This window comes from Limosilactobacillus oris (assembly GCF_025311495.1).
In the GTDB taxonomy this organism is placed as follows: domain Bacteria; phylum Bacillota; class Bacilli; order Lactobacillales; family Lactobacillaceae; genus Limosilactobacillus; species Limosilactobacillus oris_A.
Genome location: NZ_CP104398.1, coordinates 173,015 through 288,357 on the forward strand (window position 1 = coordinate 173,015; position 115,343 = coordinate 288,357).

Genomic DNA, 115,343 nt, shown 5'->3' on the forward strand with positions numbered 1-115,343 from the left:
GTGAAAAGCTACTGTACCTCGATCCGGGAATGGCATTTGGAACGGGGACCCACCCGACGACCCGGCTGATGCTCCAGGCACTGGAACAGGTTATCCGGGGCGGTGAATCCTTGATTGATGTTGGAACCGGGTCTGGCGTTCTTAGCATTGCCGCTAAGCAGCTAGGCGCTGACCAGGTGGCCGCTTACGATGTCGATGACGTGGCGGTTGAATCGGCAAAAAAGAACCTGGTCCTGAACCCGGTCGCCAGTGATGTGAAGATTGGCGTTAATAGCCTCCTGGATGGTATTCATACTCAAGTTGATGTAATTGTCGCCAATATTTTGGCTGAAATCATCGTGCCGCTGATTCCTCAAGCCTACGAAAATCTCAAGCCTGGCGGTTTCTTCCTAACCTCTGGAATCATTGATGATAAGGCAGATCTGATTCGCAAAAAATTAAATGAGCAGGGCTTTATTATTGATAGTGAAACTAAAATGAAAGATTGGCATGGTATCATTGCCCACAAGCCGACGGAGGAGGAAGCATAATGCAACGTTATTTCCTTGCCGCTGAGCTGAGCAATGATGCCCTGACCCTTCCCCGGGATGTCGCTCACCACCTGACAACGGTTCTGCGTGCCCAACCGGGTGAACAGGTAGAATTGGTTCTCGCTGACCACCGGGCTTACTTAGCAGAAGTTGCGACAATTCAGCCGGCGACCACGGTTAAACTAGTCAAGCAGTTGCCAGGGAACAGTGAGCTGCCGGTGGAGGTGACCCTCCTCTGTGGCCTCCCTAAAACGAAGGAAAAGCCAGAGTGGATCGTGCAGAAGGCGACGGAGCTAGGTGCGACCACGATTGCCTTCTTTGAGTCTGAACGTTCAATCAGCCACTGGACAGCTAATAAGCGGGAGCGTAAATTGGCCCGCCTGCAAAAAATTGCCGATGGGGCCGCTGAACAGTCCCACCGTAACTATCAACCACAAGTGGCCTACTATGAGAACTTAACGGCCGCGTTGGCAGCCAATCCTGCTCCAGTACGGTTGGTAGCCTGGGAGGAGTCAGCCAAGCAGGGCGAAACCAGCGCCCTCGCTCAAGTACTGACCAAACTAACCGCCGGGGAGCAAGTCGTTGCTATTTTCGGCCCCGAGGGTGGTTTGACAACAGGTGAGGTGGAACTGATGCAGGCCGCCGGGGTAGTCCCGGTGGGGTTAGGTCCCCGAATTTTGCGGACTGAGACGGCGCCCCTGTATTTCCTCTCCGCGGTGTCATACGTTTGCGAATTGGCTGCCGCTAAAAATTAATTGGTGTTACAATTGAAAAAATATCTGGGGCGTGAAGCATCCCAGACTGCAAGGTGTTGAGAAAATGAATTTGACAAAGAAGTTTAATATTTACTTGTGGGGAACGGCCATCTTATTCGGCGTTTTATTGCCGTTAATCGCTGTTAAACTGCCGCTAACTAGGGCAATGTGGGTTGGCTTGTTCTTGATAGTCATTAACTGCTGTTACAGCGTTTGGCTGGGCGGCTACCTTTATCGGCACACAGGCCGCTGGTGGACACTGTTGGTCTTTCCGGGTTTGTTTTTAGTTGCGGCCTTCCTTTTTTTGCCACGGTATACCATGTACTTTGCGGCGGCCTATCTAGCAATCGTGTACCTTTCTTGTTCGCTTCGTAAACAGAATTAGTCGGAAGGGGGCTGTTTGATGTCAGAGATAAGAGAATTAACCCATGAAGATGTCCAAAAGATGGTATCTTCCTACATGAATGCTGAGCACGTTGCCCTGGTGGAAAAGGCCTATCGTTTTGCCGAGGTTTGTCACCACGACCAGCGGCGCAAGTCGGGTGAGCCGTACATTATTCATCCCATCCAGGTAGCGGGAATTTTAGCAAATCTTCAAATGGATCCAGAAACTGTTGCGGCTGGCTACCTGCATGATATTGTTGAGGATACGGGGGCGACCCTGGACGACATTAAGGAACTCTTTGGACCCACCATTGCGATGATTGTCGATGGCGATACCAAGTTAGGGAAGATTCAGTACAAGTCCAACAAGGAACAGATGGCGGCGACTCATCGGAAGCTCCTGCTAGCAATGTCGAAGGATATCCGGGTGATGATTGTGAAGCTGGCGGATCGCCTGCACAATATGCGGACGCTGAAACACCTGCGTCCTGACAAGCAACGCCGGATCTCTAATGAAACGCTGGAAGTTTATGCTCCCATCGCCGACCGGCTAGGGATTAGCACGATTAAGTGGGAATTAGAGGATTTGTCCCTCCGCTACCTTAATCCACAGCAATACTACCGGATTGTCCACCTGATGAACTCCCGGCGGGACCAGCGGGTCGACTCAATCAACCGGTCAATCAAGTTAATCAAGAAGGCCATCAGCGACCTTGACCTCGGTCCGAACGTGGAGATCTATGGGCGGCCGAAGCATATTTACTCGATTTATCGCAAGATGGTGACCCAGCACAAGCAGTTCAGTCAGATTTATGACCTGCTGGCGATCCGGATTGTGGTGGACACGATCAAGGATTGCTATGCCGCTCTCGGTGCTATCCATACAAACTGGAAGCCGATGCCGGGACGGTTTAAGGACTACATTGCCATGCCAAAGGCAAATGGCTACCAGTCCCTCCACACCACCATCATCGGTCCCGAGGGGCGGCCACTAGAAGTTCAGATTCGGACCCACCACATGCACCAGGTGGCCGAGTTTGGGGTGGCCGCTCACTGGGCCTATAAGGAAGGAAAGACCGACGGCGTCCAACAGACTCGCGATAGTCAGAAACTGAACGTGGTTAAGGAAATCCTGGAGATGCGGAGTGAAAGTCAGGGCACTGATGAGTTCATGCAGGGCATCCAGAGCGATATTTTCACTGACAAGGTCTACGCATTTACCCCCAAGGGGGACGTGATTGAGATGCCCAAGGGGGCGGGTCCACTGGACATGGCTTACCAGATCCATACTGAGGTTGGCAACCACACGACCGGGGCGAAGGTTAACGGCCGGATTGTTCCCCTTGACTACGAAATCAAGAACGGGGACATTGTCGATATCTTGACCTCTTCTTCCTCGGCCGGGCCAAGCCGGGACTGGCTGGAGCTGGTTTCAACGCGGCGGGCCCGCAACAAGATTCGGTCCTTTTTCCGTGCCCATGACCGGGAGGAAAATATCGAGCAGGGCCGTCACCTGATTGAAACCGAACTTCGGGAAGCCGGCTATTCTGCGGCGGACCTAATGACGGACGAAAAGTGTGCAGAAGTGGCGAGCCAGCTGCACTACCACTCTGCTGATGATATGTTTGCGGCGCTCGGTTTCGGCGACTTGCCGCCGGTCGGTGTCCGCAACCGCTTCACGGCTGATATCCGGGCCAAGGCGGAAAGCGACCGGCAGGAGGCTGCCGAGAAGGCCCTGCTAGAAGACCACCAGACCCTGCAGAAACCGGATGAGCGGGAAAAACAGAAGCAGGCCAAGGCTTCCAGCGAGGGTATCGTCGTGGAAGGGGTCGATAACCTGCTGGTTCGGCTCAGCCATTGCTGCAACCCGGTTCCCGGTGATGCCATTACCGGCTACATCACCAAGGGCCGTGGAGTTTCCGTCCACCGGGCAGACTGTCCAAACATTCGGGCGGCCCAAAAGAGTGGTCAGAGAATCGTCAGTGTTTACTGGGCTAACCCAGACGGCGATAAGACCAACTACAATGCGGATATTGAGGTCCAGGGCTATAATCGCAACGGGATGTTGAATGACGTTCTGCGGTCGATTAACAACAGTACTAAGTACCTGAACTCGGTTAACGGGAAGGTTGACCATAACAAGATGGTCACCATCAGCCTAACGATTGGTGTGCGGAACCTGCAACAGCTGCAATTAATCATGGATGCTTTGAAGAACATCCGCGACGTTTACGTAGTTAAGCGGGTAATACAGTAGGAGGTGCCCTAATGCGAGTAGTATTACAGAAGGTCAGTCATGCCCAGGTTTCGATTGCCGGTGAGGTCGTCGGCAAGATTGGCAAGGGCTACATGTTACTGGTCGGCTTTGCGCCCGGCGATGGGGATGCGGAACTTGACTACCTGGTTCACAAGATTGTTAACCTCCGGGTCTTTGAGGATGAAAACGGCAAGATGAACCGGGGCCTCAAGGATGTTGATGGGGAGATTCTCTCCGTTTCGCAGTTTACCCTCTACGCGGATACGCGCCACGGTAACCGCCCCGGCTTTACCGACGCGGCCAAGCCTGAAATTGCGGCGCCGCTCTATGAACGCTTTAATGCAAAACTGGCGGCCACTGGCGTGCATGTAGAGACCGGCCATTTTGGTGCCGACATGCAGGTCGACCTGGAAAACGACGGCCCGGTTACGATTATCTATGAAAAGTAAGTGCGAAAAAGGGAGTGGGGCAGAACTAGCTTGTCTAGTTCGTCGCCCCACCCCCGCAAGCACAAACGGCCTCCAGTGTTCGGCTTTGCCCGAGCACTGGAGGCCGTTTGTGTACTGCGCTGTTAATGTTTATCTAAGTAATAGGATTTATATCGCAGTTCCTTTTAAGTCAGTATTGGCTCAAAATCCGGTCAACCGCGGGTCCGTAGCTTTCACCGAAGAGAACTAGGTGCATGCAGAGGTAGTAGAACCGGTACCAGGGCAGGCGGTCATTGATGCCCGGGGTGAACGGGTAGGCCGCGTTGTAAGCGTGGTAGAAGTCCTCGTCAAAGCCGCCAAAGACGGTAGTCATCGCCAGGTCGAATTCCCGGTCGCCGTAAACCGCGTCCGGGTCGATCAGGTAGGGCTCGTGGTCGCCGGCGAACATGAAGTTACCGGCCCAAAGGTCCCCGTGGAGGAGGCTGGCTTTTACATCCCGGCCCTGATAATACTGCTGAAACTGCTTAACCATCTGCTGGAAGTGGTCTTCCCGCCAGCGATTCCAGCGGCCGCGATTCGCGGCGACCTTAACCTCTGGCAGGAGCCGCTGGTTGACGTAGAAATCGGTCCAAGAATTATTCCAGGAGTTGTCCTTCACCAGGGCCTTGGTCTGGTGGTTATCGCCAAAGCCAAACTGGTCGTTGGTCTGCTGGTGCAGCCGTGCCACCGTGCGGCCCAGGTCGGCCTGGCTGCCGGTGCTTTCGTCAAGCCAGTTTAAGACCAGGTAGGCATCCCCGTTGATGTCCCCGTTGTGGAGTGGGGTCGGGGTGTTGACGGCCTGGCCCAGCGCCTTGAGCCCGTTGATTTCGTGCCGGAAGTAGTCGGCCGGGTGGTTAGGCTGGACCTTGATGAAATACCTCTTCCCATCGGCTGTAATCTGATAGGCTTCGTTGATGTCACCACCGCTGACCGGCTGGTAGCTGGTGATGTTTTTGATTGGCAACTGGCTAAACCACTGGTGATTTCTACTCATTTGATCCCGCTCCCTTGCGTAAAGTTTACCTTAATTCTAGGATAGTCGGTGGAAAATGCAAGGCGGTAATCAAGTATTGACTTTCCGGCGGCTGACGAGTACAGTTAGGACTGTAATTAAATATTCGTAGCCATAAATAAAAGAATGCTCGGTACCGGTAGGAGGTCAGCGAGCGGGGATAGTGGGAGCCCGCCAGACGAAGGTCCGATTGACCCTTTTAGGCTGGACAGTTGTCCCGTCAGGAAACTGATGTTATCGTTGAGTTTGATACCAAGGTGGTACCGTGCATGAGCACCCTTGTTTAGTTCAGGGGTGCTTTTTTATTTGGTTACGAGCAGAAGGAGAAGTGGAAGCATGAAGCGGACAAATTATGCTGGATACACTAATGAGCAGCAAGTCGGTCAAGAAGTCGTTTTAAAAGGTTGGGTAGCAAAGCGCCGGAACCTCGGGGGCTTGATTTTTATCGACCTTTGGGACCGGGAAGGCATCGTTCAGCTGGTCTTTAACGAAAAGGAAAACCCGGAAGTATTTAAGGTGGCTAATGCCGTGCGGAACCAGTACGTGCTGGAAGTACACGGGAAAGTTCAATTGCGGGCGGAAAAGGAAATCAACCCAGATATGAAGACGGGGAAGGTCGAAGTCGCTGTTGATGATATCAAGGTGCTGGCTAAGTCCGAAACGACGCCGTTTGACATCACTGATAACGTCGACGCTAGTGAAGACCTGCGGATGAAATACCGCTACCTGGACCTGCGGCGGCCAGAGATGATGAAGAACCTCAAGCTGCGGAGTAAGGTGGCCTCAATCGTCCACAACTACTATGATGGTGAAGGCTTCCTGGACGTTGAAACGCCAGACCTGACCCGGTCAACGCCGGAAGGGGCGCGGGATTACATCGTGCCTTCCCGGGTATACCCAGGCCACTTCTATGCCCTGCCACAGTCACCACAACTGTTTAAGCAGCTGCTGATGGCGGCCGGCGTAGACAAGTACTACCAGCTGGCTCGCTGTTTCCGGGACGAAGACCTGCGGGGGGACCGGCAACCAGAATTTACGCAGATTGATACCGAAATGAGCTTTGCCACGCCAGAAGACATCCAGACGGTCACCGAGGGCCTGATCAAGCGGGTCATGAGGGAAGTTAAGGGGATTAACATCAAGACGCCGTTCCCACGGATGGAATGGCAGGAAGCCATGGATAAGTACGGTTCTGATAAGCCGGATACCCGCTTTGGCATGTTGATCCATGACCTGTCTGATATCGTCAAGGACAGTGACTTTAAGGTCTTCTCCGGAACGGTCGCAAACGGCGGCTTCGTGCGGGCCATCTGTGTACCGGGTGGCGCTGACAAGTACTCCCGGAAGGATATTTCTAAGAAGGAAGACTACATCAAGCGCTATGGTGCCAAGGGCCTGGCCTGGGTTAAGGTGACCGCGGATGGCTACAATGGTCCGGTTGCCAAGTTCTTAAACGACAAGGCCGACCAGATCAACGCCGAAATGGGCGCCAAGGACGGCGACCTGATTCTCTTCGTTGCCGCTAGCTTCCATGTCGTTGCTGATTCTTTGGGTTACCTCCGGCGGGCGATTGCCGAAGAACTCGACATGATTAAACCAGGGCAATGGAATTATCTCTGGGTCGTTAACTGGCCAATGTTTGAATACGACGAAGGCTTTGGCAAGTGGATTGCGGCCCACCACCCATTCACGATGCTGAACGAAGAAGACCTGCACTACTTGGAAGACGGCGAAGACCCACACAAGGCCCACGCCCAGAGTTACGACATCATCCTGAATGGTCAGGAGATCGGTGGGGGTTCCATCCGTATCCACGATCCAAAGGTTCAGGAAAAGGTCCTGAAGGCATTGGGCTACACCAAGGAACGGGCCGAGGCGCGGTTTGGCTTCCTACTGAAGGCGTTGACGATGGGGATGCCGCCTGAGGGTGGACTGGCCTTTGGACTGGACCGCTGGGTAATGCTGCTGGCGGAAGCCGACAACATCCGGGACGTCATCCCATTCCCGAAGAACTCCAAGGCCGTCGAACCACTGACCGCCGCTCCTGGTAAGGTCAGCCAGCAACAGCTCGACGATTTGAAGATCGAATTCGGTGAAGACGTTGATTATAAGCTGGATAATTAAACAAGACTGATATATGAAAGAAGGTCGTCACCTGTTTGCGGGTGATGGCCTTTTTTGTGTGGACTGATTGGGATTTGCGTTTCTCTCTCTTTAACTTTTCTTCCTTGCTATGCCAAAGATGTGGCTGATTCTAAAAACGCTATTATGATATTATTAATATATAAATTTATTACCGTTGTACATAAAGAAAGGACAGCGATTACGAATGAGTAAAAAGATTATTTTGGATTGTGACCCCGGGCATGATGATGCCTTGGCGCTAACGATGGCAGTTGCATCCCCGAAGATTGATCTGCTGGCGGTGACGACCTCGGCGGGAAACCAGACGCCAGACAAGACACTTAATAACGCCATGCGGATGCTCACCTTGCTACACCGGGAGGACATTCCCGTCGCGCAAGGGAACCAAACGCCGCTGGTAAAGCCGCTGGAAACCGCTCCCGAAGTTCACGGGAAGACCGGCCTAGATGGTGCCGATCTGCCTGACCCGGACTTTCAGGTTCAAACGATACCAGCTATTGACCTGATTGCAAAGGTTCTGCGGGAAAGCAATGACAAGGTAACCCTGGTCGTGACCGGTCCGATGACGAATGCTGCTTTATTCCTCCGGGTTTACCCAGACCTTGCTAGGGAAAAAATTGACCAGATTGTCTTTATGGGTGGTGCCATGGGCCTTGGTAACTGGCGGCCATCAGTAGAATTCAACATCTTCGTTGACCCTGAGGCGGCTAAGATTGTGATGAACTTTGGCATTCCGCTGGTGATGGCGCCATTAAACGTAACCCACCAAGCACAGATTATGAAGGATGAGATTGAGCAGATTGGTGAAATTGACAACCCGGTCGGGAAAGCCTTCTATGGCCTGCTCAACTTCTTTGAACAGTATCATGAAAACCCAAAGTGGGGCTTTAAGGGTGCACCACTGCATGATCCATGCACGATTGCCTGGCTGATTGACCCAACCATGTTCAAGTCTGATAAGATGAATGTTGACGTTGAAACGCAGGGTGAACTGACCCGTGGTGAAACGGTTTGTGACTACTACACGCTGACTGATAAGCTGAAGAATACGGAAGTCCTCCTTGGCATTGATCGGGAGAAGTTCATTGATCTAGTCATGACCTCGATTAAGAGTTTCTCTAAATAAGTAGGGCCCCCATAGCCAGGTGCAAATCTAGTTATGGGGGCTTTATTAGTATCAGGGGATTGCCATAATAGCAAGCCATCATTTACAATACAGGTAAAAAGGGATGACTGTGATGACCTACGAAGAACTAACCACTAAAATTATGGAGTGGGCGCACGAACGTAAGATTGATGAAGCGGACCCGCGGGTGGAGTTTATGAAGATGGCGGAAGAACTCGGTGAATTGTCTTCCGCTTACAATAAGCAAAAACGGGCTCAGTTGATCGACAGCATCGGTGACCTGCAGATTGCCTTGCTGATTTTTTCCAAACTTGTCGGCGTTGATCACCATTCTGCCGTGGAGAATGCTTATCGGGAAATTTCGAACCGTCATGGTAAGACGACGGCGGCTGGCGTGTTCATTAAAGAGAGTGACCTCCATGACTAAAGCAGTAAAGTCGCGTCATCAGCTGACCCGGCGCGAACAACTTACCTTTGGCGCGCTCCTCCTACCGCTGAACGTCTTCTTCAAACTGTACTACGCCGATCAGGAGAAGCATGAAACTAAGAAGAGAGAAAGTGATAACTAATGGGTCGTGATGCGCAGAATTTGACTTATACTTTACTGGGAGTGGCATTGATTGCCGGTGGACTTTTTATTAGCGGAAAGTCTATAGCGACAATGGTCAACTTAATCGGTTGCCTTCTAATTTTAGTTTCTTGTATGAATACTACTGATTCGAGTACAAAATGGCGACGTATAATTAACTATGTCTTGATTGCCGGATTTATTGTCTGTATTCTTAGAGATGTGATAAAACTGGCGATATTGTAATGACCTAACTAAGTTTCTAAAAAGGAGGGGACTATAATGAAAATGTACCATGTTGATGCCTTTACCGACCGGCTCTTTGCAGGAAACTCGGCAGCAGTTTGTCTGATGGACCGTTTTCCGGCCGATGCCGTAATGCAGAACATTGCCAGTGAAAACCGCCTATCTGAAACGGCCTACCTAGTGCCAGATGGTGAAGACCGCTACCGTTTACGCTGGTTTACGCCTGGTGGAGAGATTGATCTTTGCGGCCATGCCACCCTGGCTAGTGGCTTTGTCGTCCTGAACTACTGTCGCCACCAGAGTTCGACAATCCATTTTACGACTAAGAGCGGGGAACTGACCGTCAGTGCGGTGGATGGTCACTACCAGATGAGTTTTCCGAGCTATGAACTCAAAGAAGTTCCGGTCTCTGACGCAATGACCGCGGCCTTTGGCGTTAAACCGGTCGCCGCCTACCTCGACCGGGATCTCCTCTGTGTATTGCCAACTGCGGATGCTGTTCGAAACTATCACCCGGACGTCGACCACCTCGCCAAATTGCCGGGGCTCCTCCAAAATATCACGGCAGCCAGTGACGCCCCGCAGTATGACTGTATATCCCGCTGCTTTGCGCCCAAGCTAGCCGTCCTCGAAGACCCGGTCACCGGGAGTGCCCACTGCCAGATTGTCCCGTACTGGGCCCGCCAGCTAGGAAAGAAAGAGGTCACTGCTTTCCAAGCCTCACCGCGGACTGGAACCCTCTACTGTGAAGACGCGGGCAACCGAATCCTGCTTTCTGGTAATGCGGTCCTGTATTCGGTTGGTGAGCTGCAATTGTAGCCATCACGCATTCCTTAACCATAACGAAAAAAAGCTCCCGCCGCAGCGAGAGCTTTTTGTGTACAAACTATTTCAAAACTTTTTTCAAGAATTCCTTAGCCCGATCACTAGTTGGGTGGCTGAAGAATTCCTCGGGAGCACCGGTTTCTTGAATGTAGCCGTCTGCCATGAACCAGATCTGGTCAGCCACTTCCTTGGCAAAGCCCATTTCGTGGGTGACCACCACCATCGTCATTCCGGAATCAGCCAGTCCTTGCATAACGTTCAGCACTTCGTCAACCATTTCCGGGTCGAGGGCGCTGGTCGGTTCGTCAAAGAGCATCACTTCTGGGTCCATCGCTAGCGACCGGGCGATGGCAACCCGCTGCTTTTGACCACCGGAGAGGCTGTCCGGGAAGACGTCCGCTTTATCAGCCAGGCCAACTTTTGTGAGCAGTTCCTTGGCCGTCTTGGTTGCTTCTTCTTCGCTAATTCCCTTGACCTTGATCGGGGCAATCTTGATATTGTCGATTACGGTCATGTTTGGAAAGAGGTTGAAGCCTTGGAAGACCATCCCCATTTTTTCCCGCAGCTCATCGAGTTCCTGGTCTGAAATGTGGGTAAGGTCTTTTCCTTCGAAGAGGACCTTGCCGGCGGTCGGCTTTTCGAGGACGTTCAGGCACCGTAAGAAGGTACTTTTTCCGGCCCCGGACGGTCCGATTACGCAGATTACCTGTCCTTGATCGACTTCTTCCGAAATATCTTTGAGGACTTCAGTGCCGTTGAATTCTTTTTTCAGGTGTTGGATTTCAATCATTTTAGTGGGCATGTTGCATTCTCCCTTCGAAGTAGTTCAGGATTCTCGTCAACGTAAAGGTCAGGATAAAGTAGATCATCATGGTAATGAACAATGGCAGAACCCCCTTGTAGGTATCTGCTTGGACCAACTGGGTCTGGTACATCAATTCGCCGACCCCAATCGTGGAAACAAGTGAACTGTCCTTTAACAGGGTGATGAACTCATTCCCCAGGGCTGGCCAGATGTTGCGCAGGGCTTGTGGCAGGACGATGAAGCGGAAAGTCTGCTTCTTCGTCATCCCCAAGCTCCGGGCCGCCTCAGTCTGACCGATTGGCAGAGACTGAATTCCGGAACGGATAACCTCGGCGACGTAGGCTCCGGAGTTGACGGATACGGCGATGATCCCGGCAACGAGGGCTGGCATCGACTGGATAATGGCCCCAATTCCGAAGTAGACGAACATAATCTGAACCAGCATTGGTGTTCCCCGAATAAATTCGATGTAGCAGATGGCAATTCCATGGAGGAGCTTGCTCTGGGACAACCGCATCAGTGCGAAGAGGGTCCCGAGCAGGAAACCGAAGATTACGGAGATTACGGTGATGATCAGCGTGTATTCAACCCCCTTGGCGAAGAAGGTCCAGTAGCTAGCCACGGTGTTAGACTTCTTGTAAGACTTCATGTACTTAGCGGCTTGGGGAATCCACTTCTTGTTGACCAAGTCTTCCTTATTAATCTTAGCCACGGTTTGGTTAGCAGCTGCTTCAAGGGACTTATCACCCTTTGGGAAGGCCATTGCAATTCCACCAGACTGAATCTTGATGTGGGAGTTAATCGCCATCAGGTTGGAATTGTTGTTAGCATAAGCCTTCGCGGTTGCTTCGTCCATCAGGACCCCTTCAACCTTATGCGACTGGAGGGCTAAGACCAGTGAAGGAATCTTAGCGAGTCCCTTTTCTTGAACATTTGGAATGTTTTCTTTGACAAGATTATATTCCATTGCCCCGTTTTGGGCGCCGACTTTCTTGCCGGTGAAATCCTTGGTTGACTTGTACTTATTCCGATCAGCCTTATTGATCAGGAATAACTTGTGACCTGCGTAGTAGGGGTCAGAGAAGTCAACGCTCTTTTTCCGTTCAGGGGTGATGTTCATCCCGGCAATAACGGTGTCGACCTTATGGGATTCCAACGCAACCAGGAGGGAGTCGAAGTCCATGTTCTTGATCACGAGCTTAACACCGAGGTCCTTGGCAAACTGCTTGGCAACGTCCATTTCAAAACCAACGTATTCGGTTTTGCCGTTCTTCTTGGTAGTAAATTCGTATGGCGGGTAGTCAGCACTGGTCCCGACGACCAGGGTTCCCTTCTGCTTGATCCGCTGTACCGAGTCATCAGTAGCCGCTGAATTGGTTGCATCGGAGCTCGCACTGCTACTCGAGCTGGTGGCAGCGGCGAATGCGTTCAGGGGGGCGATGACCAGTGAAACACAGAGGATGACTAGCATTAGCAATGGTTTCAAGTGCTTCATAAATCAATTACTCCTTTTCAATTAGTATTCTCAAATAATAACTGTAAATGAATATACACCTTCGTAACTATTTATGCAATACTTTTCTCTAAATTAGTATAAATATTCATTAGAAAGGTATCATCAATCTGACGGTTGATTTTGTTTCTTCATTAAAGTAGTGGCAAAAGCGGGCTAACCGCTCTCCAAATTAGGAAATCTCTGAAAAGAAACATTGACACTAACCGGCTTATTAGGTACAATATTTTTTGTAGTGAAAGGCTGCGATGGCCTTGTTACGTAACTTTAAGCTCGGAGGGAGGGAATCAACATGTCAAAAACAGTCGTTCGTAAGAATGAATCTTTAGACGACGCTCTTCGACGCTTTAAACGTTCAGTTTCGCGCAATGGAACATTGCAGGAATACCGGAAGCGGGAATTCTACGAAAAGCCAAGTGTAAAACGCAAGTTGAAATCTGAAGCGGCACGGAAGCGCAAGAACAAGCGTGGTCGTCGTTACTAAAACGAATGCTCCTACCTTTCCCGGTGGGAGCTTTTTTGTTCAGTATTATAGGAGATGGATAGAATGAGCTTACTACAGGATTTAACGAGTGACATGGTTAGTGCAATGAAGAGTCGGGATAAGGAAACCCTGGCGGTGGTCCGGATGCTTAAAGCAGCTGTCCAGAACGCCCAGATTGAAGCCGGGCATGACTTAACACCCGACGAAGAAGTGGCAGTAATGTCCCGGGAATACAAGCAGCGGAAGGAATCCTTAGCTGAATTTGAGAAAGCTGGTCGCCAAGACCTGGTTGATAAAACTAACCATGAATTAACGGTGGTAGAAAAGTACCTGCCAAAGCAGCTGTCCGCTGATGATGTGAATAAGATTGTTCAGGAAACCATTGCGGCGGCTGGCGCTTCAAGCATGAAGGATTTTGGTAAGGTTATGGGCGCTGTCATGCCAAAGGTTAAGGGACAGGCGGATGGCAAGGTGGTTAACCAGGCCGTCAAGGCAGCCTTGAGCAGCAACTAACCCGTTTTCTGGCCGTTAGAGGGGGGAATTAAAATGTGCACTTCAATTTTATACAATGCGGGTGACCACTACTTTGGTCGAAATTTGGACTTAGAAGTTTCGTTTGGTCAGGAAGTAGTGGTGACGCCGCGGAACTACCAATTCAACTTCCGGCAGGTACCATCAATGGGGCACCACTATGCAATCATTGGGATGGCCCTGGTGAAGGATAACTATCCATTATACTTTGATGGGGCCAACGAAGAGGGGCTGGGGATGGCCGGCCTGAACTTTGACGGACCAGCCCACTACTTCCCGTTGGAAGAGGGTAAGGACAACGTTTCCCCCTTTGAATTTATCCCGTACATCCTGGGGCAGTGTAAGAATGTTGCCGAAGCCAGGGTGATCTTAAAGAAGCTCAACCTCGTCAACATCAACTTTTCTGACCAGTTGCAACTTTCACCACTGCACTGGCTGATTGCTGATCGGTCTGGAAAGTCCATTGTGGTTGAATCAACGGTTACTGGCCTGCACGTCTATGATAATCCGGTCAATGTTTTGACTAATAATCCAGAATTTCCTGGCCAGCTGACTAACCTGGCTAATTATCAGGGAATAGCCCCAACAACTCCACCTAACCAGCTGGCACCAGGCGTGAACCTGGCGGTATATAGTCGGGGCCTTGGCTCCCATATGCTGCCAGGAGGGATGGACTCCGCAAGCCGGTTCGTTAAGGAAGTTTTTACCCTGCACCACGCTCCAACAGGCAAAAACGAGTTGGAGAACGTTACTAACTATTTCCATTGCCTGCACGCCGTTGAGCAGCAGGAAGGGTTAGACGAAGTGGCACCCGGAAAGTTTGAAACCACCATTTACTCGGATGGGATTAATTTATCAACCGGGACTTTCTATTACACAACCTACCAGAATAACCAAATTAATGCGGTTCAGCTGCACCACGCAGATTTGAATTGCCAGGAGTTAGCGCTGTTCCCATTGCAAACGGAGCAAGTGTTGCATTTCCAAAACTAATAAGTAATGGAATTTAGAATACTTTATTAAATACTTCTAACGTGGAAATTATTGACACACAGCCAGTCGTTAGAAAGTATAAACGGGCCTCCAGAGTTCGGCTTTACCGAGCACTGGAGGCCCGTTTGTGTACTGCACTTTGATTATTGTCCACTTTCCAAAGTGGAGTTCCTTTAGGTATAAAATAGCTAGGCGGCTAAACGCTGCTTAATTGATTTTTATACAAAAATAGTAGAAAATAACGCATAAATAAAACTTTTTGGCAAAAACTCTTGATATATATTCACATTCAGTGTATATTGATTTCAATTAATAAATATACAAAAATATGAATGGAGACGATTGTTATGGCAAAGGAAAAGATTGTGTTAGCTTACTCAGGAGGTCTGGACACCTCAGTCGCGATTGCGTGGCTGATGAATAAGGGTTACGACGTGATTGCCTGCTGTATTGACGTTGGTGAAGGATTAGACCTGGATGCGATTCAGCAAAAGGCAGCCGCAATCGGTGCGTGGAAGTCGGTAGTGATTGACGCTAAACGTGACTTTGCCGAACAATTTGTTTTACCCGCTCTGCAGGTTCATGCAATGTATGAGCAAAAATATCCATTAGTTTCCGCGCTTTCCCGGCCGTTGATTGTGCAAAAACTGGTCGGGGTAGCAAAAGAGTACGGAGCAACGGCGATCGCTCATGGTTGTACCGGGAAGGGAAATGACCAGGTCCGGTTTGAAGCAGGGATTCACGCCCTGGCTCCCGAGATGAAGATTGAGGACCCTATCCGGGACTGGCACTGGTCACGGGAAGAGGAAATCCAGTACGCTAAGGATAACAACATCCCGGTACCGATTACCAAGGCGAGCCCGTACTCAATTGACCAGAACTTATGGGGGCGGGCCAATGAATGCGGAATCTTGGAAGACCCGTGGGTCGCTGCGCCAGAAGATGCTTACGAGCGGACAACTCCAATCGAAGATACGCCTGACCAGCCAACGGTGATGGAGATTACCTTTAAAGAAGGGGTTCCAACCGCGCTTGATGGTGAAGAATTGCCATTGGACCAACTGATTATGAAGCTCGACAAGGTTGCCGGTGAGAACGGGATTGGGCGGATTGATCACGTGGAAAATCGGCTCGTTGGAATCAAGTCACGGGAAATTTATGAGTGCCCTGCTGCTACCGTGTTGCTGGCCGCACACAAGGATGTGGAAGACCTGACCCAGGAGCGGGAAGTCGCTCATTTTAAGCCGACCGTGGAATTAAAGATGAACGAGCTGATTTATAATGGACTCTGGTATTCACCGCTGATGAAGGCCCTGGTTGCCTTCTTGGAGGAAACGCAAAAGGTTGTCAACGGGGTTGTCCGGGTCAAGCTCTTCAAGGGCAACGTCATCTGCGAGGGGCGGAAGTCAGCCAACTCGCTTTATGACAAGAACCTGGCAACCTACACGTCCGCTGATGAATTTGACCAGGAAGCCGCTACTGGCTTTATCAAACTCTGGGAGCTGCCTGACAAGGTTTATGCCCAGGTCCAGGAAAAGGCCCAGGCAAAGAAGGGAGCGTCGGCCGATGCCCATTAAAAAGATGTGGGGTGGCCGGTTTGAAGAGGCTGGTGACCAGTTAGTCGATCAGTTTGGGGCTTCGATTTCCTTTGACCAGGAAATGGCTAAGGAGGATATTATGGGTTCGCTGGCCCACGTCAAGATGCTCAAGGCAACCCAAATTTTAACGCCCCAGGACGCCGATCAAATCATTGCCGGCCTGCAAGAGCTGGCGGTTGAACTAGCCGATCACGGCCTCCCCTTTGACGTAGAAAATGAAGATATTCATATGAATATTGAGGCCCTTTTAACTGCCAAAATTGGACCAGTCGCAGGGAAATTGCATACCGGGCGGAGCAGGAATGACCAGGTAGCTACCGACTTTCACCTGTACGTCAAGGAGCGGCTACCCCAGGTGATTGGCGCACTCAAGGATTTACAGGCCGCCCTGGTTAAGCAGGCGGAGCAGAACGTGGAAACCGTGATGCCCGGTTACACCCACATGCAGCACGCCCAGCCAATTTCATATGGTCACTACCTGATGGCTTACTTCCAAATGTTTCAGCGGGACGTTGAACGGTTTCAGTTCAACCAGCAGCATACCGACCTATCACCGCTGGGAGCCGCTGCACTGGCCGGAACGACTTTCCCGATTGACCGAGAAATGACGGCGCACCTCCTGGGCTTTAGTGCGCCGTATGCAAATTCCCTGGATGCCGTCAGCGACCGGGACTTTGCACTGGAATTTCTGAGCAACGCCAGCATTTTGATGGTTCACCTGTCGCGGTTGTGCGAGGAATTGATTTACTGGTGCAGCTATGAGTTCGGCTATCTTGAGCTGGCCGATGCGTACTCGACCGGCAGTTCAATTATGCCGCAGAAAAAGAATCCCGACATGGCAGAATTGATCCGGGGAAAAAGCGGCCGGGTCTTTGGCAGCCTGACCGGTCTGCTGACGGTGATGAAGGGGTTGCCACTAGCCTACAACAAGGACATGCAGGAGGATAAGGAGGGGGTCTTTGATGCTGTCAAGACAATCCTCCCGTCCTTAAAGGTAATGACCGGGATGATTGCGACCCTCCAGGTCAACAAGGAAAAAATGGCCCAGGCGACCCACCACGATTTTTCCAACGCGACCGAATTAGCTGACTACTTGGCAACCAAGGGGATTCCCTTCCGGCGCGCCCATGAGATCGTGGGGGAGCTGGTCTTGAAGGGCTTAAAGACCGGTACCGACCTGGCTGATATTCCGCTGGCGGAGTTCCAACAGATCGATTCGCGGGTCGAAGAAGACGTTTATACCGTCCTCAAACCAACAGTGGCGGTCGAACGGCGGAACTCAGCTGGTGGGACCGGCTTTGCTCAGGTTCGCCAGCAAATTAAAGCAGCTCAAGAAATTTTGCAACAATAGTTAAAGAAGGGGAAGGATTGGCTTGGCGATTCCTTTCTCATCGATGCGCGGCTAGCCTGTGGGGCAAATGGTGATGTTTGACCTGCCAGCCAGTTACTGCGCATAACAGCGGCACCTGAAAAACAAGGAGGATGGGGTTGATTCCCAGCCTCCTTTTTGCTGTTATGTCAACGGAAAGCTATGATATAATCAACTTGGTAAAAGAACGAATTAAATTTAATAAAGGAGAATAGTGTAGTTTGGCAGAAAACACACAAGAATACGAACAAGTTTTTCAAATTGACCAACCAGAAGTAGAAGTTGGCATTCTCGGCCCCCAAGACAAGTTTGTCAGTCTCTTTGAACAGGGGATGGACGTTACGGTCAACCCCTTTGGCAGCGACTTACAGGTTCGTGGCCGGGAGGAGGACGTCAAATTAACGATCGACGTCTTTCATGCCCTGGTTGGTCTTCTTCAACAGGGGATTCACCTCCATAGCACTGACATCGTAAGCGCAATGAAGATGGCTCACCGGGGAACGTTGGAGTATTTTGCGGACCTGTATAGTGAAATCATTATTAAGGACCGGAAAGGCCAAGCAATCCGGGTGAAGAATTTTGGCCAGCGCCAATATGTTAATGCCATTAAACACAACGATATCACCTTTGGGATTGGTCCTGCCGGAACTGGGAAAACCTACCTGGCCGTTGCGATGGCGGTGGCCGCCCTTAAACGGGGAGAGGTTGAACGGATTATCGTGACCCGGCCGGCAGTGGAAGCGGGAGAGAGCCTGGGGTTCTTGCCTGGTGACCTGCAAGAAAAGGTGGACCCCTACCTGCGTCCTATTTATGACGCACTGAACGCGATTTTAGGGGCTGACCACACCCAACGCCTGATGGAGCGGGGGATTATTGAAATTGCTCCCCTGGCGTATATGCGGGGACGGACGCTGGACGGGGCCTTTGTGATCTTAGATGAAGCCCAAAACACTACCAACGCCCAAATGAAGATGTTTTTGACCCGGCTCGGTTTTGGCTCCAAGATGGTGATCAATGGGGATGTTTCCCAGATTGACTTGAAGCATGGGGTGCGGAGTGGTCTGGTCAGTGCCCAACGGATTCTCAAGGACATTCAGTCGATTCAGTTTGTCCGTTTCGGGGCGGAAGACGTAGTTCGGCACCCGGTAGTTGCCCGGATTATCACCGCCTATGAGGAGCAGACGACGCGCAAACAAGCGAAGGAGGAAGAGTAGTGGACCTGACGATATACGATGAAACTGACGGACAGGTAAGCCCAGCCCAGCTCGCCCTGGTGCGGGATGTTTTGCAATTTGCGGCCCGCCAACTATCCTTAGAAGACAGTACTGAAATGTCGGTAACGATGATGACTAATCCGGCAATTCGCAAGCTCAACCAGCAGTACCGTGGCGTAGATCGGGCGACGGATGTCTTGAGCTTTGCGGCCGAAGAAAGTGGCGATGAAACACCGATTATCATGGATCCTGAGCTGGCAGCCGAGCTTCCGGAGAACCTGGGCGACCTCTTCGTCTCGATTGATAAGGTCGAAGAACAAGCCAAATTCCTTGGTCATTCCGTCGACCGGGAACTGGGCTTTTTAGTTGTCCATGGCTTCCTTCACCTGAACGGTTATGATCATGAAAAGCCAGCCGATGAGCAGCGGATGTTTGACCTACAACGGGAGATCTTAGATGAATATGGACTCCAAAGATAAGCACCAGGTTGGCAAGAACTACCATCTATACCAGGCAATGGCCCATGCAACTGCTGGGATCGTTACAATGGTGCGTGAAGAGCGGAATATGCGATTTCATGTGCTAGCGGCGGTAGTGGCCCTGCTATTGGGATGGTGGTTTCGGATCAGCAGCAATGACTGGCTATGGTTGCTCCTGGTGATTTTTCTGGTGTTTGCTGCTGAATTTTTAAACACGGTTACGGAGGCTGTGACGGACGTCATGGTTAACCACCAGTATAATGTAGATGTTAAGAAAGCCAAGGACGTGGCTGCGGGCGGGGTCCTGCTAGCGGCCTGTTTCGCGGTAGTGGTGGGGCTGATTATCTTTGGACCCCACCTGGTAGACTTAGTAAGATAGGAGTAAAAATGGATAATCCAAACTATAAATCAGGTTTTGTTGCCTTGATTGGCCGGCCCAACGTTGGGAAGTCAACCCTGCTAAACTACATCGTGGGCCAAAAGGTGGCCATTATGAGCAACGTTGCTCAGACGACCCGGAATAAGATCCAGGGGATCTATACGAGTAAGGATGCGCAGATCATCTTTATTGATACTCCTGGGGTTCATAAGCCGGCAACGAAGCTGGGGGACTTTATGGAACGCTCCACGTTGTCGGCCCTTGATGAAGTCGACGCCATTGTATACGTGGTGAGCGCGACCGAAAAGCGGGGACCCGGCGATAACTTTATTATCGAGCGCCTCAAACAGGTCCAGCAGCCTATCTATCTGGTTGTCAATAAGATTGACCAGGTACACCCTAACGACCTGCCAGAAATCGTGGATCAGTATAAGGAGGCGTTGCCATTTAAGGGGATTATCCCGGTATCGGCCCTGCAGGGGAATAACGTCAATGAATTAATTAATGAACTGGTAGCCGGTTTACCGAACGGTCCGCAGTACTACCCAGCCGACCAAATTTCCGACCACCCAGAACGCTTTGTGATTGCCGAGATGATTCGGGAAAAGGTCTTCATGTTGACCCGGGATGAAGTTCCGCACTCCGTTGCAGTGGACGTCACCTCGATTCAGCGGGAAGATGCAGAGCACGTTCACATTTCGGCGAACATCGTGGTGGAACGCCCCGGCCAAAAGGGGATTATCATTGGGAAAAAGGGGCAGATGCTCAAGAAAATTGGGACACTGGCCCGCCAAGATATTGAACGACTCCTTGGTGACCGGGTATTCCTGCAATTATGGGTCAAAGTTGTTCCAAAATGGCGGGATAAATCTGCCATGCTCAAAGACTATGGCTACCGGAATAAGGACTACTAACTGCTGAGAAAGGAGCGATTGCGTGGCCCGGGAAACAACAGACTTTCGGGGAATTATCATCTACCGGCGTGACTACCGCGAACGTGACCTCCTAATCAAAATTTTGACAGACCGGATTGGCCCCGCAATGTTCTACGTTCGGGACGCCAAGAAACGCGGCTTTCGGCTAGCCAGTGACATCCTGCCGTTTACTCATGGAAGCTATATTGGTTCGCTGGATGATCACGGTCTTAGCTTTATCAATACTGCAAGTGAGACCCACCAGTACCAGCACATTGCCGGGGATTTAAGCAGGAACGCCTATGCTACTTATATCCTGGCCTTGGTTGACCATGCCTTCACGGACGGGCAGCCACTGGGCGGCTGGTTTGACCAGGTGGCGGCTGCCCTGGCCCTTATCGACCGGGGACAGGACGAGCAGGTGGTAACCAACGTTATTGAGACGCAGTTGCTTACTGTTTTCGGGGTGGCGCCAACCTGGGACCGTTGCGTAATCTGCGGACGGGCAGACCGGCCGTTGGACTTTTCGGAGCAGTATGGGGGGATGCTGTGCAACCGTCACTGGCACCTTGACCCCCACCGCTTTCACCTGGACCGGCGAACCGTGTACTACCTGCAACAGTTTGCCCAGCTTAACCTGCAGCGGGTCAATAATATCAAAATCAACCCGGTTACTAAGCTGCGCCTCCAGACAGTCCTTGATACCATTTATGATGACCAGGTGGGACTGCGCCTGAAGAGCAAGCGTTTTATCCAGCAGATGCACCGCCTGGAGCAAAAAATGGGGAATTTAACTGCGGGTGATTGACAAGCCCAGAAAAGTTTTCTATTATAAAACGTGTTTATTGGTAACACTTAATTGAATAAGTCCGGCGATGACGGAGAAGAGCAATGACCGGTCCTGCCCAGCGAACGGGGGAAAGTGTGAGCCTCGTGAGGATAGTCATTGGGTGGCCCTCTAGCAGCCAATTGAACTAAGCTGTTTTGCAGAAGTGCAAAAAAGCAGGGTGGAACCGCGAATTAATTTCGTCCCTGTGGTTACGGATTTCGTAACTACGGGGATTTTTTATTTATGAAGGGAAGTATTCAGATGACGACAAAGAAGCTAACTGTTCAAGAAATCATCTTCACGCTCGAGCAATATTGGGCTAAGCAGGGCTGTATGTTGATGCAGGCCTATGACAATGAAAAGGGTGCCGGGACCATGAGCCCCTACACCTTTTTACGGGCAATCGGTCCTGAACCATGGAACGCTGCCTACGTGGAACCATCCCGGCGGCCTGCCGATGGACGGTACGGCGAAAACCCGAACCGTTTGTACCAGCACCACCAGTTTCAGGTAATCATGAAGCCTTCACCGGATAACATTCAGGACTTGTACCTGGGAAGTCTTAAGGAACTGGGGATTGACCCCTTGGAACACGATATCCGCTTCGTCGAAGACAACTGGGAAAACCCATCAATGGGGTGTGCCGGTGTTGGTTGGGAGATCTGGCTGGACGGAATGGAAATTACCCAGTTCACCTATTTCCAAGTGGTCGGTGAACTGCCGATGAGCCCAGTAGCATCCGAAGTTACCTACGGTTTGGAACGTTTAGCTGAGTATATCCAAAACGTAGATTCCGTTTACGACTTGGAATGGGCCGATGGGGTTCTTTATGGTGATATTTTCAAGGAACCGGAATATGAACACTCCAAGTATGCCTTTGAAGAAAGCAACCAGGACATGCTTTTGGCAGCCTTTAACGACTACGAACGTGAAGCAAAGCGCCTGATCAAGCTTGGCCTGGTCCACCCGGCATACGACTACGTATTAAAGTGCAGCCATACCTTTAACCTGCTCGATGCCCGGGGAGCCGTGTCGGTTACGGAACGGGCCGGCTACCTGCACCGGATCCGGATTATGGCGAAGTCAATCGCAAAGGCCTTCGTTGAAGAACGGCGGAAGCGGGGCTTCCCACTGATCCATGATGAACAGCTTCGGCAGAAAACATTAGCGGAATATACCAAGAAGGCAGAAAAGGCGAAAGAACGGGCAGCTAAGCAGGCGGCCAAGAAGGCTAAGAAGGGGGACAAGTAACATGGCAAATTCATACTTACTTGAAGTCGGGGTCGAGGAAATGCCGGCCCACGTGGTAACACCAAGTATTAAACAGTTGCACCAGCGGGTGGCTGACTACCTCAAGGAAGAACGGATCAGCTTTGACGAGATTCAGGAGTTCGCAACCCCCCGGCGGTTAGCCCTGCTGATTCGGGGCTTAGCTGATAAGCAGCCGGACGTTGACGAGACCGTCAAGGGGCCAGCCAAGAAAATCGCCCAGGATAGCGATGGCAACTGGACTAAGGCCGCCATCGGTTTTACCCGGGGACAGGGGGCCACGGTTGATGATATTGAGTTTAGGGAAGTGAAGGGCGAAGAATACGTCTTTGTTGAAAAGCACATTGTCGGGAAGCCGGTTGCTGAAGTGATGACGGGCCTCCCAAATGTCATCACCGCGATGAATTTCCCTACCCTGATGAAGTGGGGGTACAACAACCTGCAGTTTATCCGGCCGATTCGCTGGCTGGTTTCACTCCTGAACGACCGAGTAGTTCCCTTCAGCATCCTAGACGTTGCCGCCGGTCGAACTACCCGTGGTCACCGTTTCCTGGGGCATGACATTGAATTAGCAACTGCTGAGGACTACGAAGCGGAATTGGAAAAGGAGTTCGTGATTGTGGACCCACTGCGGCGCAAGAAGGTCATCAGTGACCAAATTGACGCCATTGTGGAAGAACATGATTGGGTAATCGATAAAGACCCCGACCTATTAGAAGAGGTTACTAACCTGGTAGAATGGCCGACGGCGTTTGCCGGATCCTTTGATAAGAAGTACCTGGTACTGCCGGATGAAGTGCTAATTACTTCAATGAAGGATAACCAGCGCTTCTTCTACCTGCGTGACCACCAGGGCAAGCTGTTGCCAAACTTCATTGCTGTCCGCAACGGGAATAAGGAATACCTTGAGAATATCATCAAGGGGAATGAACGGGTCCTGGTTCCGCGACTGGAAGATGCTAAATTCTTCTATGAAGAGGACCAAAAACTGACGATTGACCAGTACATTGACCGCCTCAAGAAGGTTAGCTTCCACGATAAGATTAGTTCAATGTACGATAAGATGCAGCGGGTTGCGGTAATCGCCCAGTTGCTTGGGAAGCGCCTGAACTTGTCTGCTGCCGAGTTAGCGGACCTTGACCGGGCTGCCCACATTTACAAGTTTGACCTGACGACCCAGATGGTCGGTGAGTTTGCGGAATTGCAGGGAGTAATGGGCGAAATTTACGCCAAGCTCTTTGGTGAAAAGGACGATGTCGCTGCGGCTATCCGGGAACACTACATGCCAATCTCCGCGGAAGGTAACTTGCCAGCTACTAAGCTGGGGGCCATCCTGGCAATTGCGGACAAGCTGGATAGCATTCTTAGCTTCTTTGCCGTGGACATGATCCCATCCGGTTCTAATGACCCCTATGCATTGCGGCGGCAAGCATTTGGAATTGTCCGGATTATCAACGACCGCGGTTGGCACCTTTCCTTGCTGGGAATTCAACCAGTCCTCATTAAGGCCTTTGCTGACTCCGACATTGCAATTGACTTTGATTTGACGAAGAATGCGCCCGCCGTACGGACCTTCTTCCTGGACCGGCTCAAGCAGTTCTTTAGCGGTCGTCGCTTGCGGCATGATATTATTGATGCCGTTACCGATACGGAAAATGACGACATTGAAACGGTTTTTGAAGCCGCAGCGGCAATCGATGAACACAAGGAAGACGCCGACTTTAAGGATGCGGTCGAGGCCCTGACACGGGTATTGCGGATTAGCAAGAAGGGCCACCAGGACCTGGCTGCCCGGGTTGACCCGAGCCTCTTTGAGAATCCTTCTGAAAAGAAACTGTACACGGCGGTAAATGAGGTTGCTGCTGGTGCCGCTAACCGGACCGTAGCAGAAAACTTTGCTGAACTGCGCCAATTAGCGCCAGTGATCACCGAATACTTCGATGAAAACATGATTATGGATAAGAACGAGGCCGTACGGAATAACCGGTTAGCCCAGTTGGCAATCATCGCGCGGCTTGCCCGGGTCATGGGGAACTTGAATGATTTAATCGTTAAGTAGTGCTTTTTGATTGTTTTCCAGCTGCCTTGTGGTATCATATATATTAAGTGAATTATGGCTAGATAAGTAAAGGAGGGTCGCATTCCGTTGGGTTGCGGCCTTTCGTTACTGTTCACAGGTTAACTAAATGGGGTGGTTCAATGGCAAGAATACCGCGGGCGGTAATCGATGAGGTGCGTAATTCAGTTGATATTGTTGACGTAATTGGCCGCTATGTTCAACTAAAAAAGGCCGGCAAAAACTTTACCGGGCTCTGTCCATTTCACAATGAGCAGACCCCGTCGTTTTCGGTTAACGCGGAGAAGCAGTATTATCATTGTTTTGGTTGCGGCCGGAGCGGCAATGTTTTCCAGTTCTTGATGGACTACCAGCACATTGACTTTGTGGAGGCCGTGGCAGCAGTTGCTAAGGATGCCGGAATTAGCCTGCCTGAGCAATATGTTCAGTCGAGCAACCGTCCAGCAGCTCCAGTCGATAGTGAAACCGGGCAGTTGATCCAGCTCCACCAGAAGGCGGCGGAACTATACCACTATATCCTGGTAGGTACCCCCGCGGGAGAGGCTGGTTTGCACTATTTGACTCGCCGGGGTGTTTCCCGGGAGCTGATTGATCAATTTCAGCTGGGGTTCGCGCCGGAACAGCAGGTGTTAAAAGCGTATTGCGACAAGGAAAAGCTGGATTACCAGCTCTTGCGCAAGTCCGGCTTGTTCACTGAGGACCGTGAAGGCCAGCTCCACGACCGTTTTGCCAACCGGGTGATGTACCCGATCAAGAACCGTCGTGGTCAGGTAATTGCCTTTTCTGGGCGCCTGCTCAGTACGGCTAACACTGACCTGCCCAAGTACCTCAACAGCCCGGAAACACCAATCTTTAACAAGCGGCGGACACTCTTTAATCTGGATGTGGCGCGCAAGGTGGCCCGCCAAGACGGAAAGCTGTACCTGTTTGAAGGGTTCATGGACGTTATTTCAGCTTTTGGTGCTGGGATTCAGGGCGGCGTGGCCTCGATGGGAACCAGCTTTACCGAAGAACAGGTGGGGACGATCCACCGGACGACTACCCAGTTAGATATTTGTTATGACGGTGATAGCGCGGGGCAAAACGCAATCGACCGGGCTATCAAGTTGGTAGAAAGTCAGCAGACCGGGAACCTCCAGGTACGGGTAGTCCAACTGCCAGCTGGGATTGATCCGGACGAGTATGTTCAGCGCTTTGGGCCTGAGAAGTTTCGGCAGTACCTGGCTAGCCAGGAGGAAACGACGTTTGACTTTTACCTGCGCTTTTTGCGGCAGGGACGCAATCTGGACCAGCAGGGCGAACGAATGGACTATTTAAACCAGGTCCTGAAAGTGATTGCGACGGTGCCGACCCCGCTGGAAGAGGATTTGTACCTGAGCAAACTGGCCCAGGAATTTTCTCTTGATAAGGCCGCGTTGCAAAGTCAACTAGCCCAGGTGCGGGCGCACACTGGAATTCGTCAGCCGCGGCCAACTCCCGGCCAGCAAAATCAGCTGACTAGCCAGTCCCCAGCTGCGGTTGTTGAGTCCCGGCCGCAGGTAAAGATCAGCCGGGCAGAGTTAGCAGAACAGATGCTCCTGTACTATATGTTGCATAGTCAGGAGGTTTGGGCGCACGTAACTGCAACCGCTGGCTTCCACTTTGTTCATGAGCGTTACCAAACCCTGTACCTGCTGGCGGCTAGTTATTTTACTGAGCATGGCGATTACTCGGTAGCGGACTTCCTTAATTACCTGAACGAGGATGAACTGCGGACAACACTGAGCCAGATTGAACAGCTGCGGGTCAATCCGGCCGTGCAAATGCCGGTTATTGATGACTGTATGCACATCATCACCCGGCAGACGCCACTGGATGATCAAATTAATCAGGTTCAAAAGCAGCTGCGGGAAGCCAATACTTTGAACAATACTGAACTGGTAATGAAATTGACGGTTAAATTGGTGGATTTGTTAAAAGAACAGCAACAGTATAAAGCAGAGGAGACTAATTAATATGGCAAAGAGTAAGAAGAAAGACCTTGTTATTTCTAATAGCGAAGATTTTGACCAACAAGAATACGATACTGCTGTTGGTAAATTGATTCGCCAGTACAAAAAGCAAAAGGAAATCCAATACGATGTGCTGACGGACAAACTTGCCAAGCCGTACGAACTGAACGCGGATGGTATTGACAACCTCCTCCAAAACGTTGAAGATGCCGGGATCAGTGTGGTTGATGCCAATGGTGACCCTGATCCACGGGCATTGAAGGCAACCGAAAAACTTTCCCAAAATGCGATGGAGGATACGTCCGCACCGACCGGTGTCAAGATTAACGACCCCGTTCGGATGTACCTCAAGGAGATTGGTCGGGTCAACCTGCTGACGGCTGATGAAGAAGTTAAGCTCGCCCTCCGGATTGAACAGGGGGATGAGGTCGCTAAGCAACAGCTGGCAGAAGCAAACCTGCGGCTGGTGGTCTCCATTGCCAAGCGTTACGTCGGTCGGGGAATGCAGTTCCTAGACCTGATTCAGGAAGGGAACATGGGGCTGATGAAGGCCGTCGAGAAGTTCGACTACCGGCGGGGCTTTAAGTTTTCCACTTACGCTACCTGGTGGATCCGCCAGGCGATTACCCGGGCGATTGCCGACCAGGCGCGGACAATTCGGATTCCGGTTCACATGGTGGAAACGATTAACAAGCTAATCCGGATTCAGCGGCAGCTCCTGCAGGACCTCGGTCGGGAACCATTGCCAGAGGAAATCGGGGCAGAGATGGACATGCCAACGGAAAAGGTTCGTAACATCCTCAAGATTGCCCAGGAACCGGTTTCGCTGGAAACGCCGATTGGCGAAGAGGATGACTCCCACCTGGGCGACTTTATCGAGGACCAGGATGCGACGAGTCCAGCTGACCACGCGGCTTACGAAATGATGAAGAAGCAGTTGGAAAATGTCCTGGATACTTTAACCGACCGGGAAGAAAACGTCCTGCGGCTACGTTTTGGTCTTGACGACGGGCGGACCCGGACCTTGGAAGAAGTTGGGAAGGTCTTCGGTGTTACCCGGGAACGGATTCGGCAAATTGAAGCGAAGGCTTTGCGGAAGCTGCGTCACCCATCTCGTTCTAAGCAGCTAAAGGACTTTTTAGAGTAGTCCCTACTAAACTAAATACGGATTATTTCCCTAAGCACGTTAAATTTTTAACAATTTAGCGTGCTTTTTTACAATAATTAAAATTAAATTAACGAATTATTAAAAACTTCTTGACGAAAATTTATTCGAATAATAAAATTATTTAAGTAAAGTTGTTATTGCTTAGAGACAGAGAGGGAGTTGCAGTATGCCTGAATTATCAACGGATTTATACGGAACTATTAGCCATAAGCTGGACGCCTTACAACCATCTGGGATTCGTGCTTTCGATAAGGAAGTTTCACGGATTCCGGGAATTATTAAGCTGACCGTGGGTGAACCGGATTTTAACACACCGGAACACGTCAAGCAGGCGGCAATCAAGAGTATTCAAAATGATGATTCGCACTACGCGCCACAGGCCGGGAAGCCGGAGCTGTTAGCGGCAATTAGTGATTATATTAAGCAGACCCGTCAGGTCGAGTATGATCCCGCAAGTGAAGTAGTAGTGACGGTGGGGGCCACTGAGGCGCTCGACGCAACCCTGTTTAGCCTCTTGAACACTGGGGATAAGGTGATTGTTCCTACCCCTGCCTTCGCACTCTACTTTCCGTTAATTGCCATGACCGGGGCTACGGCGGTCCAAGTTGACACGTCCGCCGATGGCTTCGTCCTGACGCCGGAACGGCTGGAAGAGGTCTTAGAACAGGAAGGGACTGGGGTTAAAGCGGTCCTTCTCAACTATCCAAGTAACCCTACCGGGCGGGAATACCCCGCCGACGTGCTCGCCGGGTTGGCTAAGGTCATTGCCGCTCACCACCTTTATGCCATTGCGGACGAAATTTACAGTGAGTTGGTCTATGGGGTAGAGCACGCCTCAATTGCCAGCATGATTCCTGAACGGACTTTGCTGATTTCTGGGCTCTCGAAGTCGCACGCAATGACCGGTTACCGGCTGGGCTATATCGCCGGGCCAGCTAAAATCATGAAGAGCATTTTGAAGATGCACTGTTACCTGGTAACCACCGTTACTGACAGCACCCAGGCCGCGGCCACGGAAGCCTTGGTCAACGGTCTTGATGACCCGCTCGCTTTCCGCCAATCCTATGAGAAACGCCGGGACATGGTCATCGCGGGGCTTTCCAAGTTAGGCTTTGAAATGGCCACGCCTGAAGGAGCCTTTTACATCTTTGCTAAGATTCCAGCGGCCTTTGGCAAAGACGATGAACAATTTGCCCGGGATCTGGCCAGCCAGGCAAAAGTTGGGGTGACCCCGGGAAGTGCCTTTGGCGCCGGTGGCGAAGGCTACATTCGCTTATCCTACGCGTCCTCTGAAGCTGATATTCAGGAATGCTTAAAGCGGATTGCAAGTTTTGTTGAAAAAATTGCTGAATAAGAAATGATTCCAGGGAGAATGGGGAAATTCCTCAGGCTCCCTGCTTTTTTGGTATAATTATTCCTGAATAACTGATAAAGGAAGAATGATAAACGTGGATGCGCAACACCTTTCAAAACGGCTGGCGATGGTCGCTTCATTTGTTCCCCAGGGAGCGCGACTCGCAGATATTGGGTCGGATCACGCCTACTTGCCGGCAGCCCTAGCGTTGGCTGGGAAAATTGACCAAGCAGTAGCGGGTGAAGTTGTCGCGGGGCCGTACCAGAACATGGCAAATGAGATTCAGCAAAGCGGTCTCGGTGGACATGTTATCCCCCGTTTGGCAAATGGTCTCGCCGCAATTCACCCAGGCGACCACATTGATACCGTGGTAATAGCGGGGATGGGCGGGACGCTGATCGCCGATATCTTGGAACGGGGGCAAAAACAGCTGGCCGGCGTTCAGCGATTGATTCTCCAACCCAACGTTGGTGAACCACGCCTGCGCGCCTGGCTGCAAGCCCACCGCTACCAAATTATGGCAGAACGCTTAGTCAAAGAAGACGGGCATATTTATGAAATTATCGTTGCCGAGCCGTCACCAGTTCCGTTCCGGTATAGCGATTACGAGTTGCAGTTTGGCCCACTGATATTGGAGAAAAAGGGCCCCATCTTTGCGGAAAAGTGGCAGGATTATATTCAACGGCAGATAGCGGTGCTAAAACAAATTGCGGCGGCAAAACAGCCGCCAGTGGCGAAGATGGAACAGTTAAAAGCGGCAATTGCAATTGTTAAGGAGGCGCTTGCGGATGATTAATGGGACGACGTTAATTCAACGTTTTGAACGGTTTGCCAGCCCCCAGCTGGCTGAGAAATGGGATCACGTTGGCTTACAAGTCGGGGACCCGGACCAGCCCCTGCGGCGGTTAATGACCAGCTTAGATGTCCGGCCTGAGACCGTCGCCGAGGCAATTGACCAGCAGGTTGATTTTATTTTTGCCCACCACCCGGTGATGTTTCATCCAGCGCAGAATTTGGATACCAGAAATCCGCAGAATCAGATGTATGCCGACTTGCTTGCTCATCACATTACGGTTTATGCTGCCCATACCAACCTTGACACCGCCAATGGAGGGATGAATGACTGGCTTGCCGCCAAACTGGGTTTGACTAACTGCCAGCCATTGGTTCCAGCGGGAACGGATCCCATCACTGGCGCTCCCGTTGGGATGGGGCGGATTGGTAACTTCAACGGTCAAATGACATCCCGGGAGTTTGCTGATTACTGCCGCCGGTTATTTGGCGTGGCGGGCCTGCGCTTGATTAACCACCCTGATGATGGCCAAAAAGAAATTCACCGGGTAGCCGTTTTGGGCGGTGCCGGTCAGGACTTTTATGCCGACGCCGTTCGAATGGGCGCGGATGCTTACGTGACTGGGGATGTTAGTTACCATTTCGCCCATGATATGCTTGCCAACCACCTGACCGTGGTGGATCCGGGCCACCATATTGAGGCGATTTGTGAACACCAGCTGGCGGAGCTTTTTAGAAGCTGGCAAGCGGAGAACGACGGCTGGGATTTTGAGATTGTCGAAAACCAGCTCAATACGGATCCCTTTACTTTTGTAGTTGATGGAAAGGAAAATCAATAATGGCAAATGAACAGTACGAAGGTTTACTAGACCGTTTCTTAAAATATGTCAAAACCGAAACCCGTTCCAACCCGGCGGCAACGACGGTTCCGTCTGACCCTAAGGAAACCGTGTTTTTAAAAGAGCTGGCAGGGGAGTTAGAGGGGTTAGGTCTGGCAAACGTGCACATTAACCAGCAAAGTTCGTACCTGATGGCGACGATTCCAAGCAACCTGGATTATCAGGTGCCGGTGCTGGGGCTGATTGCCCATGTCGATACGGCGGATTTTAATGCCCACAACGTTAATCCGCAAATTGTCGAGAACTACGACGGCCATTCGCCGATTCAACTTGACGGGGATGGTAAGTACCAGTTGACGGTTAACGAGTTTCCGGCGCTCCGGAACTACCAGGGGAACACTCTGATTACGACTGACGGTTCAACTCTCCTGGGAGCGGATGATAAGTCAGGGGTTGCGGAAATTATTACACTGGCGGCGTACTTAATGGCCCATCCAGAAGTTAAGCATGGTGAAATCAGGATTGGTCTGGGACCGGATGAAGAAATTGGAACCGGTGCTGATCACTTTGACGTTGCGGACTTCGGGGCTGATATTGCCTACACCGTTGACGGCGGGCCACTTGGTGAGCTGGAGTACGAAACCTTTAATGCGGCGCAGGCGGAGATTGAAATCGAAGGCAAAGATGTTCACACGGCGGTTGCGAAGGGGACGATGGTGAATGCCATCCAAGTTGCCATTGATCTCCATAATAGCCTGCCTGCCCATGAACGGGCCGAGCGGACGGCAGGACGGGAAGGGTTCTTCCACCTATATAAGTTTACCGGTACGGTTGACCATGCCACGATGACCTACATTATTCGCGACCATAACCGGCAAAGTTTTGAGGAACGCAAGCACCTCCTAAAACGAATCGTAACTGGTTTGAACACCGAATTGGGTGCCGACCGTATCAGCATGAAGCTATATGACCAGTATTACAACCTCAAGGACGCCTTAAAGGGACATATGGAAGTGGTTGAACTAGCTAAGCAGGCGATGGAAAACCTGGGGATTACGCCCAACATCTATCCTGTTCGTGGGGGAACGGACGGGTCGACGATTTCCTACCTAGGTTTGCCGACCCCGAACCTCTTTGCTGGTGGCGAAAATATGCACTCCCGCTTTGAATATGTTTCCCTCCAAACGATGGAACGAGCGGTTGATGTCTTGCTTGAGATTATTCGGCTGAACAGTCGACAATAATATAAAAAACGCCAGACCGAAAATTTTCAGTCTGGCGTTTTTGAACTCAAATTATTAAAATTACTTTTCCTGTTTAGCCGGATCGGCCTTGCCGGTAATAGCGTTGACAGCATTAACTGCAATCAAGGCCATGACGGCACCAATGACGGCAACTGCCGTATAGTCGGGAGTCATTCCTTCCAACTGGGAGGTAATGTAGGCTAATACCTCGGCCAGAATTAGTCCCCAGATTGCAGCAACAATGTTTTTAGATAGCAGATTCATTAGTTTCATCCCCTCTGTATAATAAACATTTTAGCACAACTGAACACGAAAGGCAGGGGTAAAAAGTCATCACTCCAGGAATCTTTTGTTATAATTTGAAAGAAAGGGGGCGGCCAAACGTGAATTATGTACCACTAGAGGTGCACAGCAGTTATAGCTTACTCCAGAGTCCAACCCGGATTCCGGATCTGGTTAAGGCGGCTAAACAGCGGGGGTATACCGCCCTGGCCTTGACTGATCAAAATATTTTATATGGGGCTGTCGATTTTTATAATACTGCCCGACAGGCAGGAATTAAGCCGCTATTAGGATTAGAAATCACAGTGGCCCTGGACGAGCTTGCGGGGAACCAGCTCAAGATGACCTTGCTGGCGAAAAATGAGCAGGGTTACCGCAACCTAATGGACATTTCGACGCGCCAACAAACCGCAGAGCGCGGGAAGACAATAACGTTCACGGAACTGGCAGGATTACTGAAGGAAGTAGTCGTAATCCTGCCAGTCCAGCTGGCGGTGCTGAATTTGATCCGCCAGGGGACCGGCTGGCTGACTTCCCTGCAGCAAACCGTTGGCCGCAATCTCTATCTCGGGATCAACTTGCAATTGGATGAAGTTGAACGCTCCTCCCTCCAGCGTTTTGCCCAGGAGGCGGGTGTCCCCGTTGTCGCCACGACGCCAGTTGACTATTTGAACGCGACCGACTTTTTTGCCACGAAGACCCTCCAGGCGATTGGTCAGGGGGCTCAGCTGACTGACCTGGACGCCCAGGCAACCGCCACGGGGGATAACTATCTGCCGGTACGTCAGCAGGTGGAAGCTGCCTACCAGCAGCTCGGCCTAGCCGCCGCCGTTGATAATACAGCGGTCATTGCTGACCAGTGCAACGTTGAATTAAAGTTTCAGGCCCCAGTCCTGCCGCATTATCAGACCCCCCACGGGGAAACGGCGGTTGATTACCTCCGTCAACTATGTCTTGCCGGGCTAAAGAAGCGACCGCTAGCGGCTGGCTATTCGGCAGCTGCTTATCGGCAGCGCTTAGACCATGAGTTGGCGATTATTCACCGGATGGGGTTCGATGATTACTTCCTGATTGTCTGGGACGTAATGAATTTTGCCCACCGGACAAAAATCACAACCGACCCGGGCCGGGGCTCAGCAGCCGGTTCTCTGGTGGCCTATGCCCTCGCAATTACCGAAGTCGACCCGCTGGAGTACCAGTTGCTATTCGAACGTTTCCTTAACCCAGAGCGGGCACAGATGCCTGATATCGACTTGGATATTCCCGACAACCGCCGGGAGGAAGTTCTGGCATATGTTCATAGGAAGTACGGGCATGAGCGGGTGGCGCAGATTATTACTTTTGGGACCCTCGCTGCTAAACAGGTTCTCCGGGATGTCAGCCGGGTTTTCAAGCTGACAAAATTTGAGACGACAACCCTGCTGGATGCACTGCCGCGGGGCGGCTCGTTTACCCTTGACCAGGCCCTCGCGGAGTCGCAGCGTTTGAAGAACCTCCTCAATGACCAGCCAAAACTCCGGCAGCTCTTCCAAGTGGCTCGGCAGTTGGAAGGGTTGCCCCGGCACTACTCAACCCATGCGGCTGGGATCGTCCTGTCGGCTGCCCCCCTGCACGAGATTGTTCCGTTGCAGGCAGGGAGTGAGGGACTCTTAATGACGCAGTTTCCAAAGGACACGGTGGAAGCACTGGGCCTGCTGAAAATGGATTTCCTGGGATTACGCAACCTGTCGATCATGGACAATACACTTCGGATGATCCGCCAACGGGAGCCTCAGTTTAGCCTGGAGCGGATCAGCCTGGCCGACCCGGCCACCCTGCAGCTGTTCCAGCGCGGGCAGACTGACGGGGTGTTCCAATTCGAATCACCTGGAATTCGGAATGTCTTGACCGCCTTGCATCCCGACCAGTTTGAAGATATTGTGGCAGTCAACGCCCTCTACCGCCCTGGTCCGTTGGAAAACATCAGCCACTTCATCGCTCGGAAGCAGGGGCAGGAGCCGGTGCGGCTACCGGATCAATCCCTAGCGCCAATCCTTGCGCCCACCTACGGAATCCTAGTTTACCAGGAACAGGTTATGCAACTGGCGTCGGCTATGGCGGGCTTTACCCTGGGGGAGGCCGATTTGCTGCGGCGGGCAATGAGTAAGAAGAAAAAGCAGACCATGGATAACATGCGGGCTAAGTTTATGGCTGGGGCCCGGGCAAAGGGCTACCAGTCAGCCTTAGCCAGTCAGGTGTTTGACTACATTGACCAGTTTGCTAATTACGGGTTCAACCGCTCCCACGCCGTTGCCTATTCCAAGATGGCCTTTGAAATGGCCTACCTCAAGTGTCACTACCCGACAGAGTTCTATACGGCACTGCTTAATGCGGAGGGGAACATCACCAAGCTTCGCCAGCACGTTACCAACGCGCAGCGGATGGGTGTTAAAATCAATGGCCCCCGCATCAACCTTAGCCGGGCCCAGTTTACGGTTCATGACCAGCAAATTTACTTTGGTTTAACCGCCATCAAGGGGGTTCGCCGGGACTTTATTGCGGATTTGCTGCAGGAACGGGACAGTAACGGTTCTTTCAAGGATATTCGGGACCTCATTCACCGCTTGCCAGACAAGTGGCAAAAAGAGGAGGTGCTTACTCCGCTGATTTATGCGGGGGCCCTCGATGGCCTCGGTTACAACCGGGCGGAAATGATAGAGAGCTTGCCTAACCTCCTATCAGGGATCGAATTACTGGCAACCTTGCCGGGCCTTTCCGGTGATCCAAGCCTCCAGTCTTCAATCAGTCACCGGCAGGAATACCCGCTGACGACCCGGCTGGCAAAAGAAAATGAACTTCTCGGCGTCTACCTGTCCGGGCATCCGGTCAGTCAGTACCGCCAGCTTGCCAGTCGTTTGCGGGCCGGACGGGTAGCTGACCTGCGTCCAAACCAGCGGGTAACCCTGATTCTATTTATTAACCGAGTCAAGGTAATCCACACGAAGAAGGATCACCGCCCGATGGCCTTTATATCCGGCTCGGACGAGAGCGGCCTCCTGGACGTGACCGTGTTTCCACAACAATACCAACAGTTTCAGGAATTGTTAGAGCGGAACCAGATCCTCGTAATTACGGGTAAGACCGAAGAACGGGCGGGGCACGGCCTTCAGGTGGTTGCACAGCAGGTTCAGGATGCTAAGGGTCTCCAGAAGCAGCTGATTCCGACTGCTCGCTGGGTCCTGAGGGTTACCGCGAAAAATGACACGCCGGCACTTCGTCAAGCGCTGCACCGCTTTATGCAGCAGCACCGGGGGCCCGTACCAGTGCTATTGTATTATCCGCATACTGATACGAAGCTGCTGGAACCTAGCAGCCGGTGGATGAATTCCGCTCCCGCCACCCAGCAGGGGCTTGCCGAACTTCTGGGGGCAGATAACGTTGTCCTTCAATCACTGAAAAATTAGAGGGTGATGAGAAATAAAAACAATTTCCTGATGACAGCGTTTTCTTGCGAACTTTTGAACAAAAAATAAAGACACCTATTTTGAAAAGTGCTATTATACAAGTGTGCAAATGAGGGATGCAAATGGCAGACCGCAGTTGATGCATAAATGCAAAAGGAGAGATTCATTTATGAAGAAAACCAAGATTGTAAGTACCCTTGGTCCTGCAAGTACTGATGTCGATACAATCGTTAAGTTGATTCAAGCGGGTGCGAATGTTTTCCGCTTCAACTTCTCACATGGTGACCACCCAGAACACCTGGGCCGGATGCAAAACGTTAAGAAGGCGGAAGAAATCACCGGCAAGCACGTTGGTATCATGCTTGATACTAAGGGTGCTGAAATTCGGACTACTGTTCAAAAGGAAGGTAAGATCGAATACAACATTGGTGATGAAGTACGGATTTCAATGGATGCTTCTATTGAAGGTACTCATGACAAGATTGCTGTTACCTACCCAGGCCTGTACGATGACACCCATGTTGGTGGTCACGTCCTCTTCGATGATGGTCTGATTGACATGCAAATCGAAGAAAAGGATGACGCTAACCGTGAATTGGTCTGCAAGGTCCTGAACCACGGTGTCCTCGGCTCACGGAAGGGTGTTAACGCTCCTGGTGTTTCCATCAACCTGCCAGGTATTACTGAAAAGGACAGCAGCGACATTCGCTTCGGCCTGGACAACAAGATCAACTTTATCTCTGCATCCTTCGTTCGGAAGCCACAGGATGTTCAAGACATTCGTGAACTCCTCAAGGAAAAGAACATGGAAGACGTTCAAATCTTCCCAAAGATCGAATCTCAAGAAGGAATCGACAACTTCGAATCCATCATCGAAGTTTCTGATGGTCTGATGGTTCCTCGTGGTGACATGGGGGTTGAAATTCCAGCTGAAAATGTGCCAATCGTTCAGAAGCACATGATCAAGCGTTGTAACGAACTGGGCAAGCCAGTTATCACCGCTACCCAAATGCTGGACTCCATGCAAGAAAACCCACGGCCAACTCGTGCCGAAGTATCTGACGTTGCTAACGCCGTCTTTGATGGTACTGACGCAACGATGCTTTCTGGTGAAAGTGCCAACGGTGACTACCCAGTAGAATCAGTTGCCATGATGAACGCCATTGACATCAAGGCTGAAAACCACCTCTGGGAATTCGGTACTGAAACCTTCGATTGGGACAAGTCCGACGTTACTGAAACGATTGGTTCTGCTGTTGCCAACGCTGCTAAGGACATGGACATCCACACCATTGTTGCCTACACTGCTTCAGGCTACACTGCTAAGATGATTTCTAAGTACCGTCCAAACGCTGACATCGTTGCCTTGACGCCAAACGAACGGGTAGAACGCGGCCTGATGATTAACTGGGGTGTTCAACCATACGTTGTTGACGAAATGAAGAACACTGATAAGATGTTCGACCTGGCAGCCAAGAAGGCGGTTGAACTTGGCTTTGCTAAGAAGGGCGATAAGATTATCATCGTTGCTGGTGTTCCTTTGGGTGTTCCAGGTGCAACCAACATGATGCGTGTTAAGACGATCGACTAATTAAATTAGCATTGATTGCAAAAAGGGCTAGACGTTTGTCTAGCTTTTTTTAGTAGTGCTGGTCAAACCATTTTCAGCCGTGTAAAATAATAAGAAGGATTTAAAAGGAAGATGGGGTAAAATATGAATTCAGCATTAGGAAAAGTTGTTTCAGCGGTGATGATTGACGAAAATGACCAGGACTACTTTGTTCAGCCGGACCGGAATGGGCAGACTTATCGCTTACCAAAGGCAGAAAGTCCCCAGCAGCTCCATATTGGTGGTCAGGTCCGGGGCTTCGTGTACGAGAACGAAGATCACCAGCTGCAAATGACCTGTCAGCACATTCCCACCGTCCAAGTTGACCACTACGATTACGGGACGGTGGTCAGCGTTCGTCGAGATTTAGGGGTCTTTGTAGACATCGGTTTGCCAAACAAGGATATCGTGGTGTCATTAGATGACCTGCCGGAATTAAAGCACCTCTGGCCCCAACCAGGTGACCGTCTACTGATGGCGCTGCGGGTGGACGATAAGGACCGTATCTGGGGCCAGTTAGCGGATGACCAGATTTACCAAACTATCTCAAATGCCCCGTCAAAAAGAGCAATGAACCGGGACGTGATGGCAACCGTTTACCGCCTGAAGTTGAATGGTACCCACGTGCTTACCGATGACTACCAGCTGGGCTTTATCCACCCCAGTGAGCGTGACCAGGAACCCCGCCTCGGTCAACGGGTCAAAGCCCGGGTGATTGGCTTGTCGTCACACGGCAGCCTGAACCTTTCCTTGAAGCCCCGTGCCTACCAGGCGATTGGGGAGGATGCGGCGATGATTTTAACCATGTTAAAGCATGACTTAAATCAGCGGTTGCCGTATACGGATAAGACCGACCCGCAGGTAATCCGGCAGGTTTTCGGCATCAGCAAGGGCCAGTTTAAGCGGGCCGTGGGACACCTGCTGAAGGCTGGCCTGGTTGAAGAAACAAATGGCCAGCTGCTCCTGCTCAAGAAAGAAGAGTAGTCGGCATGGAGGAACTTGTTGATAAATACCTGGCCTACTTAAAGGGGAGTCAGGGGCGATCGGCTAATACGCTCATGAGCTACCGGCGGGACCTGGACCAAGCGGCAGCTTTCTTACAAGCACAGGGTGTCGGGGAGTGGTCAGCGGTAGATCAATACCAGCTGTTAGCATTAATCGCTGAGCAGAAAAGGCGGGGCCGGTCACCGGCGACTATTAACCGCCAGCTATCCGCTCTGCGCCAGTTTTACCGTTACCTGGTCCGTCACCAGCAGCTGCGGTTTAACCCGATGGAGCTGGTCGATAACCAGCAATTAACCGAGAAGTTGCCGCCGGAGATTCTGACCGAACCGGAAATCAAGCAGCTGCTAGCGGCCCCCGATCAGGCGCACGCTCTCGGAAAGCGTGACCGGGCGCTCCTTGCGGTCTTAGCGACCACTGGAATGCGGGTCAGTGAATTAGTCGACCTGCTGGTCACGGATTTGCACCTTGATATTAAGATGATTCGGCTCGGCAGCGGGGGCCGGCGGGAACGACTAGTACCGATTAGTGACCAGGCAGTTCAGGAGTTAAAACATTACCTATCCGCTGTCCGCCCGTTGCTAGTGGCGGAGGGCGAACAAGCGGTCTTTGTCAATGCCCATGGCCACCAGTTAACGCGCCAGGGTGTCTGGAAGAATCTTCGCACCCTGGTCCGGCAAGCAGGGATTGAAAAAGCCGTGACTCCCCGGACACTGCGCTATTCCTTTGCCGTCCACCTCTTGCGGAGCGGGGCTGATGGCCGGCTGATTCAAGAAATGCTTGGTTATAGCGAGCTACGGGCAATTAAACCCTACTTAAAAATGACAGTTCAGGAATTAAGCGCTGACTACCGCCAGCACCAACCGAAAATTTGAGGAGTGAAGAAGCGTGCTAGTACGGTACCGAAAGGATTATGAAAAAATTGCGATGGGCCTGCTATCCCTGGTCCCCGACCTGCGAAATTATGGCCGGTTTACGGATGAACTGACGGGGGCGTTAACTGCGGGCTACCCCGTTTACCTGTGGAAGGATGCCGAGGATAACCACTTCATTGCAATCGCGATTGTGGAGGAGGGGACCGATTACCTGCTTTTACGGCAGCTTTCGTTTACCCCGAGTGAGCGGTCTGGCAAGAATGTCTTTGCCCTTTTGACCGCTCTCCAGGACCAGTATCCGGGGAAACGGTTAATGGGGACCCTCAAGAACCAGTCGCTAATTACCAATTGGGAGCAGTTTAATGAGCACTAAACCAGTTACGGAACATCCATACCAGCCAACAATTAAAATTGCCGATTTCGAGGGCCCACTGGACTTGCTCCTGCACCTTATTCGGGAAAATAAGATGGATATTTATGATATTCAGATTGCCCGCATTACTAGTCAGTACCTAGATTTTTTGCACCAGCAACAGGCTCACCAGCTGGAGATTGCTGGTGATTATTTCGTGATGGCGGCGACTTTGATGAATATCAAAAGCCAGTTGCTCTTACCCCAACCGAGCGAACCGGATGAAGAGGCTGAGGAGCTGCCGGATCCACGGGAAGAGCTGGTTGAGCAATTACTGGAATACCAGCGGTACAAGAAGGCGGCAGACCAGTTAAAGGATAAAGAAAATTTGCGCCAGCAGGAGTACACCCGTCCCGCCATGCACGTTCCCCGGGAGCTGATTAGTGCCCACGTGGAACCAGGGGTGACGGTCGACCAGCTTCAGGCGGCCTTTGTGGAAGTATTAAAAAAGCACCGGCTAGCTCAGCCGCTGGTTGAAACGGTTGCAACCGAAAAGGTTAGTGTGGCCGAAAGAATGGCTGCGGTGGTCAAGCAGGTGAAGGCCGGGCCGGTCCAGTTTACCGCCCTGTTTGCTGGTGATCGCAGTCGTGACCAGTTAGTGACGACTTTTATTGCGGTCTTGGAATTAAGCAAGGACCAACGGATTGCGGTGCAGCAGGCGGAACTGTTTGGCCCGATTATTTTAGTGAAGGGAACGCGAATTGATGACGAAGATACAAGCAAGTAACCTGGCCCAAGTGGAGGGCCTGTTATTTATTAGTGGGGATGAGGGTATCACCCTGGGCAATCTTGCTAAAATTACTGGTTTTATGAAGCCGGCCCTGCGTGAAATGCTGGCTGCTCTCCAAGCCAAGTACGCGCAGGATCAGGACTCGGCACTGATTCTCCTTCAAAGTGCCGATACCTACCGCCTGGCGACCAAACAAGCCTTGGCTCCGGTGATCAAGCACTTTTTTGAGGTGCCATTGACGGTGCCGCTTACTACTGCCCTGCTGGAGACCCTCGCTATCATTGCCTACCGCCAGCCGATTACGCGGTTAGAAATCGATAGCATCCGCGGGGTGCAAAGCTCGGGAGGAATTCAGAAGTTGATGGTACGGGGGCTGATTGACACGAAGGGCCGGTTAGATGCCCCTGGGCGGCCGTTTTTGTACATCACGACCGATAACTTCTTGAACTATTTTGGCCTGACCACGCTCGATGAATTACCGGCACTGCCAAAACAGGCGGATGCTGATGACGGTGCGCTGAGCGGGGACTTGTTCCTGACGGCGTTGCAGTCACGGGAACGGCATGAGGAGGATGAGTAATGGAACGTTTACAAAAAGTGATGGCGGAGGCCGGCGTGGCGTCCCGGCGGGCGTCGGAAAAGTTGATTGCGACCGGACACGTCCAAGTTAATGGACAGACGGTTACCACCTTAGGAACGAAGGTCACCGCTAAGGATAAAATTGAAGTTGACGGGGTCCCGCTTCACCGGGAAAAGCAGGTTTACTATCTGCTGAACAAACCGCGGGGCGTGATTTCGAGTGCGCATGACGAAAAGGGCCGCCGGACGGTTGTTGATATCCTCCGGGAGGACGAAATTGAAGAGCGGATCTATCCCGTTGGCCGTCTGGACTATGACACGACCGGTCTCTTGCTGCTGACTAATGACGGTGCTTTAGCAAACAAGATGATGCACCCTAAGTTCGCGGTTGATAAGACCTACGTCGCTAAGGTCAAGGGACTTATCAGTAATGATGACTTGAAGCAATTGCGGACGGGGGTCAAAGTTGATGGCCGGCGAACGAAGCCGGCCAAGACCCGGCTGAAGGGCACCGACCGGGAAAAGAAAACGAGTATCGTGCAGCTAACAATCCATGAGGGGCACTACCACCAGGTCAAACGGATGCTGGCGGCAGTCGGTCACCCGGTGATTAAACTTCACCGTGAGAGTTACGGCTTCCTGAACCTCCAGGGAGTTCAGCCGGGGGACTATCGGGAATTGCGCCCTGAAGAAGTCAAACGGTTGAACCGCTTGTAGGCTATAGGCAGGACAGGGACCCCAGCAGGCGAGAGACAGGGAACTGGTTCTTCTCTAGTTTTAAAGGCGGAGTAAGGATGGTAAAACGGATGAAAAAGGCGAATATCCGCGAAGCAAGGCGTGGTTGCTAGAAGCCATCAGCGTTGACACGGCGCGGAAATCTCGCTACAATGAAAACGTACAATATGAACTGATTCGTCTTCAAGGCAGGGTGCAATTCCCGACCGGCGGTTACAGCCCGCAACCCGTGTGAACGGTTGAATCTGGTGTAAGTCCAGTGCCGACAGTAAAGTCTGGTATAGAGAAGATTTCTATAAAGTAATGCGTTGTTGACTGTAAGCAGTTAACAGCGCCTTTTCTTTGTGGAAGGGCCAACGAAGGCAATCTCAATGGAGGTTGTTGATTTATGACAGTATCACATCAGCGTATTCAACGGATGGTTGGCATCGCTTGTTTGGGTGCCTTAGCGTTTATCCTAATGATGTTTGAGTTTCCCATCATTCCGGTTGCTTCATACCTTAAAATCGATTTTTCCGATATCCCGGTGTTACTGGGCGGTTACCTCTACGGACCGTTAGCGGGGGTCGTGGTGGCCTTCATCAAGTGTTTTCTGCACGCGATGGTCAATGGTTTCGCAATCGGTGACCTGATTGGGGTTGGCAGTGACTTCATTTCGTCATTAGCGTTGTTATTCCCGTTTTACTATGTCTGGCGGCACCAGGAATGGTCCTTTAAGCGGCAGGCGCTAACGGCCATTCCGCTGGCAACGCTGGTGCTGACCGTAGTGATGTCTCTACTGAACCTTTGGGTGATTACACCGCTCTACATGGCGGTTTGGCACTGGCAGTCTTCACTGCCGGTAGCCCAGCTAGTGGCCCTGGGGGTGTTGCCGTTTAACATTGTCAAGGGCTTGCTGCTGTCGATCGTCTTTATCTTAATCGTTGCTCATCTACGGCAGTGGCTGCAGCGCCACCGGATGGAATAATTACTGACAGGATAGCAAGACTTCACTTGCACGGGAAGTGTAGGTGGAGTCTTCTTTCTTTTTTGTGGTAAAGTAATTTTGGGACAGGGCCGTTGCAGGTTGGCAACCGTGCGTCAGCACCATGAGCCTGATTACCGACCGGGTAAACTTTTTGCCCCGAATTACATGGAAACGACCGCTTTTACCGTATTATTTAAAGGGGGAGGGGGAATGTGGTGATGAATACATACTTACTGCGCTTATGCAGCTACCACCAGCCGCGGCGAGAACGGGTGATTGAGAACGTCCTGGCTAATCGGCAGACGGTGTCGACCCTTTTCTGGGCCCAGCATTACGGGATTTTAACCTGGCTCGGTGCGCGGCGCCGCCTCAGCCGGGCGCAATTTGACCAGGAAGTTGCGGCGTTAATTGGAGCGGGCCTGCTTGAACGCGTCGGTGCTGACGAAATAAAACTGACGGCGGCCGGGGTTAGCTATGAGGAAAGCCAACCGTCACCTTACCAGCCCCACTTTTATCCTTGGTACTGGCTTGCCAATACGCAGACCGTTCAGCGACGCCTCCTGCTGGGGTTTCAAGTGGTTTCCGAGCTTGCATACCACAACCGTTACTATGCACCCCTCGCCGTTCCCTTTACGGACCAGGAAGCGGTGCGGGGCTGGTTTCGGCACTTTAAATCAGCCCAGTTTGTGCAGGAAGTATATGCAGAGCTGCACCTCCTTGCTGGTGCCTTGGCTAATGAGGACCAACGCTTGGTGGCGGCATTGGTTAACCGCTTGATTGGTCATAACCAGGCTGGGTGGACGCTTAACCAGCTAGCTGACCACCTCCAGCTCAGTCCGGCTGATGCCCTGGTTCTTGACCATGATCTGTGGTTAGCCGTTACTGCTTTTTCACGGCGGACGGCTGGCCCGCTGGCGAGTCTGGCGCGGCCGCTCATTGCGTCAGCACCAATTTCGCGTAGTTGTCAGACAACCGTCCAGCTAGCACGCCAGGGGCTCGAGCTTGTTAGGATTGCAGAGCGCCGGCGTTTGAAACTGGGAACCGTTCGTGAACACCTCCTGACAGCTGCGATCCTGACGCCCCAGCAGCTTGACTGGGCACAACTATTGCCAGCAGAGCAGCGGAAATTTTTAGACCATCACTTTCGCGGTGATGCGATCCACTGGCGTTTTCAGGGCTGGAGCGGCGATGAGAATAGTGACTTTTATTATTTTCGCCTGTACCAAATTTATAAGGAGTATTCGCAAAATGAATCGTGACCGGCTTTACCAAGCATTACAGCAGCACTTTGGCTATCAAGAGTTCCGTGACGGCCAGTTGGCAACGATTGAGGCGATTTTAGCGGGGCAGGACACCATGGCAATTCTGCCTACTGGGGGAGGAAAATCGCTGCTTTACCAGCTTCCAGCCTACCTCCGCCCCGGAATCGTCTTAATTGTTTCGCCGTTGATTTCACTAATGCAAGATCAAGTTGATCGCCTCCACCGCCGTGGCGAGAAACGGGTCTTGCTGCTAAGCGGCCAGGACCGGCGAACCCGGGACCAGCAATTAAGCCAGCTGGCCTGGGCAAAATTTGTCTTTGCCTCCCCGGAAATCCTAGCCAATTCGGCAGTTGCTGCTTGTCTGCGCCGGGCCAATGTTGCCATGCTGACCATCGATGAGGCCCATTGCATTTCCCAGTGGGGCCCAGACTTCCGGCCGGAATACCTGCTGCTGCGCCGGTTTAGGGAAGAACTGGGGACCCCGCCGACGTTACTGCTGACCGCTACGGCCACCCCACGTGTTCAGGCGGATATTATTGCTAAAATGGGCCTGCCAGCTGACGAGGTGACGGTTATCCGGCGGTCAGTCAACCGGGCAAATATTTTTCTGGCAGTCGAGGAACTGGCTTCACCGGATGAAAAGGCAACCAGGCTGCTCCAACTGGTAAAAGAACTCTCCGGAGCAGGGATTATTTACTTCGCCAGTCGCCGCCTTGCAACGGCGACCGCTGACTGGTTGCAAAAGCAAAGCGGATTAGCTGTGGCGGCCTACCATGCGGGGATGCCTGCCGCCGACCGTTTTCGTGTTCAGCAGCAATTCATGGCTGACGACCTTCAGCTGATTTGTGCCACGAGTGCCTTTGGGATGGGGGTAGACAAGGACGATATCCGCTTCATCATCCACTACCACCAGCCGACCAACCTTGCTGACTACGTACAGGAAATTGGCCGGGCTGGTCGTGATGGGCGGCAAAGCGTCGCGGTTTTGCTGACCTGCCCTGGCGATGACCTGCTGGCCCGGCAGCTGACGACCGTCGACCTGCCGCCGCTCGGCCTGCTGGAAAAAGTTCGTGCGGGGCAGTTGCCACCGGCAGCCTTAGGCAGGAACCACGAACTCTTTACTTTTTACTTTCGCCAGCACTACACTGCCGACCAAATTGTCGCGGCGTTTAAAAAGCGGCACCGTCAGACCAATCGGCAGTTAGCACAAGTGCAAAAGTACCTGCGCCTCACTTTCTGCCGCCGGGCTTTCCTGCTCAATTACTTTGGCGAGCAGGTGGTTGAGCAGGACCGGTGTTGTGACAGTGAAGTTCCCGACTGGCGCAGTCAGTCACTCTTGCCGCCCCGGCAGCAGCAGGCCCGCCAGACGGTTAACGATAATTGGGATCAGCACCTCCGGACTTTATTAAATCTTAGCTAAAGTTACCTTTTCGGTTTTTACCAGCTAGACAAGGGACAAATTAGTGCGCTACAATCAAAATGTTAACTTTCAATAGAGGGGAGGGGCATAGCTTATGAGTGAGAAGCGAGAAGAAAGCCGCCGCCAAAACGATGAATTGTGGGATAAGAAATTTACTGATAATGAAGATTTCGATAGCACCGGCCACCTATCGCGGACGGAACGACGGAAGCAGGAGGCTCATAGTTCGACCATTACCACTGTTTTAGTGGTCTTAATCATCGTCCTTGCTGCTTCACCACTGATTTTCTGGTTAAACAATAAGCAGTCGTTTAACCATCCGGCACGGACCGAGCAAACTGCGGCGGTGAGTAGTAAAAAAAAATCAACTCATCGGGTGAGTTCAACCAGCAGTCACCGGTCAGTTAGCAGCACTTCAAGGGTCGCCAGCCAAGCTAACAGTTCGACTAACAGCGCTGCCCGGGAGACAATGACGACGAGGCAATCAACTGCCGGTCAAACGGCCTCCAGCAACCGGGAACCGGCTGCCAACCGGCAGTACGTGGTTGTGCGTCGGGGGCAAAGTGTTTACCGAATTGCGGCGCAGAACGGGTTAACAGCTCAAGAACTGGCCCGGCTGAACAATATTTCAATCAATACACCGATTCACCCTGGACAACAGCTTCGGGTACGGTAAATCATTAGGGAGTGGAAAGTTCATTATTATGAAAAAAGGAATTCAAGTGGCCATTGATGGTCCAGCATCGGCCGGCAAGTCGACGGTCGCTAAACTTGTTGCCAAACGCTTTAACTATGTTTACTGCGATACTGGCGCAATGTACCGGGTAGTGACGCTCGCAGCCCTTGACCAAGGGATTGCGGTGACGGATTCAACCCGGGTAAGTCAACTCGCCCGGGAAATTAAGATTAGTTTTGCTCCGGGTGAACCTGAACAGCGGGTTTTCTTAAACGGCCGCGACGTCACGACGGCTATTCGTCAGGGGCGGATCGACAAAAATGTGTCAGCAGTTGCCGCCATTCCAGCAGTCCGGGAAGAAATGACTAACCAGCAGCGGCAGATTGCTGAAGAAGGCGGGATTGTCATGGACGGCCGCGACATTGGTTCAACGGTTCTGCCAAACGCTCCCGTCAAGATTTTTATGGTCGCGACCGCTCACGAACGGGCCCGCCGCCGGTACGTCGAAAATAAGGCAAAGGGGATCGCAACTGCTTCGCTGGAGGAGCTGCAAAAGGAAATTGAATTGCGGGATCAGAAGGACTCTTCACGGAAGGTCTCACCCCTCGTTCAGGCGCCAGATGCGGTCCGCCTTGACACGACTTCCTTAACGATCGACGAAGTTGTTGACCGGATTAGCACGATTATTGAAAAAACTCTCAACGAATTGGCTTAAACACTGGAAAAGGGTGAAGTTTTCTAGTAAAATAGTCATCAGAGTTGATTGTTGCAAGGAGGATTTTTTTTAATGGCTGAAAACAACGAAAACAAGAACGATATGTTAGAAGCGCTTGATAGCATCGAAACTGTAAAGGTGGGCGATGTTGTCAAGGGTGAAGTATTGGCAATCGATGATGATCGCCAAGCTATCGTTGGTATTAAAGATGCAGGGGTTGAAGGTGTCGTCCCTGCTAAGGAATTATCAACCAAGCCAGTTGAAGACATCAATGATGCAGTTAAAGTAGGTGACGAATTAGACTTAGTTGTCATCTCTAAGATTGGCAATGATAAGGAAAATGGTAGTTACTTACTTTCTCACCGTCGTCTGGAAGCCCGTAAGGTATGGGATGACATTCAGAAGAAGTTTGATGATGGTGAAACCATCACTGCTAAGGTTACCCAGGCAGTTAAGGGTGGTTTAGTTGTTGATGCTGGAGTACGTGGCTTCGTTCCTGCTTCAATGATCACTGATCACTACGTTGAAGACCTGAACCAATTTAAGGGTCAAGAACTGGAATTCAAGATTGTTGAAATCGAACCAAGCGAAAACCGGCTGATCCTTTCCCACAAGGAAATCGTAAAGGCAGAACACGAACAAGCTGCTGAAAAGATTTTTGCTGAATTACAACCAGGTGACGTGGTTGAAGGTAAGGTTGCCCGGATGACTAACTTCGGTGCCTTTGTTGACCTTGGCGGCGTTGATGGTTTGGTTCACGTTTCTGAAATTTCCTACGACCACGTTGACAAGCCGTCAGACGTTCTGTCTGCTGGTCAAGACGTAAAGGTTAAGGTATTGAGTGTTGACCCTGACCGTGAACGGATTTCACTGTCAATCAAGCAAACTCTGCCTGGCCCATGGGATGACATCGAAGAAAAGGCTCCTGCTGGCAGCACCCTGACTGGGACTGTTAAGCGTCTGACGAGTTTCGGTGCGTTCGTGGAAGTCTTCCCTGGTGTTGAAGGTTTGGTTCACATTTCCCAAATCTCCCACAAGCACATCGCTACGCCAGCTGACGTGCTGAAGCCAGGTCAAGAAGTTCAAGTAAAGGTCTTAAACGTTGACCCTGAACGGCAACGCCTTGGCCTTTCCATGAAGGCTCTTGAAGAACGTCCAAAGGGTGAAGACAGTGACAACGGTGAAAACTACCGTGGCCGTCGTCGTTCTCGGCGGAACAACAACCGTTCTGCAATGAGCAACGCCCCTGAAGAAGAAAGTGGTTTCTCAATGGGTGACTTGATTGGTGACCAATTAAAGAACCTGCGGAACTAATTTCGCTAATTAAAAATTAACTATTAAGGAGGAAGTGGCGCCGTTGGTGGTTACTTCCTTTTTATTCTTTGAAGGAAGGTGAAAAGATGACTAATCCAGTTGTTGCAATTGTCGGTCGGCCAAACGTCGGGAAGTCGACCCTGTTTAACCGGATTGCTGGTGAACGGATCTCCATTGTCGAAGATACTCCGGGAGTCACCCGGGATCGGATATATGCACATGGTGAATGGCTCGGCAAGAACTTTAACATGATTGATACCGGGGGAATTGAGTTGTCAGACCAGCCCCTGCTGACCCAAATCCGTCAACAGGCAGAAATTGCCATCGACGAGGCCGACGTTATTGTGCTGGTGGTTGACGTTGAGAGCGGGGTGACCGATGCCGATGAGCAGGTAGCACGGATCCTTTACCGTTCCAACAAGCCAGTTGTCCTGGCGGTGAATAAAGTCGATAATCCAGAACGGCGAAATGACATTTACGACTTTTACTCTCTAGGCCTGGGCGAACCATATCCCGTTTCCAGTGTGCATGGTGTTGGCCTCGGGGACCTATTGGATGCGGTAATCCATAACTTCCCCGAGAACGCTGCAAATGAGGATGACGATAGCATTCGCTTTAGCTTGATTGGCCGCCCAAACGTTGGGAAGTCGTCCCTGGTCAACGGAATTCTTGGTGAAAACCGGGTGATCGTGTCGAACATGGCGGGGACGACCCGGGATGCCATCAATACCCGCTTCGTCGCTAAGGACGGGCAGGAATTTACCATGATTGATACCGCGGGAATTCGCAAGCAGGGCAAGATTTACGAAAATACCGAACGCTACGCCCTGATGCGGGCAATGCGGGCAATCGATGGGAGTGACGTTGTCCTGGTCGTGCTGAACGCCGAGGAGGGAATCCGGGAGATTGATAAGCACATTGCCGGTTACGCTCACGAAGCTGGTTGTGGGGTCATCATTGTCGTAAACAAGTGGGATACGCTAGAAGAGCATGACCAACGGACGATGACCGACTTTACCAACCTGATCCGTCACGAGTTCCAGTACCTGTCCTATGCGCCGATTATTTTTGTATCTGCCAAGACCAAGCAGCGCTTGAACAAGCTGCCGGAAATGATTGAAGAAGTTTATGCCCACCACGAACGGCGGATCAAGTCGTCTGTTTTGAACAACGTCATTATGGACGCGATTGCTGCCAACCCGACGCCAACGCAAAACGGCAAGCGTTTGCGGATCTTTTACGCGACGCAGGTGGCAACGGCTCCACCGACCTTTGTTGTCTTTGTTAACGATCCGGAGCTGATGCACTTCTCCTACGAACGGTACTTGGAAAACCAAATTCGGCAGGCCTTTGACTTTACGGGGACCCCGATTCATATCATCAAGCGGCAGCGACAATAAAAAAGATTAAAAATCGGGTGAAATCTTGCCAAAACCGCTTGCCAGCAGGGTTTCACTATGCTAACCTTAACAATGAAATGATACGAACTCCTCGTAATTATTTCGTTAATTTTGGACCACTCAAAATTAACATTTGAGTGTCAGCACCGCGTGTGTTGACTTGTGGGAGGTGAAAACAAATGGCAAACAAAGCAGAATTAGTAAGCAATGTTGCTAATGCAACTGGCTTGACCAAGAAGGATGCTACTGCAGCTGTTGACGCTGTCTTCAGTTCAATTCAAGCATCTTTGGCCAAGGGGGAAAAGGTTCAATTGATCGGCTTCGGTAACTTCGAAGTACGTCAACGTGCTGCACGGAAGGGCCGTAACCCACAAACTGGACAAGAAATCCAAATTCCTGCAAGCAAGGTACCAGCATTCAAGCCTGGTAAAGCTTTAAAGGATGCTGTTAAGTAATTTAACAGTCTAAAGACTGTAAAGCGAGAAGGGTCTTTCCTTCTCGCTTTATTTTGTCTCATGGTATAGTAAAGGAAGTAATTACATGAGGAGGGACTATGAATGACCTATTCAGAACAAATGCTTGACCAGCTCCAGGCGGGCCAGCTAGAAGCCGCCCAGTCAAGTTTTCGCCAGGCCCTGGCAAAAGACGATGATGAGCTGCTCTTCAGTCTGGGGGAGGAGCTTTACGGCCTCGGCTTCCTTCAGCAGGCCCAGCGGGTGTACCTGACCCTGTTAGAAAGATACCCTGCCGAGGATGAGCTGCGAACCAACCTGGCAACGATTGCCATCGACGAAGGCCACAACGATGAGGCCCTTTCCTACCTTGCCCAGGTCAAGCCGGATTCACCCGCCTATTTAGAGTCGCTGCTGGTCGCTGCCGATCTGTACCAGACGGAGGAAGAATTTGAGGTGACCGAACAGAAGTTACAGGAGGCTTATCGAATTGCACCGGACGAGCCAGCAGTGGAGTTTGCCCTTGGTGAGTTTTACTTCCTGATTGGTCATTATGACGAAGCGATTCGCTACTATTTTGAGTTGATCAAGCATGGCTATACCGACTTTGCCAAGGTCGACATCGCCGGACGCTTAGGGATGTGTTACGCCCAGAGCGGGCAATTTAAGCAGGCCCTTGGTTACCTGCAGCAGGTTAAGCCGGAATACCGGACCAGCGACATCCGCTTCCAAACTGGACTAACGGAACTCTCGCTCGGCCAGTTAGACGCCGCGGAAAAAGAACTGAGCGAGCTGATTGAGGATGATGACCAGTACGCGTCTGCCTACCCGGCCTTGGCCACTGCGCTGACTAAGCAGCATAAGTACCAGCAGGCCTTGAAGGTGGCCCAGGAAGGGCTGGCGGTTGACCAGTATAACGAGCAACTGTATGCCCAGGCAGCCGCGATTGTCAGTCACCTGGGAAACGCTAAGTTGATGAAAAAGTACCTGACTAAGGCTCACGAGCTGGATCCGGATAACCTGACGATTACCTTGCAGTACAGTAACTTCCTCCTGCACCAGCATGATGACAAGGCAAATATTGCCTTGCTGGCTCCCCTAACGGAAGAGGACGAGGTCGACCCCCAGGTATACTGGAACTTGGCCCGGTCGTACCAGCGAACCGAAGACTTTGCCCAGGCTGGTAAGGATTACCAAACGGCAGCCCCTGCTTATGCTGACAACCCGACTTTCCTCAAGGAACTGGTTGGTTACTATCAGGAAACCGGACAGCGTGACCGCCTCCTGCCGACCTTGCGCCATTACCTGGAACTAGAACCAACGGATGCTGAAATGCAGGACTTATTAGCGGAATACGAAGAGTATTAAAGCTGCCCGTCATTCCCTCGTAGTCTTGGTAAGAAGATTCGGCCCCTATAAGAAGATGAATAGCGTAGTACCCCAATGAGCTCCAGTTCGGCTTTACCGAGCGCTGGAGCTCATTGGGCTTTTTAAAGGGAAACACTGCTAACTTACTGTCAATTAGAGGTCGGCGTTGATCAAAAGCCGTTGGTAGTAGAGCAGTGAGGCCGGATCAAGGTGGAGGGCGTCCTCAAGCTGTTGGTCACTGTCCCGGCGGTGTTCGGCCAGGTAGAGCAGGATGTAGCTTTGGTGCAGGTACTTGGGGGCGAGGCTGAAACCCAGGTATTCCTCGTCCTGGTGGAGGAACTTATGCAGGGCGGGGTTACTCAGCCGGGGATTCGTGGGGTTGAACCGCTGCTTGAGGAAGAGGTCGGGCGAGTGCTGTAGCCGCTGCCGGGGAGCGAGATAGTCCAGCAACTGGCGACGAAAGCGCTGCTCAGCGGGGGTGGCCAGTGGTAGCTGACCGAAGACCTGGTAGAACCCCGGTTGGAGAAATTCACCGACCGTGAAGCCATACTTACTCAGGAGCAGGGTGAGCCGGGTGTAGTAGTGCAAGTGCTCATCCGCTAACAACTGGTCAAGCTTTGCTAACCACTTGCTAGCAACACGCTGGTTAGGAGCCACCGCCTGCCCGTGCAGGGTAAGGGTGGGGTAGTCGCTGATCAGTTGGTGGGTGAAGAGGTAGCGAAAATAGCGGTTCAGCTGTGAAAGAATTTTGTTGTAAGTCGTCATGGTGATTTGCTTGTCGTCCCGGAGGTAGTTAAGGTAGGCGCGGACATCCGTTTCGGTTAGGTTGTCGAGTGTTGGTTGCTGGGCAAATAGGGGACGGTTCGCGCGCAAGTAGTTAAAGAGGTTAGTAAGGCTGGTGTCGTAGGTTTTGATGGTCAGCGGGGAAAGCTCCTGCTGGTCAAGGAACCGGCGGAAATTTTGCTGGTAGGGGTAATCCATGGTTGAAGCTCACTTTCAAGAAATTATTTACTTTAACTATAACACAAAAACCAAACCGCTAAACAAAGACTTTCGCATGATGAGCCGGGATTTGCTATAATCAATACTGATTGTTACAAAATTTCACGGTAAGGGATTGATGAAATGATAATAAAAAAATTACCACCAATATTTGAACCCGCCCGTCCGGTACTGCAAAAAATCGAGCAGGCGGGGTTTGAGGCCTATTTTGTCGGTGGTTGTGTTCGCGACACCATTCTCGGTGACCCGATTCACGATATTGATATTGCGACGAGTGCCTACCCTAGTGAAATTAAACAAATTTTTAAACGGACGGTTGATACCGGAATCGAACACGGGACGGTGATGATTCTTGACCACGGGGTTGGGTATGAAACCACTACCTTTCGGACCGAGTCTGGCTACCAGGATTTCCGCCGACCAGACAATGTCACCTTCGTGCGCTCCCTAGCTGAGGACTTACAACGCCGGGACTTTACCATTAATGCCCTGGCCCTGCGTCAAAACGGCGAGGTAGTGGACCTCTTTGACGGCTTGGGCGATTTGCAGCGCCGACTGATCCGGGCGGTGGGTGACCCCAACGAACGTTTCCATGAAGACGCCCTCCGCATGATGCGCGCGGTTCGCTTCGCCAGCAAGTTGGACTTCGTGATTGACCGGCCAACCTTAGAAGGCATTAACGCCAATGCACACCTGCTAGCTAAGATCGCGGTGGAGCGGATCCGGGTAGAACTGGAAAAAATGTTTTTGGGCCAAAACCCGCCCGCGGGGTTAAAGGACTTCCTGGAAACCGGCCTTTACCAATATTGTCCAGGACTGAAAGCTGCTCGCCAGCAACTCGGTCTCCTGCTAGTGAATGGTAATGGCTGGGCCCTGACAAATGTCGACCAAGTCTGGGCATTGCTGGCTGTTCAACTGGGCTTGAGTGGAAAACAGGCGGCTAAGTTCCTGCGTACGTGGAAAACATCGAATGAAACCATCCGTCAGGTGGGAAAGATTATTTTAGCGGTTAATGCTCTCCGCCAGAAACAAGTCACTCCAGACCTGATGTTTACGGTTGGTTGGCCGGCATTAAGCGATGCTAACCAGGTTGCGGCAGTTTACGGCTGGCAGCAAGCAGCAGCTAGTTTGAAAAAGCAGTACGATGAGTTGCCAATCAAGACGGCCAAGGAGCTGGCGGTGGATGGCCGAACTTTAATTCAGGAGGCCGGGTTAAAGCCAGGCCCCGCCCTGGGAAAAGTATTGAACACCCTGGTGGAAGACGTTGTCAATGGTCGGCTGGCAAATGACAAAGCTGAGCTGCTGCAACGGGCCGCCATTTTAGGATAGCAAAGAAGGATTGATAAAATGCAAACGATGAAGGTAGAGGGGCTGACCAGTACTTACGGTGAAAAAGTCCTTTTTGACCACGTGAACTTCATTATTAACGAAAACGACCGGATTGGTCTGATCGGGGTTAACGGGAGCGGTAAAACAAGTCTGCTAAACGCTATCGCAAGGGAAACTAGTGCCGAGAGCGGGACGATTACCACGCCTAACGACTATTCGATTGGCTATCTCCGTCAACAGCCCGAGTTGGATGAAGGCAAAACCATTATGGAAGCCGTCTTTGATGGTGAACAACCAGTGTTCAAAACGATTCGGGCGTACGAGCAAGCCTTGGTTGACTTTAGCGCCCATCCAGAGGACCAGCAGGCCAGCGACCGCTACACGAAGATGCAAGCACGAATGGACCAGGAAGATGCCTGGGAGGCTGATAGCCGGATTAAGACGATTTTAACCCAGCTTAAAATTACGGATACCAGTCAGCAAATTGCTGATTTATCTGGAGGCCAGCTCAAGCGGGTCGGCCTAGCACAAGTATTAATTCAGCAACCGGACCTGTTGCTGTTAGACGAACCGACCAACCACCTGGATCTTGATTCAGTTGTTTGGCTACAGGACTTCCTGGCGGGCTACAAGGGAGCAGTCGTTGTCGTAACCCATGACCGTTACTTTCTGGACCAGGTCACCAACCATATTTGGGAACTTTCCTTTGGTAAACTGTACCAGTATGATGGCAATTACCAGGACTTTGTACAAAAAAAGGCCGAGCGGGTTGAACTTGCCAAGGAAACTGAACGCAAGAATCAGCAGCTCTATAAAAAGGAACTGGCCTGGATGCGGACAGGGGCCAAGGCCCGCTCAACTAAGCAGAAGGGCCGGATTAACCACTTCCACAAGCTAGAGGGTGAAATTGGCAAGCTCAAGACCGATGAGGACATCTCAATCAACCTTGGCTCCCAACGGTTAGGGAAAGATGTGATTGAGTTTAAGGATGCCAACCTTACCCTGGGCGATCACCAGATCCTTCAGGACTTTAACTGGTTGGTCCAAGCCGGTGACCGAATTGGGATTACCGGTGAAAACGGGGCCGGCAAGACTAGTCTCCTGAACGTGATCGCTGACCGGCTGCCATTAGACAGCGGGGTCGTTAAGATTGGTGAAACAGTCAAGTTAGGCTACTATACTCAGCAAACCGAGGGGGTCGATGATGACCAGCGAATGATTAGTTTCCTGACCGAGGTGGCTGATAGCGTGACGGACAAGGATGGCAACAAGCTCAGCGTTACCCAGCTCCTGGAACGCTTCCTTTTCCCACGCTTTATGCACGGCACGCTGATTCGAAAACTATCTGGTGGTGAGAAGCGGCGGTTGTACCTGCTCAAGATTTTAATGCAGCAACCGAACGTCCTGCTCCTCGACGAACCGACAAACGACCTGGATATTGGAACGCTGACGGTGCTAGAGGACTACCTGGATCACTTTGCAGGAACGGTTATCACGGTGTCTCACGACCGCTACTTCCTTGATAAAGTGGCGGATAACCTGCTGATTTTCCATGGACAGGGAAACATCGAACGCTACACGGGCTACTTCACGGACTACCTGAAGCAGCAACAGCAGGCTAAGGAAAGTGAGCAGGATGCTCCTAAGGCCAAAAAGGTCAAGACCAGCCGTCCCGCACCCGCTAAAAAGCAGCCAGCCGAAAAGACGAAGCTGACCTATGCCGAGGAAATCGAATGGAAGCAGATCAACCAGGACCTGGATGACCTCAGCCAGAAGCAGCAAGAAATTGAAGAGGGAATGGCGGCGGCCGCTAACGACTACCCGAAACTAGCGGCTCTCCAAAAGGAATTAAATGAAGTTCAGCAGGAAGTCGATGAAAAGACGGCCCGCTGGGAATACTTGAGCAATTACGTGGAATAGTAAAGGAGTAAGACAAGTGGCAGTAAATCAAAATGAACAGCAATACCTGGACCTCGCCCGGTACGTCTTGGAAAACGGTCATGAAAAAACTGACCGGACGGGAACGGGAACCCGGTCGGTCTTTGGCTACCAGATGCGCTTTGACCTTGCAAAGGGCTTCCCAATTTTAACAACCAAGAAGGTCCCGTTTGGCTTAATCAAGAGTGAACTCTTGTGGTTCCTGCGGGGCGACACCAACATCCGTTTCCTCCTCCAGCACCATAACCATATCTGGGACGAATGGGCCTTTAAGAAGTGGGTGGAAAGTGACGAGTACCAGGGCCCGGACATGACCGACTTTGGTCACCGCTGGCTGGTCGATGAGGACTTTAAGAAGCAGTATCTGGCAGAAAAGAAGGCTTTTTGCCAGCGAATTATTGACAACGCGGACTTCGCGAAAAAGTACGGGGACCTCGGCCTAGTTTACGGTAGCCAGTGGCGGCACTGGAAGACCAGCACTGGGGAAACGATTGACCAGATTGCTAACATCATTCACCAGATCAAGACGACCCCGGATTCACGGCGGATGATTGTTTCCGCTTGGAATCCCGAGGATGTGCCATCGATGGCTCTCCCACCGTGCCACACGATGTTTCAATTTTACGTTAACGATGGCAAGCTCAGCTGTCAGCTCTACCAACGGAGTGCTGACATCTTCCTGGGAGTTCCGTTTAACATTGCCAGTTACGCGCTCCTGACCCACATGATTGCCCACCAGTGCGGTTTACAGGTGGGGGACTTCGTGCATACCTTAGGGGATGCTCACATTTACCTGAACCACCTCGACCAGATTAAGGAGCAGCTCTCTCGGACGCCGCATGAGGCACCACGGTTGATTCTGCCAGCAGAACCAAAGCCGATTGACCAGTACGAAATGGAAGACATCAAATTGGAGGGTTACACTCACGAGGCCGCAATTAAGGCTCCGGTAGCAGTCTAGGAGGTTTCAAATGACAGAAGTAAACTTTGTGTGGGCGGAGGACCTCGACGGCTGGATTGGCAAGGACCATGACCTTCCTTGGCACGTAAGCGCGGATTTGCGTCACTTCAAGAAGGAGACGGTCGGTCATCCCGTCGTGATGGGCCGGCGTACCTACGAGTCAATTGGCCGGCCGTTGCCCCAGCGGGAGAATATCGTCCTGACTCACCACTTGATTGCTGATGAGCGGGTCCAGTCGTTTGCTACGACTGCTGATTTTAAACAGTGGTTAGCCCAGACTGATGCGGAAACGGTGAGCGTTATCGGTGGTGCACAGGTATTTGCCCAGCTGTTTGACCAGGCAACAGTGTTGACCCGGACAATAATCAACGGTCACTATAATGGCGATACAAAAATGCCACCGATCGATTATGATCAGTGGCACCGGGTTAGCCGCGAACCGGTCGAAGAAGCCGGCCAGGTTGTCTGCTGGTTTGAAAAATGGGTGTTAGACGTAAAAAAGGATTGAGAAGTACATCAGTGCTGTTCCGGCCAGAACGAAGAAGTGCCAGATGAAATGGGTGTAAGCGGTTGGCCGACTGTACAGCAACGCCCCTAAGGTAAAAGTAATACCGCCGGCTAGCAAGAGGCCAAAGCCCACCGGCCCCAGTGCGTGCCAGAGGGGGAAGAAGGCAAAGACACACAGCCAGCCCATCAGGACGTAAATCAGGGTCGAGTAGTTGCTCTTGTGTTTGAGCCAGATACTTTTATAAACGACACCCAGGACGGCCAGTGCCCAGATAATGCCAAACATCGTCCAGCCTTCCCAGCCCCTGATGGCGACCAGGCAATAGGGGGTGTAGGTGCCGGCAATCAGGATGTAGATCATGCAGTGGTCAAAGATTTGGAAGAGGTGCTTAGCCTTGGTAAAGACGAGGGCGTGGAAGAGTGTCGACGAGAGATAGAACAGGATGAGGATACTGCCGTAAACCGTAAAGGTCACGACCCGCATGGGACTTCCAGTATGAGCTGCTCTGATAATCAAAAAGACTAACCCAGCGATTGCCAGGGCGGTGCCAATCCCGTGAGTAATTGCGTTTCCAATTTCAATTAAGAGTGTTTTAGTATCTGTCTTACTTGTTTGTGCCAACTTTATTACTCCTTTCGTACCAATCTGCGGTGAATTCTAAAGGGCTTTTTGGTATACTATTACTATAAAAAATTGAATTAGGTATTTAAATATAACCGTTTTTCGTTATAATGGTTTTGTAAACCCATTACCTAGTTATCAAAACTAGGTAAAATTATAACACATAATGGTCGACAAGGAGGAGCGAATTTTCCATGTCTCAAGTAAAAATTGTCTGTGATTCATCGGCAGGCTTAACCGAAGAAGAAATTAAAAAGTATAATATTACGATTATTCCCCTAACGGTAATGATTGACGACACGATTTACGTTGAACGGGAGACCATTACTAATGACCAGTTCCCGGAAATGATGAAGAATGCTAAGTCATTACCCAAGACGTCCCAACCGCCAATCGGGAAATTCGTCGACGCCTTTGACAAGCTCGGTGCGGACGGGAGTGAAGTCCTCTGCGTAACGATGATGGAGTCGATTAGTGGGACCGTTCATGCGGCGGAGCAGGCAGCCACGATGACTAAGACGAAGGTCACGGTTTATGATTCACAGACGACCGACCAGGGGATGGCCTTTCAAATTGTTGCCGCAGCCAAGGTCCTGGAGGACGGCGGCAGTGTTGACGACGCGATTGCCAAAATGAAGGACGTCCTGGCAAAGTCAAAGCTCTACCTGGCAATTGACAACCTCGATAACCTGGTAGCAGGTGGTCGGGTCAGCAAGTTTGCCGGTGCCCTATCAAACATTCTGAATATTAAAATCATGCTTCAGGTCTATGGTGGCCAAATCCATATCATTATGAAAGGCCGCGGGACCAAGGCTATTCACAAGGAATGGGACCGGATTCTCAAGGAGATGGCGGAAGGGCCTAAACCAGTGCGGATTGGGATCTCCCATGTAGAGGGTGACAAGGAAGTTGACCGGCTCAAGGCGGCGGTCGAAGAACTTTACCCGAATATCCCAGTAGTTGTTCGGGAGACGGTGCCGATTATTGCCACCCATACGGGGATGGGTGCTTGCTGCCTGCTGTACTATACTGAATAGGTTAAGGTTGACAAGGATGCAGGGTCAAACCAGCTTGCTTGGCTTACTGTCCCGGCCTGGTGCCGCGCGGCAAGCTACTGAGTGATAACATTATTAGCTTTAAAATAGTAAAGAGACTGGGTTAGTTCCCGGTCTCTTCTTGTTCAGAGGAGGATTATGCTGTGAAGAGGAAATGGTGGCTAGGATTACTGTTGCTATGCCTGCTGGCCGTGCTTGGCAGCGGGTGGTATTTTTATAACCACCTGGCTGGGCAGCGGTCAGCAGAGCCGATGTACGTTCAAAAGAAGAACGTTCACCTGGTGGCAGTCGGTGATTCGTTGACTTTCGGCCAGGGGGACGAAACGAAGAATGGTGGTTATGTCGGGATTATTAAGCAAAAAATTGAACACCGTTACCGTCAAACCACCGTTGAAACGGCTAACTACGGCGTTAGCGGGGACCGGTCTGACCAAATCCTTGCGCGTCTAAACGCACAAAAAACGATGCGGCAGGATCTCCGCCAGGCTGATGTAATTACCATGACCGTTGGGGGAAACGACTTGCTGCAGAATCTGGAGAAGAATGTCCTAAATTCACCGCAGACGATTGATAAGGACGTTGCTGCCGCTCAGCAGACCTATACCGCAAGTTTAAATAAACTGCTCCAGGCGGTCCGCAAAGAAAACCGGCAGGCCCCGATTTTTGTCCTGAGTATCTACAACCCTGTTTATACCTACTTCCCTGATGTGGATACCATCAATGATTCCATCGCCAAGTGGAACACAACAACAGCAGCGGTGACCCGGGGATATAAGCGGGCCTACTTCGTCGACATTAATCATTTAATGTCGTGGGGGCAGTACAAGACCGCGGCCCAGCGTCAACAACTGGTGCGGAAAGAAGAGCAGGCTAACCGGGGGAAGGTTACCCAGGCGCGTTTGCTTAACATTATGAAGAATAAGGATCATAATTTGAATCAGTACATTTCAACCGAAGATAACTTTCATCCCAACCACCGCGGCTACGAGCAGATGGCTGACAGCCTCTTCCAGGCAATGCAGCGGCACGACAGTTGGGAGTACGTAAAGAGGTAAACTATGGAGAAAAGATCAGTAAAGACAAACCGGCCAGTGAACCGGTGGAAGTGGGCCTTTACCGTTTTGCTGGCGGTGATTGTGCTGGCAACCGGAATCGTTATCAACCGGGTGACTGCCCCGGCACCAACCCCAGCGGTAACCCGCAAAGCTGACATTGGCGACACCTCGATGACGGTTGAACTCAATCGTCACCAGGTGAATGCGCTAGCGGCAAACTACCTAAACCGTTTCTTGAGGGGCCAGCAGGTCAAGTACACCTTTATTGTCGGCCAGCAGTATGCGACCTTGGCCGGGGACACTAAGTTTCTGGGAGCCAAGATTCGCTTTGCCCTTAACTTTATTCCCGAGCGGCAAAAGAACGGCAATGTTTTGTTGCGGGCTAAGGGATTGTCAATTGGCCGGCTCAATCTTCCTGTTAAAATCGTGATGGGCTACATTGCAAAGAACTATAATGTTCCCAAATGGGTAAAAATTGACGCGAAGAAGAAGACAATCTTACTGGACCTTAACCAGTATAGTGCTAAGCGGTCGCTGAAGTATTCGGCTCAGGAAATTAACATGGCCCAGGGGCGGTTTAAGTTCCTGATTACGGTTCCGACTAATTAAGAAAGGAGAGTTTTATATGAACCAGGAAAGTTTTTACCGCTACCTAATGACGCAGCGCAATCCGAACAGTGCGGACGAGATTGAGCAGTTCGCCAATAACGCCTTTTTAGACTCGGCCTTTCCGAAGCAGTCAACGGACTTTGAGGAAATTTCGCAGTACCTGGAAGAAAACGCGGATTACCTGCCGGCGATGACCATTTTTGACGCGGCTTGGCGGCGGTATTTGGATGCGATGAATTAGGAGGGAGTTAATTATGGCAACGATTCAATGGTTCCCAGGACATATGGCTAAGGCTCTGCGGCAGATTCGTGAACAAATGCCGTTGGTTGACATTGTCTTTGAATTGGTGGATGCACGGGTCCCGTATTCATCTCAGAATCCCGAGGTAGCCCTGGCAGCAGGCGATAAGCCCGGTTTGCTAATCATGACCAAGACCGACTTGGCAGACCCGGACCGGCTAGCGGAATGGAAGCAATACTTTACGGCGAAGGGGCAGCCATTCTTGGCACTTGATTCGCGGCAGCATAACGTCAGCAAATTGGTTACCAATAAAAGTAAGGAAATTCTCCATGACCAGTTAGCGCAGGAGGCGGCCAAGGGCCTCAAAAAGCGGCCGATTCGGGCCATGTGTGTTGGGGTGCCGAATGTTGGTAAATCGACCCTCCTCAACCACCTGGTCAAGAAGAACGTCGCCCAGACGGGAAACCGCCCCGGCGTGACGACCGGGCAGCAGTGGCTGCGTTCGTCGGCAGAACTTGAATTATTAGATACGCCTGGTGTGCTCTGGCACAAGTTTGCCAGTCCTAAGCAGGGGGTAATGCTGGCTCTTTCCGGCGCTATCAAGGATAGTCTCTATCCAAAGGACGACGTGGCCCTCTTTGCACTGGCCTATCTGCGGGAACACCAGCCGGAGTTGTTGAAGAAGCGTTACCACCTGACTGACCAGGACTTAGACACGGCAGTTGGTAATCCCGACCTCCTGCTGACGATTACCAGCAAACTTGGTTTCCGTGATGACTATGACCGGGCCAGTGAACGGCTGATTTTTGATTTACGCAAGGGCAAGCTGGGACCCATCACGATGGAAGTTCCGAGCGATTTAAACGCGGAGGGAATCAATGAGTAAGCAGACGGTCAGTGAAGTCCGGGCCTTGCTGGCAACAATTGACAATTTGACAGATCCCCGGTTGGCCGAACTGGCTGCCGATGACCGGAAGGGAGTGCAGGCGGCACTACGGCAACACCAGCGACGGGTCGAACGTCAGCAAGCCGCGCGTCAGGCCTTTCAGCAACGCTTTAACTACGAGCGGCAGCTCTGGCAGAGCGGTTGCCGTTACGTCGCGGGGATGGATGAAGTGGGGCGCGGTCCCCTTGCTGGCCCGGTGGTGACCTGTGCGGTAATTTTAGAGCCTGATTTTGACCTGATTGGGGTGACGGACTCCAAGCAGCTGACCCGTCACGAACGAGAGCAGCTCTACCTCAGGATCGTCGATGAGGCCGTGGAAGTCAGCATTGCGGTTAACGACCGGGAAACGATCGACCGGTTGAACATCTACGCGGCGACCCAGGATGCGATGATGCGGGCGGTGCGTAATCTGAACCACCGGCCGGACCACCTGATTGTCGACGCGGTTCCGTTGTCGTTTGACTACCCGCAAACCACCCTAATCAAGGGCGACCAAAAAAGTATCAGTGTGGCGGCCGCCAGCATTGTCGCTAAGGAATACCGGGATCATCTGATGAAGGATTATGACCGGGTCTACCCTGGCTATGGGTTTGCCGAAAACATGGGCTACGGGACGAAGGAGCACCTCGCCGGACTTGCTCGCTTAGGGGCGTGCCCGATTCACCGGCGGTCGTTTAACCCAGTGCCGAAATATTTATAGTGCAAATTAGTGAAAGTCTCGTACTTATTAGGTAGGAGGCTTTTTTATGATGTCGATTCGAAAATTCTTATTACAGTTAAATTTATGCCGCGGGATTGGTCAGGTCAGCAAGGTCCGCTTGTGGCAGGTTGCTAGACAGCACCACTGCTTTACCGACCTCAAGGCACTGGCGCAGTGGGCCCAGCTCGGTCCGAGTTCGCAGGAGGCACTTCTGAACAACTGGGCTAGTGACCAGCTTGCCGCGGCGGTGGAGTATAACCAGCGTTTTCCTTATATTACGATTATGGATGATGACTACCCGGACCAGCTGCGGGAGACTTACTGCCCACCCCTAGTCTTGTTTTACACTGGGCGGTTGGAATTGCTCAAAAATCCACTCTTAGCAGTGGTTGGTGCCCGGGACATGTCTAGTTACGGTGAAACGGTTTTACGGGGGCTGATTCCCCAGCTTGCCAAACGGCAGGTTACCGTCGTGAGCGGCCTTGCCAAGGGGGTTGACGGGATGAGTCACCGGCTCGCCCTGGCTAATGATGGTCCGACCATTGGAGTAGTCGGTTGTGGCCTGGATCGGGTATATCCCACCGAAAACCGGCAGTTGCAGGAAACAGTGGCCCAGCGTGGCTTAGTTATCTCTGAGTATGGTCGCGGCGAGCCGCCCCTGGCCTACCATTTTCCGGAGCGCAACAGGATTATTGCGGGCTTAGCCTCAACCGTGCTGGTAATTGAGGCCAAGAAGCGCAGCGGGAGTTTGATCACTGCTAATTTAGCCCTGGAGGAAAACAGGACCGTCTGTGCGGTTCCTGGTCGGATTGACACCAGCCGGTCGATGGGGTGTAACGAGCTGATCGCAGCCGGTGCCAAACCGATTCTTCGGGTTCAGGATATTTTGGACGAGTTCTTACTTTGATTAAGCGTGAACCTTGCATTTATTATGAAATTACCATAAAATCAATTTTTGCATTTGACAGAGTACTGTTCCATGTAATAATAGATATGTATTAATGAAGAAAAAATATTAAATGTGAGGAGCCTGTTTATGGCAACCAAAACCGCTAAAAAAACAACGAAGGCTACCGCGACGAAAAAGAAGACGACGCGGCGCCGCTCAAAAGTAAAGAAAAATCTTGTAATTGTCGAATCACCGTCGAAGGCTAAAACGATTGGCCGCTTTTTGGGGCGCTCCTATAAGGTCGTTGCTAGTCTAGGCCACGTTCGCGACTTGCCGAAGAGCCGGATGGGAGTTGATATTGAACACGACTACCAGCCTGACTATATTTCCATCCGGGGGAAGGGTGACGTCATTAAGGAGTTGCGTAAGGATGCGAAGAACGCTAAGGCGGTCTACCTGGCATCTGACCCCGACCGGGAGGGGGAAGCAATTGCCTGGCACGTTTCCAATATTTTGAAACTAGATGATGACCAGAAGAACCGGGTAACCTTTAACGAAATTACCAAGGATGCGGTTAAGAACGCTTTTAAGGAACCGCGGACTATTAACATGGACCTGGTCGATGCCCAGCAGGCACGGCGGGTGCTGGACCGGTTAGTAGGTTATTCTATCAGTCCAATCCTGTGGAAGAAGGTTAAGAAGGGACTGAGTGCCGGCCGGGTGCAGTCCGTTGCCCTTAACCTGATTATCCAACGGGAAAATGAAATCCGTAATTTCAAACCCGAAGAGTACTGGACGATTGACGCCGAATTTAAGCACGGCCGGGATAAGTTTACCGCTGCCTTCTACGGTGAAAATGATAAGAAGGTCAAGCTCAGTAATAACGAGGATGTTCAACGGATCTTGGGTAAGCTCGATAAGAAGCAGGACTTTGCTATTACCAAGGTTACGCGGAAGGAACGGCGGCGCCAACCACAACCGCCGTACACAACGTCAACGATGCAGCAGGACGCTAACCGGCGGCTGAACTTCCGGACCCGGAAGACGATGATGGCTGCGCAGATGCTTTATGAAGGAATTGACATTAAGCAGGGAGCCCCTGTCGGCCTCATCACCTATATGCGGACGGACTCCACCCGAATTGCCTCGATTGCTAAGCACGAGGCCTCGCAATTTATTCATGAGCAGTATGGTGGTGAATACGCGGCGGTCAAGCCGGTTAAGGGGAAGTTGCCAGAAGGGGCTCAGGACGCCCACGAAGCAATTCGGCCAACCTCGGTTCACCGAACACCAGCCAAAATGAAACCCTACCTGACCAACGACCAGTACAAGCTATACAGCCTGATTTGGGCGCGCTTTGTCGCCAGCCAGATGACCCCTGAAGTAATTGATACGATGAACGTCAACCTGGAACAGAACGGGGTTGACTTCCGTGCCAATGGTTCCAAGGTCAAGTTCCTAGGCTTTACCAAGGTCTACAAGCGGGGCGATGATAAGGATAACGTCCTTCCCGAATTGAATGAGGGGGACCAAGCGCAAATGGTCAGTGATGAGCCGGCCCAGCACTTTACCCAGCCACCGGCTCGTTACACAGAAGCGGCCCTCATCAAGACCTTGGAAAGCAATGGGGTCGGCCGGCCATCGACCTACGCACCGACCCTGGACACAATCCAGCGGCGGTACTATGTTCGGCTCGTATCCCGGCACTTTGAACCGACGGAACTGGGGGAAATTGTCAATAAGATTATTGAAAAACAGTTCCCCGACATCGTTAACGCCCAGTTTACGGCGGACGTCGAGGGTGAACTAGACCAAGTTGAAGAAGGGAAACAAAACTGGATTAAGGTGGTCGACAGCTTCTACCAGCCATTCTCTAAGGAAGTCCATAATGCCGAAGAGCAGGTTGCCAAGATCCAGATGAAGGATGAACTGGCCGGCATCGACTGTGATATTTGTGGAGCGCCGATGATCATCAAGATGGGCCGGTATGGTAAGTTTTACGCCTGCTCGCGCTTCCCTAACTGCCGGAATACCAAGGCCATCGTCAAGGATACTGGGGTGACCTGCCCGGTCTGCAAGAAGGGAACGGTCGTGGAACGGAAGTCCAAGAAGAACCGGGTCTTCTACGGATGCTCCCGCTATCCTGACTGTGACTTTGTTTCCTGGGACCGCCCAATTGGCCGTGACTGCCCTAAGGATGGTCACTTCTTAGTTGAAAAGAAGGTTAAGGGGGGCAAACAGGTTATTTGTCCAAACGGTGATTACGAAGAAGCCGTTCAGAAATAAGGTAAAACCAGTAAAACTTGGCGATAAAAGTTTTACTGGTTTTTACTTTGAAAGAATTGAAAGCGCTTCGTAATTCTGCTATTGTGCAAGGGAAAGGGTTTGTATATACTAAGTGTTAAACGTTTATCAATGAAAGGGAGAAACACGATGATTACTCTGCAAAATGACGTCTTAGCGGTTGAAATTAATGAACTCGGTGCCCAACTGCACAGTATTAAACGCCGGGACAATGGGCTGGAATACCTATGGCAAGGAGATGCTCGTAGTTGGGGACGGCAAGCGCCCATCCTTTTCCCGTTCGTTGGCCGGTTGAAGGATGACCAGTATGAGTTTGACCACCAAATTTATCACCAGGGTCAGCACGGTTTTGCCCGGGACCGTCAATTCGCGGTGGTTAACCAAGATGGTGAACAGGTAGTGCTGGAACAGCGCTCTGACGACGAGACGCGGCAGGTTTTTCCTTTTGAATTTATTTTACGGGTCCACTACCAGTTAGTTGCCGCCCAGCTCCAGGTAAGCTATGAGGTCATTAATCCGGCAGACCGTTCATTAATTTACGCGATTGGGGCTCATCCCGGCTTCAATATGCCGTTAACACCAACCGGAGATTTTAATAATATTAAGTTTACGGTTAGCCCGGCGGAGGAATATTCCCGGATTGTCCTGGAGGGACCCTATAACGATTCTGGACACCCGCGGCTGATTGATATGACCACGGGCTTCAAACTTGACCACCAGTTGTTTGCCCATGACGCAATCATTTTCAAGACCGGGGGAATGGACTTTGCGGCGACGCTGACCGATTTGGCAACGGATCATGGAGTGACCGTTTCAACTAAGGAAACCCAGTACGTGGGACTTTGGTCAGCCTACCCGGCCAAGGCGAACTTTGCCTGCATCGAACCCTGGTGGGGAATTGCTGATAACGTCGCGACAGACGGTCTGCTTCTCCATAAGCAGGGGATGTCGCGGTTGGCACCGGGCGCAAGCAAGCAGTACCACTTTAGTATCAAGCCATTCTAAACAAGCTAGTAATCAACAAAAAGGGAAGCAAAATCTGGTTTGGATTTTGCTTCCCTTTTTAATTGCGATTAGTTATGCGTCTTAACCTCCTATTTCTTACGGTTCTTTTCTCGCAGGTAATGCCCCAGTCCAAAGTGAACCATCGACTCTTTGCCAGTGATGATTCGCTTGATATTTCCCTTGTGCCGGTAGACTACCAGAACTGTCAAAATACCAGCGACGAGTGAGAGAATCAGGTCTCGCTCGCAAAGGGCAATGATGAAAATTGAGGTGATCCCGACGATGCTAGCAGCACTCGCCATCGACGTCAGGAGAAGGGTGCCGATAAAAATCAGGCAGGCAATGCCAAACAGCGGCGGGTTATATGCCAGCAAGATCCCTGCACTAGTCGCCACCGCTTTGCCGCCGTGAAAGTGGTCGAAAATGGAAACCGTGTGGCCGAGTGAGGCGAAGAGCCCAATCAGAAGCGGGTTGACGCTGTGGCTAACCCCCAGCAGGTAGGGCTGACTGGCGGCTAGGGTTCCCTTGAGGACGTCCATGAAGAGGACGACGGTACCAGCTGCCGGGCCTAGCGTACGGAAGGTGTTAGTGGTACCGATGTTGCCACTCCCCAGCTTTCGAATGTCCTTGTGGTAGAAAATACGCCCGATCCATAAGCCTGACGGGATAGAACCGAGCAAGTAGGCGATGATAATCATCCCCCATATTTCGAACGTCATCTTTAATTCACCTCAATAATGTGCTTGTCAAAGTATTAGGATACCATGAATTCTAGTCTGACGGTAGTTTCTCAGGCTAAAAATGAGATTGGAGTTTGCGAAATAGCTTTAATTTGAGTTATTATCAATATTGTAACAATTTATCGGCGCTGCTGGCTAGGATTGCCAAGCACTAGCAGTCATGATAAAATTCAACTATCGAACATCTGTTCAAAATGCGATATGGGAGGTCATTTTGTGACCACGAAGAAAGTAAAATACGATGAATCATCAATCCAGGTCTTGAAGGGTCTGGAAGCCGTTCGCAAGCGGCCGGGAATGTATATCGGCTCGACCGATAGCCGGGGGTTGCACCACTTAGTTTACGAAATCGTCGATAACGCGGTGGATGAAGCTCTTTCCGGCTATGGTGACGAAATTAACGTGACCATTGAGGCTGACAATTCGATTACGGTTCAGGATCATGGTCGGGGGATGCCCGTGGGGATGCACGCCTCGGGTAAGCCCACGCCTGAAGTTATCATGACGGTCCTCCATGCTGGTGGTAAGTTTGGTCAGGCCGATGGCTACAAGACCTCTGGTGGTCTGCACGGGGTTGGGGCTTCGGTAGTGAACGCCCTGTCAACCAACTTAACGTTGACGATTGTGCGGGACCATGTTCGCTACCAGGAAAAGTTTAAGAATGGTGGGCAACCAGTTGGGACCCTGAAAAAGCTGGGCAAGACCCGGGCGGATAGCGGGACAACTGTAACCTTTAAGCCTGATCCGGCAATTTTTACAACCACAACTTACGACTATAATACTTTGGCAAACCGTCTGCGGGAATCGGCATTCCTGCTCAAGGGAATCAAGATTGTCCTGGCTGACAAGCGTCCGGGCCAGGAGCAGGAAAACGTTTTCCAATTTAATGACGGAATCCAGGAGTTCGTTTCTTACCTCAACGAGGGGAAAGACACCCTGGGCAAGACCCTTTACTTTGATGGTAAGGATCAAGGAGTCGAGGTCGAAGTCGCTGCTCAGTACAATGACGGTTATTCCGAAAACCTGCTTTCCTTTGTCAACAACGTGCGGACGCCAGACGGTGGGACCCACGAAGCAGGATTTCGCAGCGCCTGGACCAAGACTTTTAATGAGTATGCCAAACGGGTTGGCCTCCTGAAGGCTAACGACAAGAACCTCGAGGGTAGCGACGTCCGGGAGGGATTGACAGCGGTCATCTCAGTCCGCATTCCAGAACGGCTCCTCCAGTTTGAGGGCCAAACCAAAGATAAGCTGGGAACACCGGAAGCCCGCAAAATCGTCGATACGATCGTTAGCGAGCAGCTCAACTATGCCCTGATGGAAAATGGCGACTTCGCCCAGATGCTAATCAGAAAGGCGCTGAAAGCTCGGGAAGCCCGGGAGGCGGCGCGGAAGGCCCGCAACCAGGCCCGGGGTGGAAAACGGAAGAGCCGGAAGGAACGAAACCTGTCCGGTAAGCTCACTCCTGCCCAGTCGAAGAACGCTAACAAAAATGAACTCTTCCTGGTCGAAGGGGATTCTGCCGGCGGGTCGGCTAAGCAAGGCCGTGACCGGAAGTACCAGGCAATCCTGCCCCTTCGTGGAAAGGTGCTGAACACCGAAAAGGCGAAGCTCGACGACGTGCTGAAAAACGAAGAGCTGAATACGATCATCTATACCGTCGGCGCCGGTGCCGGATCCGAATTTGACGTTGACGACTCCAACTACGACAAGATCATTATCATGACCGATGCCGATGATGATGGGGCCCATATTCAAATCCTCCTGCTGACCTTCTTCTACAAGTATATGCGGCCGATGATCGAGGCGGGCAAGGTCTACATTGCCCTGCCACCCCTCTACCTTCTCCGGCAGGGAAAAGGCGCGAAGACGAAGATTACCTACGCTTGGACCAACGATGAGCTAACTAAGCTGACTAAGCGGATGGGCAAGACGGCCCAGTTGCAGCGGTTTAAGGGGCTGGGGGAAATGAACGCCGACCAGCTCTGGGAAACAACGATGAATCCGGAAACGCGGACGCTGATCCGGGTACGGATTGAAGACGCCGAGTTGGCAGAACGGCGGGTGACGACCCTGATGGGGAATAAAGTGGAACCGCGGCGGGAGTGGATTGAAGAAAACGTTCAATTTACCCTGAGTGACGACCAGGAATCCGATGAGTTAGTTGCCAGCAAGAAGCACCTTAACCAATAAGTGAGAGGAAGGAATCAGTTTCGTGAGAGACGCAAAAATTGAAACAATGTCGCTTGAACGGCTCATGGGTGAGCGGTTCGGCCGTTATTCAAAATCCATCATTCAGGAGCGAGCCCTGCCAGATATCCGTGATGGCCTCAAGCCGGTTCAGCGGCGGATCTTGTACGCGATGAATAAGGATGACAATACCTATGACAAGGGCTTTCGGAAGTCCGCCAAGTCCGTCGGGAACGTCATGGGGAACTTTCACCCCCACGGGGACAGTTCCATCTACGAAGCGCTGGTTCGGCTCAGTCAGGACTGGAAGCTCCGTGAACCACTGGTCGAAATGCACGGTAACAACGGTTCGATGGACGGGGACCCGGCCGCTGCCATGCGGTACACCGAAGCCCGGTTAAGCAAAATTGCCGGCCTGATGCTCCAGGATATTGACAAGGACACGGTCGAAATGACCCTGAACTTCGATGATACCGAAAAGGAGCCCACCGTCTTGCCGGCCCGGATTCCCAACCTGCTCGTCAACGGGGCGACCGGGATTTCCGCTGGGTATGCGACCGAAATCCCGACCCACAACCTGGGCGAGGTGCTCGACGCCTTGATCTACCTCATCAAGCACCCCGACGCCAGTTTGGAGAAGCTGATGGAGTTTATCCCCGGCCCCGACTTCCCGACCGGTGGAATCGTGCAGGGAGCTGATGGCATTAAGAAAGCATACCAGACCGGTCGCGGCCGGATCGTTGTCCGGGCCAAGACGGAAATCGAAACCCTGCGCGGCGGGCGCCAGCAGATTAACGTGACGGAGATTCCGTACGAAGTTAACAAGGCCCAGCTGGTTAAACGGATTAACGACCTCCGCTTAGCCAAGAAGGTGGAAGGAATCGTTGAAGCGCGGGACGAAACCGACCGGAGCGGCTTGCAGATCGCAATTGAGCTCAAGCGGAACGCCAACGCAAACGGGATCTTGAACTACCTCCTGAAAAACACTGACCTGCAGATCAATTACAACTTCAATATGGTGGCAATTGATGACCAGCGGCCAATGCGGGTCGGTTTGAAGCACATTCTGACCTCTTACCTGGCCTTTCAAAAAGAGGTCGTCCGGCGGCGGACCAGCTATAACCTTGATAAGGCCCAGCGCCGGCTTCACATTGTCGAGGGGTTAATCAAGGCCCTGTCCATCCTCGACCGGGTCATTAAGACTATCCGGGCCAGCAAGAACCGGAAGGATGCCAAGCAGAACCTGATTGACCAGTACGCCTTTACCGATGTCCAGGCCGAAGCAATCGTAACCCTGCAGCTGTACCGGTTGACCAACACCGACGTCACGGAGTTAGAGGATGAACAGCAGCACCTGACCGACCTGATTGACGAATACCAGTTGATCCTGAGCGACGACGAAGAACTGTCGAAGGTGGTTCGCCGGGAAATGCAGGCGGTCAAAAAGGAGTTTGGTAACCCGCGGCGTACCCAGATTGAAAACCAGGTTGAGAAACTGGAAATCGATACTAAGGTCACGGTGGCTAACGAAGACGTGGTGGTACTTGTTTCCCATGCTGGCTACATCAAGCGGAGCAGTATCCGGTCCTTTAAGGCCTCTTCACTGGACGAAGATGGCCTGCGGGAGGACGACTACCCGCTGCTGATTACCCAAACCAATACCCTGGCCCACCTCTTCATGTTTACGAACCGGGGTCATGTGATTTACCGGCCGGTCCACGAACTGGCGGACGTCCGCTGGAAGGATACCGGGGAGCATATTTCGCAGACAATCGGCCTTGCGGAGAACGAAGAAATTATCAAGGCGATGGTCTTTGACAAACTTGACTTGCCGGGATCCTTTATTTTCGGGACGTCTGACGGCCAGGTTAAACAGTCTGCCTACAAGGACTACCAACCAGGGTCTCGCTACAAGAGCCATGCCAGCATGGCGGTAAAACTCAAGAGTGCTGACGCTACGGTGGTCAGTGTGGACTACTACGAACCGACGAATGAAAACCGCTCCCTCCTGGCAATCAGCCGGGAAGGGTATGCGGTCCGCTTTGACGTGGCCGACGTCCCAGTTACGGGACTGCGCACGGCCGGTGTACGAGCAATTAATTTGAAGGATGACGATGCTTTAGTTGACCTGGTACTGGTTAAGGATGGTCAACGGGTCGCCTCAATTACTCAGCGCGGGGCCTTTAAGGAAATGCCGATTGACGAGATTGCGGTCGGTGCCCGGGCCCGGCGTGGCGAGCTGGTCCTGCACCGGCTCAAAAGTCACCCACACAAGATCGCGGACTTTTTGGCCTATGACGCTGACTTTGCGGGGACCTTTGAGATTATTACTGATCGGCCACAATTCCAAGACGTGGCGGTTACTGACCACCACCTTGGTTCTATTAAGTCGAACGGCACCTTTGTAATTGATACTGAAACCCAAGGGACGCCGGTCAAAATCCGGGTTAAAGAAACCAATATCCTCCATGAGGGAGAGCAGGAGCCGCCCCTGCGGAACTAACATTAAAGTCGCGGAATTTAGAGGGGTGATTTGATGGGAATTATCAGACGGCAAATGCGGAGTGCGACCCAGGAGCTGATTATGCCGCGCTACGACGATTTACCACGACTAGGACTCTACTTAGAACAGGTAACCCGCTATTTAAACCAGACCTTTGATGGCCTGGCACCCCTGCGCATTTCCACGGGGACCGTTAGCAGTTACGTAAAGCGGGGGATTGTTGGTCATTCCCACCAGCGGCAATATGACCGGGACCAACTTGCTGCTTTGATTTTTATGGCGGCGTGCCGGCGGGTCGCTACCTTTGACGACTTGCGTTTTTTACTGCAAGTCCAGGCCCGGAACCATGACCTGGCCGCGGCCTATGACTACTTTTGCGCCCGCTTAGAAGAAGACTACCAGTACGTCTTCGGCCTGCGCGCGGATTTGCCAGCCATCGGCACCGATGACTCGGATGAAAAGGCGGCTTTAGATAAGCTATTGTGGATGGTTGCCTGCCACCTGTACTGGCATTCCTACCTTAACCAGGCACGGCAGAACCATAATTCATAGGGGGGATAGTTAATGGCGTATATTGCAGATTTGCGGGCGCAGGCCGGTCACCGGCCATTGATCTTGACTAGCGCGTCGGGAGCGTTGATTGATAAAGCTGGCGCTGTTCTCTTGCAAGAGCGGGCTGATACCGGCGACTGGGGCTTCCCTGGCGGCTACATGGATTATGGTGAGACCTTTGCCCAGACCCTTGTCCGGGAGTTTAAGGAGGACGCCGGGCTAATGGTGGCGCCGGTAAAGCTCCTCCAGCTCCAGGACAGTGACCTGTATACCTATCCGAATGGTGATCAGGTGCAGCCCGTCAACGCCTTTTACCTGGTGCGGTTGCTAAGCCAGGATGATTATCCAGTCAAACCCGCGGAAACGGTGCGAACCGCCCGCTTCCCGCTCACTGGTCAGCCGCCCCGCTTCTTTAACCAGCAGCATGCGGCAATGTGGACGGTGGCGAGGGATTATTTTCGTCAGCACCGGGCGGAAATAATTCGCTAATTAGCTCCACCATTACTTGAATCATGATAGAATAGTGAATGAACAATCCTGCCGCTGGGTGTTGGACCGGTGGGGGATAAATTGGAGGAATTACTTTATGGAAAAAGAATTAGTCTTTGGACACCAAAAGCCAGATACTGATGCCATCACTGCGGCCATGGCATACTCATACTTCCAAAATCAATTGGGATACGAGACGGAAGCCGTTGCCCTGGGTGAACCAAACGCGGAAACCCAGTTTGCCCTGAACAAGTTTGGCATGAAGGCACCCCGGGTGATCAAGACCGCAGCAAATGAAGTTGACAAGGTAATGCTGGTTGACCATAACGAACCACAACAAAGTGTTAGTGACATTGACAAGCTCACTGTTACCCACTTGGTTGACCACCACCGGATTGCCAACTTTAACACTGCTCAACCGCTGTGGGCTAACTTGCGGCCATACGGCTGTGTGTCAACCATCCTGACTGAAATGTTCCAGGAAAAGCACATTGATATTCCAGCAAACCTGGCTGGAATGATGCTGTCCGCAATCATTTCTGACACCCTGCTCTTAAACTCACCAACGACGACTGACCATGACCGGGAAGCCGTTGAACACCTAGCAAAGATTGCCGGGGTTGACGACTACGAGAAGTACGGTGTGGAAATGCTGAAGGCCGGGGCCGACGTTGACGCTAAGTCTGACGCGGACATCGTTGACGGTGACGCCAAGACCTTTGAACTGGGCGGTACCAAGCTGCGGATCGGTCAAGTCAACGCGGTTGAACTGGATGACGTCTTCAAGCGGCAGGCTGACCTGGAAAAGAAGATGCGTGAATTGATGGACGCTAACGGCTACCAGGTCTTCATCCTGATCGCTACTAACATCCTGAACAGTGATTCCGAACTGCTGGTCATCGGTGACGATACGGAGAAGGTTGAACAGGCCTTCAACCACCAGCTGGGTGACAACCACCGGATGAACCTGCCAGGTGTTGTTTCCCGGAAGAAGCAAGTGGTTCCACCATTGACGGACGCTTTTGAAGGCTAATTTGAACTTACTGGTAAAATAAAAATCGTGAGGCTAGGAATTAACTCAACCTCTTAGTTACCTTATAGATAATGATGCCTCAGCGCAATAGCTGGCTGGCAGTTCAAACGCTGATAAATCAGTATTTGACCAACCTAGCCATCCTTGCGGAGGTTCGAAGACAAACACCGAAAATCAGCTGCCTGCCGATTTTCGGTGTTTTTTCTCACTCTCACGATTTTTTAAATTGATGGACGGTCGACGATTTCGACCGGGAGCAGGGTGGTGGAGCCGTCTACCCGGCGTTGTTCAATTTGCTGGAGGAGGCGCTGGGCGGCGAGGTTGCCCATTAGCTCCATATCCTGTTTGAGCAGGTAGATCCCGTTAGCCACGAACTGCGACCATTCCCAGTCATCAAAGCTAATTAGGCCAAAATCATCAGGAAAAGTTAGGTGGTACTGCTGGAAAATCGCGAGGAGGTCGAAGAGGACCGGCCCCATTAACGAAATCACTGCTGTCTTACCGGGTAGCTGGGCGAGCTCATGGGTGAAGTGGTCCGCCAGCCAGCGGCGGTCGTGACCCCGTGTTTCCAAGTTGCGGAAAGTTAACCCATACTCGGTTGCTGCGGCCTCTAAACCGGCTAAACGGGGAATTTGCCCGGAGGCCTCGGCAAAGTGAGCGCTGATCGCCAAAATATTATTATAGCCCTGCTCGACTAGGCGCTTCCCAAGCCGAAAGCAGGCATCCCGGTTGGCACTGGTAATGGCGGTCACGCCGGCTGGCAAGTCGTCAATTTCCCGGTCGACGATTACCAGCGGAACCTTGCGCTGGACCATTCCCGCAAACTGCTGAAAATGTCGGGCGTCTGGCTGGATGATCAGCCCATCGACCTGCTGCTGGTAAAGCCGCTGGAGCGCCCGTTTTTCCGTTGCCTGGTCATTATTGGTGTTAACCAGAAGGATATCGTAGCCGGCCCGCTTGAGGACGTCATCGATCCCTTTCGCTAGCAAGGAGGAGAAGTGGTTAGCAATGTCCCCAACCAGGACGCCGATAACGTGGCCCTGGTCTTGGCGCAGGCGCTGGGCGGAAGCAGTGGGCACAAAGTGCAGCTGGTCAATGACTGCTTCCACCCGCTCTCTGGTGGCCGGGCGCATCTTTTCATAGTGGCCATTAATAATCCGGGAAACTGTGGTTACGGAAACACCGGCCTGCTTGGCAACGTCGCCGATGGTTACACGTTGGCTCATTTTTTCATCATCCTTATAATTTACTATTACTAGGATACCATTAGATGGTAATCATAAGCCAAATGATTTTAAAAGGATTCATCATCGTTATTACAGCAAAATAATAGGGTTATTCTAAAAAATGGTCTTAAAACATTCTTTTTTGTTTTATACTAATGATGATGCCTGTTCAAGTACTGTATAGTTAGCAGCACTCGAACAGCACACATTTTTTAACTTAGGAGGGCAATGATGAGTGAAATAGCTACTAAAAGTTTAGAAACATCATTGTATAGCGCTGCAGATGCACTACGTTCTAAAATGGATGCCAATGAATACAAGAATTACTTACTAGGAATCATATTCTATAAGTATCTTTCTGACAGTATGCTCTATGAAATTGCTGACGAAATTGGTGATGGTCGGGAGACTACCACGATAGCTGAAGCTCAGGAACTGTACGAAGAGAATACCGCTGATGAAGACCTGCGTGACGAATTAATGGATACATTTTCCTACGTCATTTCACCGGAAAACACCTTTACCAAGGTGATGGAACACGTTAACGACCATTCATTTCAAATCGTCAATTTGGCGGATGCGTTCAAAGAAGTTGAAGGGACTAATGAAATCTTTGAAGGTTTGTTTGATGACATTGACTTATTTTCACGTCGGTTAGGCAATAACGCACAAAAGCAAGCCGACACAATCAGCTCAGTCCTTGCGGCAATTAGTGAATTAGACTTGGTAAAGTCGTCTGGAGATAGCCTGGGAGATGCTTATGAATATTTAATTGGTCAATTTGCATCTGATTCGGGCAAAAAAGCTGGCGAGTTTTATACTCCGCAAAAGGTATCAGAATTACTTACGCGGCTGACTTTGGTAGGCCATAATTATCCTGACGGAATAACCGTTTACGATCCAGCAATGGGATCCGGGTCCTTACTACTAAACTTTAAAAAGTACACTAAGCAGAAAGACGAAATTATTTACTATGGTCAAGAAATCAACACCTCAACTTATAATTTGGCACGGATGAATATGATTTTGCACCATGTTGATACCGCTAACCAACACTTGCGGAACGGCGATACTTTAGATGCTGACTGGCCGCCTTCCGCTAAGACAAATTTTGATGCCGTCGTCATGAATCCGCCATATTCTCTTCATTGGTCTTCAGCAAAGGGGTTCTTGGAGGATCCACGTTTTAGTAAGTATGGTGTACTAGCACCGAAGTCGAAAGCCGATTATGCGTTTCTGCTTCACGGTTTCTACCACTTGAAAAACAGTGGAGTTATGGCAATTATTCTTCCTCACGGAGTACTTTTCCGTGGGGCAAAGGAAGGTAAAATCCGGCAAAAACTGCTAGAAGATGGTTCGATTGATGCAGTCATTGGCTTACCAGCAAACCTGTTCTACAGTACATCAATTCCAACAACAATCGTCGTGCTAAAAAAGAATAAGCAGGATCGGAGTGTTATGTTTATTGATGCTTCAAAGGAATTTGAAAAGGTTAAGAACCAAAATCAGCTCCGTGAAACTGATATCATGAAGATTCTGGATACTTATAAGAAACGCCAAGATGTTGATAAGTATGCCCATTTAGCCAGTTTCGACGAGATTAAAGAGAATGACTTTAATCTGAATATTCCTCGTTATGTTGATACCTTTGAGCCAGAACCAGAAATTGATTTAAAGCAAGTATCTAAAGACCTAACCGAAGTGAATACTCAAATCAAGGATAGCGAGAAGGAGTTAGTGGGGATGTTAACGCAGCTGACCTCTAAAGATGATAATGTTATGGAAGGAATCAACGACATTATCCAGGACCTTAGGGGGGACTTTAATTGATAAAAAAAGAGCAAAATAAAAAAGCTCCTAAGCTTCGTTTTAAGGGCTTCACTAACGATTGGGAGCAACGAAAATTAACTCCCCATATATAATACCGCTTATATTAGCAGATGAGAACCCTCTCGTTGTTTAACATAAGCGGTATTTTTTATTAGCTTAGTTGTGCAAGAGTATGGAGGACTTTGTTGTTATCCTTATTTTCAAGTTCCTTGATAATATGAAGGTACGTTTCTTGAGTTGTGGTCGTATTTGCATGTCCCAATCGCTTAGCAACGCTAGCTATCGAAACACCCTCATATAGCAGAAGAGAAGCGTGGGTGTGCCGAAGACCATGAACTGAAATAATTGGAACGTTACTGTCTTTACAGTGCTTTTCGAGAATTGTATTAATCGTGGAGTTGAAAACTCGCTGATTTTCTTCAATAAAAATTGGCTGATGCAAATCAGTTTTTGATTTACTTATCATCTCCTTAAATTGATCCATTAATTGCCAATCAACCATTACTTTTCGATTGGAAGAACTGTTCTTTGTCTTTTGAAACGCGCCTTTTTTACTTTTATAGTTCCATGATTTATTGATTGTAATTAACTGTTTTTCAAAATTAAAGTCACTAGGTGTCAAGGCTAATGCTTCTGAAAACCTTAGTCCGGTCTTGGCAATCAATAAGATAAACCAATCCCAGTTTATCTGGTTACCCAATTCTAGATTTTTTAATAAACGTTGTAATTCATACATATCTAAATATTTCTTTTTCTTTAATTTGGGTGGGCAGCCCTTAATAATAACCCGTCTAGTTGGATCATGCTCTAACAGGCCGTCGTCGACTGCATCAAGAATTGCTGCTTTGAGGTGATGGTGAAAATCCATTGTGGTTTTTCTCTCATGATTGAGTGCGTAATCGTTAAGCAGCTTCTGATAGGAGCGTCGGTTAAGCTCGTTTAAATGCAGGTCTGGTGCAAGTTCAATTACCTTCTTATAGGTTAGGTAGTATTTGTCTAAAGTTACTTTTCTTACTGCGTGTTCCTTGTATAGTACAATCCAATCTTTATAGTATTTATAAAATAGTTTTTTGCTATAGTACTTACGTGACATAAAAAAGCCTCCTTAGAATTTTAGTTATCTATTTTATAACTAAATTAGAAAGGCGGCTTCTTAGTAGGCAAATGTTTACCATAGGGATTTAATTACTTGTTCCCAGCTAAAGCGTCATAACATGCCAGAGACAATTTCATAATATAAATGAATAATATCCCCGTAAATGGTAACCAATTGGTTCAATTCGTTATTTAATTTATACTGCTCTTCGATTGTAAGCATATAAGCATTGTGGTAACCAATGATAATATTCTCTTCACTTTTTATATATTTTTGTGCTACCTCTTTACCACCAACAGCGCTGTATACTTCCTCATTCTTTTTCATAAATTTATCCAATGTATCAATAATTTGAAGACTATCCAGCTTATTTCTGGCTGAAATAGCTTTCTGAGATTGTTGGCTTATTTTCTTTTCTAGAATTGCGACTTGTTTACTTTTTTCTTCTAGTATTTTAAATAGATCTCCATCCATATGGATAGCCTCCTCTGAAAATCCGGTGTTTATTAATTGAGTAATAATGGTCCAACTTGATTGGTATAAAATTCATCAAGCTCTGACCTAACTTTTTTCTTCCAATCCATCATTCGTTTAAGTTCCGTGTTTGCGTTTAATTCTTTGAATTTCTTAAAAGCGTCACGGTTAAGCATCTGGTTTACACCAGCTTGCTTGTGGGCATAGATGTCATAGTTCTTTATTACAAACCGCAAATCATCGAGATTGACGTGGTACCTATCTGCAAACTCCCTTAACTTCTGCTGATAGACCTGTTCAATCATGCTGTTAAGAAGCTGGTCGACCTGCTGACCAGCATAGTTTTCAGGATGTTCCTTAATTTTTTGCCATAGGTTATTTACAACTAGTGCTAGTGGCTTGTTGGTTTGCGCGAGATCTGCAATATAACTTTCAATTTCTGCAGCTTCTTGCTTATTGGCCTTTGGTAGTAATTCTCCTTCATCAGGAACATAGGATTGAATTAGACCCAAGATATATTGATAGTTCACCGATTTATCAATCACTGATTCAAGTTCGTAGTCGACGTCTAGAACATCACCATCTTCATCATCATCTTTTTCCTTTTTGAAATGATCAACCAAGGTTTCATACATACCCTGCATGGAATCAAGCTTTTCCTTTGTTAATCCATAATCTTTTTCAGGATCTACATCATCGAATTCGTCATAGGTCTGCACAGCGGCGAAAGCCTTATCAAAGTCCTGATATTGCTTAATAAAGTCCTTCTGGTCCTCTTCAGGCGCATCTAAGAGTGATTGTCCGGCGGCTAGGTCAAGATAGTTACTGATCTCATGGAAGGATTGATCGAACTTTTCTTTTGAGTCTTCCCATGTCGGTGCTAGGACATCGCCTATTCCTCCCTGAGAATAAAGCTGGAGCGCTTCATCAATTTTGGCACTGAATTCTTGCGGGAATTGGAAAGTAACGATATTACCGTATTTCTTGTCTTGATCAAAAATCCGGTTAGTTCGCGAAAAGGCTTGAATAATATTTTGAGGGTTCATCGGTGGCCGGTCCACAAATAGTGTCGATAAGTATTGCGAATCAAATCCGGTTAATAACCGGTCCACAACAATTACTAAGTCCAGGCGTTCACTTTGCGGTTTATAAGCACTGTTTTTCCGTGCAAGTCGGTCGTTAATATTTTTATTATATGCACCGACCTCATCTAAGCTAAAACTAGTCCCATATTCATGATTGTAGTCGTTGATTGCACTTTTCATGAATTCTTGATCAGTCACTGAGCCATCATCATTTTCTGTAACTGAAAAGGTAATCGCGACCTTCGGAAAATCTGGGAGCACTTCTTTGATTCTCGTTGGTACTTCAATAGATGAGCTTCCATGTTTAATATCTTGAAATAGTTCATAGTACCGTTTAGCCTGGTCAATTGGACGCATCTCTCTTGGGCTGGTAGTAAGAATGGCCGAATAAGTGTAGCCACGGTTATTAATATTTTGGATTCCCAAAGTTCGATATGACATCTTAAGAATACTTTCTGCCACGGCATCCATATGCTGAGTAGAAATATACTGCTTCTTTAGCTGGCTGTCTGTGACGTTATCCTTTTGGTAGATATTTTGCATGTTCTTAACGTGGAAACCCAGGACCGCCTTATCCCGAATGGCGTCTTTAATCGTGTAGTGATGCAAGCAAGGGCCGTATAATTGTTCGGTTGTCCGGGCAGCTTTACCGTTCTCTTCACGACTGTTTTGCGGGAAAATAGGGGTTCCAGTAAATCCGTACCAAAGTGGTTGGATATTGAAGAACTTGTCGATTGCCATCTTACTAGTAGGTGAAATAGTACGGTGGCATTCGTCGACAATGAATGCCAGCTTAAGGTTTTTTAGTCGAGTAAACAGTGCTTCATTGCGATCATCGGCTTGCCACTTGAAAAGGTGCTGTAATTTCTGACGAGTGGTAACTAAAACTGTTCTGTCGCTGCTAGTTAACTTCTTAGCGAGGTTAATGGTGCTTTCAGTTTCATCCACATCAATTGAATCATTATTCGCGTAGGCCTGAAAAGCTTGGGTAGTCTGATTATCTAAGTCTTTACGATCAATAAGGAAGATTACTTTTTCAAGGGAGGGAATACTTAAAAGGTTGTGAGCCACCCGGTAGGAAGTTAAGGTTTTACCTGAGCCGGTTGTGTGCCAAATAAATCCAGACTCTTGTTTCTTTGAAGCCTCAAAAATGGCCTCAATGGCGTGAACCTGGTATGGACGAAGTAGGATAATGTGCTTCTGCTTGCTATCTAGGACCGTATAATCCGCTACCATATGGTGAGCAGCCGGGATAGACAAAACATCCTTGGCAAAATCAAGGTAGTTGCGAACGGGGTTATTATCCTTATCGACCCAACCACTTAAAAATTTTTCACGGAGATGTTGGTCGGCCGCAACATACTTGGTATCCGTCCCATTCGTTACTACGAACATTTGGATATTAGAGTATATTCCGTTAAATTTTTGCTCGGTAATGTATTTCTGAATCTGATTAAAGGCTTGCAAGAATGAGCGCTTCGGAGTTTTTAATTCAATGTGAATAACCGGGAGACCATTGATTAATAACGTAACGTCCCCACGACGATCATTATCCAACTCTTGTCGTCGTCCTAACTGTATTTGATGAACGACTTCATAGACAGATGTACCACCAGCAATGTTGGTGTGGTCAATTACGAGCAAACTAACTGTTCCAACAGTAGTGTCGTCGCGTTGGAGTTCGACCCGATACTGTCCATTAGCACCAGTAAAGTCTTGGGCGGCTTTGAAAAAGGTAGAGTGATTAATTTTGGCTTTGATGCTTGCCTTTTCGTTGTCTGTTAAAGGCACGTCATTTAGCACCTGACGGTTGTTATTCTGAAGAATTGTAAAGAAGTTATTCCAAAGGTCATCCTCATTTTTTAAGTCCTCGCGCAATGTCCATTGAGATTCATCACGGGTTAGTTGTTGGATGAGTTTGGATTCCATCTGTAGTTCTTGTTGCATAAATCTCACCGACTAGTCTAATTCATTTTCAAAATTCTGTAGAATGGCTTCAAGAATTCCCTGCATTTTACCTTGCTTTTCTTTATCATAATTTTTTCGTTTTTGGGAATTATCGTCAAAAGCTAAGCGCGTAACCGTATCCCACCAATTAAGTTGGGAGCAAGCATAATCCTTAATAGCATCATAAGGAATTGTTAATTCTTGCGATGCGTTTAATGTGAGTAAATACTGCTTGAAGTACTCATCAATACTTTGACTATCGGAAAATTCTTTAAATACTTTTAATGGTTCTTCATATAACATTATTATTTCCTCCTAAATAAACATTTGTTGTAGTAGTGATTTTTTTAGTAGTTTAAGGTGATTTAGCTTACGCTGATGAAGAGTGATGAGGGAGTTGATATTCTGGAAAAAATGACTAAGCGCTTGCTGCTCTCTCAAACTAGGAAGCATAACTTTGATGTTTTCAATATCGGATCCATTAAATGATGGTAAAGCCCCAATCTGTGCATATCGTGGTAGATTCAATGTATCAAATAAAGTTTTTCCAAAATAAGGATCCCATTCATTACTAAATATATATGCCATTGTATTGTTATCAATTAAGAATGGGACTTTGACTAATCTTTTCCTGTTAAGCATTAGCGCGGCTCCAACCTTTGCAAAAATTACTGCTGGAACTTCTGAAATAGGTTTCCATTTTCTATTAGCAATTTGAATTTCAGTCACGTAATTATTTGAAATTTTCATTTCAAATTCGTTTCCTTCATTATTCATGTCTGAAACTTTGAAAAAAGGAATTCCCTGATGTCCTCCTTGCTCTTTATTAGGAAAACCAATACCTGATTGTGTTTTACCCACTTCCCCCAGTCTCCGCTGTTCCCAAGCGTCGGTGAATCCCGGAAAACGAATTTCTGGAACTGTTTGGCCCTTTTTCGGGAACATTTTTTGTAAAAACCCCTTCTTTTGTTCCTCTAAGTGGTCAAGCTTACGCTGATGAAGAGTGATGAGCGAATCAAGTTGTTTGAAAAATTCCCCTATCTTCTGTTGTTCAAGTAAAGTAGGTACTGTTACAACGCTTTCGAGCCATACCTTTTCATGTAAAGCTTTTTGTGCCGAACCAATAGGTTTGTTCTTTTCGATAACATTGTGATAATACAAGTGTGTCTTAAATAATATTTTTGAAAAATTTTTGTCTATCTTACTATTTTTAGCCAACAACGGCATGTTCTCAGTAACAATTGCACCATTAAGTGAACTGGGGATGTAGCCTATACCACCTTCATAAATAGTCTGTCTAGTAAATGTTAAAGTATCGGGATAATTTTTAGTGTCTACTAAATATTGACGCTTCCTACCTATATCTTTTCCATAATTAGTCGTACGATATTCAACTTTTCCTGTATTTCTTACTGATATTTGAATATATTTTGTAGTATCATCTAGAAATATCTTATTTTGATATTTTTTAAAGAAATCCCCCAATTTTCGTTGCTCCCAATCGTTAGGGATTAGGATAAATGCAGTAATGGTATAGGGTTAGATGCTTTCTTATTAAGAAAAAAACGCCCCATGAGCTAAATTCAGTAGGGCGGAAGTAGATATTGATTTAGAAACATTAAAGGAGCTGAGAAGGGAAAATCGTAGTGAACTAGAAATAAAAGCTGAATCGTATTACTTCTTCGTCAAGTTTAAAAGTTATGTTGATGATACTATCACTATAATCCTCGTATGTTTAATAGGTTATAAAGAAAAGGGTGAGCTTAATGTCTCCTGAAGATAAAAAAAGAATTTTACGCCGGCGGCAGATGATTGCGCTTATCATTGTTTTAATAATAATTACAATTCTCCATCTTTGGGAACTTGTTATTGGTTTCGGCATCATTATATTGGTAATTGCTGGCTTTATGTGGATTATTGATTGGGTTTGTGGTGGTGATCTTTATGGTGATCCTAACGATAATCATTTAAGCAACGAAGAGAGAACAATGTGGGATATCTTTACTTTGAACCAGATTTTTAATCACCACGATGATAATAACCACATCCTTTAAAATCATTATGGAAATTTTATCTGTAATCGGCATGATTAAAGTGCTAGCAAGTAAAAAGAGTTCGTAAGTAGCCAGTATGAATTGACTATTTGCGAACTCTTTTTGTGCCTTGTTACTAAGTTAAACTAGACAAACAGTGAGATGGCGTAGACCGAACCCAGTCCGGCAATCGCCAGGACGGAGGTCAGAGTTGACCAGGAAAGCAGGGTTTCCTTGAGGGAAAGGCCGAAGTATTCCTTAATCATCCAGAAACCGGCGTCGTTGACGTGGTCACAGAAGACGGAACCAGCACCAACACTCAGTACCATCAGGGCAGCCATCGCGGAGTTGGAGCCAAACTGGTGTGCCATTGGGGCAACCAGGCCGGACGCGGTCATCGCGGCAACGGTCGAGGAACCAAGAGAAACCCGGAGCAGGGCGGTAATCAGCCATGCGGCGAGGATTGGTGAGATGTTGGTCTGGGCGAACAGGCTGGAGATGTACTTGGAAATCCCCCCGTCGACCAGGACCTGCTTGAAGGCACCCCCACCACCGATAATCAGCAGCATAACGGAAATTTGCTTGATGGACAAAACCATCGAGTCGGTAATCTGGTTCATCGTCTTATTCCGGTGCAGACCCATGGTAAAGATGGCAAAAATTAATGAAAGCAGCATTGCCAGGTCAGGAGCCCCGACGAATTGGATGAATTCGTTGACCGGGTTGCTCTTAGGGAAGATGAATGAGCAGATGGTAGCGATGGCAATCAGGATTACCGGCATCATGGCGGTCAAAACTGAAATGCCAAACTTAGGTGTCTCGTCGAGCTTGAATTCCTTGTAGTCACCTAAAACGGAAATATCGATGTTCTTACGGTAAACCTGTGGGTAGACTTTGTGGAGGAACCAGTTGAAGACTGGCCCGGCAATGATGATGGTTGGAATTGCGGCGATGATCCCGAGCAGGAGGACGTGCCCCAGGCTGGCGCCAAGAATATCAGAAATGGCAGTTGGTGCCGGGTGCGGTGGCAGGAAGGCGTGGGTGACGTTCAAAGTGGCAGCCATCGGAATCCCCAGGTACATCAGTGGCATATCCAGTTCCCAGGCGATAATAAAGATAATTGGCAGCACTACGACCAAGCCGACTTCAAAGAAGAGGGCCAGACCGATGATGAAGGAGGCCAGGATGACGGCAACTTGGATCCAGCGCCGCCCAAACTTGTCAATCAGGGTCGTGGCAATCCGGTAACCACCACCGGCATCGGAAACCAGCTGGCCCAGCATGGAACCAAAACCGAAGATAATTGCCAGGTGCCCTAATTGGCCGCCGATCCCGGTTTCGATTGTTGTCGGAATTTTAGTCAGTGGCAGGCCCAGCATCAGGGCAACGATGAATGAAGTGATAACTAAGGCGACGAAGGTGTTGAGCTTCAGCTTGACAATCATGAAGATCAGCAGGATGACGCCGATTAAAACAATTAATAATGGCATAGTAACGTTCTCCTTTTAGCTATTTTCGCTGCAATTTTGCAATCGTAGAGTAGGCCGGTGATAATAGTCCCTCGACCTGCTGGAAGAGCGGCAGGTACTTTTGGTAAACAGCGACGGTTTCCGGGACCGGCTGGTAAGACTTCTCCGCACCGATAAAGTCCTGGACCGCGCTCAGGCTGTCGACCATCCCTAGGCTCTTCATCGCCATTGTAATGGCGCCGAGGCAGCCCGACTCAAATGATTCCGGGATGTTGACCGGGCAGTTAAGGACGTCGGCGAGCATCTGCCGCCAAACTTCAGCCCGGGCAAAGCCGCCGGTTGCAGTTACGCTCTTTGGCTGGCCGACCAGGTCGCAGACCGCCTGGTAGACCGTCGCAATGTTCATGCAGATTCCTTCCATGACGGCCCGGAGCATATCGGCCCGGGTGTGAAGGTTATTAAGACCAAAGAAGGAACCCCGGGCGTTGGCATCCCAGAGTGGGGCCCGCTCGCCACCGAGGAAGGGAAGGAAGATCAGCCCGTTGGCCCCTGCTGGTTCACCCTCAATCACCCGGTTGGCGAGGGTAAACGGGTCGGTTTGCTCGTTTTGGACGGCACTTGGGGTCACCAGGTGTTCAACTGCCCACTGGTAGACGTCCCCACCGTTGTTGAGGGGTCCGCCGACCACCCAGAGGCCATTATCGACGGCGTAGCAGAAGAGCCGCTCTTGGGGGTCGATTACTGGGTGGTCGGTGATAACCCGGACCCCCGCAGAAGTTCCGATGGTGATGGCGACCGTGTCCTGCTGGATGGCTCCAACACCAAGGTTGGAAAGTGCCCCATCAAAGGCGCCGTAAACGAACGGGGTCTCCGCCGGAATGCCCATCTTAGCAACGGACTCGTTTGTCAGGCCGCTTGCCTGGGTGGTTCCGTTGACGATTTCCGGTAGCTGGTCCTTATTGACCCCCGTCAGCTCCAGGGCGGTCGGGTCCCAGTCGCCACTGTTGATGTTCATCATCCCCGTACAGGAGGCGATTGAGATGTCAACCTTGAAGCTGTTAAAGAAGCGGTAGAAGAGGTAGGACTTGATGTCGCCAAAGTAGCTGGCAGCAGCCAACCTTTCTGGTGCCGTGTCTTTGAGCCACAGGAGTTTGGTCAGGGGGGACATCGGGTGAATTGGCGTCCCGGTTTTAGCGTAGAGCTGTTTGCCCAGCGGCGACCGCTTTAATTGGTCGGCGGCGTTCCGGGCCCGGGTATCCGCCCAGGTGATTACCCGGGACTGGGGTTGGAAGTGTTCATCCAGTAAAATCAAACTCTGGTTGGCGCTAGAGAACGAAACCGCTAACAATTTTTCCTTGGCGAAATCAATCTGTTGGCCAGCATCGTGGATGACCTGTTCAACGGCGGCCACCATTTTTTCCGGATCCTGCTCGGCCATCCCGTTGCTGTCCCGGTAGAGTGGGTAGCCCTGGGTAAACTGGTCGATCACATGAGCGTGTTCGTCATAGAGGACGGCTTTCGTGCTCGTAGTTCCAACGTCCACACCAATTAAGTAGTTCAATGCAATCTCCTCCTCAGTCTTTATGAAAGCGTTTTGGTTTATCGTTACACCAAATAATATACTCACTCCTGGAAGCGGTGTCAAGCATAAAATTAAAATTAGTGTATCGTTTTCCTAGATCAAACGGGGCTGAGCAATAAACTTTACTTTATTCCGTCTGTCTGTAAAATAGTAAGTGTAAACTAAGAGAAAGGGTGACAAGAATGAACGTAACCTTTACTGACGACGCCTTACAACGAATTAAGCGGTACCTGAGCCCGGCAAAGAAGATTTTGCTGGACTACGATGACGGGGTCGGTCCTTTTTCCGCGGTTGGCAACTGCTCCTTGGACAGCAGCTACCAGATGCTCTTCGTTGACAAGGACTTGGCCGTGCCTGACTATGACCGGCAGATTGATTCCAACATTGGCCCCATTTTAATTAAGGGCGAATCCCTTCCCCAGTTTGAGGGGGAGATGGAGGTTCGTTTTAATCGTCACCTCTTCACGCTGCCCCTGGTCAGTCGAAAGGGGATCTTAACCGATAACCTGGAAGTGATCGATTACAGCGGTACCCCTGGAGCAACCCAGCAGGGGACGGCTCACGACTGCTAAATTTGCCGAGAACGTAAAGAAATAACCGGTTCTAAGATCCCTGGAATTAAGGGGGCTTAGAACCGGTTTGTTTTTAACACGATTTTCAAAGATAAAAAATAGCTTCACAAATTGGTCTAGCTGTAAATTGTGAGCGGGACGAAATGACCGTCATAGCCTAATTATTGCCATGTGATGAACTTAATTAGCAAATAGCGTTTAAGAAAATGAAGGTGAATTAGTTGAATTGGTCTAGGGGTTAGTTATAAAATGTAAGCGCTTAGTAAAAAGGAGGAAGCGTTATGGCATATCAAACAATTAATCCATATACCAATGAAGTTGAACAAACATTTGAAAATACGACCGATGAAGAGCTGGAGCAAACGTTGACGGCCGCCCACCGCCTGTACTTAGAATGGCGAAGGGATAACAAGCTGGAAGAACGCAAGCAGATTATTCTGAATCTCGGACGGATCCTACGCGAACGGCGGGAAGAGTACGCAGCAATTATGACGAGAGACATGGGAAAGCTAATCGGCGAGGCAGAAGGGGAAGTGGACCTCTGTGCGTCCTTCTGTGATTACTATGTAGCAAATGCCGATCAGTTTTTAGCACCAGAGATAATTGCGACGACCAGCGGACGGGCAAAGGTAATCAAGCAGTCCCTGGGTACGCTTGTCGCGGTCGAACCATGGAACTTCCCGTTTTACCAAATCGCTCGGGTGTTTATTCCAAACTTTATCGTTGGCAATCCAATGATTCTAAAAGACGCATCAAATTGTCCGGCATCGGCGCAGGCCTTTGCGGACGCTGTTAAGGAAGCCGGTGCGCCTGCTGGTAGTTTAACAAACCTTTTCTTGTCGTACGACCAAGTAAATAGGGCAATCGCGGACAAGCGGGTTGCCGGAGTTTGTTTAACTGGTTCTGAACGGGGTGGAGCAACGGTTGCTAAGGAAGCCGGTGCTAACTTAAAGAAGAATACGATGGAGTTGGGCGGTAACGATGCCTTTATCATTCTGGATGACGCCGATTGGGACCTTGTCGAAAAGGTTGCGCCGGCTGCGCGCCTCTATAATGCGGGGCAGGTATGTACATCATCCAAGCGGTTTATCGTATTAGAAAAAGATTACGACCACTTCTTAGAGATAATGAAGGACGCCTTTTCTAAGGTTAAGATGGGGGACCCGCTCGATCCATCAACAACTTTGGCACCACTATCTTCAAAGAAAGCCAAGGAAAAACTTCAAGGACAAGTTGACTTAGCCGTTGCCAACGGTGCCAAGGTTTACTATGGGAATCAGCCGGTGGCGCTTGCGGGGCAGTTCTTTATGCCAACAATTTTAACGGACATTACGCCAGATAACCCGCTCTTTGATACCGAAATGTTTGGACCGGTGGCACCAGTGTACAAAGTCAAGTCCGAAGAAGAGGCAATTGAGCTGGCTAATAATTCCAGTTATGGTTTAGGAAACACGGTCTTTAGCCAAAACTATGAACATGCTGAACGAGTAGCCGCTCAGATTGAAACTGGGATGAGCTGGATCAACGCCGGCTGGGCATCACTACCGGAGCTTCCGTTTGGCGGAGTGAAGAATTCCGGCTATGGTCGTGAACTCAGCAGCTACGGAATAGAGGAGTTCATGAATAAGCACTTGATTTATGAGACACGGCAGTAATAAGCGTTAGCACTGCTGACAACTGCTTCTAAATTATAGCTAAGCGCCTAAAATCGACTTGTTAGCCGGTCTTAGGCGCTTTTCGAATGCTCTTAATTATTAGTAGTTTAGAGAACCAGGCTAAATAACAATGCCAGCACCAGGGTCAGGGCGCTGAGGGCGACGGCACCCCAATAATGGTGGCGGTTATCCTGGCACTCGATTGCCCGGCAGACAAACAGAATCGCCAGGGAAGCCGAAAGCAGGATCATTAGGAGCATGACCCAGAAAGCCCAACCGTGTGCTAGGCGGTGGTAAAAGTTGGCATAGAAAATAACGGCCCCGACGTACATGACGAAGGAGTAGGCATAATTGCCCCGCCGAAAATTAACCACGAGGGCGTAGATAAAGACGGCCATTAAGAGAATACTAATCAAATTAATTAACATACCAGAACCTTCTTTAAGTTTAAGGAATTATCTCTATTATAAACACATTTCACCAATAATGTCTTTTAGCAATCAAAATGTACCCGTTTTCATATTATTGTTATGTAACCGCTTGCATATAAATGAAAACGTGCTAAGATAGTCAATGTAAACGATTGCAGTGAAATCATTAGATTGAAAGGTGTTATTTCATGGAGAACAAACATTGGTGGAATAATTCAGTTGTTTATCAAATCTACCCGAAGAGTTTTCAGGATAGTAACGGTGATGGGGTTGGTGACCTGCGCGGGATTATCAACCGGCTGGATTACTTACAGAAACTGGGTGTCGACGTCATTTGGCTCAACCCGATTTACAAGTCGCCCCAGGTAGATAATGGCTACGACATTAGCGATTATCAGGCGATTAATCCAACCCTCGGTGACATGGCTGATTTTCAGGAGTTGATTGATGGCATCCACCAGCGGGGAATGAAATTGGTCATGGACCTGGTAGTCAACCACACTTCGGACCAGCACCACTGGTTCCAGGAAGCGAAGAAGGGGAAGGACAACAAGTACCGTGACTACTACATTTGGCGGGATGGTAAGGATGGTCACGAACCAAATAACTGGGGTTCGTACTTCTCTGGTTCGGCCTGGCAGTATGACCAGGATTCCGACCAGTACTACCTCCACTTATTCGCTACCCAGCAGCCAGATTTGAACTGGGAGAACTCGGACGTCCGTCACAGTGTCTATGACATGATGAACTGGTGGGCTGCCAAGGGGGTCGATGGTTTCCGGATGGACGTCATCAACTTAATTTCTAAGCCGGAGGGCCTGCCAGACGGTAAAAAGGCGGCGGATGAGAAGTACGCCAACGTTGAACCGCTCGTCGCCAATGGTCACCGGATTCACGAGTTCTTGCAGGAAATGAACAAGAATGTCATGAGCAAGCACAAGATGATTACCGTGGGTGAAACGCCGGGAGCTACACCAGAAGACGCTGAGAAGTACGCGGACCTGGACAACAAGGAACTAAACATGGTCTTCCAGTTTGAACACATGGGCCTGGATGGCAATCCGAATCCGGCGCTGGGCAAGTGGTACGACCAGAAGACTAAGCTGAGTGACCTGCGGGCTAACTTCACTAAGTGGCAGGAAAAACTTGCTGGCAAGGCTTGGAACTCCCTTTACTGGAACAACCATGACCAGCCACGGGTAGTTTCCCGCTTTGGTGACGATAGCACCGAAGAATACCGGGTTAAGTCCGCCAAAATGTTAGCGACGATGCTCCACTTCCAGCAGGGAACCCCGTACATTTACGAGGGGGAAGAAATTGGGATGACCAACGCGGCCTTCCCAAAGCTCGACGATTACGTCGACCTTGAATCACTTAACGCCTACCACCAGCTCGTCGACGACCAGCACCTCCTGGACGGTAAGACGATGATGAAGTACATTGCCAAGCACAGTCGGGACAACGCCCGGACGCCAATGCAGTGGGATGCCTCTGCTAACGCTGGCTTTACGACTGGCACCCCGTGGGAAAAGGTCAACCCGGCGTACAAGTACATCAACGTTGACCAGGCGCTGGCGGATCCAAACTCAATTTTCTACTACTACCAGAAGCTCATTCAGCTACGACATGAACTACCGGTCATCACTAACGGGAGCTACCGCTTGGCAGACGGCAATGAGGATGACCAGGAGGTTTACGCTTACCTGCGGCAAAACGCTGACACCACATTGTTGGTCATCTTAAACTACACTGACCAGGGTCTGACCCGTCACTATGACGTTCCAAGCAACGCCCAGCTGCTGATCAGCAACTACGCTGACGATGCGGGGGATGTCCTTCGGCCGTACGAAGCTAAGGTTTACCAGTATTAAGGGAAGAGGTAATTATCATGGATAGAAAGACAAACGAAGATAACCGGGTCGACCTTGACTCGGGGATGCCAGCCCTGACGAAGAGTCAAATCTTTTCCATCACCTTCGCCTTCTTTGGCATTAACATGGCGTTCTCGTTGCAAAGCTCACAGATGAGCCGGATTTGTCAGACGATTGGGGCGAACCCTAACAGTCTTGGCTTCTTCTTCATCTTCCCACCGCTAATGGGGATGATCGTCCAACCAATTTTAGGGCAAATGTCTGACCGGACGTGGAACCGCTTTGGTCGGCGGCTGCCATACCTGCTCTTTGGGACGCCAATCGCGGCATTAGTCCTGATCATGCTGCCATTCTCTGGTTCCTTCGGCTTCGGTTACGGCTCGCTGGCCGCAATGACATACGCCGCAATTGCCATCTGCTTCATGGACCTGTTCTCTAACGTTTGTATGCAGCCCCTCCGGATGCTAGTCGGGGACATGGTTAACAACAAGCAGAAGAACGCCGCCTGGTCCTGGCAACAGGTCTTCTCTAATGGTGGTGCGATTCTTGCTACGATTTTGCCATTCGTCTTCACCGCATTTGGGATGTCTAACACGGCGAAGCGGGGAGTGGTCCCGCAAACTGTTATCTGGGCCTACCTCTGTGCCGCTGCGGTTCTGCTGATTACCGGTCTCTGGACGGTCTTCAACGTTAAGGAATACGATCCCAAGACCTACGCTCGTTACCACCGGATCAATGTCGAAGAAGTGCACCAAAAGGTCAGCCTCTGGAAGCTGGTCAAGCAGGCACCACGGTCCTTCTGGGAAATCAACCTCGTTCAATTATTCTCCTGGTTTGCAATTATGTACGTTTGGACCTACACTACTGGGACCGTTGCCAAGAACATCTGGGGCACGACCGATGTTAGTTCCGCCGGCTACCAAGCTGCCGGGAACTGGTACGGGATTTTGACCGCCGTTTACAGCATCGCCGGAATTGTCTGGGGGTTGCTGTACGCCCACGCCAAGGCCAATGCCCGGAAGAAGTGGTACGTAGTAGGGATGTTGCTCGGTGCCCTCGGCCTGGGCAGCATGGCCTTCATCACTTCTAAGACCTTGTCGGTTATCGCGATGATTCTCTTTGGGATTGCCAACTTCAGTATCAACACGATTCCATTTACCCTATTGACTTCTTCTCTGAATGGGAAGAACGAAGGGGCCTACCTGGGGCTCTTTAACGTCGGGATCTGTGTCCCACAAATTTTGGCATCGCTGTGCAGCTTCTTCATCTTCCCGCTGGTTGGTCACAACCAAACGATGATGATGCTGATTGCCGGTCTGTCACTGTTAGTCGGTGCCTTGGTGGTTCCACGGATTCACGAAGGGGTTACCGTTCAAAAGGCCGAACAGCAAGAAGAACAGTAATAACTGAATAATTAGATTCGGTAGTTGACCTAATCGGTTGGACTACCGAATTTTTTCAATGAAACAAGCAGAAAACCGTTCCAAACCAGCTGAAAAGTTGATTTGGAACGGTTATTTTTTGGTAAGAAGGAATCAATCATTCACGCGCCTTACTTTTCCGTGGGTAAGGTTTGAACACTGTCTCGTTCGATTAGGGTGGTTGGAATAAAGGTCGCGGGTTGATCCTGGAGCAGGTTGTCAACGCTTGTGAGGCCCATCTGGTAGAAATCCTGGCTAACGGTCGTCAGTTCTGGCGTCGTCAGTTCACAAGTATCGGACCCATCAATTGAAATGATCGAAAGTTGTTCCGGGAGCCGCCAGCCGGCCTGGGTCGCGGCTTTTATCAAGCCGGCACCAATCATGTCGCTGCCGGCGACGACCGCAGTCACACTGCTATCCTGAATGGCACTAAAGAGCTTTTTTCCGTCCTGATAGCTGTAATCGCCATAGTGGATCCAATGAGGATTGATTGGCAACCCTGCCGCCGTCATCGCACGTTGGTAGCCAAAGAGTCGCTGCTGGCCGGTCAGGTAGCGGTCAATGCCAACGAGACCGATTCGCCGGTGTCCCCGTTTAATCAGGTAGTTCGTTGCCTGCTCGCCAATTTTGACGTTGTTAGAGGAAACATAACGGTGCTCGGGATGCTCAGGATTGTAAATCGAGATTAAGCGGTAGGGCATGTGGGCGGTACTGAGAATCTCAAATTGTTCCTGCTCCATCTTGCCGGAAATCATTAAAATCCCGTTTGCCTGGTGTTCGAGCGCCTCGTTAACGGTCTGGGTGAGCCGGCGGGAATCATTGTCACCCGCATAAAAAGTGATGACCTGGTGGTTAAGCTCCCGGGCGCGGTGGAGAATTCCGTTGAGAATCCCGATCCAAAAGTCCGTCTGCGTGTAATTGATAATGACGGCGATCGTATTGGTAATGTTGGAGGCTAGTTGGGAAGCAGCAACGTTCTTGTGGTAACCCATTTCTTGGGCGATTTGCCGAATCCGCTTAGCGGTCGCTGGTTTTAAATTATTCTTGTAAGCGAGGGCGCGGGAGACGGTGGCGGTTGAAACGCCGGCTGCCCGCGCAATGTTTTTAATTGTTGGTTTCGTGACTTTCATCCCCAATCGTTTTCTTTTATTATAATCGTCCTTTCTCATTTAAGCAAACGCTTACAATTAGGCTAAATAAGATTTGTAAACGTTTGCAGAAAGTGGTACATTAGTGGTGTAAAGAATATTGCATGGAATAATCATCGTAGAAAGAAGAGACAAAGTATGACAAATCGCTTAACAGGCTATCAAAACGCGGCACCAAAGGTAACGTTGGAGTACGCCGATGGCCGCCAGCTGTTATTAGACGTTTACACGAACGAAATTATCCGGGTCTTCATGAACCGGGGACGTGCAACTAATTCGTATGCGATTGAAGGGGACAAGCACCATAAGACTAGCTATACCGTGGATGACAAGGGCGATCATATTGAACTCCGCACGCCCAGTTTGATTGTCAAGGCTTATGACAACTGCAAGGTTGACTTTTATGACGGCGACGGCAATCCACTGGTGATGGACTACCGGGGACAGCGGCAACCACTGCCCAACGACCTCGATGAAGAACACCAATCGACGGTCCTTGCTGAGGGGCACGATATTAACCTGCTGGACAAGACGAACGACCACTACTACGAAGTTATTAAGTCAATGAGCCCGGACGAGCAGTTTTATGGACTGGGTGACAAGCCAGCCTTCTTAAACAAGCGGGGCTATGACTATGATAACTGGAACGTCGACTTCGGCCAGGTTCATAACGAGTCGGTTAAGGGCATCTACAAGTCCATCCCCATTATGTACGGTCTGAAGAATGGTCATCCCTATGGCCTCTTCTTTGACAATACCTACAAGAGCCACTTCGACCTCGGTAAGGAGAGCGAAAACTACTATTACTACTCCGCCACTGACGGAAACGTGGACTACTACGTCTTGGGCGGTCACTCCCTAAAGGACGTTGTTGCCAACTACACCTACTTGACGGGGGTGACGCCGCTGCCGCAGAAGTGGGTCCTGGGTTATCAGCAATCTCGCTGGGGCTACAGCACCAGTGATGACCGGGTCGCCAAAATTGCGGACGGCTTTGAAAAGTACCACCTGCCGATTGACGTCATCCACCTCGATATTGACTACATGCGGGGCTACCGCGACTTTACCTGGGACACGACTAAGTTTAAGAATCCCAAGCAGTTTGTTGCCGAGATGAGGAAGCGGGGAATTCGGTTAATGCCGATCCTCGATGCCGGTGTTAAGCAGGATAAGGACGGCTATGATATTTACAAGGAGGGGATTGAGAAGGGCTACTTCGTCGAAAATCCTGACGGGACCGTCTTTGTCGGGCGGGTTTGGCCCGGTGATGCGGTCTTCCCTGACTTTGGGCGGCCTGAGGTTCGCAACTGGTGGGCTAAGCACGTCAAGTTCTTCGCTGACGTGGGCGCCTGTGGGGTTTGGAATGACATGGACGAACCAGCGTCCTTTGATGGTGAGTTGCCGACGGACCTGATTTTCCATGATGGTGAACAGAAGACCACCCATACCCGGATGCACAACGTCTTTGGCCACCTCCAAGCACAGGCGGCCTACGAAGGGATGAAGGCGGCCACTGGCAAGCGGCCGTACATCATCACCCGGGCAGCCTACGCCGGGACGCAGAAGTATTCGACCATTTGGACCGGGGACAACCAGTCGATTTGGTCCCACCTGCAACTAGCGATTCCCCAATTGAACAGCCAGGGGATGAGCGGCTTTGCGATTGCCGGGACGGACATCGGGGGCTTCCAAAAGGACACGACGCCTGAGTTACTGACCCGGTGGCTGGAAGCATCCCTCTTCGTGCCGCTCTTCCGGAACCACGCCGAGATGGGGACCCGCTACCAGGAACCATGGTCCTTTGACCGGCAAACGCTTGACACTTACCGCGACTACCTGAACCTGCGCTACCGCTTCGTCCCGTTCCTCTACGACCAGTTGCGGCACGAAACCGAATCTGGCCTGCCAGTAATGCGGCCGTTAGTTTTGAACTATGACCAGGACCCAGCAGTGCGGCAGATTAACGATGAGTACATGGTTGGCACGAGCATTTTGGTTGCCCCAATCGTCAACCAGGGGGCTGATAAGCGGCTAGTTTACCTGCCAGCGGGCAAGTGGCTGGACTTCTGGAATAATGCCGAATACTCTGGTCAACAGACGATTATGGTCAACGCACCATTGGAAAAACTACCGCTCTTCATTAAGAAGGACACAATCCTGCCATGGGGCAACAAGGTTAAGCACATCAGCGACGAGCCAGAAAAGGTCATGACCTTCCGCCTGTTCGGGGACTGTGGTGCATACAAGCACTACCAGGATAACGGCTTGGACTTCAAGTACCAGGAGGGTGAGTACAACGAGTACTACGTCGAGGTTGCCAATGATGGTCAGGTTGCCGTTAAACTGAACAAGCATGGCTATCAGCCAACCTATGAGCGGGTCTACGTTGAAACCGATCGTGGTCGCTTTGAATTCGATTATGACGACAGCAATGAGGACTACCGACTGGTGAAGTAAGCAGCGGAGAATAAATTGAGTAAATACCTTGGGAGACTGGGAATAAACTCAGTCTCTTTGCTATTTTAAAGATAAAAATGTAATAACACAGTAGCTGCTGGCAGTTCAAACGCTGATAAATCAGTGCTTGTCTCACTCTCTTTCCTACTTCCAAGCAGTTTTCTCTGTTTTCGTCTGCTGAGATTGTATAATGAGGTCACCAAAACAATCGGAGAGGACGATTAACATGAGTTTAGATACAGCGATTTTTGCGGGTGGGTGCTTCTGGTGCATGGTTGAACCCTTCGATACGTTTCCCGGTATCAAGTCGGTAGTGTCCGGGTATACGGGTGGGCACCTCGCTAACCCAACCTATGAGCAGGTTTGTGCCGGCAATACCGGTCATACGGAGGCGGTTAAAATCACTTTTGACCCAGATGTGGTTTCCTACGATGAATTAGTGACTATTTATTGGTACCAGACCGATCCCACCGACGCACTGGGTCAGTTCCAAGACCGCGGTGATAGCTACAGACCAGTAATCTACGTCAATAGTCCGGAACAGCGGGCGGTGGCGGAAAAGTCGCGGACGGCTCTGCAAGCTAGTGGCGAGTTCGGTGATGCTCAAATTGTAACCCGAATCGAAGATGCCCAGCCCTTTTACCCTGCTGAGGACTACCACCAGGATTTTTATAAGAAAAATCCCTTCCGCTACGCAATCGAAGAGCAGGGCGGTCGGGCCCAATTCAAGCGCACCCACTGGCAAAGCTAGGTGTGCAATTTTCCTCCAGATATGCAATAATTATTAAAAACGTTTACATGGAGGAAGACTCATGCGAAAACCATTCATTGCTGCTAACTGGAAGATGCACAAAAACGTCGCGGAATCCGTTGACTTTGTAAACCAGATCAAGGGGCAGCTGCCTGATCCGGCAAAGGTTGAAGTCGGCATTGCGCCACAGGCATTTGCCCTATACAGCATGGCCCAAGCTGCCGGTAAGTCTGGCCTCAAGATTATCGCCCAGAATGCCGCGGCGGAGTACAACGGTCCCTTTACCGGTGAGCTGAGTCTCCGGGGACTGCGAGATCTTGGGACGGATTATGTTATGCTGGGCCACATCGAACGCCGCCGGTTATTCGGTGAGGATAATGAAACGGTCAACCGCAAGGTCAACGCGGCTTTGCAAATGGGAATCACACCGATTATCTGTACCGATGAAACGATGGTGCAAAAGGAAGTCAATGGCGAGATTCACTATGTATTTCAGCAGCTGATGAGCGTTTTGCGCGGGGTTTCTCTCGACCAAATTCGCAACGTCGTGATTTCCTATGAACCAAGCTGGGCGGTTGGTGCCGGTCAGCACGCCAACGTGGCCCTGGCCGAAGAAGGCTGTCGGACGATTCGCCGGACCATCGCAGACAACTATACTTATGAGATTGCCGATAAAATCCGGATCCTGTACGGAGGAAGCGTCAATCCTGATAACATTAAGGAGCTCATGGCCAAGCCCGACATTGATGGGGTCCTAATTGGCCGGGCCAGCCTGGATGTTGACAATTTCTTAAAAATGGTCAACTATATGGAAGACGAAGAAAGTAAGAAGTAGTTGTTTGTAAGGGGGAGTTACGTTGCAGACACGGCGGGAATTAAAAGCAAACGCACGGGCATTATTAGCTGGCAATTGGGGAACGGCAATCAAACTAAATATCGTGCCGGTGATTTTCCAAGTGCTGACGGGATTGATAGTGAGTGGAGCAGTGGCTAGTTTGGGCTTCTACTTCGTCTATTTCCACCCGGAGATAGCGCTGAGTGATTTTACGTTCGACTTTGGCGATGACTACTCGACTCAGCAATCGTTTATTAGCGGCTTGATTACGACCTACCTGTTAGTCGGGGTGGACTTTTCACTGATTGATTGGCTACGTACCGAGTCGGCCCCAACCGCCCCGTTTAAGAAGGCCTTTCAGGCTTTTACCGGGAAGTACATTATTCCGGTCTTTGTCTTATTTGTTATCCAGTGGGTCCTGCTCTTTTTGTGGACCTTACTGTTGTTTATTCCGGGAATTATCAAGAGCTTCTCCTATTCACAGACCTACTACCTGTATAAGGACTTGCAGGAGGCCGACGCAAGCGGTCACATCGGCTACGTTGACTATGTGACCCTGAGCCGGCGCTTAATGGACGGTCATAAGTTGGACCTCTTTATCCTTCGCCTGAGTTTTATTGGCTGGGATATTCTCGGCTGGCTGACCTGCGGAATCGGCTTTATCTGGATTACACCGTATAAGCACATGACCTACATGAACTTCTATACGAGTCTGGTTGAGGGTCACGACTTGGTAAGTGAAGCAGAGGCACTGCATTAGGGAAGAGAAAAAGGGGTTGGAAAATTAATTCCAACCCCTTTTTTCATTTTAAAGTTATTGAGAAGGCGGACCAAATTCCGCTTTTTCTCATTCGTTTTTGTTAATACTATCGGCATAGTTCCGGGCATTTTGTAATTCGTAGACGACCCAGGTTTCAATCAGGGTGATCACACAAATAACGAGGAACGTGTACACGTCAGGCAGGACGAAGAGGAGGAGCAGGAAAATCCATGAGATCCAACTCCATTGGTTCTCAATTTTGATAATCCTTGCTACCCGCTTCGTCGGTTGGGCCCGGCCGGACCGGTAAAAGATGTCTCGAACCTGCATGAATAAGCGGACCTCAGCAACGCTTTCAATCAGGAAAATCGCGGTTAGTGCAATCAGAAAGAAATTTTCCATCAATTTCACCCCATTCCATTATTATAATTAGCCTAAACATCATTCTACCCGTTTCACTGCTGTTCAGCAAACCTAATCCGGGTAGGTTGTGATTGGTTCAATTAGCCACTTGTGTAAGTGCGGTCGTAGTGCTGTGGCGAGCATGAACCAGCCGGCTGCCAAGAGCAGACCGGCGGTGACGTCGCTAGCATAGTGGACCCGTAAGTAGACCCGGCTATCCATGATTGCCAGAATGATTATGGCGGCTAGTAAAGCTAATAGCCAGCGCTCCCAACGGTGCTGGAGGTGTGGCCAGAGCAGGGCCACCACCGTCAGGACAAAGACAGTCATCCCAAAGGTGTGGCCGCTGGGAAAACTATAACCGCCAATGCTGACCAGCTGGTGGGACGGCCGGGGGCGGAGAACCATATGCTTGACTGCAAAGAGCAGCAAGCCGCCAATAAAATTGACCGCCCCGTACCACATGCTATCACCAATCTGCCGGCGCCACCATAAATAAAGCATTAGGGCAATCGTAGCGCCACCGAGGACGGCTGGTTCACCTAACGTGGTCAGTCCTCGTAGGAACGCTGTTTTGGCGGGGGTGGCAGGCTGGGTGAGTTGATAGCCGAAAGTGTCGTAGCTTTTGAGCCAAGCGCGGCCGTGCAAGTAGGCAAGCATGAAAATCAAGAAGCCTAGCCAGCAGACACTGCCGCCGATTAGTAGTCGTTTGCTATTTATCATTGTAATTCTCCTTCGTCCTTATTCTACCAGATTTCTCCCGTAGCCCGGCGAAAAGGCTTGGGATTTTGCCGAAGCATGATAAAATGATAAGCGATTGATAGAAAGGTGGTAATTAGAGGGATGGAAGAGAAAAACAGTGGTTGGGGGCTGGCTGTGACCACGATCATCTTAGGAACGATTGTTGGTACCAGCTCGCTTCTCCTAAGCGTGCTGCTGGATTTGACCGAGCACGTTTTCCTCCACTTTCGGGAAAGCAACCTAGTGCCGGTTGACATCAGCGCGGGACCTGGGCGGCGATTCTTGTCGGTCTTAGTGGGGGGAATCGTCGCGGCCATTATTTGGTACTTCCTCCAGCGCAAGTACCACCCGGTTAGCATTGCGAAGGCTTTGGACGGCAAGACGATGCCGTTAGGGAAAACGTTCGTCCACGTCTGCACCCAGATTTTCTTCGTGGGAACTGGAAATTCGATTGGACGCGAACTGGCGCCACGGGAAGCCGGGGCGGCCATTGCGCAGAAGTGGACCCGAGCTACTCACCGCTACCCCTGGCTTTACTTAAACCGCGAAGACCAAAAGATGCTGATTGCTGCCGCGGCGGGTGCGGGGTTCGCCGGGGTCTATATCGCCCCGATTACTGGAGCGGTCTTTTGCATCGAACTGCTCTACAAGAAGGTTAACGCCCGGGTGGTGGCGGTCAGTATGACCATGTCAGTGATTGCGACCTTGATTGGGTCGATTGTTAAGGGCTATGAACCGTACTACCTGGTGGGGAGCCAGCACTACGGTCTCCAGCTCCTTCCCCTGGTAATAATCCTGGGAATCCTCAATGGGGCCGCCGGAACGTTCTTTAAGGCGGGCGTCAAGCTGGCAAGCAAGCACCGGGCAGTCACGAAAAACGTCCTGGTCCAGCTCCCCTTGTTAGCGGTGCTAGCTGGGGGCGTTGCCAGCTTCTATCCCCAGGTGATGGGAAATGGCCGGGGACTGGCCCAGCTGGCGATGAACGCGAATACCAGCCGTCAGGCGTTACTGCTCCTGCTCTTTGGACTGGTTGCGAAGGTCGCGATTACCCTCGGGACCATTAAGTGCGGGGGCTATGGTGGAATCCTAACTCCTTCCATTGCTGCTGGAGCGGTGATTGGGGTCTTTGCCGGGGTCGTTTATACCTCTCTGGTTCCCGGTATTACCCTGGCTCAGACGGCGGTCCTCGGTGCTGCCTGCTTTTTAGCGGCGTCCCAGCAGGCGCCCTTGATGGCAATGTTCATGCTATTCGAAGTTTGCCACTTGAACTATACCGCGTTGCTGCCGCTGGCCCTGGGGGTGGCGTTGGCTATCAGCACAAGTAAGACCCTCCAAAAACGATTTACCTATTGAGAAAACACGCAATTATTGCTACCATTAATAGTGGTAGAGTGATTGCCTACCGGAAGAGACGCGGGTGCGAGCCTGAGTCTCTTTTTTTGTCTAATTAAGCAGCAACAAGGTATAATAAAAGAAGAGACACGGGTGTCACATTAACGGGGGTTCCATAATGGAATATAGAGAACTGCTGGCTCAGTTGACGGAGTTCTTTAACACGTGGGACGCCACGTTCCCGCTGGCCAGGTCAAACGCCTGCAAATCAAGATGTATGAACAGACAATTAACTACGTCTTTAACGGACAGGTTCTGTGTACGATTGAAGTTGTCGCTGATCAGGAACTGTGTAATTCGTTGAACATTAACCCGCTCCTGGCAGAGAAGCGGTTATTGTACTCCTCCTGCGCCTTTATCACGCTTTGGAAATGGACATAATCAAATCTTTTCCAGAGGTGCGGGCGCTCTTTAACCGTAAGTATTTTCGCAAGCAAGGCCGGACCGCGACGGAACGAATCAGGCTAATGGAGTCAATCGAACGGTTCCGTGATGACCTTGACAGGTATTTTTACCGCTGATCAGGTGCGGGCCCGGATGGCGCGGTAGTTGCAGATTATTTGGCTACGATGTCGGTTGCGGAATTGTGCGTATTGCCCAATGCAACAATTATCGTTACGGGTGAGCAAAGCCGGTGGCCAAATGTAACGACTGCAGCCCGGATTGTGACCAAACTAGCATTTCCACTGAAAAAGTAAAGATTGATTGAATGAAACGGCTGTTTTTCCCGTAATGACGGGGAGAACAGCCGTTTTGGGCTTTTTACTAATGATTTGATAAGGACGAAAAATTTTCCATATTTGTTCGGTTAAATTATAACGAAAAATATAAAATAAACACGATTGTCAAAATATCTGGGTGAGAGTAAATCCAATTCACCTGATAAGTCCAGAACGTTCCCTGAAATTAGACGCATTTGACTGATTTGACTAGGAAATGGTCAATCCATATAATTATTGACGTTTCACAATTTTTGAAGGGAAGATTAGAAATGGTTTCTAGAAATAATCAGTGGTACAAGCTCCAACAGGGAATGGAGCAGGTGCCGCACTTTGGTATTCGGAAGTTAACGGTTGGCGTATCGTCAGTATTGCTCGGCTTGTCATTTATGGGGATAAACATGACAACCGTCCATGCCGATACCGCCACGCTAGCGATGACCAGTGCCAGCCAGGTGGCCGCCCAGGGAACAACCACCACGGCAAATACCGAGGAGAAAGCAAATCCAGAAACTGCACAGAGTACGGATGAAACTAATGTGGCTACGACGAGCTTGAACGTTAATTCGACAGCTGCTACTACTGCTAATTTACAGGAGAGTAAGGCCCAGAGTACTGAATTACAAGCGCAGAATGTAAATACTGATCTTATTCATTACGGACGGCCACTTGATAAAATCACTAATTGGGACTCTTCAAGTTGGACATCCTACGGCTATAAGGGGCAGTTCTCTATTCCATACCAAGATTTGGTAAATGGTACAACAATTAATGTGGGTAATTTTACTGTTGATTCAAACAATGGTAAGTATATGTTCTTTACTGGCGATGGTGGTACGCATCGTATCAATTACGTGGATCCGCAAAGCGGCGAAACGATTAACGATCTTGGCTTCATGTGGTTCCAGGGTGGCTATAATAATGGTAAGATTATTTTCAAGGTCAATAAGACAATTTTCGACGTTAACAAGAATGCAAATGAAGTGAATAAGCTAATTACCATTAACTTCGATATTAAGGATTTTGTCATCGTCAATTACTTCACTGATCGCCATATCTTTAAGGGTGCTACCCAGCAAAATCCGTATGTTGAAAACATCCACTTTGCTGATAAAACTTATACTTTTCACGTTGTACCTAAAATATATACGCCACTGGAAAGCTACAATGGCGTTGTTTTTGTTCCTTATGGTCAGACCGATTCAGGTGCCCTTCAAAACTATGCTTGGGATTCCCTTATTAAAGATCAGCAAACTTTTAAAGAATTGCAGGAAAGCCAGGGGCAGCGTGGCAATGTTACAATTCCACAAACGTTTAAATACTATTACCGGGTAACCGTTAAGGATCCATCTGACCTTGCCAACTATGGCTTTCATAATCCACGGGTTGATTTTTTTACCGATGCCCACGTGATTAACAGTGATGGGCAAATGACCCAGGAAACTAAGCAGTTAGGCGGCGGTTCAGTTAAACTTAGCAAGGCTGCTGACAACCAAAACTTTGACCAGTTAGATACACTAGTTGGCAACGATGGTGCGGTTTGGTCGAAGCAGGCAGATGGCAGCTACCTTTTTGTTATCCATATCTCACCGGATGTTGTTCGTAAGGCTGCTAAGGTTACTCAAAGTATGAGTGATACTAATACAGTGGTATTTGATAAAGATGAAGCTAAGGCTAACGCCGCTATCAATCACTTCTACCACGATGGTGTCTTAAAAGATTTACCTGATTGTATTATTCCAGAGATCCGCATTGACTATAATAACTATCGTACAACCGCTCCTTCGTATACCATGCAAATTATGGAGAAGCGCGGTAACAGCTATGTTGATGTGCTGAATGGTTCTATGTCGCCGGTAGTTGACACTTCCAACACTCAGGGACAAGCGGGCATCACTATTCATTATTTGAACGGTCAAACTGGGGAATTGATGGACGGTACAACGGTTCAAACCAACTTTGGCGAACCTGGGCATCAAATGACTGTTAATGTACCTTCAGTTCCGGGCTATCAAGTACGGACTAATGTTAACGGCAACATTGAATTTGATAATGGCGCTGCTCAAACGGTTAAGGATGGTGATACAGTAATCACCGGTACTAACCAGCAGATTACTCTGCCTGGTGCTGATAAGGTTGCCAATGTCTATGTCATTTACGATGGTGAGCCACGAGTTGCTACCGTCAAGTACGTTGATGTTGATGATAATTATAAGGTTCTGCACACCGACACCATTCATGGTAAGGTCGGCCAAACTCAGTGGTATTCGACTGCAAATGAAATCAGTAAGCATGCTCACTATCATGTACAAAAGGATGAATTAACTGACACCAATGCCCAAAAGGGGATTACTGGAATTAGCTTCGATGCCACCGATGAACCGCAAGAATATACAGTTTATCTAAAGCATGATACTAAGCAGACTGATACGCCAAAGACCGTTAAAGAAACGATTGATTACCAGTACGAAGATGGGAGCAAGGTCGCAGATAGCGTCGCCAAATCGGCTACACTGGTTCACCATGTTACTACCGACCTGGTAACCAACCAGGACATTGATGACCACTGGGATGACCCAATGTTTTTAGCAGAGGTATCTTCTCCTAAGATTGACGGTTATACTCCTAGTCAAAGCAAGGTTGAACAAATGCTTGTTAACAAAGACGTTAAGGATAAGCATGTTACTGTTACTTACCTAGCTGACGCACAAAAGATAACTGTTAATTATGTAGATGAGCAAACTGGTAAGGTCTTATCTACTAAGACACTGAACGGCCACTCTGACCAGAACGCTAACTACAGTACTAAAGAAGCAGTTGCTGGTTATGAAAAGCAGGGGTACACTTTGACTTCTGATGAAACTAACGGTGCAACCCTTGTCTTTGATCATGATGATAATGCTGACCAGAGCTATACTGTCAAGTTTAACCACAGAACTATCACCATTACGCCGGACAAGCCGCAAAATTCAGGAACGACCATTCCGGGGACAAATCATACCTTCCCTCAGGGCGTGGCTAAGGATGATTTAAACAAGACTATTACCCGGACCATTGAGGTGCTTGACCCGCATACCGGCAAGACGACCACTACGCAAACTGTCCACCTGACCCGGCAGGCAACGGTTGACGAGGTTACTGGACAAGTTACTTATGGTGATTGGACAACCGGGGAATGGGATGAATTTACTGTTCCTGCCGTTGCGGGCTACACACCAAGCGAAAGCACGGTTGCCGGTCAAAAGGTTACTGACCAGACCAATGACACTACCGTCACGATTACTTACAAAGCAAACGAGCAGACGACTAACATCATTTACCGGGACAAGGATGGTAAGACCATCAAGACGGATAGCGTCAACGGGAAGACTGACCAGACTGTCAAGACGAATTCCGAGGTCCCAGCTGGTTGGGAAGTTGTGCCAGGCGAAAGGACAGCTCCGAGTGAAATCACCTTTACTGGTGACCACACCCCGGACACTATTATTACCGTCCAGCACAAGTACGACATCGTCAACCCTGGGGATGACCAGCCAACTGGACCGCTACCGGGTGACAAGGACAGAGATTATCCGCAGCTAGAAGAGCTGACCAAGAACGTCCACTTCACAGTCCGGATTACTGATCCGCGGACCGGAAAGGTGACGACGAAGGCTCAAGAAGCCGATTACGTTCGTCAGGCGGACATTGATGAGGTTACAGGGGATGTTACTTACAGTGACTGGAAGCCGGCTGCAGCGGAAGCTAGTGCTGACGCGGAAACCCCGCAGGCCCAGTCCTTCGCTGACGTGGTTGTGCCGACCATCCAGGGCTATACGGCTCACTCCCACCGAAGCCACGCTGCTAGTGATGAACTGCGGCTCTTCAAGGCTCAAACCGGCGATGAGTTCGTTGACACTGACTTGGCTGTTGATCCTGATGGCTCCGTCAAGGTCAAGGGTGATAGTAACGTTACCGCAGGTACGCCAGACCGCCTGGTAGAAGTGACCTACACGGCAAACCCACAGAGTGGCAAGATTATCTACGTTGATCCGAATGGTAACCCGATTGTTGAAACACCAATTCAGGGGGTTACCGACCAAACGATTCCGTTTACGCCGCAAATTCCGGCCGGTTACGAACTCGTGCCAGGTCAGACTATTCCAACTGAAATCACCTTTAATGGTGATGGTCAGCCAGTGGTCATCAAAGTTGAAATTGAAAAGATTCCAACGCGTAATAATCGTGGTGGTAACGGCCAGGCTAATGGCGGTTACTACAATGGGACGCGTCTGGAAAACGACGGTAGCCAGACGAACGTTAACACCGCTGGTCGACACCAGGCTAATGACCAGCAGTTGCCACAAACTGGGGACGAAAATTCTAGTGCCTTAGTCGGCCTGGGCCTGATGGGGATTACCCTCGGCATGTTCGGCCTCAAGAAAAAGGAAGATAACTAATTTAGCCTAGATTCACTGCTCACTCTTCTCCCCCCCCAATTACGTGAGTGGGCAGGAAGCTAAAGGGCCGGTTCCACAAACGGAACCGGCCCTTTTCCTCTGGATTTAGTTGACATAATGACAGTTACGATTGAGAACTAGCCGTCAACATCTGGTGGACGGTCTGAGAAATGTCTTTACTCTGGAAAACCATTGAAATCACCGCGGCGCCTGCAACACCGGTGGCAAAGGTTGCCGCAATGTTGTCAGCGGTAATGCCGCCGATAGCAACGACCGGCTGCTCGCTGAGGCGGTTGAGTAGTGCCAGCCGGCTCAGGCCCAGTGCCGGATCCGCGTCTGCCTTTGACTGGGTAGGGAAGACCGGGCCAGAACCGATATAGTCGACGGCCGCCAGCTGGTTGGCTTTTTCGATTTGCACTGGCCGATTGCAGGAGTAACCAATCATCAGTTTCCCTTGGGCCCGCTGGATGACCTGCTCAATCCGCTGGTCCTTTTGGCCGACGTGAACCCCGTCAGCGCCGACCGCTAACGCCAGTTCCTCGTCGTCATCGATGAAGAAGGGGACCCGGTAGTGCCGGGTTAGTTCCCGGAGTTGCTCAGCCAGCTTTAACCGCTGATTGGCCGAAAGGTTAGAAGAGCCCTTTTCCCGGTACTGGAAGGCAGTTATCCCGGCTTGGAGCGCTTCTTCGGTCTTTGTCAATAGTTCTGCCGGGTCGTGGTGGGTATCCTGGCTACCGCCGACCAGGTAGGCCCGGAGCATGGTTGGCTCAAATTTCATCCTGGTCACCGCCAATCTGGGCCCAGTGGTTGAGGGGGCCGTGCCCATGGCCGACATTGATCCCGTCTTTGATTGTGGCCTCCACATAGGCTTTTCCAATTCGAATCGCCTCTTCCATTGACTTTCCCTTGGCAAGCTCCGCAGTAATGCAAGCAGAGATGGTATCACCGGTGCCGTGAGTATTATGGGTTGGTATTCGCTTGGCGGTCAGCCAAAAGTTATGGCCGTTTTCAAGCAGGACAAAGTCGTTGGCTTCATCCGCGCTGGCAAAGTGGCCTCCCTTGACGAGGACGTTCTTGGCGCCCATTCCCTGGAGGAGTTTTCCCGCCGTGATCATGTCAGCTTCCGTTTGAATTTTCATCCCCGTTAGTTCTTCGGCTTCGGGCAGGTTGGGGGTGACGAGACTGGCAAGGGGGAGGAGCTGGTCGCGGACGGTGGCGATGGCGTCATCGCTAAGCAGCTTGGCGCCACCCTTGGCAATCATTACGGGATCAACCGTAACGGGGCCAAAGTCATACTTTTGCAGGTTCCTGACCACCGCCATGACCCTGGTTGGATCGGCCAGCATCCCGGTCTTACAAGCCCTAATTTTTAGGTCGGCCGCCAGGGAGGCACACTGCTCGTCAATCAGTTTGGGCGGCATTGGCAGGGCATCCTGGACTCCCAGGGTGTTTTGGGCGGTCACCGCTACCACCGCCATCGTTGCGAAAACGCCCCGCTCCTGCATGGTCTTAAAGTCAGCGGCAATCCCGGCCCCGCCACCACTATCAGTTCCAGCAATGGTCAGTGCTTGGGGAAAATCATTAGTCATCTTGCTCATCCTTTCTATGCTAAATCTTCGTCGGTAATCATCGTCAGTTCATCAAGGAAGTGTTCTTGCCAGCTGCCAAGCCCGTGGGTGCCCTTGGTGGCGTTCTTTCCAGCAGTTGTTACGAGCCGGCAACCGAGCCAGCCGGCGGTCACGGGATCTGCTCCCTGGCCGAGGAGGGCGGCGATGATGCTGGAAAGGATATCGCCAGAGCCAACGTTGGTGGCGAGCCACTCGGTTCCGCGGTCATTGTGTCGCGTTGCCTGGCCGTTAGTGATAACATCGACTGGTCCGGAAAGGACCACTGTTGTCTGGTAACGGCTGGCACACCGTTCGGCGAGGGTGACCAGGTCGCCATCACCGGAGCCCGCGTCAATTCCATGACCGTCCCAGTCAACTCCGGCCAGGCTGGCAATTTCGCCTGCATTTCCCCGGATAACCGTGAATTGGTGACTGGTTAGCAGGTCGTGGTTGATTTGCTGACGAAAGGCAGTGGCACCACAGGCGACGGGGTCAAGGACCAGGGACTTGTGGAGGCGGTTAGCCGCGGCCGCTACAACAGTAAGCTCTTTGCAGAGTTCGGCCGTCGGTGTACCAATGTTCAGGGTGACCGCGTGGGCTGCTGCTACTAGATCGGCGGCCTCTTCTGGTGCTGTCGACATAATTGGGGAAGCGCCAATTGCACTGAGGGCGTCGGCGACTTTACCGCTGGTAACCGTGTTGGCAACTGTAAATGTGATTGGGTGGTTCTGACGGACGGCCGCAATTAGATGATTATCCATTAAAGTTCCTCCTAACAAAAAAGTGGTCAGGTTACACTGAACCTGACCACTGGTGGTTTAAACGCACATTTTCCTTCGCAAGTATCAACTTGACAGGTTCTAGAGTCCACGGCTCTGGCCGTATCTCAGTCCGGTAAACGGACCCCCCTAATGTAATTACATTATTTAATTGACTTAATTATACACTAACCAGGGTTCTTTGCCTAGTTTACATAATTTCGAATATCTTAGCGATCTCTTGCAAAGCGTAAACTAGACGAAGGGGAAGCTGTTAACCATTAGCGGATTAGTGGCAGTTTTGAATCACCGTGGAGTACAGTTAAGGTTAAGGAATAATAAATAACGTTGCAAACCAAGATCTTAATTCGCAACGTTATTTTAGTTTACATAATTCCAGATATAACGATTACTACTCAAATTTAAAGTTCTGCACTACTTTATCAAGGTCCTCCTGCTCAATCCCGAGGTAGTGACGGGTGTTGCGCTCGGAGGAGTGGTTGAAGAGCTGGGAGATAATTTCGACGTTGACGCCCTTTTTGTAAAGCTGGCGGCCAAAGGTTTTACGGAAGGAGTGGGTGCCTAACTTGGCGGCTAGCTGGGGATTGCCAGTTTTGCGGCCCATGCGTTGCAGCATCTCGTAGAAGCCATGGACGGAGAAATGGCCATCCTGTTTTCCAGGAAAGAGGTAGTCGTTCTCGTCGTGGTAGTTGAGGTCATTAAGATAGTTAATGATTTCAGCCAGACAATTATTCCAAAAAAGTGTTTTGGCCTTCCCGGTTTTCTGCTCAATCACCCGGGTCTTGGTCTTATTGAGGACGTGGCCCACGCGGAGGGTGACCACGTCTGAGGCCCGCAGGCCATTATTGAGGGCGATTGCGATCATCAGGAGGTTGCGGTTGACCAGTTCCGGTCGTGACGCCGCCTTGATGGTGTTACACAGCTGTTCATATTCCGTGAGGGTCAAAAATTTGACGTTCTCGACCCAAATTTTCCGGCGGCCCTTCACCTGGCCGTTGGTCTTGTTCTTCGGAATGTATTCCCGTTTTTTAGTTGACATAATATCATATCCTTTGATTACTTCTCGAGGTAGGCAATCATCTGGGGAAGGTATTCCTCACACTCCTTCTTTCCCCGTTCATAGAGTTTGCGAATCTTCCTGACGTTTCCCTCAACCCGTTTGATTTTGATGGGCTTCTTCGGCACAATATCAAAAATCTTGCCATCGTTAGCCAGCCGGTTAAGCTCGGTGATTTGCCGGTTGTAGACGAGGGGACGGTTAATCCCCGCTTCAGCAAACTGGGGGTAATCCTTGTAAAAGCGGTGGTACAGTTCCTTGACTGCCCGACTAGATGGCTTTTTCCGGTACTTGGCATCGCGGGTGCGGACGACAACGATTTTATCGAAGCCCTGCTGCTGGGCGATGTCGTAGGGAATCGAATCAGCAATGCCACCGTCGAGGCATAGTCCCTGGCTGGTTTCTTGCGGATCCGAGAGGAAAGGCATTGAGGAAGACGCTTTAAGCGCCTGGTTTAGTTCATCACCAGTGGGGTCAGTAAAGAAGACCGTCTTCCCGGTATTAAGGGACGTGGCAACGGCTGTAAAGTGGGAAGAGGATCGCTTGTAGGCCTGCTCGTCAAAGTTGCGCCAGGAGTAACCGTGGTCCTCAAAGAGATAATCAAGGTTGATAATCTGTTTCTTAAATACCCGGGCCATTGAAATATAGTTTCGATCATGCCGATAGTTGATATTGATGCTGGCGGCCCGGCCGTACTGTTTAGCAACGAAATTAACGCCATTGAGTGAGCCCGCAGATACCCCGATGACACTCCGGAACTCAATATGGTGAGCGAGGAATGTGTCGACGATTCCGGCCGTGTATTGCCCACGAAAGGCACCACCCTCAAGAACAAGTGCTGCATTGTATAACATACTTCTCTAAGTCTCCTTATTTGCCGTTAAAAGAGGTCATTTAACGTAAGCCTGTTTTTTAATAAAATTATACAACAGTCTTACACCAAATGTCACCCATTTAAAAGCCTATGAGAACGGCATTTGCAAGCTATGATAGTAAGACTCTTTTATCAAAAGAGTCTTACTAAACGCTTTCTCTTGGTGAATCTGGCCAGATTTGGGAAATTTGCTCTCAGACGTTCTGAAATTAGTTTCGATGGGTAAGTCATCAACTGAAAACGTCTGAGCGGTAAACTAGGTGGGAGTAGGATAAAATAAAACATTGTTGACCCACGGCCCGCTTAGCTTGCCAGCCAGCGACTGTGCCGATGCATTTTTACCTTTAAAATAGTTAAGAGGCTGGATCAATTCCCAGCCTCTTAACTATTTCTTTTCTTTGCTAATTTCGTCTAATGCTTCCCGCTGTTGGGTGACACCAACGTGGGTGTAGAGATCGGTTGCCGATGTTCCTTTCTGCCCCAGTTGCTGGGCGACCAAGACCTGATCCTTGGTAACCTCGTACATCTCCGAAGCCAAGGTGTGCCGGAGCTTGTGGGGGGTAAGAGGGTGCCCAAAGGCGGTTGAGTACTTTTTAACCATCCGTTCGATCGCGTTGGCGGTCATCCGCCGGGTTTCACCGTGGTAAACTGTCAAAAAGAAAGCTGTATCTTTCTTTAATGCGTGGTAACGCTGGGCACGGATTGCCAGATAGTCTTGAAGGTACTGGATCGACCAAGGAGCAATCGGCACCGAGTCACGTTGCCCACCCTTACGCACGACGTCGAGCAGTCCCTGGTTGATATTCAGGTCGCCAAGGTTAACATTCGCCGCCTCGGAAACCCGCACCCCAGTTCCTAAAATTAAGGCAATGATTGCAATATCCCGTTCCCGGTTGACCTTAAAGGCGGGAAGAGCACGCTTGTCACACTTGTGCAGGTACTCATTTTGGATAAAGTTAATGAAGTCAAACTTCATTTGCCCCCGATACATATGCGAAGACAAGGTATGGGCCCGGTAGTTTAGGGTCTGTGTATCATTTAAGGAATCAATCTTCAGCATAACGTTGCGGTAGAAGTAAGGTTCTCCGTCATTGATATCGGCGGTGACCGTTAAATATTTGAATAGGGAACGGAGGGCGTTGATTGACCGGTTGATGGACGTCGGCGAATTTAGCCGCCCCTGTGCATTTTGGGTATGTTTGAGGTGGTCGATGTAAAGCATAATATCGTTTCGCCGAAGTTTTTCCAGGGTCTTAGTGGAAATGCCGGTGTTATCTTGGGCGTCCGTCAAGCCACTTACCCGAAGCCAGTCAAAAAAACGCCGGATTTCGGTTAGGTACTGGTAGGTTGTCGTGACGGCATGGTTGGTACCAAGGTAGTATTCATTGACGTAGTCCGGTAGCTTCGCCAGTTCGGACTGAATTAGGGTTAGGTATTTATCTGCTTCCATGTTTCCACTCCTTGAGAAAGTCATAAACTTATTATAAAACGAAATTGGCGAAAAAGTGTACAATAGGAGTGGTACAAAAAGGAGGAACAAAAGATGAGTATTGAAAAAGACCGGGCCTTCGCGGAAGTTTTGCGGCAGTTATCGACCGCGGAACTGCTGGATCGCTACTATCGGCAGACCCCCGAACTAACGGATAAGGTCCTGACGAACAAGATAGATGACGAACAACTAGCAGAAGGGCCGCTTACCATTAATGGCGTCCAGATGAGTGAACAGGATGCCCGTGATTATCTGATTATGCAGCTGGTTAAGCGGAGCCACAAGGAGAAGTAGATGAAAGCTCTCTCCTTACACCCGGAAAACGCAGCGGCAGTAGCCTGGGGCGATAAGCTGGTTGAATACCGAACCTGGCAAACCAATTACCGTGGACCGCTACTGATTTGCGCTAGTGCGAAACGCCAACCGGGTTTTCTCGCCGGGTATGCCCTTTGCGTGATGAACCTGGAGGGGATTTATCACTTTCCGGATGGTAGTTACGGCTGGCGGTTCTCTCCATATCCAACCGGGCTGTCTTACCATATTGAGCCGGCGGCAATCAAGGGCCGCCAGCGCTTGTTTAACGTGGATAATGTTTTGATTCAACCAGTGAAGTGGGAACACCAGGGACAAATTGACTGGGAGCAAGCTGAGCAGTGGCTGGAGCAAGTTTACCGACCCTTGATTAAATAAGTAGAAAAAAGGAACTTAACAATCGTCAGTAATGACCACTGTTAAGTTCCTTTGTAGTAATCGGGAAAACAGGATTCGAACCTGCGACCCCCTGGTCCCAAACCAGGTGCTCTACCAAGCTGAGCTATTTCCCGAAATAATTGTTCACCAGCGAACGGTTACTATCATAGCAATTTATTAGTGATTAGGCAAGACCTTTTAGTAAATTTCCTGATAATTTTTACTAATTGCTATTGGAGATGAATTTAATTCACGAGAACGATATTATGTCAACTAATATCAAAAGTGGAGGGACAGAACTGACTTGACTAGTACGTCGGTCTACCACTTTCGACGCGTAGTTAGCGTGGCTGCGGCAGCTTTAGCTTTAAAATAGCAAAGAGGCTGGTTTTATTCCCAACCTCATCTGTGTAGAAATATAATGGTTGCCGTCATATAACAATCACTATGGTTCGGTAACGGTCTTATTTTCAACCTTGTTAGTCTTTGGGTTGAAGTAAGTCAGGTGTGACTTCCGATCCTTAGTCTTTTGCGCATTGCTGATGTTGTAGTTGCCGCCGTAAAGGGCACCTTCCCAGCCACCGTACATTGGACAAGGCAAGATGATGTACTTGCTACCGAATTGGTTTGCATTTTCCATTACATCTTGGTAACGGTCCTTGACAGAAGGGGACTTCGGATCATTCATGTCAGTCAAACTATCGCCGAAGAACATAATGACATTATTGTTCTTTTCGATAGCCTGCCGGCGTGTTTCCTTGCTTTTATCGTTCTTTCCCTTCAGCAGGATGTGGTCATCGGTTGCTTGCGGAAGACCCTGATTGGCAAGGTTCTTCTTCGTAGCCTTGAGTTGGCCAGTCGACCGGTCACTCACGTAGTAAATCTGAACGCCATTTTGGTTCGCGTAGTTTAAGAAGTCCTTGGCACCCGGAACCGGCTTTGCCTTAGCGGCATTTACCCAATCGTTCCAATGGTCAGGGAATTGCTCATCGTGAAGAGCGTTGTAGGCTTGGTATGGCGAGTTATCTAAGACAGTCTCATCAATATCGAGAATAATAGCACGTGGTTGTGCGCTTGCTTGTGCCAAATCCTGGTCCAGGTTCCGCCGAGCGATGTTGTAACCCTGTAAGTAAAGGGCCTTACATTCGGCAGAAGTTTGGTACCAAGCTACTGCCATGGTATTTTGGTTGCCAATATCGGACTTAGCAGCGGTAATAGTAGCAGTACCGCTAAAACTAATTACGCTTAGCGCCATTAATAAAGCGGCGCTGGCTTGCATTGCCATCTTTTTGAACTTATTCATGTAAATACATCCTCCCAATTAACGGCTCATCTACACATTGTGATTGTAGCAAGCGCTTACACAAAAGTAAATGGGTTTATTATAAATAATTATATTCATTAACTCAGCCTAAATCCGGGGGGCGGCCAGCAGAGCAATGAGCTAATGGTAAAGAGCTATTTAAACTAAAAATTCGGGCCTGCGGCAAACCATAGTTTTGTCACAGGCCCGAATTGCTTATTCTTGATGTTAGCGACGTTTCCAAACGCAACTAACCCCAGCGGTGATTAATAGCCAGCCTAACCCAATCAGGCTCATTTTGACACCGGTCTTCAATCCTGGTGTTTGGTAGTTGAAGGCAACGTGGTGCTGGCCTGCAGGCAGCCAAACACCGAGAAAGGCTTGGTTGGTGCGAACCGTTTTCGCCCGGTGCCCGTCAACGTTGACCGTCCACCCGGTAGAGTAGGGGATTGAGGAAGTCAGGATTCCGGAACGTGGAGTGGTAATTGTCCCGCTGACCTGGTTCCGTTTGAATTGGAGGTTAGTCAGGGCGTGCTGCTGGATGGCCCGAACTTGCTGATCATAATGACTGTCAAGTTTTTCGGCCACCACCTTGTAGTCTAGCTGGTAAGTGCCGAGCTTAGATGGTTGGAAGGTCAGCGCTTCCGGCAAGCCCCCCTGGTAGTAACCAATGTTTAAGGTCGAATTGGTGACCTTCTTAAAGAGGGAGAGGACGTTTTGCTTTGCCTGAACCACGCTGGCAGTGCCAAACTTGCTCGTGTAGTTTAACTTAAAGCTGATATCCGGCGAACCGTTAAGTACGTGGTAGCGCCAGTATTGATACTTAGTGAAGCGCTGGTTGATGACGCTGCCCGGGTTTACCGCCATCTGCTGGAGGTGTTTCTGGTCATACTTGATCTGCTCCTTCATGCTAAACGGCGTGTACTTAATTTTGGAGAATTCAATGTGTAATTCAGTCTGCTTGAAGCGCTTGGCAAACTTCTTATTCTCCAGTTCCGGGAATTGCAGCTGGTAGTTTTCATCACTGTCGGTATACTTGAGCTGGTGGGGATTAACCTGGTTGAGCCGGTTAGAAACCAGCACGCTCTTGAGGGTGTAAACCTGGTTGTGAAGGTTGGCCGGCCGCATCCCCTTGGTCGA

General features: G+C 50.2%; 105 protein-coding genes, 1 tRNA gene and 2 riboswitches (2 of these 108 running past the window's edge). Of the genes, 78 read left to right on the forward strand and 28 right to left on the reverse strand.

Annotated features, from left to right (window positions below; genetic code table 11):
* The 4 genes from prmA to dtd form a co-directional block, all read left to right on the forward strand.
* Positions 1-530, forward strand: the 3' portion of a protein-coding gene (gene prmA, locus N4599_RS00920; protein WP_191363653.1) for a 50S ribosomal protein L11 methyltransferase. It extends 433 nt beyond the left edge of the window; only the last 530 of its 963 coding nucleotides appear in the window; its start codon lies off the left edge, out of view; its stop codon occupies positions 528-530.
* Positions 530-1,285 carry a 16S rRNA (uracil(1498)-N(3))-methyltransferase gene (locus N4599_RS00925; protein ID WP_260901273.1) on the forward strand — a complete coding sequence of 252 codons (756 nt, stop codon included), beginning with the start codon at positions 530-532 and terminating at the stop codon, positions 1,283-1,285. Before prmA ends, N4599_RS00925 begins: the two co-directional genes overlap by 1 nt.
* Positions 1,286-1,688: 403 nt before the next feature.
* On the forward strand, positions 1,689-3,926 hold the full coding sequence (locus tag N4599_RS00930) for a RelA/SpoT family protein (RefSeq protein WP_260901276.1): 2,238 nt from the start codon (positions 1,689-1,691) through the stop codon (positions 3,924-3,926).
* Between the two features lie 11 nt (positions 3,927-3,937).
* The gene (gene dtd / locus N4599_RS00935; RefSeq protein ID WP_062813164.1) at positions 3,938-4,375 is read left to right on the forward strand and encodes a D-aminoacyl-tRNA deacylase; all 438 of its coding nucleotides are present in this window, start codon (positions 3,938-3,940) and stop codon (positions 4,373-4,375) included.
* Between the two features lie 169 nt (positions 4,376-4,544).
* On the opposite strand, the gene N4599_RS00940 is transcribed toward dtd, so the two are convergent.
* Entirely contained in the window at positions 4,545-5,387 is an 843-nt protein-coding gene (locus tag N4599_RS00940) for a fructosamine kinase family protein (RefSeq protein WP_191363656.1), read from the reverse strand.
* 354 nt (positions 5,388-5,741) lie between these two features.
* On the opposite strand from N4599_RS00940, the gene aspS reads away from it, so the two are divergent.
* The 6 genes from aspS (at position 5,742) to N4599_RS00970 (ending at position 10,309) form a co-directional block, all read left to right on the forward strand.
* Complete coding sequence (gene aspS, locus N4599_RS00945; protein WP_191363657.1) at positions 5,742-7,529, forward strand: aspartate--tRNA ligase; 1,788 nt, start codon at positions 5,742-5,744, stop codon at positions 7,527-7,529.
* 205 nt (positions 7,530-7,734) lie between these two features.
* The gene (rihA, locus tag N4599_RS00950; protein ID WP_191363658.1) at positions 7,735-8,676 is read left to right on the forward strand and encodes a pyrimidine-specific ribonucleoside hydrolase RihA; all 942 of its coding nucleotides are present in this window, start codon (positions 7,735-7,737) and stop codon (positions 8,674-8,676) included.
* Between the two features lie 112 nt (positions 8,677-8,788).
* Positions 8,789-9,103: a MazG-like family protein gene (locus tag N4599_RS00955; protein WP_062813168.1), complete on the forward strand. Its 315-nt coding sequence runs from the start codon at positions 8,789-8,791 to the stop codon at positions 9,101-9,103.
* Positions 9,096-9,245: a hypothetical protein gene (locus N4599_RS00960; protein WP_260901303.1), complete on the forward strand. Its 150-nt coding sequence runs from the start codon at positions 9,096-9,098 to the stop codon at positions 9,243-9,245. The genes N4599_RS00955 and N4599_RS00960 overlap by 8 nt, the downstream gene beginning before the upstream one ends.
* Positions 9,245-9,490, forward strand: a complete 246-nt coding sequence (locus N4599_RS00965) for an LPXTG cell wall anchor domain-containing protein (RefSeq protein ID WP_260901314.1) — start codon at positions 9,245-9,247, stop codon at positions 9,488-9,490. The genes N4599_RS00960 and N4599_RS00965 overlap by 1 nt, the downstream gene beginning before the upstream one ends.
* A gap of 36 nt (positions 9,491-9,526) precedes the next feature.
* On the forward strand, positions 9,527-10,309 hold the full coding sequence (locus N4599_RS00970) for a PhzF family phenazine biosynthesis protein (RefSeq protein ID WP_260901315.1): 783 nt from the start codon (positions 9,527-9,529) through the stop codon (positions 10,307-10,309).
* 67 nt (positions 10,310-10,376) lie between these two features.
* On the opposite strand, the gene N4599_RS00975 is transcribed toward N4599_RS00970, so the two are convergent.
* Positions 10,377-11,117, reverse strand: a complete 741-nt coding sequence (locus tag N4599_RS00975; protein WP_272882490.1) for an amino acid ABC transporter ATP-binding protein — start codon at positions 11,115-11,117, stop codon at positions 10,377-10,379.
* Positions 11,107-12,615, reverse strand: a complete 1,509-nt coding sequence (locus N4599_RS00980) for an ABC transporter substrate-binding protein/permease (RefSeq protein WP_260901317.1) — start codon at positions 12,613-12,615, stop codon at positions 11,107-11,109. Before N4599_RS00980 ends, N4599_RS00975 begins: the two co-directional genes overlap by 11 nt.
* Positions 12,616-12,925: 310 nt before the next feature.
* On the opposite strand from N4599_RS00980, the gene rpsU reads away from it, so the two are divergent.
* The 18 genes from rpsU to pepT all read left to right on the forward strand — a co-directional run bounded on the left by rpsU (position 12,926) and on the right by pepT (position 32,157).
* Positions 12,926-13,117, forward strand: coding sequence for a 30S ribosomal protein S21 (rpsU, locus tag N4599_RS00985; RefSeq protein WP_003665847.1), 192 nt, complete (start codon positions 12,926-12,928; stop codon positions 13,115-13,117).
* A 63-nt stretch (positions 13,118-13,180) separates the two neighbouring features.
* Complete coding sequence (locus tag N4599_RS00990) at positions 13,181-13,630, forward strand: GatB/YqeY domain-containing protein (RefSeq protein ID WP_260901345.1); 450 nt, start codon at positions 13,181-13,183, stop codon at positions 13,628-13,630.
* A 33-nt stretch (positions 13,631-13,663) separates the two neighbouring features.
* A complete protein-coding gene (bsh, locus tag N4599_RS00995) occupies positions 13,664-14,641 on the forward strand; it encodes a choloylglycine hydrolase (RefSeq protein WP_260901347.1) in 978 nt (325 codons plus the stop codon).
* Between the two features lie 347 nt (positions 14,642-14,988).
* On the forward strand, positions 14,989-16,218 hold the full coding sequence (locus N4599_RS01000; protein ID WP_260901349.1) for an argininosuccinate synthase: 1,230 nt from the start codon (positions 14,989-14,991) through the stop codon (positions 16,216-16,218).
* A complete protein-coding gene (gene argH, locus N4599_RS01005; RefSeq protein ID WP_260901350.1) occupies positions 16,208-17,590 on the forward strand; it encodes an argininosuccinate lyase in 1,383 nt (460 codons plus the stop codon). The genes N4599_RS01000 and argH overlap by 11 nt, the downstream gene beginning before the upstream one ends.
* Positions 17,591-17,829: 239 nt before the next feature.
* Entirely contained in the window at positions 17,830-18,822 is a 993-nt protein-coding gene (locus N4599_RS01010; protein ID WP_260901351.1) for a PhoH family protein, read from the forward strand.
* Positions 18,822-19,301: an rRNA maturation RNase YbeY gene (gene ybeY, locus N4599_RS01015; RefSeq protein WP_260901352.1), complete on the forward strand. Its 480-nt coding sequence runs from the start codon at positions 18,822-18,824 to the stop codon at positions 19,299-19,301. Before N4599_RS01010 ends, ybeY begins: the two co-directional genes overlap by 1 nt.
* Positions 19,285-19,680: a diacylglycerol kinase family protein gene (locus tag N4599_RS01020; RefSeq protein ID WP_260902441.1), complete on the forward strand. Its 396-nt coding sequence runs from the start codon at positions 19,285-19,287 to the stop codon at positions 19,678-19,680. The genes ybeY and N4599_RS01020 overlap by 17 nt, the downstream gene beginning before the upstream one ends.
* Before the next feature lie 8 nt (positions 19,681-19,688).
* Complete coding sequence (era, locus tag N4599_RS01025) at positions 19,689-20,594, forward strand: GTPase Era (RefSeq protein WP_260901353.1); 906 nt, start codon at positions 19,689-19,691, stop codon at positions 20,592-20,594.
* 22 nt (positions 20,595-20,616) lie between these two features.
* Positions 20,617-21,402: a DNA repair protein RecO gene (gene recO / locus N4599_RS01030; protein ID WP_260901354.1), complete on the forward strand. Its 786-nt coding sequence runs from the start codon at positions 20,617-20,619 to the stop codon at positions 21,400-21,402.
* A gap of 282 nt (positions 21,403-21,684) precedes the next feature.
* Positions 21,685-22,674 carry a glycine--tRNA ligase subunit alpha gene (glyQ, locus tag N4599_RS01035; protein WP_288636341.1) on the forward strand — a complete coding sequence of 330 codons (990 nt, stop codon included), beginning with the start codon at positions 21,685-21,687 and terminating at the stop codon, positions 22,672-22,674.
* A gap of 1 nt (position 22,675) precedes the next feature.
* On the forward strand, positions 22,676-24,751 hold the full coding sequence (glyS, locus tag N4599_RS01040) for a glycine--tRNA ligase subunit beta (RefSeq protein WP_260901355.1): 2,076 nt from the start codon (positions 22,676-22,678) through the stop codon (positions 24,749-24,751).
* A 140-nt stretch (positions 24,752-24,891) separates the two neighbouring features.
* On the forward strand, positions 24,892-26,763 hold the full coding sequence (gene dnaG, locus N4599_RS01045; protein ID WP_260901356.1) for a DNA primase: 1,872 nt from the start codon (positions 24,892-24,894) through the stop codon (positions 26,761-26,763).
* 1 nt (position 26,764) lies between these two features.
* Complete coding sequence (gene rpoD, locus N4599_RS01050; RefSeq protein WP_062812640.1) at positions 26,765-27,907, forward strand: RNA polymerase sigma factor RpoD; 1,143 nt, start codon at positions 26,765-26,767, stop codon at positions 27,905-27,907.
* Positions 27,908-28,094: 187 nt separating this feature from the next.
* Positions 28,095-29,282 carry an aminotransferase class I/II-fold pyridoxal phosphate-dependent enzyme gene (locus N4599_RS01055; RefSeq protein ID WP_062812641.1) on the forward strand — a complete coding sequence of 396 codons (1,188 nt, stop codon included), beginning with the start codon at positions 28,095-28,097 and terminating at the stop codon, positions 29,280-29,282.
* A 94-nt stretch (positions 29,283-29,376) separates the two neighbouring features.
* Complete coding sequence (locus N4599_RS01060) at positions 29,377-30,078, forward strand: tRNA (adenine(22)-N(1))-methyltransferase (protein ID WP_278755607.1); 702 nt, start codon at positions 29,377-29,379, stop codon at positions 30,076-30,078.
* Positions 30,071-30,913 (forward strand): Nif3-like dinuclear metal center hexameric protein, encoded by an 843-nt coding sequence (locus N4599_RS01065; protein ID WP_191363677.1) that lies wholly within the window; start codon positions 30,071-30,073, stop codon positions 30,911-30,913. The genes N4599_RS01060 and N4599_RS01065 overlap by 8 nt, the downstream gene beginning before the upstream one ends.
* Positions 30,913-32,157 (forward strand): peptidase T, encoded by a 1,245-nt coding sequence (pepT, locus tag N4599_RS01070; RefSeq protein ID WP_260901361.1) that lies wholly within the window; start codon positions 30,913-30,915, stop codon positions 32,155-32,157. Before N4599_RS01065 ends, pepT begins: the two co-directional genes overlap by 1 nt.
* Positions 32,158-32,217: 60 nt before the next feature.
* Here the strand turns inward: pepT and N4599_RS01075 are convergent, their stop codons facing one another.
* Entirely contained in the window at positions 32,218-32,421 is a 204-nt protein-coding gene (locus tag N4599_RS01075) for a DUF2929 family protein (RefSeq protein ID WP_003711847.1), read from the reverse strand.
* A gap of 119 nt (positions 32,422-32,540) precedes the next feature.
* On the opposite strand from N4599_RS01075, the gene dnaE reads away from it, so the two are divergent.
* The 17 genes from dnaE to N4599_RS01160 all read left to right on the forward strand — a co-directional run bounded on the left by dnaE (position 32,541) and on the right by N4599_RS01160 (position 51,398).
* The gene (gene dnaE, locus N4599_RS01080) at positions 32,541-35,882 is read left to right on the forward strand and encodes a DNA polymerase III subunit alpha (protein WP_260901364.1); all 3,342 of its coding nucleotides are present in this window, start codon (positions 32,541-32,543) and stop codon (positions 35,880-35,882) included.
* A gap of 169 nt (positions 35,883-36,051) precedes the next feature.
* Positions 36,052-37,473: a pyruvate kinase gene (gene pyk, locus N4599_RS01085; RefSeq protein ID WP_003711891.1), complete on the forward strand. Its 1,422-nt coding sequence runs from the start codon at positions 36,052-36,054 to the stop codon at positions 37,471-37,473.
* 123 nt (positions 37,474-37,596) lie between these two features.
* The gene (locus tag N4599_RS01090; RefSeq protein ID WP_062813042.1) at positions 37,597-38,475 is read left to right on the forward strand and encodes a CvfB family protein; all 879 of its coding nucleotides are present in this window, start codon (positions 37,597-37,599) and stop codon (positions 38,473-38,475) included.
* A gap of 5 nt (positions 38,476-38,480) precedes the next feature.
* Positions 38,481-39,368: a tyrosine-type recombinase/integrase gene (locus tag N4599_RS01095; protein ID WP_062813043.1), complete on the forward strand. Its 888-nt coding sequence runs from the start codon at positions 38,481-38,483 to the stop codon at positions 39,366-39,368.
* A 13-nt stretch (positions 39,369-39,381) separates the two neighbouring features.
* On the forward strand, positions 39,382-39,741 hold the full coding sequence (locus tag N4599_RS01100; protein WP_003711844.1) for a hypothetical protein: 360 nt from the start codon (positions 39,382-39,384) through the stop codon (positions 39,739-39,741).
* On the forward strand, positions 39,731-40,507 hold the full coding sequence (locus tag N4599_RS01105) for a segregation and condensation protein A (RefSeq protein WP_260901369.1): 777 nt from the start codon (positions 39,731-39,733) through the stop codon (positions 40,505-40,507). The genes N4599_RS01100 and N4599_RS01105 overlap by 11 nt, the downstream gene beginning before the upstream one ends.
* A complete protein-coding gene (gene scpB, locus N4599_RS01110) occupies positions 40,485-41,090 on the forward strand; it encodes an SMC-Scp complex subunit ScpB (protein WP_260901372.1) in 606 nt (201 codons plus the stop codon). Before N4599_RS01105 ends, scpB begins: the two co-directional genes overlap by 23 nt.
* A complete protein-coding gene (locus N4599_RS01115) occupies positions 41,090-41,806 on the forward strand; it encodes a pseudouridine synthase (protein ID WP_062813046.1) in 717 nt (238 codons plus the stop codon). Before scpB ends, N4599_RS01115 begins: the two co-directional genes overlap by 1 nt.
* A gap of 193 nt (positions 41,807-41,999) precedes the next feature.
* Positions 42,000-42,119, forward strand: a riboswitch (FMN riboswitch).
* A gap of 93 nt (positions 42,120-42,212) precedes the next feature.
* Positions 42,213-42,791: an ECF transporter S component gene (locus tag N4599_RS01120; protein WP_191363681.1), complete on the forward strand. Its 579-nt coding sequence runs from the start codon at positions 42,213-42,215 to the stop codon at positions 42,789-42,791.
* Positions 42,792-43,009: 218 nt separating this feature from the next.
* Positions 43,010-44,050, forward strand: coding sequence for a helix-turn-helix domain-containing protein (locus tag N4599_RS01125; protein ID WP_224757983.1), 1,041 nt, complete (start codon positions 43,010-43,012; stop codon positions 44,048-44,050).
* Positions 44,040-45,473, forward strand: coding sequence for a RecQ family ATP-dependent DNA helicase (locus N4599_RS01130; RefSeq protein ID WP_260901377.1), 1,434 nt, complete (start codon positions 44,040-44,042; stop codon positions 45,471-45,473). The genes N4599_RS01125 and N4599_RS01130 overlap by 11 nt, the downstream gene beginning before the upstream one ends.
* 94 nt (positions 45,474-45,567) lie before the next feature.
* Positions 45,568-46,149 carry an SAG1386/EF1546 family surface-associated protein gene (locus N4599_RS01135; protein ID WP_260901379.1) on the forward strand — a complete coding sequence of 194 codons (582 nt, stop codon included), beginning with the start codon at positions 45,568-45,570 and terminating at the stop codon, positions 46,147-46,149.
* Between the two features lie 28 nt (positions 46,150-46,177).
* Positions 46,178-46,864, forward strand: a complete 687-nt coding sequence (cmk, locus tag N4599_RS01140) for a (d)CMP kinase (protein WP_062813051.1) — start codon at positions 46,178-46,180, stop codon at positions 46,862-46,864.
* Positions 46,865-46,936: 72 nt separating this feature from the next.
* Positions 46,937-48,178 (forward strand): 30S ribosomal protein S1, encoded by a 1,242-nt coding sequence (gene rpsA / locus N4599_RS01145; protein ID WP_062813052.1) that lies wholly within the window; start codon positions 46,937-46,939, stop codon positions 48,176-48,178.
* An 86-nt stretch (positions 48,179-48,264) separates the two neighbouring features.
* Positions 48,265-49,578, forward strand: coding sequence for a ribosome biogenesis GTPase Der (gene der, locus N4599_RS01150; protein ID WP_260901386.1), 1,314 nt, complete (start codon positions 48,265-48,267; stop codon positions 49,576-49,578).
* Positions 49,579-49,757: 179 nt separating this feature from the next.
* The gene (locus N4599_RS01155; protein ID WP_003711911.1) at positions 49,758-50,033 is read left to right on the forward strand and encodes an HU family DNA-binding protein; all 276 of its coding nucleotides are present in this window, start codon (positions 49,758-49,760) and stop codon (positions 50,031-50,033) included.
* Between the two features lie 102 nt (positions 50,034-50,135).
* Complete coding sequence (locus N4599_RS01160) at positions 50,136-51,398, forward strand: tetratricopeptide repeat protein (RefSeq protein WP_062813053.1); 1,263 nt, start codon at positions 50,136-50,138, stop codon at positions 51,396-51,398.
* Between the two features lie 153 nt (positions 51,399-51,551).
* Here the strand turns inward: N4599_RS01160 and N4599_RS01165 are convergent, their stop codons facing one another.
* Entirely contained in the window at positions 51,552-52,379 is an 828-nt protein-coding gene (locus N4599_RS01165) for a site-specific integrase (protein ID WP_260901389.1), read from the reverse strand.
* 144 nt (positions 52,380-52,523) lie between these two features.
* Here N4599_RS01165 and N4599_RS01170 point away from each other — a divergent pair, with 144 nt between their 5' ends.
* The 4 genes from N4599_RS01170 to N4599_RS01185 are packed head-to-tail and all read left to right on the forward strand — an operon-like array spanning position 52,524 to position 57,136.
* Positions 52,524-53,729 carry a CCA tRNA nucleotidyltransferase gene (locus N4599_RS01170; protein ID WP_260901391.1) on the forward strand — a complete coding sequence of 402 codons (1,206 nt, stop codon included), beginning with the start codon at positions 52,524-52,526 and terminating at the stop codon, positions 53,727-53,729.
* Between the two features lie 18 nt (positions 53,730-53,747).
* Complete coding sequence (locus N4599_RS01175; RefSeq protein ID WP_260901393.1) at positions 53,748-55,649, forward strand: ABC-F family ATP-binding cassette domain-containing protein; 1,902 nt, start codon at positions 53,748-53,750, stop codon at positions 55,647-55,649.
* A 16-nt stretch (positions 55,650-55,665) separates the two neighbouring features.
* Positions 55,666-56,628 carry a thymidylate synthase gene (locus N4599_RS01180; RefSeq protein WP_191363689.1) on the forward strand — a complete coding sequence of 321 codons (963 nt, stop codon included), beginning with the start codon at positions 55,666-55,668 and terminating at the stop codon, positions 56,626-56,628.
* A 10-nt stretch (positions 56,629-56,638) separates the two neighbouring features.
* Positions 56,639-57,136, forward strand: coding sequence for a dihydrofolate reductase (locus N4599_RS01185; protein ID WP_191363690.1), 498 nt, complete (start codon positions 56,639-56,641; stop codon positions 57,134-57,136).
* Here the strand turns inward: N4599_RS01185 and trhA are convergent.
* Positions 57,116-57,757: a PAQR family membrane homeostasis protein TrhA gene (trhA, locus tag N4599_RS01190; RefSeq protein ID WP_062813059.1), complete on the reverse strand. Its 642-nt coding sequence runs from the start codon at positions 57,755-57,757 to the stop codon at positions 57,116-57,118. The two genes, N4599_RS01185 and trhA, sit on opposite strands and share 21 nt — an antisense overlap.
* A 194-nt stretch (positions 57,758-57,951) precedes the next feature.
* Between trhA and N4599_RS01195 the strand changes: the two genes are divergently transcribed.
* The 9 genes from N4599_RS01195 (at position 57,952) to N4599_RS01235 (ending at position 66,561) form a co-directional block, all read left to right on the forward strand.
* Positions 57,952-58,794, forward strand: a complete 843-nt coding sequence (locus tag N4599_RS01195) for a DegV family protein (RefSeq protein ID WP_062813060.1) — start codon at positions 57,952-57,954, stop codon at positions 58,792-58,794.
* Between the two features lie 161 nt (positions 58,795-58,955).
* On the forward strand, positions 58,956-59,867 hold the full coding sequence (locus N4599_RS01200; protein WP_260901399.1) for an SGNH/GDSL hydrolase family protein: 912 nt from the start codon (positions 58,956-58,958) through the stop codon (positions 59,865-59,867).
* Positions 59,868-59,870: 3 nt separating this feature from the next.
* The gene (locus tag N4599_RS01205; protein ID WP_260901401.1) at positions 59,871-60,476 is read left to right on the forward strand and encodes a YpmS family protein; all 606 of its coding nucleotides are present in this window, start codon (positions 59,871-59,873) and stop codon (positions 60,474-60,476) included.
* Between the two features lie 16 nt (positions 60,477-60,492).
* On the forward strand, positions 60,493-60,717 hold the full coding sequence (locus tag N4599_RS01210; protein ID WP_062813063.1) for a YozE family protein: 225 nt from the start codon (positions 60,493-60,495) through the stop codon (positions 60,715-60,717).
* A gap of 13 nt (positions 60,718-60,730) precedes the next feature.
* Positions 60,731-61,603: a ribosome biogenesis GTPase YlqF gene (ylqF, locus tag N4599_RS01215; protein WP_260901404.1), complete on the forward strand. Its 873-nt coding sequence runs from the start codon at positions 60,731-60,733 to the stop codon at positions 61,601-61,603.
* Positions 61,596-62,363, forward strand: a complete 768-nt coding sequence (locus N4599_RS01220; RefSeq protein WP_260901406.1) for a ribonuclease HII — start codon at positions 61,596-61,598, stop codon at positions 62,361-62,363. The genes ylqF and N4599_RS01220 overlap by 8 nt, the downstream gene beginning before the upstream one ends.
* A gap of 46 nt (positions 62,364-62,409) precedes the next feature.
* Positions 62,410-63,270 carry a DNA-processing protein DprA gene (dprA, locus tag N4599_RS01225; protein ID WP_260901408.1) on the forward strand — a complete coding sequence of 287 codons (861 nt, stop codon included), beginning with the start codon at positions 62,410-62,412 and terminating at the stop codon, positions 63,268-63,270.
* Between the two features lie 129 nt (positions 63,271-63,399).
* Positions 63,400-65,538: a type I DNA topoisomerase gene (gene topA / locus N4599_RS01230; protein ID WP_062813067.1), complete on the forward strand. Its 2,139-nt coding sequence runs from the start codon at positions 63,400-63,402 to the stop codon at positions 65,536-65,538.
* Between the two features lie 147 nt (positions 65,539-65,685).
* Positions 65,686-66,561: an aldose 1-epimerase family protein gene (locus N4599_RS01235; RefSeq protein ID WP_260901411.1), complete on the forward strand. Its 876-nt coding sequence runs from the start codon at positions 65,686-65,688 to the stop codon at positions 66,559-66,561.
* Between the two features lie 89 nt (positions 66,562-66,650).
* Here N4599_RS01235 and plsY read toward each other — a convergent pair whose 3' ends face one another.
* Positions 66,651-67,280 carry a glycerol-3-phosphate 1-O-acyltransferase PlsY gene (gene plsY, locus N4599_RS01240; protein ID WP_260901413.1) on the reverse strand — a complete coding sequence of 210 codons (630 nt, stop codon included), beginning with the start codon at positions 67,278-67,280 and terminating at the stop codon, positions 66,651-66,653.
* Between the two features lie 222 nt (positions 67,281-67,502).
* Between plsY and parE the strand changes: the two genes are divergently transcribed.
* The 5 genes from parE to N4599_RS01265 all read left to right on the forward strand — a co-directional run bounded on the left by parE (position 67,503) and on the right by N4599_RS01265 (position 74,068).
* Positions 67,503-69,494, forward strand: coding sequence for a DNA topoisomerase IV subunit B (gene parE, locus N4599_RS01245; protein WP_260901415.1), 1,992 nt, complete (start codon positions 67,503-67,505; stop codon positions 69,492-69,494).
* A gap of 22 nt (positions 69,495-69,516) precedes the next feature.
* On the forward strand, positions 69,517-71,994 hold the full coding sequence (gene parC / locus N4599_RS01250) for a DNA topoisomerase IV subunit A (protein WP_260901417.1): 2,478 nt from the start codon (positions 69,517-69,519) through the stop codon (positions 71,992-71,994).
* 33 nt (positions 71,995-72,027) lie between these two features.
* The gene (locus N4599_RS01255) at positions 72,028-72,546 is read left to right on the forward strand and encodes a DUF1836 domain-containing protein (protein WP_260901419.1); all 519 of its coding nucleotides are present in this window, start codon (positions 72,028-72,030) and stop codon (positions 72,544-72,546) included.
* A 12-nt stretch (positions 72,547-72,558) separates the two neighbouring features.
* Positions 72,559-73,035 carry an NUDIX hydrolase gene (locus tag N4599_RS01260; protein WP_260901420.1) on the forward strand — a complete coding sequence of 159 codons (477 nt, stop codon included), beginning with the start codon at positions 72,559-72,561 and terminating at the stop codon, positions 73,033-73,035.
* Positions 73,036-73,132: 97 nt separating this feature from the next.
* Positions 73,133-74,068, forward strand: a complete 936-nt coding sequence (locus tag N4599_RS01265) for a manganese-dependent inorganic pyrophosphatase (protein ID WP_260901422.1) — start codon at positions 73,133-73,135, stop codon at positions 74,066-74,068.
* Between the two features lie 221 nt (positions 74,069-74,289).
* Here the strand turns inward: N4599_RS01265 and N4599_RS01270 are convergent, their stop codons facing one another.
* Positions 74,290-75,294 (reverse strand): LacI family DNA-binding transcriptional regulator, encoded by a 1,005-nt coding sequence (locus N4599_RS01270; protein ID WP_260901423.1) that lies wholly within the window; start codon positions 75,292-75,294, stop codon positions 74,290-74,292.
* A 228-nt stretch (positions 75,295-75,522) separates the two neighbouring features.
* Between N4599_RS01270 and N4599_RS01275 the strand changes: the two genes are divergently transcribed.
* A complete protein-coding gene (locus N4599_RS01275; protein WP_419719950.1) occupies positions 75,523-77,124 on the forward strand; it encodes a type I restriction-modification system subunit M in 1,602 nt (533 codons plus the stop codon).
* Between the two features lie 151 nt (positions 77,125-77,275).
* Here N4599_RS01275 and N4599_RS01280 read toward each other — a convergent pair whose 3' ends face one another.
* From N4599_RS01280 to N4599_RS01300, 5 genes are all read right to left on the reverse strand, one after another.
* Positions 77,276-78,217 carry a site-specific integrase gene (locus tag N4599_RS01280; RefSeq protein ID WP_260901424.1) on the reverse strand — a complete coding sequence of 314 codons (942 nt, stop codon included), beginning with the start codon at positions 78,215-78,217 and terminating at the stop codon, positions 77,276-77,278.
* Positions 78,218-78,331: 114 nt separating this feature from the next.
* The gene (locus tag N4599_RS01285; protein WP_260901426.1) at positions 78,332-78,694 is read right to left on the reverse strand and encodes a hypothetical protein; all 363 of its coding nucleotides are present in this window, start codon (positions 78,692-78,694) and stop codon (positions 78,332-78,334) included.
* Between the two features lie 32 nt (positions 78,695-78,726).
* On the reverse strand, positions 78,727-81,726 hold the full coding sequence (locus N4599_RS01290; protein ID WP_260901429.1) for a type I restriction endonuclease subunit R, EcoR124 family: 3,000 nt from the start codon (positions 81,724-81,726) through the stop codon (positions 78,727-78,729).
* A 12-nt stretch (positions 81,727-81,738) separates the two neighbouring features.
* Positions 81,739-82,029: a hypothetical protein gene (locus N4599_RS01295; RefSeq protein WP_260901431.1), complete on the reverse strand. Its 291-nt coding sequence runs from the start codon at positions 82,027-82,029 to the stop codon at positions 81,739-81,741.
* A gap of 12 nt (positions 82,030-82,041) precedes the next feature.
* Positions 82,042-83,211, reverse strand: a complete 1,170-nt coding sequence (locus tag N4599_RS01300; RefSeq protein ID WP_260901433.1) for a restriction endonuclease subunit S — start codon at positions 83,209-83,211, stop codon at positions 82,042-82,044.
* A gap of 281 nt (positions 83,212-83,492) precedes the next feature.
* On the opposite strand from N4599_RS01300, the gene N4599_RS01305 reads away from it, so the two are divergent.
* The gene (locus N4599_RS01305; RefSeq protein ID WP_260901435.1) at positions 83,493-83,780 is read left to right on the forward strand and encodes a hypothetical protein; all 288 of its coding nucleotides are present in this window, start codon (positions 83,493-83,495) and stop codon (positions 83,778-83,780) included.
* A 125-nt stretch (positions 83,781-83,905) separates the two neighbouring features.
* Here the strand turns inward: N4599_RS01305 and N4599_RS01310 are convergent, their stop codons facing one another.
* Positions 83,906-85,249 (reverse strand): gluconate:H+ symporter, encoded by a 1,344-nt coding sequence (locus N4599_RS01310; protein ID WP_260901437.1) that lies wholly within the window; start codon positions 85,247-85,249, stop codon positions 83,906-83,908.
* Between the two features lie 19 nt (positions 85,250-85,268).
* Positions 85,269-86,789 carry a gluconokinase gene (locus N4599_RS01315; protein ID WP_260901439.1) on the reverse strand — a complete coding sequence of 507 codons (1,521 nt, stop codon included), beginning with the start codon at positions 86,787-86,789 and terminating at the stop codon, positions 85,269-85,271.
* 203 nt (positions 86,790-86,992) lie between these two features.
* On the opposite strand from N4599_RS01315, the gene N4599_RS01320 reads away from it, so the two are divergent.
* On the forward strand, positions 86,993-87,382 hold the full coding sequence (locus tag N4599_RS01320; protein WP_260901441.1) for an iron-sulfur cluster biosynthesis family protein: 390 nt from the start codon (positions 86,993-86,995) through the stop codon (positions 87,380-87,382).
* 281 nt (positions 87,383-87,663) lie between these two features.
* Positions 87,664-89,037: an NAD-dependent succinate-semialdehyde dehydrogenase gene (locus N4599_RS01325; protein WP_260901443.1), complete on the forward strand. Its 1,374-nt coding sequence runs from the start codon at positions 87,664-87,666 to the stop codon at positions 89,035-89,037.
* A gap of 107 nt (positions 89,038-89,144) precedes the next feature.
* Here the strand turns inward: N4599_RS01325 and N4599_RS01330 are convergent, their stop codons facing one another.
* A complete protein-coding gene (locus tag N4599_RS01330) occupies positions 89,145-89,465 on the reverse strand; it encodes a hypothetical protein (protein WP_191363702.1) in 321 nt (106 codons plus the stop codon).
* 191 nt (positions 89,466-89,656) lie between these two features.
* On the opposite strand from N4599_RS01330, the gene N4599_RS01335 reads away from it, so the two are divergent.
* Both N4599_RS01335 and N4599_RS01340 read left to right on the forward strand, forming a co-directional pair.
* The gene (locus tag N4599_RS01335; RefSeq protein ID WP_194176145.1) at positions 89,657-91,339 is read left to right on the forward strand and encodes a glycoside hydrolase family 13 protein; all 1,683 of its coding nucleotides are present in this window, start codon (positions 89,657-89,659) and stop codon (positions 91,337-91,339) included.
* 17 nt (positions 91,340-91,356) lie between these two features.
* Complete coding sequence (locus tag N4599_RS01340; protein WP_003711907.1) at positions 91,357-92,742, forward strand: SLC45 family MFS transporter; 1,386 nt, start codon at positions 91,357-91,359, stop codon at positions 92,740-92,742.
* A 149-nt stretch (positions 92,743-92,891) separates the two neighbouring features.
* Here the strand turns inward: N4599_RS01340 and N4599_RS01345 are convergent, their stop codons facing one another.
* Entirely contained in the window at positions 92,892-93,890 is a 999-nt protein-coding gene (locus tag N4599_RS01345; protein ID WP_062812447.1) for a LacI family DNA-binding transcriptional regulator, read from the reverse strand.
* Positions 93,891-94,046: 156 nt separating this feature from the next.
* On the opposite strand from N4599_RS01345, the gene N4599_RS01350 reads away from it, so the two are divergent.
* The 4 genes from N4599_RS01350 (at position 94,047) to N4599_RS01365 (ending at position 98,711) form a co-directional block, all read left to right on the forward strand.
* Positions 94,047-96,365, forward strand: coding sequence for a glycoside hydrolase family 31 protein (locus N4599_RS01350; protein WP_260901449.1), 2,319 nt, complete (start codon positions 94,047-94,049; stop codon positions 96,363-96,365).
* Positions 96,366-96,591: 226 nt separating this feature from the next.
* Positions 96,592-97,116, forward strand: a complete 525-nt coding sequence (gene msrA / locus N4599_RS01355) for a peptide-methionine (S)-S-oxide reductase MsrA (RefSeq protein ID WP_260901451.1) — start codon at positions 96,592-96,594, stop codon at positions 97,114-97,116.
* 61 nt (positions 97,117-97,177) lie between these two features.
* Complete coding sequence (gene tpiA / locus N4599_RS01360) at positions 97,178-97,951, forward strand: triose-phosphate isomerase (protein ID WP_003711843.1); 774 nt, start codon at positions 97,178-97,180, stop codon at positions 97,949-97,951.
* A gap of 22 nt (positions 97,952-97,973) precedes the next feature.
* Entirely contained in the window at positions 97,974-98,711 is a 738-nt protein-coding gene (locus N4599_RS01365) for a DUF975 family protein (protein ID WP_260901453.1), read from the forward strand.
* A gap of 87 nt (positions 98,712-98,798) precedes the next feature.
* Here N4599_RS01365 and N4599_RS01370 read toward each other — a convergent pair whose 3' ends face one another.
* On the reverse strand, positions 98,799-99,113 hold the full coding sequence (locus N4599_RS01370) for a hypothetical protein (RefSeq protein ID WP_003711931.1): 315 nt from the start codon (positions 99,111-99,113) through the stop codon (positions 98,799-98,801).
* Between the two features lie 72 nt (positions 99,114-99,185).
* Positions 99,186-99,836 carry a phosphatase PAP2 family protein gene (locus tag N4599_RS01375; RefSeq protein ID WP_260901455.1) on the reverse strand — a complete coding sequence of 217 codons (651 nt, stop codon included), beginning with the start codon at positions 99,834-99,836 and terminating at the stop codon, positions 99,186-99,188.
* Positions 99,837-99,956: 120 nt separating this feature from the next.
* On the opposite strand from N4599_RS01375, the gene N4599_RS01380 reads away from it, so the two are divergent.
* From N4599_RS01380 to N4599_RS01390, 3 genes are all read left to right on the forward strand, one after another.
* Entirely contained in the window at positions 99,957-101,207 is a 1,251-nt protein-coding gene (locus N4599_RS01380) for a chloride channel protein (protein WP_260901457.1), read from the forward strand.
* Positions 101,208-101,411: 204 nt separating this feature from the next.
* Positions 101,412-101,627 carry a hypothetical protein gene (locus tag N4599_RS01385; RefSeq protein ID WP_260901458.1) on the forward strand — a complete coding sequence of 72 codons (216 nt, stop codon included), beginning with the start codon at positions 101,412-101,414 and terminating at the stop codon, positions 101,625-101,627.
* A gap of 610 nt (positions 101,628-102,237) precedes the next feature.
* Positions 102,238-106,404 (forward strand): mucin-binding protein, encoded by a 4,167-nt coding sequence (locus tag N4599_RS01390; protein ID WP_260901461.1) that lies wholly within the window; start codon positions 102,238-102,240, stop codon positions 106,402-106,404.
* Positions 106,405-106,528: 124 nt separating this feature from the next.
* Here N4599_RS01390 and thiE read toward each other — a convergent pair whose 3' ends face one another.
* From thiE to xerS, 6 genes are all read right to left on the reverse strand, one after another.
* Positions 106,529-107,182 carry a thiamine phosphate synthase gene (gene thiE / locus N4599_RS01395; RefSeq protein ID WP_260901464.1) on the reverse strand — a complete coding sequence of 218 codons (654 nt, stop codon included), beginning with the start codon at positions 107,180-107,182 and terminating at the stop codon, positions 106,529-106,531.
* Complete coding sequence (thiD, locus tag N4599_RS01400) at positions 107,172-107,993, reverse strand: bifunctional hydroxymethylpyrimidine kinase/phosphomethylpyrimidine kinase (protein WP_191363711.1); 822 nt, start codon at positions 107,991-107,993, stop codon at positions 107,172-107,174. The genes thiE and thiD overlap by 11 nt, the downstream gene beginning before the upstream one ends.
* A 14-nt stretch (positions 107,994-108,007) precedes the next feature.
* Positions 108,008-108,772 (reverse strand): hydroxyethylthiazole kinase, encoded by a 765-nt coding sequence (thiM, locus tag N4599_RS01405; RefSeq protein ID WP_260901466.1) that lies wholly within the window; start codon positions 108,770-108,772, stop codon positions 108,008-108,010.
* Positions 108,773-108,825: 53 nt separating this feature from the next.
* A riboswitch (TPP riboswitch) is annotated at positions 108,826-108,931 on the reverse strand.
* Between the two features lie 250 nt (positions 108,932-109,181).
* A complete protein-coding gene (locus N4599_RS01410; RefSeq protein WP_191363713.1) occupies positions 109,182-109,829 on the reverse strand; it encodes a site-specific integrase in 648 nt (215 codons plus the stop codon).
* A gap of 17 nt (positions 109,830-109,846) precedes the next feature.
* Positions 109,847-110,701 (reverse strand): patatin-like phospholipase family protein, encoded by an 855-nt coding sequence (locus N4599_RS01415; protein ID WP_191363714.1) that lies wholly within the window; start codon positions 110,699-110,701, stop codon positions 109,847-109,849.
* Positions 110,702-111,106: 405 nt separating this feature from the next.
* The gene (gene xerS, locus N4599_RS01420) at positions 111,107-112,171 is read right to left on the reverse strand and encodes a tyrosine recombinase XerS (protein WP_260901467.1); all 1,065 of its coding nucleotides are present in this window, start codon (positions 112,169-112,171) and stop codon (positions 111,107-111,109) included.
* A gap of 93 nt (positions 112,172-112,264) precedes the next feature.
* Here xerS and N4599_RS01425 point away from each other — a divergent pair, with 93 nt between their 5' ends.
* Together N4599_RS01425 and N4599_RS01430 are read left to right on the forward strand one after the other, a co-directional pair.
* Positions 112,265-112,504 (forward strand): hypothetical protein, encoded by a 240-nt coding sequence (locus tag N4599_RS01425; protein ID WP_003711892.1) that lies wholly within the window; start codon positions 112,265-112,267, stop codon positions 112,502-112,504.
* Positions 112,505-112,900 carry an ASCH domain-containing protein gene (locus N4599_RS01430; RefSeq protein ID WP_194176129.1) on the forward strand — a complete coding sequence of 132 codons (396 nt, stop codon included), beginning with the start codon at positions 112,505-112,507 and terminating at the stop codon, positions 112,898-112,900.
* Positions 112,901-112,960: 60 nt separating this feature from the next.
* Here N4599_RS01430 and N4599_RS01435 read toward each other — a convergent pair.
* The 3 genes from N4599_RS01435 to N4599_RS01445 all read right to left on the reverse strand — a co-directional run.
* Positions 112,961-113,034 (reverse strand) — tRNA-Pro (locus tag N4599_RS01435).
* Positions 113,035-113,345: 311 nt separating this feature from the next.
* On the reverse strand, positions 113,346-114,203 hold the full coding sequence (locus N4599_RS01440; protein ID WP_191363717.1) for a 5'-nucleotidase, lipoprotein e(P4) family: 858 nt from the start codon (positions 114,201-114,203) through the stop codon (positions 113,346-113,348).
* Positions 114,204-114,431: 228 nt separating this feature from the next.
* Positions 114,432-115,343: the 3' end of a YfhO family protein gene (locus N4599_RS01445; protein ID WP_260901472.1), read on the reverse strand. Its footprint extends 2,001 nt past the window's final position; only the last 912 of its 2,913 coding nucleotides appear in the window; its start codon lies off the right edge, out of view; it ends in the stop codon at positions 114,432-114,434.

Bases quoted from the DNA above. Each gene is read 5' to 3' on its own strand.
- N4599_RS00925 (WP_260901273.1), top strand. From the start codon at position 530: ATGCAACGTTATTTCCTTGCCGCTGAGCTGAGCAATGATGCCCTGACC.
- N4599_RS00930 (WP_260901276.1), top strand. From the start codon at position 1,689: ATGTCAGAGATAAGAGAATTAACCCATGAAGATGTCCAAAAGATGGTA.
- dtd (WP_062813164.1), top strand. From the start codon at position 3,938: ATGCGAGTAGTATTACAGAAGGTCAGTCATGCCCAGGTTTCGATTGCC.
- N4599_RS00940 (WP_191363656.1), bottom strand. From the start codon at position 5,387: ATGAGTAGAAATCACCAGTGGTTTAGCCAGTTGCCAATCAAAAACATC.
- aspS (WP_191363657.1), top strand. From the start codon at position 5,742: ATGAAGCGGACAAATTATGCTGGATACACTAATGAGCAGCAAGTCGGT.
- rihA (WP_191363658.1), top strand. From the start codon at position 7,735: ATGAGTAAAAAGATTATTTTGGATTGTGACCCCGGGCATGATGATGCC.
- N4599_RS00955 (WP_062813168.1), top strand. From the start codon at position 8,789: ATGACCTACGAAGAACTAACCACTAAAATTATGGAGTGGGCGCACGAA.
- N4599_RS00960 (WP_260901303.1), top strand. From the start codon at position 9,096: ATGACTAAAGCAGTAAAGTCGCGTCATCAGCTGACCCGGCGCGAACAA.
- N4599_RS00965 (WP_260901314.1), top strand. From the start codon at position 9,245: ATGGGTCGTGATGCGCAGAATTTGACTTATACTTTACTGGGAGTGGCA.
- N4599_RS00970 (WP_260901315.1), top strand. From the start codon at position 9,527: ATGAAAATGTACCATGTTGATGCCTTTACCGACCGGCTCTTTGCAGGA.
- N4599_RS00975 (WP_272882490.1), bottom strand. From the start codon at position 11,117: ATGCCCACTAAAATGATTGAAATCCAACACCTGAAAAAAGAATTCAAC.
- N4599_RS00980 (WP_260901317.1), bottom strand. From the start codon at position 12,615: ATGAAGCACTTGAAACCATTGCTAATGCTAGTCATCCTCTGTGTTTCA.
- rpsU (WP_003665847.1), top strand. From the start codon at position 12,926: ATGTCAAAAACAGTCGTTCGTAAGAATGAATCTTTAGACGACGCTCTT.
- N4599_RS00990 (WP_260901345.1), top strand. From the start codon at position 13,181: ATGAGCTTACTACAGGATTTAACGAGTGACATGGTTAGTGCAATGAAG.
- bsh (WP_260901347.1), top strand. From the start codon at position 13,664: ATGTGCACTTCAATTTTATACAATGCGGGTGACCACTACTTTGGTCGA.
- N4599_RS01000 (WP_260901349.1), top strand. From the start codon at position 14,989: ATGGCAAAGGAAAAGATTGTGTTAGCTTACTCAGGAGGTCTGGACACC.
- argH (WP_260901350.1), top strand. From the start codon at position 16,208: ATGCCCATTAAAAAGATGTGGGGTGGCCGGTTTGAAGAGGCTGGTGAC.
- N4599_RS01020 (WP_260902441.1), top strand. From the start codon at position 19,285: ATGGACTCCAAAGATAAGCACCAGGTTGGCAAGAACTACCATCTATAC.
- era (WP_260901353.1), top strand. From the start codon at position 19,689: ATGGATAATCCAAACTATAAATCAGGTTTTGTTGCCTTGATTGGCCGG.
- glyQ (WP_288636341.1), top strand. From the start codon at position 21,685: ATGACGACAAAGAAGCTAACTGTTCAAGAAATCATCTTCACGCTCGAG.
- glyS (WP_260901355.1), top strand. From the start codon at position 22,676: ATGGCAAATTCATACTTACTTGAAGTCGGGGTCGAGGAAATGCCGGCC.
- dnaG (WP_260901356.1), top strand. From the start codon at position 24,892: ATGGCAAGAATACCGCGGGCGGTAATCGATGAGGTGCGTAATTCAGTT.
- rpoD (WP_062812640.1), top strand. From the start codon at position 26,765: ATGGCAAAGAGTAAGAAGAAAGACCTTGTTATTTCTAATAGCGAAGAT.
- N4599_RS01055 (WP_062812641.1), top strand. From the start codon at position 28,095: ATGCCTGAATTATCAACGGATTTATACGGAACTATTAGCCATAAGCTG.
- N4599_RS01065 (WP_191363677.1), top strand. From the start codon at position 30,071: ATGATTAATGGGACGACGTTAATTCAACGTTTTGAACGGTTTGCCAGC.
- pepT (WP_260901361.1), top strand. From the start codon at position 30,913: ATGGCAAATGAACAGTACGAAGGTTTACTAGACCGTTTCTTAAAATAT.
- N4599_RS01075 (WP_003711847.1), bottom strand. From the start codon at position 32,421: ATGAATCTGCTATCTAAAAACATTGTTGCTGCAATCTGGGGACTAATT.
- pyk (WP_003711891.1), top strand. From the start codon at position 36,052: ATGAAGAAAACCAAGATTGTAAGTACCCTTGGTCCTGCAAGTACTGAT.
- N4599_RS01090 (WP_062813042.1), top strand. From the start codon at position 37,597: ATGAATTCAGCATTAGGAAAAGTTGTTTCAGCGGTGATGATTGACGAA.
- N4599_RS01095 (WP_062813043.1), top strand. From the start codon at position 38,481: ATGGAGGAACTTGTTGATAAATACCTGGCCTACTTAAAGGGGAGTCAG.
- N4599_RS01105 (WP_260901369.1), top strand. From the start codon at position 39,731: ATGAGCACTAAACCAGTTACGGAACATCCATACCAGCCAACAATTAAA.
- scpB (WP_260901372.1), top strand. From the start codon at position 40,485: ATGACGAAGATACAAGCAAGTAACCTGGCCCAAGTGGAGGGCCTGTTA.
- N4599_RS01115 (WP_062813046.1), top strand. From the start codon at position 41,090: ATGGAACGTTTACAAAAAGTGATGGCGGAGGCCGGCGTGGCGTCCCGG.
- N4599_RS01120 (WP_191363681.1), top strand. From the start codon at position 42,213: ATGACAGTATCACATCAGCGTATTCAACGGATGGTTGGCATCGCTTGT.
- N4599_RS01125 (WP_224757983.1), top strand. From the start codon at position 43,010: ATGAATACATACTTACTGCGCTTATGCAGCTACCACCAGCCGCGGCGA.
- N4599_RS01130 (WP_260901377.1), top strand. From the start codon at position 44,040: ATGAATCGTGACCGGCTTTACCAAGCATTACAGCAGCACTTTGGCTAT.
- N4599_RS01135 (WP_260901379.1), top strand. From the start codon at position 45,568: ATGAGTGAGAAGCGAGAAGAAAGCCGCCGCCAAAACGATGAATTGTGG.
- cmk (WP_062813051.1), top strand. From the start codon at position 46,178: ATGAAAAAAGGAATTCAAGTGGCCATTGATGGTCCAGCATCGGCCGGC.
- rpsA (WP_062813052.1), top strand. From the start codon at position 46,937: ATGGCTGAAAACAACGAAAACAAGAACGATATGTTAGAAGCGCTTGAT.
- der (WP_260901386.1), top strand. From the start codon at position 48,265: ATGACTAATCCAGTTGTTGCAATTGTCGGTCGGCCAAACGTCGGGAAG.
- N4599_RS01155 (WP_003711911.1), top strand. From the start codon at position 49,758: ATGGCAAACAAAGCAGAATTAGTAAGCAATGTTGCTAATGCAACTGGC.
- N4599_RS01160 (WP_062813053.1), top strand. From the start codon at position 50,136: ATGACCTATTCAGAACAAATGCTTGACCAGCTCCAGGCGGGCCAGCTA.
- N4599_RS01165 (WP_260901389.1), bottom strand. From the start codon at position 52,379: ATGGATTACCCCTACCAGCAAAATTTCCGCCGGTTCCTTGACCAGCAG.
- N4599_RS01170 (WP_260901391.1), top strand. From the start codon at position 52,524: ATGATAATAAAAAAATTACCACCAATATTTGAACCCGCCCGTCCGGTA.
- N4599_RS01175 (WP_260901393.1), top strand. From the start codon at position 53,748: ATGCAAACGATGAAGGTAGAGGGGCTGACCAGTACTTACGGTGAAAAA.
- N4599_RS01185 (WP_191363690.1), top strand. From the start codon at position 56,639: ATGACAGAAGTAAACTTTGTGTGGGCGGAGGACCTCGACGGCTGGATT.
- N4599_RS01195 (WP_062813060.1), top strand. From the start codon at position 57,952: ATGTCTCAAGTAAAAATTGTCTGTGATTCATCGGCAGGCTTAACCGAA.
- N4599_RS01205 (WP_260901401.1), top strand. From the start codon at position 59,871: ATGGAGAAAAGATCAGTAAAGACAAACCGGCCAGTGAACCGGTGGAAG.
- N4599_RS01210 (WP_062813063.1), top strand. From the start codon at position 60,493: ATGAACCAGGAAAGTTTTTACCGCTACCTAATGACGCAGCGCAATCCG.
- ylqF (WP_260901404.1), top strand. From the start codon at position 60,731: ATGGCAACGATTCAATGGTTCCCAGGACATATGGCTAAGGCTCTGCGG.
- N4599_RS01220 (WP_260901406.1), top strand. From the start codon at position 61,596: ATGAGTAAGCAGACGGTCAGTGAAGTCCGGGCCTTGCTGGCAACAATT.
- dprA (WP_260901408.1), top strand. From the start codon at position 62,410: ATGATGTCGATTCGAAAATTCTTATTACAGTTAAATTTATGCCGCGGG.
- topA (WP_062813067.1), top strand. From the start codon at position 63,400: ATGGCAACCAAAACCGCTAAAAAAACAACGAAGGCTACCGCGACGAAA.
- N4599_RS01235 (WP_260901411.1), top strand. From the start codon at position 65,686: ATGATTACTCTGCAAAATGACGTCTTAGCGGTTGAAATTAATGAACTC.
- plsY (WP_260901413.1), bottom strand. From the start codon at position 67,280: ATGACGTTCGAAATATGGGGGATGATTATCATCGCCTACTTGCTCGGT.
- parE (WP_260901415.1), top strand. From the start codon at position 67,503: ATGGGAGGTCATTTTGTGACCACGAAGAAAGTAAAATACGATGAATCA.
- N4599_RS01255 (WP_260901419.1), top strand. From the start codon at position 72,028: ATGGGAATTATCAGACGGCAAATGCGGAGTGCGACCCAGGAGCTGATT.
- N4599_RS01260 (WP_260901420.1), top strand. From the start codon at position 72,559: ATGGCGTATATTGCAGATTTGCGGGCGCAGGCCGGTCACCGGCCATTG.
- N4599_RS01265 (WP_260901422.1), top strand. From the start codon at position 73,133: ATGGAAAAAGAATTAGTCTTTGGACACCAAAAGCCAGATACTGATGCC.
- N4599_RS01270 (WP_260901423.1), bottom strand. From the start codon at position 75,294: ATGAGCCAACGTGTAACCATCGGCGACGTTGCCAAGCAGGCCGGTGTT.
- N4599_RS01275 (WP_419719950.1), top strand. From the start codon at position 75,523: ATGATGAGTGAAATAGCTACTAAAAGTTTAGAAACATCATTGTATAGC.
- N4599_RS01280 (WP_260901424.1), bottom strand. From the start codon at position 78,217: ATGTCACGTAAGTACTATAGCAAAAAACTATTTTATAAATACTATAAA.
- N4599_RS01285 (WP_260901426.1), bottom strand. From the start codon at position 78,694: ATGGATGGAGATCTATTTAAAATACTAGAAGAAAAAAGTAAACAAGTC.
- N4599_RS01290 (WP_260901429.1), bottom strand. From the start codon at position 81,726: ATGCAACAAGAACTACAGATGGAATCCAAACTCATCCAACAACTAACC.
- N4599_RS01295 (WP_260901431.1), bottom strand. From the start codon at position 82,029: ATGTTATATGAAGAACCATTAAAAGTATTTAAAGAATTTTCCGATAGT.
- N4599_RS01305 (WP_260901435.1), top strand. From the start codon at position 83,493: ATGTCTCCTGAAGATAAAAAAAGAATTTTACGCCGGCGGCAGATGATT.
- N4599_RS01310 (WP_260901437.1), bottom strand. From the start codon at position 85,249: ATGCCATTATTAATTGTTTTAATCGGCGTCATCCTGCTGATCTTCATG.
- N4599_RS01320 (WP_260901441.1), top strand. From the start codon at position 86,993: ATGAACGTAACCTTTACTGACGACGCCTTACAACGAATTAAGCGGTAC.
- N4599_RS01325 (WP_260901443.1), top strand. From the start codon at position 87,664: ATGGCATATCAAACAATTAATCCATATACCAATGAAGTTGAACAAACA.
- N4599_RS01330 (WP_191363702.1), bottom strand. From the start codon at position 89,465: ATGTTAATTAATTTGATTAGTATTCTCTTAATGGCCGTCTTTATCTAC.
- N4599_RS01335 (WP_194176145.1), top strand. From the start codon at position 89,657: ATGGAGAACAAACATTGGTGGAATAATTCAGTTGTTTATCAAATCTAC.
- N4599_RS01340 (WP_003711907.1), top strand. From the start codon at position 91,357: ATGGATAGAAAGACAAACGAAGATAACCGGGTCGACCTTGACTCGGGG.
- N4599_RS01345 (WP_062812447.1), bottom strand. From the start codon at position 93,890: ATGAAAGTCACGAAACCAACAATTAAAAACATTGCGCGGGCAGCCGGC.
- N4599_RS01350 (WP_260901449.1), top strand. From the start codon at position 94,047: ATGACAAATCGCTTAACAGGCTATCAAAACGCGGCACCAAAGGTAACG.
- msrA (WP_260901451.1), top strand. From the start codon at position 96,592: ATGAGTTTAGATACAGCGATTTTTGCGGGTGGGTGCTTCTGGTGCATG.
- tpiA (WP_003711843.1), top strand. From the start codon at position 97,178: ATGCGAAAACCATTCATTGCTGCTAACTGGAAGATGCACAAAAACGTC.
- N4599_RS01370 (WP_003711931.1), bottom strand. From the start codon at position 99,113: ATGGAAAATTTCTTTCTGATTGCACTAACCGCGATTTTCCTGATTGAA.
- N4599_RS01375 (WP_260901455.1), bottom strand. From the start codon at position 99,836: ATGATAAATAGCAAACGACTACTAATCGGCGGCAGTGTCTGCTGGCTA.
- N4599_RS01380 (WP_260901457.1), top strand. From the start codon at position 99,957: ATGGAAGAGAAAAACAGTGGTTGGGGGCTGGCTGTGACCACGATCATC.
- N4599_RS01390 (WP_260901461.1), top strand. From the start codon at position 102,238: ATGGTTTCTAGAAATAATCAGTGGTACAAGCTCCAACAGGGAATGGAG.
- thiE (WP_260901464.1), bottom strand. From the start codon at position 107,182: ATGAAATTTGAGCCAACCATGCTCCGGGCCTACCTGGTCGGCGGTAGC.
- thiD (WP_191363711.1), bottom strand. From the start codon at position 107,993: ATGACTAATGATTTTCCCCAAGCACTGACCATTGCTGGAACTGATAGT.
- thiM (WP_260901466.1), bottom strand. From the start codon at position 108,772: ATGGATAATCATCTAATTGCGGCCGTCCGTCAGAACCACCCAATCACA.
- N4599_RS01410 (WP_191363713.1), bottom strand. From the start codon at position 109,829: ATGTCAACTAAAAAACGGGAATACATTCCGAAGAACAAGACCAACGGC.
- N4599_RS01415 (WP_191363714.1), bottom strand. From the start codon at position 110,701: ATGTTATACAATGCAGCACTTGTTCTTGAGGGTGGTGCCTTTCGTGGG.
- xerS (WP_260901467.1), bottom strand. From the start codon at position 112,171: ATGGAAGCAGATAAATACCTAACCCTAATTCAGTCCGAACTGGCGAAG.
- N4599_RS01425 (WP_003711892.1), top strand. From the start codon at position 112,265: ATGAGTATTGAAAAAGACCGGGCCTTCGCGGAAGTTTTGCGGCAGTTA.
- N4599_RS01430 (WP_194176129.1), top strand. From the start codon at position 112,505: ATGAAAGCTCTCTCCTTACACCCGGAAAACGCAGCGGCAGTAGCCTGG.
- N4599_RS01440 (WP_191363717.1), bottom strand. From the start codon at position 114,203: ATGAATAAGTTCAAAAAGATGGCAATGCAAGCCAGCGCCGCTTTATTA.